The organism is Acidaminococcus sp., from assembly GCA_022482815.1.
Lineage (GTDB): Bacteria > Bacillota > Negativicutes > Acidaminococcales > Acidaminococcaceae > Acidaminococcus.
Window position 1 is genome coordinate 2,825,902 of record JAKVOM010000001.1, and the last position, 115,343, is coordinate 2,941,244.

At 48.7% G+C, this 115,343-nt stretch carries 105 protein-coding genes, 3 tRNA genes, 2 pseudogenes, 1 riboswitch and 1 other annotated feature (2 of these 112 only partly in view); of the genes and pseudogenes, 33 read left to right on the forward strand and 77 right to left on the reverse strand.

Annotated elements, in window-relative coordinates; all coding sequences use genetic code 11:
- A protein-coding gene (locus LKE33_12150) for a WYL domain-containing protein (protein ID MCH3951667.1) crosses the window boundary here: on the forward strand, positions 1-430 show its final stretch. The gene continues 581 nt to the left of window position 1, outside the view; only the last 430 of its 1,011 coding nucleotides appear in the window; the start codon falls outside the window, past its left edge; its stop codon occupies positions 428-430.
- Positions 431-538: 108 nt separating this feature from the next.
- Here the strand turns inward: LKE33_12150 and LKE33_12155 are convergent, their stop codons facing one another.
- From LKE33_12155 to polA, 9 genes and pseudogenes are all read right to left on the reverse strand, one after another.
- A complete protein-coding gene (locus tag LKE33_12155; protein ID MCH3951668.1) occupies positions 539-835 on the reverse strand; it encodes an HIRAN domain-containing protein in 297 nt (98 codons plus the stop codon).
- Between the two features lie 257 nt (positions 836-1,092).
- The gene (locus LKE33_12160; protein MCH3951669.1) at positions 1,093-2,280 is read right to left on the reverse strand and encodes a Zn-dependent hydrolase; all 1,188 of its coding nucleotides are present in this window, start codon (positions 2,278-2,280) and stop codon (positions 1,093-1,095) included.
- Between the two features lie 21 nt (positions 2,281-2,301).
- Positions 2,302-3,606 (reverse strand): annotated as a pseudogene (locus LKE33_12165) (autotransporter outer membrane beta-barrel domain-containing protein).
- 1,545 nt (positions 3,607-5,151) lie between these two features.
- A tRNA-Leu gene (locus tag LKE33_12170) sits at positions 5,152-5,237 on the reverse strand.
- Between the two features lie 38 nt (positions 5,238-5,275).
- Positions 5,276-5,362 (reverse strand) — tRNA-Leu (locus LKE33_12175).
- A gap of 58 nt (positions 5,363-5,420) precedes the next feature.
- On the reverse strand, positions 5,421-6,020 hold the full coding sequence (locus tag LKE33_12180) for a lytic transglycosylase domain-containing protein (GenBank protein MCH3951670.1): 600 nt from the start codon (positions 6,018-6,020) through the stop codon (positions 5,421-5,423).
- A gap of 341 nt (positions 6,021-6,361) precedes the next feature.
- The gene (gene coaE / locus LKE33_12185) at positions 6,362-6,946 is read right to left on the reverse strand and encodes a dephospho-CoA kinase (protein ID MCH3951671.1); all 585 of its coding nucleotides are present in this window, start codon (positions 6,944-6,946) and stop codon (positions 6,362-6,364) included.
- 8 nt (positions 6,947-6,954) lie between these two features.
- A complete protein-coding gene (mutM, locus tag LKE33_12190; GenBank protein MCH3951672.1) occupies positions 6,955-7,776 on the reverse strand; it encodes a bifunctional DNA-formamidopyrimidine glycosylase/DNA-(apurinic or apyrimidinic site) lyase in 822 nt (273 codons plus the stop codon).
- Positions 7,777-7,798: 22 nt separating this feature from the next.
- The gene (polA, locus tag LKE33_12195; protein MCH3951673.1) at positions 7,799-10,423 is read right to left on the reverse strand and encodes a DNA polymerase I; all 2,625 of its coding nucleotides are present in this window, start codon (positions 10,421-10,423) and stop codon (positions 7,799-7,801) included.
- Positions 10,424-10,860: 437 nt separating this feature from the next.
- Between polA and LKE33_12200 the strand changes: the two genes are divergently transcribed.
- A complete protein-coding gene (locus LKE33_12200) occupies positions 10,861-12,054 on the forward strand; it encodes a PLP-dependent aminotransferase family protein (protein ID MCH3951674.1) in 1,194 nt (397 codons plus the stop codon).
- Positions 12,055-12,595: 541 nt separating this feature from the next.
- On the forward strand, positions 12,596-13,351 hold the full coding sequence (locus LKE33_12205; GenBank protein ID MCH3951675.1) for a DUF1624 domain-containing protein: 756 nt from the start codon (positions 12,596-12,598) through the stop codon (positions 13,349-13,351).
- A gap of 119 nt (positions 13,352-13,470) precedes the next feature.
- Here LKE33_12205 and LKE33_12210 read toward each other — a convergent pair whose 3' ends face one another.
- On the reverse strand, positions 13,471-14,997 hold the full coding sequence (locus LKE33_12210; GenBank protein MCH3951676.1) for an alanine:cation symporter family protein: 1,527 nt from the start codon (positions 14,995-14,997) through the stop codon (positions 13,471-13,473).
- Positions 14,998-15,152: 155 nt separating this feature from the next.
- Between LKE33_12210 and LKE33_12215 the strand changes: the two genes are divergently transcribed.
- Positions 15,153-16,700, forward strand: coding sequence for a Na+/H+ antiporter NhaC family protein (locus tag LKE33_12215; protein MCH3951677.1), 1,548 nt, complete (start codon positions 15,153-15,155; stop codon positions 16,698-16,700).
- A gap of 255 nt (positions 16,701-16,955) precedes the next feature.
- Here the strand turns inward: LKE33_12215 and LKE33_12220 are convergent, their stop codons facing one another.
- From LKE33_12220 to LKE33_12265, 10 genes are all read right to left on the reverse strand, one after another.
- The gene (locus LKE33_12220; protein ID MCH3951678.1) at positions 16,956-17,396 is read right to left on the reverse strand and encodes a universal stress protein; all 441 of its coding nucleotides are present in this window, start codon (positions 17,394-17,396) and stop codon (positions 16,956-16,958) included.
- Positions 17,397-17,427: 31 nt separating this feature from the next.
- A complete protein-coding gene (locus tag LKE33_12225; protein MCH3951679.1) occupies positions 17,428-17,865 on the reverse strand; it encodes a universal stress protein in 438 nt (145 codons plus the stop codon).
- 121 nt (positions 17,866-17,986) lie between these two features.
- Complete coding sequence (locus LKE33_12230; protein MCH3951680.1) at positions 17,987-18,415, reverse strand: universal stress protein; 429 nt, start codon at positions 18,413-18,415, stop codon at positions 17,987-17,989.
- Between the two features lie 37 nt (positions 18,416-18,452).
- The gene (locus LKE33_12235) at positions 18,453-18,890 is read right to left on the reverse strand and encodes a universal stress protein (GenBank protein ID MCH3951681.1); all 438 of its coding nucleotides are present in this window, start codon (positions 18,888-18,890) and stop codon (positions 18,453-18,455) included.
- Positions 18,891-19,305: 415 nt separating this feature from the next.
- A complete protein-coding gene (locus LKE33_12240) occupies positions 19,306-19,743 on the reverse strand; it encodes a universal stress protein (protein MCH3951682.1) in 438 nt (145 codons plus the stop codon).
- A 64-nt stretch (positions 19,744-19,807) separates the two neighbouring features.
- On the reverse strand, positions 19,808-20,209 hold the full coding sequence (locus LKE33_12245) for a hypothetical protein (GenBank protein MCH3951683.1): 402 nt from the start codon (positions 20,207-20,209) through the stop codon (positions 19,808-19,810).
- Positions 20,210-20,407: 198 nt separating this feature from the next.
- Positions 20,408-21,865: a sodium:sulfate symporter gene (locus LKE33_12250; GenBank protein MCH3951684.1), complete on the reverse strand. Its 1,458-nt coding sequence runs from the start codon at positions 21,863-21,865 to the stop codon at positions 20,408-20,410.
- Positions 21,862-22,452 (reverse strand): chorismate mutase, encoded by a 591-nt coding sequence (locus tag LKE33_12255; GenBank protein ID MCH3951685.1) that lies wholly within the window; start codon positions 22,450-22,452, stop codon positions 21,862-21,864. The genes LKE33_12250 and LKE33_12255 overlap by 4 nt, the downstream gene beginning before the upstream one ends.
- Before the next feature lie 105 nt (positions 22,453-22,557).
- Entirely contained in the window at positions 22,558-23,628 is a 1,071-nt protein-coding gene (locus tag LKE33_12260) for a tartrate dehydrogenase (GenBank protein MCH3951686.1), read from the reverse strand.
- 34 nt (positions 23,629-23,662) lie between these two features.
- Positions 23,663-24,652, reverse strand: coding sequence for a 4Fe-4S cluster-binding domain-containing protein (locus LKE33_12265; protein MCH3951687.1), 990 nt, complete (start codon positions 24,650-24,652; stop codon positions 23,663-23,665).
- Between the two features lie 291 nt (positions 24,653-24,943).
- Between LKE33_12265 and fliB the strand changes: the two genes are divergently transcribed.
- A complete protein-coding gene (fliB, locus tag LKE33_12270; protein MCH3951688.1) occupies positions 24,944-25,831 on the forward strand; it encodes a flagellin lysine-N-methylase in 888 nt (295 codons plus the stop codon).
- A gap of 319 nt (positions 25,832-26,150) precedes the next feature.
- Here fliB and LKE33_12275 read toward each other — a convergent pair whose 3' ends face one another.
- From LKE33_12275 to LKE33_12320, 10 genes are all read right to left on the reverse strand, one after another.
- Entirely contained in the window at positions 26,151-26,615 is a 465-nt protein-coding gene (locus LKE33_12275; GenBank protein MCH3951689.1) for a cytidine/deoxycytidylate deaminase family protein, read from the reverse strand.
- A 5-nt stretch (positions 26,616-26,620) separates the two neighbouring features.
- Complete coding sequence (gene upp / locus LKE33_12280; protein ID MCH3951690.1) at positions 26,621-27,247, reverse strand: uracil phosphoribosyltransferase; 627 nt, start codon at positions 27,245-27,247, stop codon at positions 26,621-26,623.
- Positions 27,248-27,306: 59 nt separating this feature from the next.
- On the reverse strand, positions 27,307-27,864 hold the full coding sequence (locus LKE33_12285; GenBank protein MCH3951691.1) for a TIGR01440 family protein: 558 nt from the start codon (positions 27,862-27,864) through the stop codon (positions 27,307-27,309).
- Positions 27,865-27,879: 15 nt separating this feature from the next.
- Positions 27,880-28,320 carry a ribose 5-phosphate isomerase B gene (gene rpiB / locus LKE33_12290; protein ID MCH3951692.1) on the reverse strand — a complete coding sequence of 147 codons (441 nt, stop codon included), beginning with the start codon at positions 28,318-28,320 and terminating at the stop codon, positions 27,880-27,882.
- 26 nt (positions 28,321-28,346) lie between these two features.
- Entirely contained in the window at positions 28,347-29,453 is a 1,107-nt protein-coding gene (locus LKE33_12295) for a threonylcarbamoyl-AMP synthase (protein ID MCH3951693.1), read from the reverse strand.
- The gene (gene prmC / locus LKE33_12300) at positions 29,419-30,321 is read right to left on the reverse strand and encodes a peptide chain release factor N(5)-glutamine methyltransferase (protein MCH3951694.1); all 903 of its coding nucleotides are present in this window, start codon (positions 30,319-30,321) and stop codon (positions 29,419-29,421) included. The genes LKE33_12295 and prmC overlap by 35 nt, the downstream gene beginning before the upstream one ends.
- Positions 30,321-31,397 (reverse strand): peptide chain release factor 1, encoded by a 1,077-nt coding sequence (gene prfA, locus LKE33_12305; GenBank protein MCH3951695.1) that lies wholly within the window; start codon positions 31,395-31,397, stop codon positions 30,321-30,323. The genes prmC and prfA overlap by 1 nt, the downstream gene beginning before the upstream one ends.
- A 1-nt stretch (position 31,398) precedes the next feature.
- Positions 31,399-32,292, reverse strand: coding sequence for a DUF1385 domain-containing protein (locus LKE33_12310; GenBank protein ID MCH3951696.1), 894 nt, complete (start codon positions 32,290-32,292; stop codon positions 31,399-31,401).
- A 60-nt stretch (positions 32,293-32,352) separates the two neighbouring features.
- The gene (gene rpmE, locus LKE33_12315) at positions 32,353-32,559 is read right to left on the reverse strand and encodes a 50S ribosomal protein L31 (GenBank protein MCH3951697.1); all 207 of its coding nucleotides are present in this window, start codon (positions 32,557-32,559) and stop codon (positions 32,353-32,355) included.
- A gap of 119 nt (positions 32,560-32,678) precedes the next feature.
- Positions 32,679-33,560, reverse strand: coding sequence for a LysR family transcriptional regulator (locus LKE33_12320; GenBank protein ID MCH3951698.1), 882 nt, complete (start codon positions 33,558-33,560; stop codon positions 32,679-32,681).
- A gap of 166 nt (positions 33,561-33,726) precedes the next feature.
- Between LKE33_12320 and LKE33_12325 the strand changes: the two genes are divergently transcribed.
- The 3 genes from LKE33_12325 to sdaAA all read left to right on the forward strand — a co-directional run bounded on the left by LKE33_12325 (position 33,727) and on the right by sdaAA (position 36,583).
- On the forward strand, positions 33,727-34,917 hold the full coding sequence (locus tag LKE33_12325; GenBank protein ID MCH3951699.1) for a dicarboxylate/amino acid:cation symporter: 1,191 nt from the start codon (positions 33,727-33,729) through the stop codon (positions 34,915-34,917).
- Between the two features lie 97 nt (positions 34,918-35,014).
- Positions 35,015-35,683, forward strand: a complete 669-nt coding sequence (gene sdaAB / locus LKE33_12330) for an L-serine ammonia-lyase, iron-sulfur-dependent subunit beta (GenBank protein MCH3951700.1) — start codon at positions 35,015-35,017, stop codon at positions 35,681-35,683.
- 15 nt (positions 35,684-35,698) lie between these two features.
- Positions 35,699-36,583 (forward strand): L-serine ammonia-lyase, iron-sulfur-dependent, subunit alpha, encoded by an 885-nt coding sequence (gene sdaAA, locus LKE33_12335; protein MCH3951701.1) that lies wholly within the window; start codon positions 35,699-35,701, stop codon positions 36,581-36,583.
- A gap of 300 nt (positions 36,584-36,883) precedes the next feature.
- Here the strand turns inward: sdaAA and pth are convergent, their stop codons facing one another.
- The 6 genes from pth to ispE all read right to left on the reverse strand — a co-directional run bounded on the left by pth (position 36,884) and on the right by ispE (position 42,612).
- Positions 36,884-37,504: an aminoacyl-tRNA hydrolase gene (gene pth / locus LKE33_12340; GenBank protein ID MCH3951702.1), complete on the reverse strand. Its 621-nt coding sequence runs from the start codon at positions 37,502-37,504 to the stop codon at positions 36,884-36,886.
- Between the two features lie 79 nt (positions 37,505-37,583).
- Complete coding sequence (locus LKE33_12345; GenBank protein MCH3951703.1) at positions 37,584-38,549, reverse strand: ribose-phosphate pyrophosphokinase; 966 nt, start codon at positions 38,547-38,549, stop codon at positions 37,584-37,586.
- Positions 38,550-38,629: 80 nt separating this feature from the next.
- Positions 38,630-40,000 carry a bifunctional UDP-N-acetylglucosamine diphosphorylase/glucosamine-1-phosphate N-acetyltransferase GlmU gene (gene glmU, locus LKE33_12350; protein ID MCH3951704.1) on the reverse strand — a complete coding sequence of 457 codons (1,371 nt, stop codon included), beginning with the start codon at positions 39,998-40,000 and terminating at the stop codon, positions 38,630-38,632.
- A gap of 218 nt (positions 40,001-40,218) precedes the next feature.
- On the reverse strand, positions 40,219-41,031 hold the full coding sequence (gene purR, locus LKE33_12355) for a pur operon repressor (GenBank protein ID MCH3951705.1): 813 nt from the start codon (positions 41,029-41,031) through the stop codon (positions 40,219-40,221).
- A 5-nt stretch (positions 41,032-41,036) separates the two neighbouring features.
- On the reverse strand, positions 41,037-41,753 hold the full coding sequence (locus LKE33_12360; GenBank protein ID MCH3951706.1) for a GntR family transcriptional regulator: 717 nt from the start codon (positions 41,751-41,753) through the stop codon (positions 41,037-41,039).
- Entirely contained in the window at positions 41,746-42,612 is an 867-nt protein-coding gene (gene ispE, locus LKE33_12365; protein MCH3951707.1) for a 4-(cytidine 5'-diphospho)-2-C-methyl-D-erythritol kinase, read from the reverse strand. Before ispE ends, LKE33_12360 begins: the two co-directional genes overlap by 8 nt.
- A 299-nt stretch (positions 42,613-42,911) precedes the next feature.
- Here ispE and LKE33_12370 point away from each other — a divergent pair, with 299 nt between their 5' ends.
- Positions 42,912-43,784 (forward strand): YitT family protein, encoded by an 873-nt coding sequence (locus LKE33_12370; protein MCH3951708.1) that lies wholly within the window; start codon positions 42,912-42,914, stop codon positions 43,782-43,784.
- A 280-nt stretch (positions 43,785-44,064) separates the two neighbouring features.
- On the opposite strand, the gene gltS is transcribed toward LKE33_12370, so the two are convergent.
- The 5 genes from gltS to leuS all read right to left on the reverse strand — a co-directional run bounded on the left by gltS (position 44,065) and on the right by leuS (position 52,098).
- Entirely contained in the window at positions 44,065-45,267 is a 1,203-nt protein-coding gene (gene gltS, locus LKE33_12375) for a sodium/glutamate symporter (protein ID MCH3951709.1), read from the reverse strand.
- A gap of 120 nt (positions 45,268-45,387) precedes the next feature.
- Positions 45,388-46,467 carry a DNA polymerase III subunit delta gene (gene holA, locus LKE33_12380; protein ID MCH3951710.1) on the reverse strand — a complete coding sequence of 360 codons (1,080 nt, stop codon included), beginning with the start codon at positions 46,465-46,467 and terminating at the stop codon, positions 45,388-45,390.
- An 11-nt stretch (positions 46,468-46,478) separates the two neighbouring features.
- On the reverse strand, positions 46,479-48,797 hold the full coding sequence (locus tag LKE33_12385; GenBank protein MCH3951711.1) for a DNA internalization-related competence protein ComEC/Rec2: 2,319 nt from the start codon (positions 48,795-48,797) through the stop codon (positions 46,479-46,481).
- A 1-nt stretch (position 48,798) separates the two neighbouring features.
- Positions 48,799-49,449: a ComEA family DNA-binding protein gene (locus tag LKE33_12390; GenBank protein MCH3951712.1), complete on the reverse strand. Its 651-nt coding sequence runs from the start codon at positions 49,447-49,449 to the stop codon at positions 48,799-48,801.
- A gap of 147 nt (positions 49,450-49,596) precedes the next feature.
- Entirely contained in the window at positions 49,597-52,098 is a 2,502-nt protein-coding gene (leuS, locus tag LKE33_12395; protein ID MCH3951713.1) for a leucine--tRNA ligase, read from the reverse strand.
- Positions 52,099-52,248: 150 nt separating this feature from the next.
- Here leuS and LKE33_12400 point away from each other — a divergent pair, with 150 nt between their 5' ends.
- Together LKE33_12400 and lgt are read left to right on the forward strand one after the other, a co-directional pair.
- Positions 52,249-52,953, forward strand: coding sequence for a metallophosphoesterase (locus LKE33_12400; GenBank protein MCH3951714.1), 705 nt, complete (start codon positions 52,249-52,251; stop codon positions 52,951-52,953).
- 18 nt (positions 52,954-52,971) lie between these two features.
- Positions 52,972-53,796 carry a prolipoprotein diacylglyceryl transferase gene (lgt, locus tag LKE33_12405; GenBank protein MCH3951715.1) on the forward strand — a complete coding sequence of 275 codons (825 nt, stop codon included), beginning with the start codon at positions 52,972-52,974 and terminating at the stop codon, positions 53,794-53,796.
- A gap of 59 nt (positions 53,797-53,855) precedes the next feature.
- On the opposite strand, the gene LKE33_12410 is transcribed toward lgt, so the two are convergent.
- The 14 genes from LKE33_12410 to LKE33_12475 form a co-directional block, all read right to left on the reverse strand.
- Entirely contained in the window at positions 53,856-55,175 is a 1,320-nt protein-coding gene (locus tag LKE33_12410; protein ID MCH3951716.1) for a peptidase, read from the reverse strand.
- Positions 55,176-55,189: 14 nt separating this feature from the next.
- Entirely contained in the window at positions 55,190-55,771 is a 582-nt protein-coding gene (locus tag LKE33_12415) for a substrate-binding domain-containing protein (GenBank protein MCH3951717.1), read from the reverse strand.
- Positions 55,765-56,130: a LysR family transcriptional regulator gene (locus LKE33_12420; GenBank protein ID MCH3951718.1), complete on the reverse strand. Its 366-nt coding sequence runs from the start codon at positions 56,128-56,130 to the stop codon at positions 55,765-55,767. The genes LKE33_12415 and LKE33_12420 overlap by 7 nt, the downstream gene beginning before the upstream one ends.
- 366 nt (positions 56,131-56,496) lie before the next feature.
- Complete coding sequence (locus LKE33_12425) at positions 56,497-56,994, reverse strand: NUDIX hydrolase (GenBank protein MCH3951719.1); 498 nt, start codon at positions 56,992-56,994, stop codon at positions 56,497-56,499.
- A complete protein-coding gene (locus LKE33_12430; GenBank protein MCH3951720.1) occupies positions 56,994-57,800 on the reverse strand; it encodes an ADP-ribosylglycohydrolase family protein in 807 nt (268 codons plus the stop codon). The genes LKE33_12425 and LKE33_12430 overlap by 1 nt, the downstream gene beginning before the upstream one ends.
- A 37-nt stretch (positions 57,801-57,837) precedes the next feature.
- Positions 57,838-58,596: an exodeoxyribonuclease III gene (locus LKE33_12435; GenBank protein MCH3951721.1), complete on the reverse strand. Its 759-nt coding sequence runs from the start codon at positions 58,594-58,596 to the stop codon at positions 57,838-57,840.
- A gap of 13 nt (positions 58,597-58,609) precedes the next feature.
- A complete protein-coding gene (locus LKE33_12440) occupies positions 58,610-59,302 on the reverse strand; it encodes a hypothetical protein (protein MCH3951722.1) in 693 nt (230 codons plus the stop codon).
- Entirely contained in the window at positions 59,299-60,042 is a 744-nt protein-coding gene (recO, locus tag LKE33_12445; GenBank protein ID MCH3951723.1) for a DNA repair protein RecO, read from the reverse strand. The genes LKE33_12440 and recO overlap by 4 nt, the downstream gene beginning before the upstream one ends.
- The gene (locus LKE33_12450; GenBank protein ID MCH3951724.1) at positions 60,032-60,793 is read right to left on the reverse strand and encodes a hemolysin family protein; all 762 of its coding nucleotides are present in this window, start codon (positions 60,791-60,793) and stop codon (positions 60,032-60,034) included. Before LKE33_12450 ends, recO begins: the two co-directional genes overlap by 11 nt.
- A 306-nt stretch (positions 60,794-61,099) precedes the next feature.
- Entirely contained in the window at positions 61,100-62,014 is a 915-nt protein-coding gene (gene era, locus LKE33_12455; protein ID MCH3951725.1) for a GTPase Era, read from the reverse strand.
- 6 nt (positions 62,015-62,020) lie between these two features.
- Entirely contained in the window at positions 62,021-62,404 is a 384-nt protein-coding gene (locus tag LKE33_12460) for a cytidine deaminase (GenBank protein ID MCH3951726.1), read from the reverse strand.
- Between the two features lies 1 nt (position 62,405).
- Positions 62,406-62,885 (reverse strand): rRNA maturation RNase YbeY, encoded by a 480-nt coding sequence (ybeY, locus tag LKE33_12465; protein ID MCH3951727.1) that lies wholly within the window; start codon positions 62,883-62,885, stop codon positions 62,406-62,408.
- Complete coding sequence (locus LKE33_12470) at positions 62,848-63,906, reverse strand: PhoH family protein (protein MCH3951728.1); 1,059 nt, start codon at positions 63,904-63,906, stop codon at positions 62,848-62,850. Before LKE33_12470 ends, ybeY begins: the two co-directional genes overlap by 38 nt.
- Before the next feature lie 139 nt (positions 63,907-64,045).
- Positions 64,046-64,621: a peptidylprolyl isomerase gene (locus LKE33_12475; protein MCH3951729.1), complete on the reverse strand. Its 576-nt coding sequence runs from the start codon at positions 64,619-64,621 to the stop codon at positions 64,046-64,048.
- Positions 64,622-64,853: 232 nt separating this feature from the next.
- Between LKE33_12475 and LKE33_12480 the strand changes: the two genes are divergently transcribed.
- Both LKE33_12480 and LKE33_12485 read left to right on the forward strand, forming a co-directional pair.
- Positions 64,854-64,930, forward strand: a tRNA-Val gene (locus tag LKE33_12480).
- Positions 64,931-65,055: 125 nt separating this feature from the next.
- Positions 65,056-65,138: riboswitch (ZMP/ZTP riboswitch) on the forward strand.
- Positions 65,139-65,271: 133 nt separating this feature from the next.
- Positions 65,272-66,477 carry an OFA family MFS transporter gene (locus tag LKE33_12485; protein MCH3951730.1) on the forward strand — a complete coding sequence of 402 codons (1,206 nt, stop codon included), beginning with the start codon at positions 65,272-65,274 and terminating at the stop codon, positions 66,475-66,477.
- Positions 66,478-66,693: 216 nt separating this feature from the next.
- Here the strand turns inward: LKE33_12485 and LKE33_12490 are convergent, their stop codons facing one another.
- The gene (locus tag LKE33_12490) at positions 66,694-68,043 is read right to left on the reverse strand and encodes an ISL3 family transposase (GenBank protein MCH3951731.1); all 1,350 of its coding nucleotides are present in this window, start codon (positions 68,041-68,043) and stop codon (positions 66,694-66,696) included.
- Positions 68,044-68,346: 303 nt separating this feature from the next.
- Here LKE33_12490 and LKE33_12495 point away from each other — a divergent pair, with 303 nt between their 5' ends.
- The gene (locus tag LKE33_12495) at positions 68,347-69,975 is read left to right on the forward strand and encodes an IS1182 family transposase (protein ID MCH3951732.1); all 1,629 of its coding nucleotides are present in this window, start codon (positions 68,347-68,349) and stop codon (positions 69,973-69,975) included.
- A 167-nt stretch (positions 69,976-70,142) separates the two neighbouring features.
- Here the strand turns inward: LKE33_12495 and LKE33_12500 are convergent, their stop codons facing one another.
- Positions 70,143-70,532 (reverse strand): C-GCAxxG-C-C family protein, encoded by a 390-nt coding sequence (locus tag LKE33_12500; GenBank protein MCH3951733.1) that lies wholly within the window; start codon positions 70,530-70,532, stop codon positions 70,143-70,145.
- A gap of 224 nt (positions 70,533-70,756) precedes the next feature.
- Between LKE33_12500 and larA the strand changes: the two genes are divergently transcribed.
- Positions 70,757-72,061 (forward strand): nickel-dependent lactate racemase, encoded by a 1,305-nt coding sequence (larA, locus tag LKE33_12505; GenBank protein ID MCH3951734.1) that lies wholly within the window; start codon positions 70,757-70,759, stop codon positions 72,059-72,061.
- A 674-nt stretch (positions 72,062-72,735) separates the two neighbouring features.
- Here the strand turns inward: larA and LKE33_12510 are convergent.
- Together LKE33_12510 and LKE33_12515 are read right to left on the reverse strand one after the other, a co-directional pair.
- Positions 72,736-74,064: an MATE family efflux transporter gene (locus LKE33_12510; GenBank protein ID MCH3951735.1), complete on the reverse strand. Its 1,329-nt coding sequence runs from the start codon at positions 74,062-74,064 to the stop codon at positions 72,736-72,738.
- 147 nt (positions 74,065-74,211) lie between these two features.
- A complete protein-coding gene (locus tag LKE33_12515; GenBank protein ID MCH3951736.1) occupies positions 74,212-74,400 on the reverse strand; it encodes a hypothetical protein in 189 nt (62 codons plus the stop codon).
- 243 nt (positions 74,401-74,643) lie between these two features.
- Between LKE33_12515 and LKE33_12520 the strand changes: the two genes are divergently transcribed.
- Positions 74,644-75,513: a fumarylacetoacetate hydrolase family protein gene (locus LKE33_12520; GenBank protein MCH3951737.1), complete on the forward strand. Its 870-nt coding sequence runs from the start codon at positions 74,644-74,646 to the stop codon at positions 75,511-75,513.
- Between the two features lie 223 nt (positions 75,514-75,736).
- Here the strand turns inward: LKE33_12520 and LKE33_12525 are convergent, their stop codons facing one another.
- The 4 genes from LKE33_12525 to LKE33_12540 form a co-directional block, all read right to left on the reverse strand.
- Positions 75,737-75,970, reverse strand: coding sequence for a hypothetical protein (locus tag LKE33_12525; GenBank protein ID MCH3951738.1), 234 nt, complete (start codon positions 75,968-75,970; stop codon positions 75,737-75,739).
- 188 nt (positions 75,971-76,158) lie between these two features.
- Entirely contained in the window at positions 76,159-76,653 is a 495-nt protein-coding gene (lnu(C), locus tag LKE33_12530; protein ID MCH3951739.1) for a lincosamide nucleotidyltransferase Lnu(C), read from the reverse strand.
- A gap of 23 nt (positions 76,654-76,676) precedes the next feature.
- On the reverse strand, positions 76,677-77,714 hold the full coding sequence (locus LKE33_12535) for an IS1595-like element ISSag10 family transposase (protein ID MCH3951740.1): 1,038 nt from the start codon (positions 77,712-77,714) through the stop codon (positions 76,677-76,679).
- A 64-nt stretch (positions 77,715-77,778) separates the two neighbouring features.
- Positions 77,779-78,423, reverse strand: coding sequence for a hypothetical protein (locus LKE33_12540; protein MCH3951741.1), 645 nt, complete (start codon positions 78,421-78,423; stop codon positions 77,779-77,781).
- Between the two features lie 73 nt (positions 78,424-78,496).
- Positions 78,497-78,752: a binding site (T-box leader), on the reverse strand.
- A gap of 432 nt (positions 78,753-79,184) precedes the next feature.
- On the opposite strand from LKE33_12540, the gene LKE33_12545 reads away from it, so the two are divergent.
- Together LKE33_12545 and LKE33_12550 are read left to right on the forward strand one after the other, a co-directional pair.
- Entirely contained in the window at positions 79,185-80,864 is a 1,680-nt protein-coding gene (locus LKE33_12545) for a carbon starvation protein A (protein MCH3951742.1), read from the forward strand.
- A 387-nt stretch (positions 80,865-81,251) separates the two neighbouring features.
- Entirely contained in the window at positions 81,252-81,872 is a 621-nt protein-coding gene (locus tag LKE33_12550) for a 3'-5' exonuclease (GenBank protein ID MCH3951743.1), read from the forward strand.
- Between the two features lie 187 nt (positions 81,873-82,059).
- On the opposite strand, the gene ligA is transcribed toward LKE33_12550, so the two are convergent.
- Both ligA and pcrA read right to left on the reverse strand, forming a co-directional pair.
- Positions 82,060-84,087: an NAD-dependent DNA ligase LigA gene (ligA, locus tag LKE33_12555; GenBank protein ID MCH3951744.1), complete on the reverse strand. Its 2,028-nt coding sequence runs from the start codon at positions 84,085-84,087 to the stop codon at positions 82,060-82,062.
- Between the two features lie 12 nt (positions 84,088-84,099).
- Complete coding sequence (gene pcrA / locus LKE33_12560) at positions 84,100-86,361, reverse strand: DNA helicase PcrA (protein ID MCH3951745.1); 2,262 nt, start codon at positions 86,359-86,361, stop codon at positions 84,100-84,102.
- A 169-nt stretch (positions 86,362-86,530) separates the two neighbouring features.
- On the opposite strand from pcrA, the gene LKE33_12565 reads away from it, so the two are divergent.
- Together LKE33_12565 and LKE33_12570 are read left to right on the forward strand one after the other, a co-directional pair.
- A complete protein-coding gene (locus LKE33_12565) occupies positions 86,531-87,322 on the forward strand; it encodes a tRNA 2-thiocytidine biosynthesis TtcA family protein (GenBank protein MCH3951746.1) in 792 nt (263 codons plus the stop codon).
- 79 nt (positions 87,323-87,401) lie between these two features.
- A complete protein-coding gene (locus LKE33_12570; protein ID MCH3951747.1) occupies positions 87,402-88,787 on the forward strand; it encodes an NCS2 family permease in 1,386 nt (461 codons plus the stop codon).
- Between the two features lie 365 nt (positions 88,788-89,152).
- Here LKE33_12570 and LKE33_12575 read toward each other — a convergent pair whose 3' ends face one another.
- Positions 89,153-90,172, reverse strand: a complete 1,020-nt coding sequence (locus LKE33_12575; GenBank protein ID MCH3951748.1) for a YeiH family protein — start codon at positions 90,170-90,172, stop codon at positions 89,153-89,155.
- A gap of 214 nt (positions 90,173-90,386) precedes the next feature.
- On the opposite strand from LKE33_12575, the gene LKE33_12580 reads away from it, so the two are divergent.
- Positions 90,387-90,914: a DnaJ domain-containing protein gene (locus LKE33_12580; protein MCH3951749.1), complete on the forward strand. Its 528-nt coding sequence runs from the start codon at positions 90,387-90,389 to the stop codon at positions 90,912-90,914.
- Positions 90,915-91,310: 396 nt separating this feature from the next.
- Here the strand turns inward: LKE33_12580 and LKE33_12585 are convergent, their stop codons facing one another.
- The 5 genes from LKE33_12585 to LKE33_12605 all read right to left on the reverse strand — a co-directional run bounded on the left by LKE33_12585 (position 91,311) and on the right by LKE33_12605 (position 95,549).
- Positions 91,311-92,690 (reverse strand): hypothetical protein, encoded by a 1,380-nt coding sequence (locus LKE33_12585; protein MCH3951750.1) that lies wholly within the window; start codon positions 92,688-92,690, stop codon positions 91,311-91,313.
- A 208-nt stretch (positions 92,691-92,898) separates the two neighbouring features.
- Entirely contained in the window at positions 92,899-93,612 is a 714-nt protein-coding gene (locus LKE33_12590) for an RraA family protein (protein ID MCH3951751.1), read from the reverse strand.
- Between the two features lie 155 nt (positions 93,613-93,767).
- The gene (gene crcB / locus LKE33_12595) at positions 93,768-94,130 is read right to left on the reverse strand and encodes a fluoride efflux transporter CrcB (protein MCH3951752.1); all 363 of its coding nucleotides are present in this window, start codon (positions 94,128-94,130) and stop codon (positions 93,768-93,770) included.
- Between the two features lie 14 nt (positions 94,131-94,144).
- On the reverse strand, positions 94,145-95,038 hold the full coding sequence (locus LKE33_12600; GenBank protein MCH3951753.1) for a LysR family transcriptional regulator: 894 nt from the start codon (positions 95,036-95,038) through the stop codon (positions 94,145-94,147).
- Positions 95,039-95,342: 304 nt separating this feature from the next.
- Positions 95,343-95,549: a hypothetical protein gene (locus LKE33_12605; GenBank protein MCH3951754.1), complete on the reverse strand. Its 207-nt coding sequence runs from the start codon at positions 95,547-95,549 to the stop codon at positions 95,343-95,345.
- Positions 95,550-95,773: 224 nt separating this feature from the next.
- Here LKE33_12605 and LKE33_12610 point away from each other — a divergent pair, with 224 nt between their 5' ends.
- A complete protein-coding gene (locus tag LKE33_12610) occupies positions 95,774-97,117 on the forward strand; it encodes a hypothetical protein (protein ID MCH3951755.1) in 1,344 nt (447 codons plus the stop codon).
- Between the two features lie 98 nt (positions 97,118-97,215).
- Here LKE33_12610 and LKE33_12615 read toward each other — a convergent pair whose 3' ends face one another.
- The 3 genes from LKE33_12615 to LKE33_12625 all read right to left on the reverse strand — a co-directional run bounded on the left by LKE33_12615 (position 97,216) and on the right by LKE33_12625 (position 99,721).
- Positions 97,216-97,647, reverse strand: a complete 432-nt coding sequence (locus tag LKE33_12615; GenBank protein ID MCH3951756.1) for a hypothetical protein — start codon at positions 97,645-97,647, stop codon at positions 97,216-97,218.
- A 231-nt stretch (positions 97,648-97,878) separates the two neighbouring features.
- Complete coding sequence (locus LKE33_12620; protein MCH3951757.1) at positions 97,879-98,769, reverse strand: LysR family transcriptional regulator; 891 nt, start codon at positions 98,767-98,769, stop codon at positions 97,879-97,881.
- 430 nt (positions 98,770-99,199) lie between these two features.
- The gene (locus LKE33_12625) at positions 99,200-99,721 is read right to left on the reverse strand and encodes a transcription repressor NadR (protein ID MCH3951758.1); all 522 of its coding nucleotides are present in this window, start codon (positions 99,719-99,721) and stop codon (positions 99,200-99,202) included.
- 467 nt (positions 99,722-100,188) lie between these two features.
- On the opposite strand from LKE33_12625, the gene LKE33_12630 reads away from it, so the two are divergent.
- The gene (locus LKE33_12630) at positions 100,189-101,604 is read left to right on the forward strand and encodes an aspartate ammonia-lyase (GenBank protein MCH3951759.1); all 1,416 of its coding nucleotides are present in this window, start codon (positions 100,189-100,191) and stop codon (positions 101,602-101,604) included.
- A 420-nt stretch (positions 101,605-102,024) separates the two neighbouring features.
- Here LKE33_12630 and LKE33_12635 read toward each other — a convergent pair whose 3' ends face one another.
- Entirely contained in the window at positions 102,025-102,540 is a 516-nt protein-coding gene (locus LKE33_12635) for a nitroreductase family protein (GenBank protein MCH3951760.1), read from the reverse strand.
- A 25-nt stretch (positions 102,541-102,565) separates the two neighbouring features.
- A complete protein-coding gene (gene map / locus LKE33_12640; protein MCH3951761.1) occupies positions 102,566-103,384 on the reverse strand; it encodes a type I methionyl aminopeptidase in 819 nt (272 codons plus the stop codon).
- A 253-nt stretch (positions 103,385-103,637) separates the two neighbouring features.
- Between map and LKE33_12645 the strand changes: the two genes are divergently transcribed.
- From LKE33_12645 to LKE33_12690, 10 genes and pseudogenes are all read left to right on the forward strand, one after another.
- Entirely contained in the window at positions 103,638-104,567 is a 930-nt protein-coding gene (locus LKE33_12645; GenBank protein MCH3951762.1) for a DUF368 domain-containing protein, read from the forward strand.
- Positions 104,568-104,733: 166 nt separating this feature from the next.
- The gene (locus LKE33_12650; GenBank protein MCH3951763.1) at positions 104,734-104,946 is read left to right on the forward strand and encodes a ferrous iron transport protein A; all 213 of its coding nucleotides are present in this window, start codon (positions 104,734-104,736) and stop codon (positions 104,944-104,946) included.
- 14 nt (positions 104,947-104,960) lie between these two features.
- Positions 104,961-105,188, forward strand: a complete 228-nt coding sequence (locus LKE33_12655) for a ferrous iron transport protein A (protein MCH3951764.1) — start codon at positions 104,961-104,963, stop codon at positions 105,186-105,188.
- 50 nt (positions 105,189-105,238) lie between these two features.
- On the forward strand, positions 105,239-107,398 hold the full coding sequence (gene feoB / locus LKE33_12660; GenBank protein MCH3951765.1) for a ferrous iron transport protein B: 2,160 nt from the start codon (positions 105,239-105,241) through the stop codon (positions 107,396-107,398).
- Between the two features lie 17 nt (positions 107,399-107,415).
- Positions 107,416-107,580 (forward strand): FeoB-associated Cys-rich membrane protein, encoded by a 165-nt coding sequence (locus LKE33_12665; protein ID MCH3951766.1) that lies wholly within the window; start codon positions 107,416-107,418, stop codon positions 107,578-107,580.
- Positions 107,581-107,800: 220 nt separating this feature from the next.
- The gene (locus LKE33_12670) at positions 107,801-107,959 is read left to right on the forward strand and encodes a FeoB-associated Cys-rich membrane protein (GenBank protein ID MCH3951767.1); all 159 of its coding nucleotides are present in this window, start codon (positions 107,801-107,803) and stop codon (positions 107,957-107,959) included.
- A gap of 483 nt (positions 107,960-108,442) precedes the next feature.
- Positions 108,443-109,576 (forward strand): annotated as a pseudogene (locus tag LKE33_12675) (acyl-CoA dehydrogenase).
- Positions 109,577-109,810: 234 nt separating this feature from the next.
- A complete protein-coding gene (locus tag LKE33_12680) occupies positions 109,811-110,350 on the forward strand; it encodes a rubredoxin (GenBank protein MCH3951768.1) in 540 nt (179 codons plus the stop codon).
- Between the two features lie 76 nt (positions 110,351-110,426).
- Entirely contained in the window at positions 110,427-111,644 is a 1,218-nt protein-coding gene (locus LKE33_12685) for an FprA family A-type flavoprotein (GenBank protein ID MCH3951769.1), read from the forward strand.
- Between the two features lie 653 nt (positions 111,645-112,297).
- The gene (locus LKE33_12690; protein ID MCH3951770.1) at positions 112,298-113,647 is read left to right on the forward strand and encodes an ISL3 family transposase; all 1,350 of its coding nucleotides are present in this window, start codon (positions 112,298-112,300) and stop codon (positions 113,645-113,647) included.
- A gap of 239 nt (positions 113,648-113,886) precedes the next feature.
- Here the strand turns inward: LKE33_12690 and LKE33_12695 are convergent, their stop codons facing one another.
- A protein-coding gene (locus tag LKE33_12695) for a C69 family dipeptidase (GenBank protein ID MCH3951771.1) crosses the window boundary here: on the reverse strand, positions 113,887-115,343 show its 3' portion. It continues 13 nt past the right edge of the window; 1,457 of the gene's 1,470 nt are visible here — the last part of the coding sequence; the start codon falls outside the window, past its right edge — the gene reads right to left on this strand; it ends in the stop codon at positions 113,887-113,889.

A 115,343-nucleotide genomic window follows, 5' to 3' on the forward strand; every position in this document is an offset into this window, starting at 1 on the left:
TCTCGTAGGTTACGACGCACCGGTCAAAAAACTGAAACATTATCGTGTGGACAAGATGCTGGACATCGAAGTCCTTGACAAGCAGCGTCTGGGGCGCGAGGAGTATCGCAAGTACGACATCCCTACTTATACACAATGCCACTTCGGCATGTACGACGGTGAGATTGAAGACGTAACGATTGAAGTAGAAAATGACCTGGTAGGCATCTTGATTGATCGTTTTGGCAAAAAGATTACCCTGACTCCTACCGATGAAAATCACGTGGCGACAACAGTAAAAGTGGCTGTCAGCCCTCAGTTCTTCGGGTGGATCATGGCACTGGGTTCCGGTGTCAGAATCACGTCGCCGCAGCAGGTTGTTTCTCAGATGAGAAAGGAAGCTGAACGTCTGCTGAAACAATATGATAGTTCAGCAGCTCAAAAAGCATAAAATGATTAAAAAGACCGCGAAATCATGTTTTCGCGGTCTTTTTTGCATGTTGCTGATTAAAGACCACCCGCGTTTTAACTTTTGCAAGGCAGAACACTGCTGCTTTCTTTATTTTTCCAGGAACTCGCAGATAACGCCTTTTTCCGTAATATAGGCCACACGCCCCGCTGCTTTCTTTTTGAATTTGTCATAAAGCCGCCCGGCGCTGTAGCTTTTACCAAGGACAGTGCGAACACTGTTTGCGACGTATCCGACAATTCCGAGTCCCGGAAGCTCCACGGCAATAGCCTCGTGGTCATATTCGTTGTGCTTGTCTTTTTTCAAGTATACTTTCTGGCGGCGTTTAAATACCTCCGCACCCAGGTGAAAGTCTGTGGCAGTAATGGTAAAGTAAATCTTTTTCATGATATTTCCTCCTCTCACCTACTAGTATACACGGTGAGCTGTCCAAAATGGCGCCCACTAAAAAATGTGGCTTTGAAGAAATGGAATATCATTTCTTCAAAGCCACATTTTTCGCGAGTCACCGGTCGCAGGCCGCACTGTAGGCAGCAAACCGGCAATTAGTTTGTACTGGATAAAAAACTCACTGCCATCCGTACTTTTTAGTAAGAGTCCGCTAAACATCTTCCCGCACGACTATATTAACCACTGAGTTTTACTTAGTCCTCACAATCCAAAATCTTCAACGCCTCATAAAGAACAATACCGGCATTCTTCACGTCCTGCGGTTCCGTCCATTCTGCCCCATTGTGACTGATACCGTCTTTACTCGGTACGAAGATCATGCCCATAGGCACGCGCCGGGCCATGGCATGGGCATCATGGCTCGCACCGGAAGGCATGACAACATGAGGAATCCCTGCTTTTTCGGCAGCTTGTTCAAAGACCTTCATAATCTCCGGACTGCTGTAAACGCCTGGTTTTTCCTCCAGCGCCGTAAATTCAAACTTCACACGGTCAATGCGGGATGCATAATCCTTTATTTCGTGTATGAGTGCGTCTGTCTTTGCCTTATCAAGGTGACGCATTTCAAAAGTGCATTCCACCTTACCCGGTACTACGTTGGCTGAATTGGGCCAGCAGGCAATCGTCCCGGCCGTAAAAACGAGATGGTCGTCTATGCGGCGGCAGGCCTCATCCCCAAAGACAATGAGTTTAGCCATGCCCACCATGGCATCATGACGACTCGGCATCATGGTCGTCCCGCCGTGATTGCTCTGTCCCATACAAGTCACGCGATAGCGATACACACCGGCAATCCCGCTGACAACGCCCAGCGGAATATGATGAGCATCCAGTTCCGGTCCCTGTTCGATATGAGCCTCCAGATAGCACTTTACATCCGAAAAATCTCTCCGGCAGCCCTTGATTTCTTCCGGCGTATGACCGTGAGAGGCCAGGGCCTCTTTCATTCCCGGCCGGTCCGGATCAAACAGTCCGGTCAGCACACGACTTCCGTAGAGCCCTCCCAGTGCGTTGAATTCCTCTCCGTTAAATCCATAGACTTCGACGGGGTGCCGCAGCCTGGTTCCGGATTCCTGCAAACGGTGCAGAGCAGCCAAAGCAGCGGATACGCCGAGGGCACCGTCAAACAGACCTCCCGAAGGCACAGTATCAAGATGTGAACCCATGACAATATGCTTCAGTCCCGGTTCTGTTCCCGGCAAAATTCCGTGAATGGAACCTGTGGCATCCTGGCTGACCGTCATTTTCAGTGCTTCCATTTCCTTCCGCACAATCGCTGCTGCGGCAAAAAATTCAGGACTGTAGCAGCGCCGAGTATAAGAACCATCCGGATTTTTCCCGGTTGTACCGATTTTCCGGAGAATCGTCCAGGCATCCTGCATCTTACATCCCTCCTTAATTCATTAAAAATGCCACTGGAATCCGGCGTTAAAGGACCAGCCTTTGACATCGGAGCCAAACGTTCTTTCTGCATCAAGGGACAGGGATGTCTGGTCACTAAGCCTGCATACTGTCCCTATACCGATATCATACCATGTACCGCGTCCTTTTACATCATAATTGACACGGTGCCCCATACGGTCCGTCAGAGACACATCCTGTCCACCAGCTCATTCATGCAGCGCATCCGCTTTGAAATAGACCTGACGGTAGGCATTTTCCTGCCCCAGCCGAAACCCGAGACGGCCTATCAGACTGTGGGTTCCATCTATCTGGCCGCGGTATCCGTTTTCCGTACGGTAGTCCGCACTGCCAAGTTTGGCGTACTGCAGCTGAACCTGAGGTTCAAAGAAGCTGCCGTTTTTCAAGTCAAAAGGATGCCCGTATTCGGCACTTACAGCAGCCATATGATTATCATATTCCCCGGAAAGATGCCGTCCGTCATCCCGATAGGCTTTGAAATCGTGGTTCAATTTGCCGCAGCGGGCCACCAGATCCACATAGGAACCGGCATCATCCAGGCGAATCGTATCATATAAAAGAACTTCACGCCGCCGGTTTTCACCATATCCGCCATGACCATCCAGGGTATAGTTTCCTTTTTTGTAGTCATAGGCCAGACCGAGACGGTGATGACCGCCGTCAAGCAGGTAATCGTACCCAATCTGTCCCATTGTGGAAGTGCCGTCAGTCAAATCATCCCGTTCGCTGCTGCTTCGTTCCAGACGGACCCAGAGGCCGTCTTTCCTCTCATCCAGATACTGGGCCTTCCCCTGCCGCTTATTCAGCCGGTCCATATCAAGAGCAAAATCATAGGCTCCGACAGCGGTTTTTGCCAACCGATGAACAACAGGTTTTACGGTATGTGTTGTACCATAAAGATACCAGTTCGTCCCGCCCGCAAAAGTCTCGTCCAATTTGGATAAAAAGCCCTGAAACCAAGAAGATGATTTAGTGTCCCCCGGATTACCGCTGCCGCCGACCTTACTGTTATAGATTGTATTCTCGCTGTCGTCGGCGCTGTAAGTACTCGTTCCTACAAGCGCCTGATAATCATACAGACTGTCATCAAAGGAAGGCGTGTCATAAACAAAGGAAACTCCGGACGCATTCGCTGCCGTTGTAGCAAAACGCAGCGTATTCGTACCGGAAAGCTGCGTGAGGTTTTCCTCCGAAAGCGGTGCGGAAATATGATGCGTACCGGGCTGCGTGGAATTTTCCACATAAATCATATCGCTGTCTTTTTTGTCCTGCACATTAAGATCCATCTTGAATACGCCGTTATCGCCGCGAAGATCCCCGATGGTGACAAAATCATGCTTGATTTCCTTAAGTTTGGGATAGACATCGGTCAAGCCCTCTACAGAAGAAAGTTTCTGCTGAATATCCGCATCCTGAAGATTTACAATCCCCCCATCTTCCAGGGTAATCGCAGAAATATACTTGGCCCGAGCCACAGGCATCGTCTGAAGTCCAAAGAAGGGCACCCTCTTTTCATAATAACAGTCATCTCCGAAATAAAACCATTCGGCTCCGTTGCGGAACGTAAAGTCAAGAGTTCCCAGTTGTTTCAAACCAGTAAGAAGACCAATAAAGCCCTCCTTCCAGAATGGCACATAATTTTGTTCATCGCCCCACCAGTACGAATCAGTTCCGTCAAAAACGGCTGTTACGGTACCGCCGTCAGCCAGCTTCAAGCCGCCCGGAGCATCAATAAAGCTTATATTGCCGACAACCTTATTTTCTTTGCTTTGTAACGTAATCGTACTCGCTCCCTTGGCCGTAATGGCATCGGGATTGCTTGCAATGGCATAGAGTTCTGTCGTGTCTCCATTTACCGTAATCGAGGCGCCGTTATTGGCATAGAGCACATTGGCACCGCTTGTCTCCCCTGTCACTTCTTCCGTCATTCGGTTATATAGGTACAGGTTTCCGTTTACGGTCACATTCGTATTTTTGCCGAAAGCTGTTATGAGCGACATCGAGCTGTCAGCTTTCTTCATTGTATTTTTCATCGTAAGGTCACCGGCAACCGTAAGAGCAGTCGCTGCCGTTCCGGATGAACTGCCAACGATAAGCAGATTGCCTGAATTTGTGCTGACTTCCGTATTATCCACATCATACGTAAGATTGCCGTTTACAGCTACTTTGCCGCGAATGCCATTTCCGCCATCCAAAAGATTCTTCCCTGCCACGTCAACGTTTCCGTTGACAACGGTTTCTCCGCCTGTAACTGCAAAAAGCACCAGTGTTGACGCTTCATTGGTAAGATGCAGCGTATTATCCGAATTCTTGATATCATATGTCCCCGCTGCCGCAATCACAGTTTTACCTGCAGGCACGGAAAGTATTCCTTCTTCGGTGTATTCACCGGGAGCAAGCGGCAGCGAAGCTGCCAGAACAGGAACCGGTGCTGCAGCCGATAATGCCAGCGCAAGTAAGATTCGAGCAGCGAGATTTTTTCTCATCGCACACTTTCCTTTCATCACAAAGTAATTTCAGTTGATTTGAATCTATTAATAATAATTATTGTATCATATAAAGATGCATTTCTTAAATAAAGTTAACAGTAAATTTATTTAGAGTAAAAAGAAATATCGGTACCATCGTGAGGGAATTACCTTGACTAATTTTTACAGGCTGACAGCAGCGTGCAGCTAGCTCCCGTTAATAAGAAAAAATGCACAATCAACGGCTTGCGACAGTACGGCAGACCACATCTGTCAATACCAAAAAAGACCGCTGCCGAAGCAGTGGTCTTATAAAATCAAAAAACCGCCGGGATATTTCCCGACGGCTCAATTCACATGTTATGGTGCGGTTGGGGGGACTTGAACCCCCATGAGGTTGCCCTCACCAGCCCCTCAAGCTGACGCGTCTGCCATTCCGCCACAACCGCATGTATATCAATTCTGTGAAGTTTTATGGACAAAAAAATGGTGCGGCCAAGAGGAATTGAACCTCCACGGGGTTGCCCCCACTAGCTCCTGAAGCTAGCGCGTCTGCCAGTTCCGCCATGGCCGCGTTGTCATCAACAACAATGCTATTCTAGCACAGTGAAAATTCGGAGTCAACCCTTTTTTTAAATATTTTTAAAAGAGTTTTTATATAACCGCTCATAACTTTCCCTGTCGTTTAATACTTTGCGGACATAATTTCTTGTATCGTCAAAGGGAATCTGCGAAATATCGCTGAAGTCAAATCCCCATCCATATTCTTCCATCCAATCCTTTACAACACCGCGCCCGGCATTGTAAGCAGCCAGCATAAGAATTTCATTGCTGTGAAACTCTTCTTCCAGCTCTTTCAGGTACCAGCAGCCAAACTTGATATTCAGCTCCGGCAGATTCAGCATCTTCGCTTTAAAATTAGGAAAATCCGTTGATTTGGCAATCCACGCCCCTGTTTCGGGCATGATCTGCATGAGTCCCAAGGCCCCCGTTTTGGACTCTGCGTCCGGTTTAAAACCACTTTCGTTTTTAATCACGGCAACCGCCAAAAAAGGATCTACGCGATACTGGGCACTATACTGATGGATTTCCTTCGCATAGGGCCACGTATACACAAATCGCTTCTGAGCAAAATCCGTGCGCCAGAACAAGTAGCCGGCAACACAAAGTATAAGCAAAACGAAAATAAAGGGCAGGCAACCAGAACGTTTTTTCTGCTGTCTCTTTGTCACTTCTATCCCTCACTGTATATAGTCAACGCTCTGAAAAAATCAGAGCCAATCATTTCTATTCACTCTTTCATCTATTCTAACAAAAAATAGGAGCCTGTGACAACTTCCTTCTTTTGTTTTCAAGATATTCACAAAAATTCTCTGTATCATACTACATAATTAGAGATTTGTCCACTGCAGCTGCAGTGGACAATGGTAAACCTAAGACAGTTAGCTAAAGGACGCTTTCAGCGTTTTATCTGAAGTTCAAACACCGTTTTTATCAATTCACAGCAAAATCACTAAAGCAGTTTTGCTTTCTACGATGCGGCCAGTGACGTGCGCTCTAGAGGTCAGCGTCTTTACACCAGTCGTGCCAGAGCCTTATCGACCTGGCGATACAGCTCCTCCAGCGTACCGCTGTTATCGATCACTACCTGCGCATGCTTTTTCTTTTCGGAAAGCGGCATCTGGTGCTTCATCCGTGTTATGACTTCTTCCCTTGTCATCGGGGAACGGGCCATGGCGCGGCGAATCTGTTCTTCTTCGGGGATATAGACTACCCATACTTCGTCCACGTACTTGTCCCAGCCGCCTTCCAGAAGAAGCGGTGCGTCAATGACAGCTACCGGATCTTTTCCATGTTCTGCCAGAAACTGGTCACGAAGTTCAGAAATGGAAGTGCGTACCAAATGATTCAATACATCCAGTTTTTCAGGATTGGAGAAAACGAGAGACGCAACCTGGCGGCGGTCCATTCTTCCGTCCGGGGTCAGGATACCCGGACCAAATGCCTGTATCACCGCGTTCAGACAGGGCGTTCCGGGCTCTACTACATCATGGCAGGCCTGGTCCGAATCAAAAATCGGGATTCCCTTCGTCCGCAGGTAGCTGCTCACCGTACTTTTTCCCGAGGCAATGCCCCCCGTCAATCCGATTATCGTCATATCATCACCTACTTCTGGCAGTGCGGGCAGAACACGCTGCCCCGGCCGCCGACTTTAATTTGTTTCAAAGGCATACCGCAGCGTTTACACGGTTCGCCCTTGCGATGATACACATTGAGATACAAAAGATTGTCTCCCATATGTCCATCCGCATCCTGATAATTACGGAACGTTGTCCCATGATGCCGAAGTCCCTGGGCAATCACACGGTTGATGGCTTCCACCAGAACAGGCCAATCCTTCTTTCTCATACGGTTCACGCGCTTCTGCGGGCGCAGCCCTGCTTCAAAAAGAGCTTCGTCCGCGTAAATGTTGCCCAGTCCCGCAATGACGCTCTGGTCCAGAATAAAGGATTTCAGCTGACACGTCTTATGAGCAGCTTTCTCCCGCAGGTAATCCGCCGTCAGTGCTTCCGAGAGCGGTTCCGGTCCCAAAGCGGCATATCCAGGATCCGGGGTCTCGCCGGGATGGTACAGTCCTACCGTGCCAAACTTACGGATGTCACTCATCCACAAGTCTTCATCCCCGGAAAGAACCATGCCCCAGCGCGTATAAGGCGGTTTTTCACTGCCCTTGGCAGCGGCGAGAAGCGCTCCTGTCATGCGCAGATGAATCAGAAGATAATCGCCTGACTGCAAATTAACGCGCAGATACTTTCCGGTACGCCCCACGCTCACAATGGTCTGCCCTGCTGCCTCTTGGCAAAACACCTCAGGCCCCGGGTGTTTTACCATTTTGGGGACGTAGATTTCCACCTTTTCAATTTTCTTTCCTATTATATGGCGCTCCAGCGAGAGCCTTACTTGTTCAACTTCCGGAAGTTCCGGCACTTCCTTCACCCCGCTTATGCAATCATTTTGCTTCTGCCCACGTTTTTCCGACGGCAATATCGGCGACTAGCGGTACAGAAAGCTTTACGGCATTTTCCATGGCTCCCTTTACGATGGCGCTGACCTTTTCTTGTTCTTCCGCCGGTACTTCAAGCACGAGTTCATCGTGTATCTGAAGAAGCACCCGGCTCTTCACACCGGCAGCCTTCAGTTCATCGCGGACATGGAGCATGGCAATCTTGATGATATCGGCCGCTGTCCCCTGAATCGGAGTGTTAATAGCCGTCCGTTCTGCGAAATTATGCAGATTATGATTAGCGGAATTGATATCAGGCAGGTAACGACGTCTGCCAAAAAGCGTCTCCACATAACCTTGTTTCTGCGCCTTCTCTATCTCCCGTTTCATATAGGCCTTCACACCGGTGTAGCGGGCAAAATAACTGTTGATGTAGAGTTTAGCTTCATCTCGCGACACGCCAAGACGACTGCCGAGCCCATAATCGCTGATACCATAAATGATACCAAAGTTGACGGTCTTTGCTTTTCTTCTCATTGCAGGCGTCACATTTTCAAGAGGCACACCAAAAATTTCCGAAGCCGTGCGGGCGTGAATATCCTGTCCATGCTTAAAGGCGTCGATAAGAACTTCATCCTGGGACACACTTGCCATCACGCGCAGTTCCACCTGGGAATAGTCGCAGGACATCAGCATATCATAGCCTTCTCCCGGCACAAACATTTTGCGCATCTGCCGGCCGACTTTCGTCCGCGTCGGAATGTTCTGCAGGTTCGGGTCCGTACTGGAAAGCCGCCCTGTCACTGTAGCCATCTGATTGAAATGGGTATGAATCCGCCCCGTAACGGGATTAATCAGAGGATGCAGGGCAACAAGGTACGTTGAAAGCAGCTTGGAAAGCTGCCGGTATTCAAGAATTGCTTCAACAATGGGATGTGTTTCCCTGAGCTGTTCTAACGCGGATACATTAGTCGAATATCCGCCACTCTTCGTCTTTTTCGCATCTCTAGGGATAGGAAGCCCCAATTTTCCATAAAGAAGGTCGCTGAGCTGTTTAGGAGAATTGAGGTTGATGTCCTCGCCTGCGAGCTCTTTGGCCTCGGCCTCAATCTCGCTCACGGCAGCGCTCATGCTCTTTGTGACTTCTTCAAGCATGTCCTTATCGACAGTAATCCCCGTAAATTCCATTTCTGCCAGGACTTCCGTCAGCGGCAGCTCAATCTCACGGTAGAGTTTCGTCAGTTTCCGTTCTTCCAGTCTTTCAGTCAGTACCGGAACAAGTTCCTTCACATCCTGGGCATTGCCGCCATTAGAGGGCTGAAGGTACGTTTCGCTGATAGTTTTGAGGTCATAATGAGTAGAGCCGGGGTCATAGAGATACGCGGCCAGGGCAGGGTCTTCCTGAACCCCGCGAAGTTCGCGCTTCTGGCCCATCATATATTTGTAAAGTTCCTTCGGGTCGGCAATGGCCTTCGGAATTGCGGCGTTTTCAAGGAAGCCGAGCAGTGCCTCCTTGCCGGCCAGCTCGGGATGGCATTCATAGCATTGATGATCCCATACAATATCGAGTTCGGAGAGCTTCATCACAGGCAGGGGGCCCTCAACTTTGTAGGTCAGTGCCACAGGTTCCTTTGCAGCGGCAAGCTGCTCCGCCAGATGCTCCGCCTCACGCGTGTCGCTGATGATCACTTTTTTCAGTTCCGGTTTCACGGCAGGTTCTGCAAAAAGACTCATGGGATCATCATTATCCGAGCCCGATTCCATTCCCAGGACGGGCACGAAACGTTTCCACATATTCTTGAATTCCAGGTCATCCATCAGCTGCCGCCCCCGGTCACTCATACCTTTGAGGCGATAGTTATCGAGCGTCGTGTCTACCGGTGCTGTGAGGCAGATTGTGGCCAGATCCTTGGAAAGAAGTGCCTTATCTTTATTGGCAGTCAGTTTTTCCTTAAGGCTTTTTCCCTTGACTTCATCAATATGATCCAGCACATTCTCCACGCTTTGATACTGAAGAATCAGCTTCATTGCCGTTTTAGGGCCTACGCCGGGCACGCCGGGAATATTATCACTCGTATCCCCCATGAGCCCCTTCAAGTCAATAATCTGTTTGGGAACAAGGCCGCTGTATTCCTCGCCAAAAGCCTTTTCGTCATAGTCAGCAATCTGGGTAATCCCCTTTTTGGTGAAGTAGACGTGAACATTATCCTTAATCAGCTGGAATTCATCGCGGTCACCGGTCACGATAATGACGTCTGTCGTTTCCGGAGCTGCCTGCGACAGGGTTCCGATGATATCATCGGCTTCGTAATTGTCCAGCTCCAGCGTGGTAATTCCCATTGCCGAGAGCAGGTCAATGGCAAGAGGAAATTGTTCCTTCAATTCGGGCGGCGTTTCACTCCGCTGCCCTTTGTAATCCGCGAATTTTTCCGTGCGGAAGCTCTTTCTCGATTTATCAAAAGCAACAACCATATATGCAGGCTGCTCTTCGGTTAGTAACTTAAGAAGCATATTGCACAAGCCATAAACGGCGCCTGTGTTAATTCCTTTATGATTGGTAAATGAAGGCAGCGCAAAAAACGCCCGGTGAATCAGGCTGCTGCCGTCAATGATCAAGAATTTTTCTCTCATAAGAAACCCCTTTCTGCATGATTTCTTACCTATTATATCATCTTTATCTTTATTTTCGGGGAAGAAAGTACCACCCGGCATCAGACTTTCAGGTTAAGTTCATCCTGCATTAGTCAAAGTTTCATTATTTACAGAACTGTCTGAATTTTTCTTTTTGTTATTTCTTGTTTATGCATTTGGCATGTGCATTTGTCTTTTTCCAAAAAGACTTTTTAAAATTTATTATTCTGCTGCAATTCCGCCACGGGTAGTAATTTTTTATTAAATTTGTCGATTTTTTAACATTTTTTGTATTTTCCGTTACAGATTCAAGGTAAACTTTTGTAAAATCTTGACGATTGTACAGCAAGGTGATAGAGTATATTCACTATATTTAATGAGGGTGTAGACACAGTGTGTGTACATAAGTCCCGTATATATCAGGAGGTTGTCAAATTATGGAGTATCGTTTAGCCAATCGAATGAAAGGTATGCAGGCTTCTGCCGTAAGAGAAATTCTTAAAGTTACTCAACGTCCGGAAGTCATTTCTTTTGCCGGCGGTCTGCCTGCCCCTGAACTTTTCCCTGTAGATGAAATTGCCAAAGTCAGTCAGGAAGTCTGCGCTAAAGAAGGCCGCAAAGTCCTGCAGTATTCCACGACTGAAGGCCGTCCCACCCTGCGCCAGAAGATTGCTGACCGCATGAACCGCATTTATAAATCTTCCCTGACCAAGGACAACATTCTGATTACCACCGGTTCCCAGCAGAACCTTGATATGGCCGGTAAAGTTTTTCTGAACCCGGGCGATTACGTCCTGATGGAAGCTCCGACCTATCTGGCTGCTATCAACGCTTTCAAAGCTTATGAATGCCAGTTCAAGGAAGTACCGACCGATGATAAAGGCATGATTCCGGAAGAACTCGATAAGATTCTGGCTTCCACGCCGAATGCAAAACTGATTTACGTCATCACCGACTTCCAGAACCCGACCGGTATCTGCTGGAGCCTGGAACGCCGTAAACAGTTCATGGAAGTTGTAAAGAAATATGACGTAGCTGTACTGGAAGATAACCCTTACGGTGAACTGCGTTATGAAGGCACTACGCTGCCGTCCCTGCTCAGCATGGATAAGCGCGGTCAGGTCATGGGCATGGGCACTTTCTCCAAGACCTTCTGCCCTGGACTGCGTGTTGGCTGGCTGTCTGCCGATCCGAAGATCATGACCGAATTTGTCAAAGTAAAACAAAGTGCTGACCTGCACTCCTCTGCTTTTGACCAGGCCATCATTGATTATTACATGGATGAATTCAGCCTGGATGACCATGTAAAGCAAATCAACGACCTGTACAGACATCGCCGTGATGTCATCATCAAGGCTATGGAAAAAGAATTCACTGACGGCACCACCTGGACCCATCCTGAAGGCGGCCTGTTCCTGTGGCTGACCTTCCCGAAAGGTGTAAGTGCACGCAAGGTATTCGATAAGTGCATCGAACAGAACGTTGCCGGTGTACTGGGCGAATTCTTCTATCCGACCCAGAAGACCGACTCTCATATGAGAATCAACTTCTCCAACATGCCGGATGACCGCATCGAAGAAGGTATCCGCCGCATGGGCAAGGCTCTGAGAGAAGTTGCCGCAGGTAAGTAAAAATAAAAAAGACTGTGAAACAGTGCAATCATTGTTTCACAGTCTTTTTTTCGCGGGTCGCTGGCCGCAGGGCGCAGGTCGCACTGTAGGAAGCAAACCGGGAGGCGGTTTGCAGTGAATAAAACTACCTGCAGCTGTAATCTTTATCAAAATACGCTATGAATCTGCTCGCACGATTGAACTAGATACTAATCACTGTTTTCCGCTATTAGCTATCAACTTTGGGGACTGTGAAAAAACAAAAAGCGCTTTTGGCATTTGGCCTATAGCATTTAGCCTCGTCTGCAATAGTGTATTAAAGCTTTTGATTAAAGTAAAACATGATATAAAACCTGAAATTTTGCAGTTAACCTAAATTTCAGGTTTTATTTTTATAAGTTCAAAGAAAAATGCCCTGGCAATTTTTCTTCCACAGGCGACCCGCGGCCAGCGACCTGCGAAGGGGCTGTGAAAAAATGCACGTGCATATTTCACAGCCCCCTTCTTTATTCTAAAAAATTGTTTTACAATAAGAGCACATTCCATCATTGAGGTGCCTTTTATGCGTTATGCTCTCATCGATTCCCTTCGGGGATTTTCCCTGGTATCCATGGTACTGTACCATTACTGCTGGGATCTGGTCTATCTCAGCGGCCGCTATCTGCCGGGATATACGAGTACACCGGGGTACATCTGGCAGCAGAGTATCTGCTGGGCCTTTATCTTTATCAGCGGTTTTTCCCTGACCCTCGCTCAACGTGGTAAAAAAAGAACCGCAGCCCTCAAAAAGGCGCTGCTCCTGACGGCTCTTGGTATGATGATTACTGCGGTAACAACCCTCTTCATGCCTGAAGATCCGATTTGGTTCGGCGTGCTCTTTTTTCTGGGCGCAGCGACACTCATTATGCCTGCATTCGGAAACAGGACTTCTCTCTCTGCGGGAACTGCTTTTTTCCTGTCACTGCTTTTATTTGCCGTTTCAAGAAATGTTCCCTTCGGCCTTCTGGGCTTCGAACGCCTTACCGGCCCCGTTCTGCCGCCTTCTCTTTACACGCATGGACTTTGGGGAGCCTTCCTGGGATTTCCGTATAAAAACTTTATCTCGGCCGATTACTTTCCGCTGATTCCGTGGATTTTCTTATTCTCAGCCGGTTATTTTCTGGGACGGGCGCTCCTGAAAGAAAACGAACTGCCTGCCATTTTTACTGCGGACTGTCCTCCTCTCAGTGTAATCGGGAAACACTCCCTTCTCATTTATCTTATCCATCAGCCGGTATTATTACTAGTGGTACCCGGATATTCGCCATTTGTTTCGTAATGTAAAATAAGTGAAAAATACAGCAAAGGAGCCGTGAAGCAAAAACACATTGTTTCACGGCTCCTTTTTAATTTTTACAATCCGACCAAACTTCAAATAGGTTTCAGTCTGTCAAAATCTTACTTTTCCTTCGGCCAGCACGGCAACTCGCGTCCAATCAGCTTGCCGTCGAAAGGTTCTTCCGAACCGCTGACGAAATGTTCCTTCGCCTTCAGTACATACTTGAAGCCGAGGTACAGCAGCGGAATGTTGGCATAGCACATAATAATATTGGCCAAGTCGGAGAACGCCCACAGGTTGCCGAGGTCATAGCCTGCAATATTGACGAGAACACCGAAGACAGCGACCACGAGGCAGAGAATCCGGATAACCGTAATAAAAGCGGAACTCTTGCTGATACGAGCCGATGCGATTTCAGGGAAGGTAATCATACCGACAAGGCAGGTATAAGCAAAGAGGCAGAAGCAGAGTGTCAGCACGAAGTTGATGACTGCGTTCATAGTCGGATCCGGAGTCAGCTGAGACAGCGACATAATATATTTCGGCAATTTGCCGGCGGCTTTCCAGGCAGCCGGATCTACCGTCCAGACGTGAGCCATGACGACGATAAAGCCTGTCATCGTGCAGATGATGTGCGTATCCAGGAAAACGCCGAGGGCGGACAGCAGGCCCTGTTCACAAGGATGATCCGTATCGGCAGAAGCGGCGGACATCGTAATGGTGCCCTGACCAGCTTCGTTAGACATCAGGCCGCGCTTAACGCCCTGCACAATAGCAATCCCGATCAGGCCGCCGAAGACAGCGTCAGGATGAAATGCACCTTCAAATACAGCCTGGAAGAAATACGGTACGGTCTGTACGTTTAACGCAATAAGAACAACCGTAGCCGCCACATAAACAATGGCCATGACAGGCACCATCTTATCCGTGACAGCGGTGACCTTGCGAATACCGCCGAATGTCATGACAGCCGTAAACGTAAGAACGATAGCAGCAACCACATAGTAGAAAGCAGAGTTAGTGGCAATCTTGGAACCGGTGGCAATTTCAGCCATCATACCAATCGAGGAAACGACGTTGAAACCCTGTGCCGGCAGGCACCCCAGTGCATAGAAAATATACAGCAGGGACAGAAGGACACCGGCCACGTGGGTGGAATTGAGGATAGCGCCCCCGTAGAAAGGAAGACCGCCGACAAAGGTATTACCGTTCTTTTCCTTAAAGAGCTGAGCCAGCGTAGCTTCGACAAAGGCCGTTGCCATACCAAAAAAGCCGGAGACCCACATCCAGAATATGGCACCCGGGCCACCTACCGAGATAGCACCGGTTACTCCCAGGATATTGCCGGGACCTACACGCATAGCCGAGCTGAGCATGAAAGCAGCAAAAGGCGAAATCCCCGTTTTTGCCTTTCTTTTGTTCACCATAAGCGAAATGGCGTGCGGCAAATGCGTCAGCTGGATAAAATGCAGCCGCAGGGTAAAATAAATACCGCTGCCAATAAGCACAATAATTGCCAGGGAAAAGCTCCCCAGGATCGGAATGGACTTATAGGCGGGCACCATGGTAGGTACGTCCCAGAAGAAGTCTGAGAGTGGACCTACGAACTTCAGGATCGAGTTGATCCATGCAAATAAACTTTCCATCTCCTCATCACTTCCCAAAAAATAATAGTTAGTATAGATTTTCTATAAAATCTATATGAGAAAATAATAACAAATTTTTGAAGATTTTTCCAGAAAATATGGTAAAATGTACGCATATATGTGAATAAAGTCGTAAAAGTAAAGGAGTTTTGTTTATGAATGTACAACCTGTCGATGTTGGTATCCTATCTTTGGTCCCGCCTGTCATTGCAATTACCCTGGCACTCCTCACCAAAGAAGTCATTTCTTCACTGGTACTGGGAATTCTTTCCGGCGGATTGATATACTCCCTGGCAACCGGTGCCAGCCTTGTGGAAATTGCCGCCTTCCCTTTTGAAGTAATGGCTAAAACAGTAGGCACGCCTGACAAATTTAACATTATTCTGTTTCTCGCGCTTCTGGGCGCACTTGTCTGCGTCGTAACGCGTGCCGGCGGTTCCCAGGCTTACGGGCAATGGGCCACCAAGCACATTAAATCCAAACGTTCGGCTGAACTGGCAACAAGTTTTCTTGGCATCTTAATTTTCATCGATGATTATTTTAACTGCCTGACAGTCGGTACGGTCATGAAGCCGGTAACGGATAAATACAGAATTTCCCGGGCTAAGCTGGCTTATATCATTGATACGACGGCAGCGCCGGTCTGCATCATTGCCCCGGTTTCCAGCTGGGCTGCAGCTGTCGGCTCCACCCTTTATGAAACGGGTGCTTTCTCCAACGAACTGTCTGCTTTCTTTGCAACAATCCCTTACAACATGTATGCCATTCTTTCTATTTTCATGGTCATGGCGCTTTCTTTTACCGATCTGGAATTCGGTCCTATGGCTGACGCAGAATGGGAAGCCGAACAGACAGGGAATGTCGGTGCCGTGGATCAGGGTACAGATACAAAAAATCCGATGATTTCCTCCAAAGGTACGGTCTGGGATTTGATTATTCCAATCGGCGGTCTGATTGTCTTCACGATTCTCGCCATGATCTATAACGGCGGCTACTGGGCTAAAGACATCACACTGCAGGAAGCTATCGGCAACTGCAACTCTTCCGCCGCTCTCGTACTTGGCGGTTTCCTGGCACTGGTACTTGCTTTTCTGATGTTCGTACCGCGCAAACTGATTGGGTTCCGTGATTTCATGAGCAACATTGGGGCCGGTATCAACACGATGGTACCTGCTTATATCATTTTGTGCCTTGCCTGGACCATTGGTTCCCTCTGCCAGAATTACCTCGGTACCGGCAAATACATCGGTATGCTGGTTCAGACGAGCCATCTGCCGATTCAGCTCATCCCTGCCATCGTATTTCTGGTTGCTGCAGGACTTTCCTTCTCCATCGGAACAGCCTGGGGCACGTTCGGCATTTTCATTCCAATTGTTGTCTTCATCTGCAAGGCCGCTCCTGCTCAGATTATGACGGTTACCCTCGCTGCTACCCTGGCAGGTTCCGTATTCGGCGACCATTGTTCCCCGATTTCCGATACGACGATTCTTTCGTCTTCCGGAGCCGGATGTGAACATATCAAGCACGTCAGCACCCAGATTCCTTACGCTGTTGTCGTAGCCTTCTGCTGCCTTATCAGCTACCTCGTAGCCGGTTTCTCCGGCGGCAGCGCGGTTCTGACGATTGCTGCAGGCATCATCATGCTGCTTGTCACGCTGACCATTCTCCACAAGAGAGCACGCGCCCGTCTTGTAAAGAAATAATAATTAAAAAAGGGGCTGTGAAATAATGCACATGCATTATCTCACAGTCCCTTTTACGCAGGTCGCTGGCCGCGGGTCGCCCGTGGAAGCAAAATCGCTTCAGCAATTTTGCATAAAAAAGGAAACAAGACAGAAGCATGCTCCCGCACTTAAGGCCAAAAACTCGGAAAGCCGGTTCCCGGATGAATCTTGGGAACCGGCTTTCACTATGTAACCGTAAAATGGGAAGTACGCTTATGTACTCACCGTAAAGCCTTACTTCACGACTACAACAGGAACATCCGAATACTCTACGACCCTGCTGCTGACGCTGCCGAGCAGGAATTCTTCCACACCGGAAAGGCCGCGGCGGCCAATAACGATGACGGAAGCGTCTTTTTCTTTTGCTTTTTCAATGACCGTCTCAGCCGGGTTGCCAAATTCCATTTCGTATTCAACTTTCCCGGTAAATCCTGCCAGTTTGTCTTTAGCCGTATCGATAATCATCTTACCAATCTTGGAAGCACTGACGTTCGGACTTTCTGTCTGAATGGATGCGTTATTGGCGCTCAGAACAAGGCCCGTCATGCTCATTTTTTGAATAACGTGGAGCACAATCAAATCTCCATGATATGTTTTTGCCAGATCTTCTGCGGTTGCAAGTGCCCTCCAGGCAGGCTCAGAACCATCAACTGGAACAAGAATCTTTTTAAACATATACGACCCCTCCTTTTACGAAAAGCCGATATTATTTTACAATCAATACCGGCACTGCAGCATACTGAGATACTTTCGAGCTCACACTGCCGAGGAAGAATTCCGCAATACCTGACAGGCCGCGGCTGCCGATGACGATATCCGTCACGCCCTTTTCCTTGGCAACTTCGACAATCCGATCCGCCGGATGACCTACTTCCAGAGCAAAGTCAGCCTTCCCTGTAAATCCCTGCAATTTTGCTTTGGCCGTCTCCAAAATGCGGCTGCCAATCATCGTAATCTGATTATTTTCTGCTGAGAGCGTTCCCGCTTCCAGGCCGTTTACGTAGAGTTCAGCACTGTTATAGGTCTGGACCACGTGAACAACAAGCAGCTCACCCTTAAATGTCTGCGCCAATTTTTCCGCTGTTTCAAGCGCTTTCCAGGATGTTGCGGAACCATCTACAGGAACCAGGATCTTCTTAAACATACAATCCACCTCCGATTACTGACAAAAAGGGAGAAGCCGATACGGTACTCCAGTTCCGCTGCGACTTCCCCCTCCTTTCCAAAGGCGGCTCATCCCGCTTTTCAATTGTTCATTAATGCTCTTACTTCACAATCGTAACCGGGCAAGGTGCACTTTGGGAAACCTTTGTGCTGACACTGCCCAGGAAGAAACCGGCCAGCACGCCCATGCCGCGGTTACCCATCACAATCAGGTCCACATCGTTCTTTTGAGCGGCTTCCACGATTTTTTCCGCCGGGTCGATATCGACGTACTTCTTGAAGGAAATCCGGTCATATCCGCTCTTTTTAGCTCTCTTTTCAGCTGCTTCCAGCGGAGAAAGCTGTGCGGATTCCACTACGTTGCCGTCTTTATCCTTCAGCGGAGGTTTAATCCGGCTGAGATCGTACGGAATATCTACGTTGAGTACAATAATCTGGGAATTAAACTTACTGCCCATCTCAATTGCGAAATCCATGGCTCTCATTGCAATCTCAGAACCATCAATAGGAACCAAAATCTTGTTAATCATAGACACATACACCTCCTGCTTTCTCAGCCCGCACCTTTTACTTCACAATCAGGACTGGTACGGTTGCATACTGAGAAACCTTCGAGCTGACACTGCCTAAGAAGAACTCTGCTATGCCAGAAAGGCCGCGGCTGCCGATGACGATAGCCGTGCAGTTCTTGTCCTTGCTGACTGCGAGGATTCTCTCGGAAGGATGTCCCACTTCCAGGATAAATTCAACCTTGCCCTTGAAGTCCTTCATCTTTTCTTTTGCCGTTTCAAGCACACTGTTGCCCAGTTTGGTTAACTCGGCATTTCCCTGGCTGATTGTCGCCTGATCCAGAGGAACTACCAGCAGAGCTGCATTGTTATAGGGCTGAACTACGTTGATTACAACCAACTCGCCCTTAAAGGCTTCTGCCAGCTGTCTTGCTTCTTCCATGGCACGCCAGGAAGTTTCGGACCCATCAACCGGTACGAGAATCTTTTCGAACATATACAACCACCTCCCAAAATAGATTTACGGTCACATCTCGTTATTTTCTTTCTTCTCCATGACCCGCATAAAACCCTTTAATTTTTTATGAAAATTTTGAAAAAATTTTATAAAGTATTATTTTCGTTTCACAAGAGGCACTGCAACACATTGGAAACATAGCCAAAATCCCCGATAATCTGCCATTGTAAGCAAAATTTCAACGACTTTGGCTGTGCCGGTCAGAAATGGGTCAAAAAATTTTTATATCTGACAAAATTGAACCTTTTCAATTCTTTTTCTGTCGCTTTTCTATGCCCGACATGAACTGTCTCTTTTTCCGCGCCTAGTCCATCAGGGGCCCTAACGGCGTCAAAACACAAAAAGACCGAAACAGTGAAGCAAATCACCTCAGCTATTTCGGTCCTTCTCGTTTTTATTTTATGATAAATACAGGTACGTCTGCATACTGGGAAACTTTTGAGCTGACGCTGCCCAGGAAGAATTCTTCCACGCCGGACAGGCCGCGGCTGCCGATAACGACAGCATCGCACTTCTCGGCACTGACAATATCAAGGATGGTTTCGGCAGCATTACCGGATTCCTTTTCAAATGTCACATGGCCCTTGAAGTCCTGCATCTTCTCTCTGGCCGTCTGCAGAATCGCGTCGCCCGCCTCATCAATTCTCTCGTTGTTGCGGTCGATGACATCCTGGTCCATAGCGACCTGCAGCAGGCTGACACTGCTGTAAGGCACGGTCACAGTCAAAACAACCATTTCGCCGCTAAACTTATCTGCCAATACGCGGGCCGCTTCCAAAGCTTTCCAGGAAGTTTCAGATCCATCGACCGGTACCAGAATCTTTTTAAACATAATAACACCCCCGTCTTTTTTTCTTCCTCAGTGAATATTATTCGTGCTGCCTTCATACTTCCCTTTATTTCTTTGTTTTTTCAAGCCGCCGGGCAATTTCTTCCTGGCGTTTTGCTTCGCGCTGACGCACTTTTTCAGCGTGTTTCAGGGATTTTTTACTCACTTTCTTCTGGGCTGCCATTTCATGGGGTTCCAGAAGGTCATCACTGCCATGGGCTATTTTGTAATAAAGAACCAAACCGGCAACGGCAGCAACAGGAATAAGCGAAAGCACGATACGGGAAACACCCTGACGCGCAAGCAGCATAAAATCATAGCTGATGACGATTAGTGGGATCAGCACCCAGGGAGCAATCTTGCCAAAAAGAGTTCTCATGCCGAAAACTTTCAGGCAGAAACCATAGACAATAATTGCCAGGGCAAACGACGTCAGTGACAACATCAAAACAAGTACATAAAATTCCATAATTTCCTTCTCCAGCATTCCTTAGTTTAACGGAAACATTATAACATATCAGGTAGAAAGATGGTGAAAAATCAATTACAGCTGCAAATAAGCACAGGCCCACAAGCTGCTGACACTATTCATTCTACAAAAATAAATCCGTCAGAATTTCCATAGGAGATTCTGACGGATTACGCTGTCACCGCAAAATTCAGCGTGTCAGCCGATAATTACGGAGGCCAGCGGATAACCTACAAAGCTCATGACAAGAAGGGCCAGAATGGAAAATACGCCGCCCCAGACGAACATATCCCGGGCCGTTGTCCACCCCGAACTGATGGCTACCGTATTAATGGTAGATTGCCCTGCCGGAGTCATATTGCAGATTGCCGCACCAAAACCGATGAGACAGATGACTGCGCCGATGGCCACCGTTCCCGCAGGCAGTGCCTGCAGCACAGAAAGTGCCACGGCCGTAACGACTGTCGTCGTCACGATATTGGACGAGAAGTTCGTTTCGAGGATACACCAGGTAAAGAAGAACAGAATGACGCCCTGCACGGAAAGTCCCGCGGCTACAGGTCCCAGCATGGCGCTCAGCCAGGCTTTAATGCCCATCGTATTGTTGGTAAGGGCACTGCCCAGCATAGTAGCAGAGCCCGTCATCAGGATAGCAGCCCACAGGATGCCCTTGGAAACAGCTTCCTGGAAGTTCAGAATCGGTTTTCCGTCGTCTTTCAATACAAAGAATAAAATACAGCCCAAAAGCGGCGGCATAGCCGTCGTCCATTTACTTACCACTTTGTAAAAGCCGGGTGCGATACCCTTCACAAGGCTCGGGCCGACCCAGAGAAGTACTGTAAGTGCCAGCACGCTGAGCACCATGACCTCTTTCTTCGTCGTTTTCGGCACCATATCGCGCAGCGCCATTGCTTTCTTGAGGTCCATATCATGGATATCGGAAGGACGGTAAATCCACCTGAAAACGGCCAGGAGAAGAAGTACCAGCAGGATGCCCGTCGGAATGCCGACAGCCATATACTGGAACTGATTTACATCTATCCCGGTGGCAGCCTTGTAGTACCCGATGGCGAGGGTCGGCCACACATGTCCGATGGCCGTCATCCCGGAAGAAAGGCTGATGCAGAAAGCCGTGCCCAGCATCAGCATGTTGCCGGTCGGACTGCCCTTCTCTATCTCAAGAACTTTATAGATATCTTCGAGAAAAGGCATAAACGCCACAAACAGCACGGACGGGGAAATGAAAAGTCCCATGAACGTGACGGAAAACAGCAGAAATGCCACAAAATACCAGGGACCCCTCCGGGCTATGCTGTTCGTGATAAAGGCCACGGTACAGCGCCGGACAAAATTTGTCTTGGACAAAGGATACACCAGGACAAAAGTAAAGAGCAGAAACGCGACCGTAACGTTCCCGAAAGCACCTTTAAACACGGCAGGGAACCCGATATGCGGAAGAAATCCCAGAAGCAGCAGTGTGATAAGACTCGGCCAGCTGATGGAAATCGTGATCCACATCATGAGGGACGACAGGAAAATGCCCAGCACACACATACCTTCCTGCGTCAGCGGTGCCTGAGCCGGAATTTGTGAAACTGCAAACCCGGCGGCGAGGGAAATCAGCATCCATAAGGTATCTTTCTTCGACTTTGTCATGCCTCAGACCCCTCTTTTCTCTCGTTCGCCAGGATTTTAAATTCCTGACTTTCCCTGGAGAGCTGGAACATCAGTTTTTTCATGTGAGTCTCACTCAAATCACCCAATATGGTTAGGTCAAACGTCACTGTACGCTCATTATTATTGAAGCTCAAAAGCTCCATATACTGCATGTTATAGCCATAATCGCCCACCATACTGAGAATGCTGCTCATGGCGTTCGGCTGATTTGGACGGGTCAGACGGACTTTGACGCGGTATCCGCCCGGCGTTACATCGATTCCTTCGGCAAGCTCATCGAAAAGCCCCGGATTCCAATCAAAAAGCAGACCGTACTGATACATGCGGCTCGTTTCCATAATCTTTTTTACGACTGCCAGATATTCGGCAAGACGGTCTTCGGGAACGCCTTCGGACAAACGATCCAGGATGGCTTTTTCCCGATCAGCACGATAGATTGTAGTCTCCCCTTTTGCCTGTTTGGCTTTGGCTACTTCCAAAGAACAGTCCATGCGCTCCATAATGAGCTTTTTCAGCTGCGGGTCAATGGCATCGATCTTTTTTCTTGCTTCTTCCAAATTCATCATGCATTCTTCCTTTCTACCTTACTTCAATGCTTTTATAAAATAAGAGGCAGAAACAGGTTCAGCCCGTTTCTGCCTCTTTCAGTCAACAAAGATGCCATCAGAAATTCAGCTTTCCAGCTTTCTGACAGCTTCATCACCCACTTCGCAGGTAGAAGCCGTGCCGCCCAGATCCGGCGTCAATACGCGCTTCTCCACGAGCATTTCTTCAATCACATTCAGGAGCTTGCTGCCCCATTTCTTCTTGCCGAAGAAATCAAGCATCTGACTGGCCGACCAAATCGAAGCCAGCGGATTTGCCTTGCCCTGTCCGGCAATATCCGGCGCACTGCCATGAATCGGTTCAAACATGGACGGATACTTCCGTTCCGGATTCAGGTTTGCCCCGGCCGCAAGTCCCATTCCGCCGGAAATGGCAGCACCCAGGTCAGTCAGGATATCCCCGAACAAATTGGAGCAGACGACAATCTGGTACCGCTTAGGGTCCTTGACCATAAACATACTTGCTGCGTCTACAAGGTAAGAGTGCGTTTCCACATCAGGATACTGCTCGCCCAGTTCCTTGAAGATCTGATCCCAGAATACCATGGAATAGTTCAAGGCATTTCCCTTGCTGATACTCGTCAGCGTTTTATGTTCACGGCGTGCCATTTCATAGGCATACCGCATGATGCGTTCACATCCAAAGCGGGAGAACACGCTGTCCTGGATAACCGTTTCCCGCGGCGTTCCCGGGTACAGCCAGCTGCCGGCGCCTGCATATTCGCCTTCGCTGTTTTCACGGATAAAGACCATATCAATGTCGCCTTCCCTGACACCGGCAAGCGGGCAAGGAGCGCCCTTGAGGAGCTTCACCGGACGCAGGTTGACGTACTCGTCAAAGTCATGACGAATGCGGAGCAGCAGCCCGCGCAGGGAAATGTGATCCGGTACGCCGGGATACCCCACGGCACCCAGATAAATCGCATCGAAATGACTCAGCGTTTCAATACCATCATCGGGAAGCATCTTCCCCGTCTTCAGGTAATATTCACAGCCCCAGGGAAAATACGTAAAATCGAATTCAAACGTACCATCCAGCGCTGCAACTGCCTTGAGAACCTTGACACCTTCTGCCAGCACTTCGGGGCCAATCCCGTCACCGGCAATCACGGCAATCTTAAAACGTTCTTTTTCCATGATGCATTCCCTCCTTTGGAGAGTTTTTTTCGTCTCAGGATGCGGAGCAGGCAGCCCCTTCAAAGATAACGCTCTCTTCCGCTTCTTCCATCTGCTTTCTGGGGACTCTTTCGAGCCACTTCAGATCATACGGTTCGAAGGTAACATGAGCATACTTGTCGACATCCATGACAGTGCCATCCCAGTCGGAATCAATACGGCCGGTTTGTTTAATCAGGATATCATACAGAATGGCATACATCGTGCCATTTTCATCCTTTTCAAAAATCGTGCTGTACGGCAGTGTCTTGTGGTAAACCAGTTCCAGATCCTTATAGCGGAAATGGAAACCACAGCGCATACGGCAGCCGTCAAGGCCCGTATAATCGGCGACTTTCTTCAGGCTGTGCAGAATTTTGTCTCCTGCCTGATCATAGAGGTTATCCGGCGTAGTTTCCGTGTAGTCAAAACGGAACTGAATAGAAGGTGCATGCACCTTGCGGAACCGTTCCATAAACGGAATCAACTGATCTTCCGGATAGTTCTTGTACAGGACGCAGTTGATACGGAATTTAACCGGCAGCTTGGCCAGCAGGCTGTCGTTGGATTCCTGTACAAAATGCTGCATATGACGGGAAATATTGACACAGCTGATCTTGTGTGCATTCCGTCTCATAAAATCAAGAACCTCTTCTTCCGTCTGGTCCTTGGAAACCGGCAGCGTCGTATTGATGTAGATATGGTGCGTCTCAGGCACATGATCCAGCATCTTCTGCAGGCTCTTCAGATTGGCCAGCGGTTCGCCGCCTGTAAACACAAAATCACAGTACGGGGTCAGTGCATTCATGCGGTCAATACTCTTGCAGATAGCATCCAGAGAAAATCCGGTGCAGTCTGCATATTCTTCCTTATTCACGCAGAAGGGGCAATTGTTCTTGCAGTCATACGGCACAAACACCGTAACCGTAGCTCCGCCGGCGCGCGTCTTATAAGGAAAATTCTTAGAAGCTTCCATTAAGTCACGATCTGAATTTCTAACTATCATAAAATCCTCACACTCCAAGTTCCCTACCCTCAAGGAACAAAAAACAAAAAATTTAATCAACGTTTATTTTACCATGATGCTCCCGCAATAACAACAAAAAATCGTATCTTTTGCAGGTACATTCTAATACATTTTACGCCATTTTTAACCATTTCGCACGTAATTTTTTTACTTTTTTTAAAGATTTCAGGAAAACTGTCCGCAAGAACAAATTCAGCATGGCATTCCTTGTCATTTGCCCCATGAACCTGTAGTATAATGAAGCAAATATCCTAAAAGAGAGGTACGACTATGATTTCCATCATTCCCGACGGTTTTAATGACTTTGTATGCAAAGCCGGAAACTGCCGCCACACGTGCTGCCAGACCTGGGAAATCGATATCGACGATGACACGGCTGCTTATTATCTTTCCCTCAAGGGCGACTTGGGAAAACGTTTGAAAAAGGCCATCGGCAAAAACGAAGATGGCTGCTATTTTAAGCTGAATCGTGAAGGCTTCTGTCATTTTTTAAGAAAAGACGGCCTCTGCGAAATCATTTTGGAACTCGGCGAAGATAAGCTATGTGACATCTGCACAGTCCATCCTCGCTTTTTTACCTATGTGGAAGACTATATTCTCTGCGGCACCGGTCTTTGCTGTGAAGAAACCTGTGAAATCCTTGCCGGCTTAGAAGGCCCTCTGCAGTTTACCGAAGAAGATACGGGACGCCGCCTTTCCTTCGAAGCGCTGCTCCAAGATATGGATCTGGACCTATCGCCGGAAAGCTGTCATTATATACCGGAAATCGGCACGGACTACTATAAGGCACTGCTTTCCCGCCTTGCCGCCACGGAACCGATTGACACGGCCTGGACAGAGGAAATGAAATCGCTGCCCCAAATGGGAGCTCAGCTAACGGACAAAGCGAAAAAGTATAAGACATCCTATGATAAGAGTCTTTTTGACCGGCTCTACCAATTTATTCTGTACCGCCAACTCGATAAATGTTTGGTTTACGAGCCCGAAGATGTCGCCCGGTATGCTAAGGAAAGCACGGACTATATCTTCCTGAAAGCTGCCTTGACAGGAAATCCGCTGGAAGCCATGCGCCGCTGGTCCGAGCAGATTGAGTATGATACGGAGAACGTGGATATACTCCTGCAGGCACTGGAGAATAATAAAATGGATAGCGATTAGTGAACAGCGGATAGTACAATCGTGCGGGTATCCGTCTTGATTCAAACAATAAAAGGGACTGTGAAAAATAAAAAGCGCTTTTGGCATTTGGCTTATGGCATTTAGCCTCGCCTGCAAGAGTGTGTTAAAGCTTTTGATTCAAATAAAATATGATATAAAGGCTGAAATTTAGCAGGTACCCTAAATTTTTATAAGTTTGTAGAAAAAAGCTTTGTCATTTTTCGTCCACAGGCGGAATGCGGGCTGCAGACGGCGGAAATAGGAAAGCGACAAGGGGCTGTGAAATAATGTGTGTGCATTATTTCACAGCCCCTTGTTACTATTTCTTATTTTCCTTGGGAGTGAAGATTTCCAATTTCAGCTGCTTGTCACTTGCCAGCATTTCCTGAGCCAGCTTGTCCGGATACGGATGCGCATAGACAATCCGCTTGATTCCTGCGTTAATCAGGATTTTTGAACAAACTACGCAGGGCTGGTGCGTACAGTACAGCGTGGCACCGAGCGTCGATACTCCGTTCACAGCAGCCTGGATGACAGCATTCTGTTCCGCATGGATGCCGCGGCAGAGTTCGTGGTTCTGCCCGCTGGGCACATGCAGCTTTTCCCGCAGGCACCCGACTTCCTCGCAGTGAGGCAGCCCTTTCGGTGTCCCGTTATAACCGGTAGCCAGAATCTGACGATCCTTGACCAGCACGGCACCGACTTTGCGCCGCAGACAGGTGGAACGCTTGGAAACGACTTCGGCAATTTCCATAAAATATGAGTCCCAGTCAGGTCTATCCATAAATTTTACTCCAATGTACCAAATACCCGGTCACCGGCATCGCCCAGTCCCGGTACGATGTAGCCATCTTCATTCAGATGATCATCAAGGGCAGCCGTATAGATCGGCACTTCCGGATGTTTTTTATTGACGAGTTCCACACCTTCTGGAGCTGCTACGAGGCACATGAAACGGAAATGCTTGTAGCCTTCCTGCTTCAGCATCGTAATAGCTGCTTCGGCACTGCCGCCCGTCGCAAGCATCGGGTCAATGAGGATGATTTCAGCATCCTTGTCCTTCGGAATCTTGCAGTAATACTTAATCGGTTCCAGGGTCTTCTCATCACGGGTCAGACCGATATGCCCCACTTTTGCTTCCGGGATAAGGTCCATCACGGCATCCAGGAAACCAAGACCGGCACGTAAAATCGGCACCACCGTGATGCCGGATACGGCCAGTTCATACCCGGTCGTTTCGGCGAGAGGAGTCTCTACTTTCGTACGGCGGACAGGAATGTCCTTCGTCACTTCAAAAAGCAGCAGCTGTGCAATCTGGTCAAGCAGCTGACGAAAGTCTTTCGGGGCGGTATTCTTATCACGCAGACGGGTCATTTTTTCCTTGATGAGCGGGTGATCTACAACGCGAATTTGCATTTTCGTTTTCTCCTTTATGCTTATCTCGAACTATACTGCATCAAAATATGATTGGAATTTTATTTTTCTTTCTTATCAGGATATACGGCACGGGCACCGCCAATCAGAGGCGGACGCGTATAAGCAGCCGTCAGTACAGCCTTTCCAAGTGTTTTGCGGGAAAGGCGCACCGGTACCGCTACCCGCTTCAGGTGCATCCCAATCAAGGTCTGGCCGATATCAAGGCCCAAATCAGCTTTGATTTCTTCCACGACGACCGGATGGGACAGCTGTTCATAGGCCTGTGTTGCCCAGGCACCGCCGGCGTGTTCCACCGGACGCACTGTCACTTGCTGCCAGCCGAATTTCTCCATGGCCTTTTCTTCCACGACAAGGGCCCGGTTCAGATGTTCGCAGCACTGCGCTGCCAGAATGATCTTGTGTTTTTTGGTTACTTTGCGAACCACGGAATATAATTCATGGGCCAGCTTCATGGAACCGCCGGTCCCGATACGGTTCCCCAGAATTTCACTGGTCGAGCACCCAACAACAAGAACCATGCCGGCCTTCCCATTTCCTCTGCGGATCAGCTCTTCCACCGATTCTTCTAATTCCTGAGCGATTTCTTCCAGTTCCATTACACAATCTCTCCTTTATTTTTCGAGTGCCATAATCTTGCGTACTCTTTCGGCGTGATAGCTGCCGAGGAAAGAAGCACCCAGATAGGCATCCACAATCTGTTCTGCCAGACCGCTGCCGAGTACACGGCCGCCGAGGCAGAGAACATTGGCATTATTATGTTCACGGGCTTTAGCTGCCGAGTAGCAGTCGCAGCAAAGCGCGGCACGGACTCCCTTGACCTTGTTGGCCGCAATAGACATACCGATACCGGTACCGCAGACCAGGATGCCCTGATCGGCTTTGCCGGCGGCAACAGCCTCGCCCACTTTCTGGGCATAGTCAGGATAGTCCACCCGTTCGTATTGATGAATCCCGTAGTCTTCTACTTCATAACCTTTGTCGGTCAAATACTTCTTCAGGATTTCTTTAAGTTCAAAACCGCCGTGATCACAGCCGATGATGATTTTCATGATACTCCTCCTATCTTTTACTCTGTTTTTTATTGTATCACAAAGTTCTGCAAATATTCAGGAACCTGCCCACTTTTTCTCCGCAAAAGGCCGCCTTCGGCCCAGATAATATTGTGTCCGGCCGATTTTCGCATCCGGTTCATGATGGCAAGGCCCAGATTTTCGTCGCCCACGCCCTCGCCGATGATGGCATCGACATTTTCACGGTCAAACATGCGAAGTTCACGGAACAGATTTTCGGCCAGTTCTTCCTGACTTTTACCGCCATTATGAACCACAAGATGTTCGGATTTCGGCAGGTGCTTCACCGTCTCATCCAGTGCAAGGACACCGATTTTAAGTCCCGAAGCCTCTGCCATGATGGCTGCGCGGATAACACCCTGGGAAGCTTCCGGTCCCTCGATAAGCACCATCGGGGCCTTCGGTGCATAATGACGATATTTCATGCCCGGTGCTTTCGGCGTTTCGTTAGCCTTCACAAGACCCGGGTCAATTTCTACTTTGCCCATGACATCGGCAATCATTTCGCGGGTAATGCCGCCCGGGCGCAGGATGACAGCTTCTTCTCCGGTCGTATCAATAATGGTCGACTCCACACCGATATTGCAGTCACCGCCGTCCACAATGCCGGCGATGACGCCTTCCATATCCTGCAGCACATCCTGGGCATTGGTCGGGCTGGGTTTGCCGGATTTATTGGCCGAAGGAGCAGCGATAGGCGTGCCGGCAAGCCGAATCAGCTCCCGTGCCACTTTGTGCACCGGGAAACGAACAGCCACCGTATCAAGACCGGCAGTCACCACATCCGGAATAATGTCGGATTTATGGACGATGAGCGTCATCGGTCCCGGCCAGAAGGCCTCCATCAGCTTCTTGGCAATCGGAGTCAGCCCGCTTGTCAGCTGAAGGATCTGGTCCATTTCACAAATATGAAGAATCAAGGGATTATCAGCCGGACGACCCTTAGCCGCAAAAATCTTCCGGCAGGCATCCGGATTCAGTCCGTCTGCCCCGAGCCCGTAGACCGTTTCCGTCGGAAATGCCACAACCTGCCCTTTGGCAAGCAGCGCGGCCGCTTCCGTCAGCTGCGGCTTCAGCGGTTCATTCGGATTTAATTTCCATAACTTTGTTTCCATAATCTGTCCCTTCCTTAGCTGCAAATACCATACGTTCTATATGACCATAATCACGGCAGATCCGCACGCAGTTAAACCCAATCTGCCGGCATAAAGCTGATACAGCTTCCGCTTCACCGATACCAATTTCAAAAGCAAACATGCCATCTTCTTCCAGATACTTTGTGCCGTCCCGAAGAATCCGGCGGTAAAAATCCAGGCCGTCACTGCCGCCGTCCAGTGCCTGCCGCGGCTCCATCTGTACTTCTTTCTGCAGTCCTGCCAAATCTCTCGTTGGGATATAGGGAGGATTGGAAACGATGACGTTAAACCGGGAGCCTTCAGGAACGGCCGCAAACAGGTCAGAAACGAAAAGCTGACACCGGTCAGCCACGCCGATGCTCTCAGCATTTTCACGAGCTACAGCGACCGCGCCGCTGCTGATATCGACGCCCATACCCTCCGCTGCCGGAAGGCCGTCCAGAAGTGAAAGTAAAATGGCTCCGCTCCCGCACCCGATATCAAGAATCCGGCACGGGGCCTGGCCGGCGCAGATTTTGAGGAGATTTTCCACCAGAAGTTCCGTCTCCGGCCGCGGTACAAGGGTATCCTTCGTAACCTTGAAATCATGGTTCATGAATCCCTTTTTGCCCAGGATATAGGCAACCGGTTCCCGATTGGCACGACGCGCCACATACTCCCGGTAAGCTGCCAGTTCTGCCGGTTCAAGCGGTTTGTCAAAATTTGTATAAAGCTGGATGCGCTCGCACTTTAAAACAGCACAAAGCAGCACTTCCGCATCAAGGCGCGGATTTTCCACGCCTTTTTTGCTGAAGTACTGCTTTGTCCAGTTCAGGATTTTTAAAATTGTCCATATATTCTGCTGCATTATTTCACCTGCTGTAACCGTTTGCTCTGTTCTTCTGTCATCAGGGCATCAAGCAGTTCGTCCAGATGACCATCCAGCACGTCACTTAATTTATGGAGGGTGAGACCGATGCGGTGGTCTGTCACTCTTCCCTGCGGGAAATTATAGGTCCGGATGCGCTCACTGCGGTCACCGGTTCCTACCTGACTGCGCCGTTCCGACGCTTCGGCTGCACGTTGTTTCTCCTGGGCCGCTTCATAGATACGGGCACGGAGAACACGCATACATTTTTCGCGGTTCTTTGCCTGAGACTTTTCGTCCTGGCACTGCGCCACGATGCCCGTCGGAATATGGGTCATACGCACAGCGGATTCTGTCTTATTGACATACTGTCCTCCGGCCCCGCCGGCGCGGTAGGTATCAATACGAATGTCGGCAGGATTGATTTCCACGTCCACTTCCTGCGCTTCCGGCATAACGGCAACCGTCGCCGTAGAAGTATGGATCCGGCCCTGCGCCTCCGTTTCCGGAACACGCTGTACGCGATGCACACCACTTTCAAATTTCATGTGACTGTATACATCTTCCCCGGACACCATAAAAACAACTTCCTTAAAGCCACCCAGCCCGGTCGGACTGGAATCCATCAGTTCTACTTTCCAGCCTTTGGATTCGGCGTAACGGGTGTACATACGGAAAAGATCGCCGGCAAAGAGGGCCGCTTCATCGCCGCCGGCACCGGCACGGATTTCCATGATGATATTGCGTTCATCATTGGGATCTTTAGGCAGCAGCAGGATTGTCAATTTTTTCTCGTAATCTTCGAGCTGCGGCTTCAGTTCCTTGAGCTCGGCCTCCGCCATGGCGGAAAGCTCGGCGTCTTCCTTGTCTTCAGCCAGCTTCTCATCGTCCTTGTAAGTCTCAGCCAGCGCTTTATATTCTCTAAAAACGGTTACCACTTCCGTCAGTTTGGCGTGGGCCCGTGTATATTTCTGCCATTCGTCCTGTTTTGCAATCACGGAAGGATCGCTGATTTTCGCTTCCAGGTCCAGATAGCGGTCTTCCAGGGCCTGAAGCTTATCCATATTTTCAAACATGTTACTGCTCCTCTTCCGTCGTTTTAATTTCTTCCGGCGGCAGCACTGCTTTTAAGGAAGCAATCGCCACCTCAATCTGATCATCATCCGGCTCCCGTGTTGTCAGTTTCTGCAGGAGCAGTCCGGGCAAGATTGCCTTTCTGACCCAGGGATGGTCGATATGCTGCCCTGCATAACGAATCACTTCATAACTGATTCCGGCAACAACCGGCATCAGAAGTACACGGCTCAAAATTCTGAGCCAGAAATTCGGCCAGCCCAGAAAAGCGAAAATAAAGATACTGATGATCATGACAATCATCAGGAAATTCGTGCCGCAGCGGGGATGCAGCGTCGAAAAAGGACGCACATTCTCCACCACGAGCGGCAAATCATGCTCATAGGTATAGATAGTCTTATGTTCCGCTCCATGATACTGAAACACGCGCTGAATATCCTTCTGCATGGAAATCACCGCAATATAAGTCAGAAAAATGGCAAGACGAAGCAGACCTTCGGCAAGGTTCAAGAAGAGCGAACTCATACCGAGCATCTGAAAAAGCTTCATCGCACCCGTAGGAATGACGATAAAAAGGCCGACAGCAAGCAAAACAGAAACAGCAATAGAACCTGCCATTTCCTTATTGGAGAGCTGTTCGTCGTCATCCCCGGAGGCCTGGGCTGAATAGGCCAGTGCCTTCATCCCATAAGCCAGAGACTCAATCAGGGACACCACACCGCGTAAAAAAGGCAGCTTGAGGATGGGATACTTATCACTGATGCTTGAAACAGGATTGCAGTCTACAGAAATCTGCCCATCAGGCTGGCGCACCGCTACCGCAATTTTCCCCGGTCCCCTCATCATCACACCTTCAATGACGGCTTGTCCGCCGACACTTAGTTTCTTACGCATCATACTTTTCTCCATATAGCAATACAGCAGAGCCAAGGCTCTGCTGTGTAATCGCTTTGCTTTTTATTTGGAATCCTTGCCGTATCTCTTGTTGAACTTTTCAATGCGGCCTCTAGCGGACATATCGCGCTGCTTGCCCGTAAAGAACGGATGGCACTTGGAGCAAACATCAACGCGGAGTTCCTTCTTTACGCTGCCGGTCTTGAAAGTATTGCCACAGGCACAAATAACGGTGCATTCACCGTAGTTAGGATGAATTCCTTTTTTCATTTGTAAGACACCTCTTTCTAAATTACATCAATATATCCAGACATTAATGCCTGACTATTGTACCACATACAGAAAGAGCGTGCAAGGGAAAACTCGAAACGGCAGGCACTACGGCCCGCTCAGACGATACCCTTATCGACAAGTCCCAGAAAGGCTTTCATCCCCGACGTCAGCCACTTATTCTTATGATAGAAAAGCTGACGGTACATGGACATGTGGAAATTCGGTACATTGACAATCTTCAGTTTGGACCGGTACATTGAATTTTCGACTACATATTTAGGAAGGAAAGAGAACCCCAGATTCTTCTGAACCATTTTCAGAATGAATCCCGTATCGCTGACTTCAAGGAAAGGATTAATTTCCTTACCAATAGAAGCCAGATACTGGTCGAGACTGTGCCGGTAGTTATCCTCTTTTTCCGTCATGAAGAACGGCTGCTGAAGCAGTTCATCCATCGAAACTTCATTTCTATACACCAGTGGAGAGTCCACAGATCCGACGAAAACAATATCTTCCTTTTTCTCCAGGACTTTTTCCCATTTCGTATCGTAAATGGGTTCATCCAGAATGTACACAATATCTACCAGATTATGGTCCATCTTATCCAGCAGGACACCGGGAGAATCAATCGTAATTGTAATCTTGATGTCGGGATAATACTTCCGGAAATATTCAATGACAGCCGGCATCTTCGCCTTGCAGAGTGACTCGATCATGCCCAGATTGAGCGTCTCTGCCGGCGGATTCTCCTGCATGACACGACGAATTTCCTTCAATTGATTGAGGACGGGAACAATCCTGTGATACAATTCCTGTCCCGGCTGCGTCATAGCTACCTGTTTCCCCATCCGGTCAAAAAGACGCACACCCAGTTCTTGTTCGAGGCTATGAATTTGTACACTCAGGGCGGACTGTGAGTATCCTAAGTCCTTCGCCGCTTTTGAAAAACTTTGCATTTCTACTATTTTCAGAAAGCTTCTAAGCTGTCTTAATTCCATTCTCCCTGCCTCCTCGCCTATTTTTTATATTTTTTCATCAAATTGTTCTATTTTATTAATTTGCTTTATATCTATCCATATAGTATATTGAATGTACAGAAAAGTCAAACAGAATGTTCGCTGCGTGACGGACAGTTTGACACGATTTTAAGGGGAGGTTTTTTCTATGAAACTTGGTCTCGTGCCAAAAATTATCATCGGTATTATCCTCGGTATTCTGATTGGACAATACCTGCCGACAGACGTCTGCCGCTTCGTGGTTACCTTGTCCGGCATCTTCAGTAATTTCCTGAAGTTTGTTATCCCTCTGATGATCCTTGCCTATGTTACCATGGGTATTGCTGATCTGACCCAGGGCGCCGGCAAACTCCTGCTGATTACTGCTCTTATTGCCTATGGTTCCACCCTGGTCGGCGGCACATTCTCTTTCACTGTTGCTGAAGCACTGTTCCCGTCTTTCATCAGCTCCAACGTAACTGAACAGCTTGCAAAAGTTGCCGGTGTTTCGCTGAAGCCCTTCATTTCCATCGCAATTCCGCCTATTCTTGATACCATTTCTGCAGTGGTTCTGGCATTCGTCCTTGGCCTGTGCCTGTCCGCTCTGAGAGGCAAGACAATCGGCGACACCCTGTACAATGGCCTGAAAGATTTCTCCGGTGTCATCGATGCCGTACTGAAACATGCTATCATTCCTTTCCTTCCGCTGTACGTCTGCGGTACGTTCGTAGATATGACGAAATCCGGTAAGACTTTCGTTATCCTCGGCGTTCTCTGGAAAGTATTCCTCGTTGTTATCGCTATGCACTTCATCCTGCTCTTTGTTCAGTTCATGGTTGCAGGTTCCATCAGCGGCAAGAACCCCTTCACTCTGATGAAGAACCAGATTCCTGGTTACACCACGGCTCTTGGTACCCAGTCTTCCGCAGCTACCATTCCTGTAAACCTGGAATGCTCTAAAGCAGATGGCGTCAGCGAACAGATCAGAAACTTCGTTATTCCTCTGTGCGCAAACATCCATATGTGCGGTTCCATGATTACCATCACGGCCTGCGCAACGGCTGTCTGCATGATGAACCAGATTCCTATCACGCTGGGCACGGTAATTCCTTTCATCATGACCCTCGGTGTTGCCATGGTTGCTTCTCCGGGTGCTCCTGGTGGTTCCATCATGACGGCTCTGCCTTTCCTGTGGATGATTTTCGGTAAGGAAGCCGGCGATCCGAACGGCCCGATCTGTGCACTGATGGTTGCCCTGTATATTACTCAGGACTCCTTCGGTACCGCCTGCAACGTATCCGGCGATAACGCTATTGCCGTTGTAGTCGACAAGATCTACAAGACTTGGATTGCCAAATAATACATACTATACTTGTCAATTCTAAAAGGGTGTCGGGAGATTTCTATAACGGGAAGGAATTTCTTACGACGCCCTTCCTTTATCAGGAGGCACAAAAATGAACGTATTTGACATCATTGGACCTGTCATGATTGGTCCGTCCAGCTCCCACACAGCCGGTGCTGTTCGTCTCGGCCGCGTAGCAAACAAGGTACTGAATCAGGAAGAACCCAAAGACATTATGGTTGAACTTTCCGGTTCCTTTGCCACTACCTACAAAGGTCATGGTACCGACAAAGCACTGCTCGCCGGAATCATGGGATATCACAGCTATTCCGAAGAAATCCGCGATATTTTCAATATTGCCGACAAACGGGGCATCACGTATAAATTCGTGCCGACGGAAATTCCGAATTCCCATCCGAACACGGCCCGCATCCATGTAACCGGTGTAAAAGGCACCCCTGTCACGGTTCAGGGCGCCAGCATCGGCGGCGGCAATATCCGCGTTGACTATATCAATGGCATGAAAGTGGACTTCAACGGGGAACACAACACAATCCTTGTTCCGCACTATGACCGTCCGGGCTGCATCGCCGAAGTTACGAACATCATGTGGCAGAAATACAAGAAAGTCAATATCGGTAACTTCAAGCTGTCTCGTCCAGTCAAGGGCGGCGTTGCCATGATGACGATCGAAATCGACGGTATGCCTCCGGAAGGCATGATTGAAGATATCCGCACCGTCAAAAACGTGCTTAATGTATTCCTGATTCGTGCCATTTAATAAAGGAGAACTGCTATGCTAAGTTATCAATCCATTGCGGAACTTGTAGAAGCCGCAGAAAAAGAACATAAAAAGATCAGTGAGATTGTCCTGCCGGATCAGGCCCAAAATATGGGGAAAACCGAGCAGGAAGTCTATGATCAGATGAATCACGACATTGATGTCATGCTCGAAGCTGTCGAATACGGCAAGCGTAAGGATCAGAAATCCACGTCCGGCCTGACGGGCGGTGAAGGATTCCGTATGGAAACCTACAGCCAGAAGACCAAAGGCGGTCTTTCCGGGGATACGGTTTCCCACGCCATGATGCGCGCCCTTGCCGTAGCCGGCTGCAATGCTTCCATGGGCCGTATTGTTGCGTCCCCGACGGCAGGAAGCTGTGGCATTATGCCGGGCTGCCTGCTGACGCTCATGCAGGAAAAAGGTTATGACCGCAAAGATGTCGTCATGAGCATGTTCACGGCTGCTGCTTTTGGTATCGTCATTGCCACCAACGCATCCATTGCCGGTGCCCAGGGTGGCTGCCAGGCAGAATGCGGCAGTGCTTCCGGCATGACCGCTGCTGCCATGGTTGAACTGGCCGGCGGTACACCGCAGCAGTGCGCTGACGCCTGCGCCATTGCTATTGCCAACCAGCTCGGCCTTGTCTGCGACCCTGTAGCCGGACTCGTTGAAATTCCCTGCATCAAGAGAAACGCCAGCGGTGTTGTCATCGCTTTCTCCTCTGCCGATATGGCGCTGGCAGGCATCAAAGCCTACGTGCCTATTGACGAATGCATCGCTGCCATGAACAGTGTCGGAAACTCCATGCCTACGGCGCTGCGCGAAACGGCAAAAGGCGGACTTGCCGTAACTCCGACCGGTCTTGCCTTAAAGGAAAAAGTCTTCGGAAAAGAATAAATCGAAAAAGTAAAAAAGGGACTGTGAAATATGCGCGTGCATTATTTCACAGCCCCTTTTTTACGCTTTCCGCAGCCCGCTGTCCGCATCCCGCCCGTGGAAGAAAAATGCTCTTTCATTAAACCAAACCGTCAGGTTGGGTATTATTCCTTTGGGGCCTCCTTCCACGCAGTCGGAAGGAGGCCACGAAGTGACGGAAAATAGTACCAATCTGTCGAAGGCCATGGCTATATGCCATATGCCAAAAGCCAAAGGCGCCTTTTATTTTTTCACATCCTCTTTTACTACTGCCAGACAACCTCACAGCGTCTCTTTATTCTCTGTCTGAGCCGTTTTCTTCGGTGCCTTTACATTATATTTAGAGGCTAATTCATTGACCGTACTGCCGTGCATCCAGTCCTCTACGACATCCGCCGCCTTCCTGACAAGGTTTTCTATCGTTTCCTTATCCTCGCCTTCGAACCGGTGAAGCACGTGAGAAATGACGGCCTGCTCTTCGTGAACCGGATGTCCGATGCCGATTTTGATACGGGGATACTCCTGGCTGCCCAAAGCCCTTTCGATGGATTTAAGGCCATTATGACCACCGCTCGTCCCCTTACGGCGGATACGCAGCGTCCCTACGGGCAAATCCATATCATCCTGGATGACCAGGACATCTTCCGGCACAATATGGTAGAAGCTGACAAAATCCCATACAGCTCCGCCGCTGCGGTTCATGTATGTCGTCGGTTTGATGAGAAAGACCTTTTCCGGGGCACGCTGCTCCAGATACCAGGCATTATCAGCCTTTCTCCAGTCTTCCGAAGCATTCCACCGGCGTGCCAGTTCATCGGCCACCATGAAGCCGATATTATGGCGTGTGCCCTCGTATTCGGGACCGATATTACCGAGTCCAACAACTAGTTTCAATGCTTTCACTCCTCGTTTATTCTGCCTCAAAAGAAATGGGCTGCAACAGAGCAAAATCTGTTCCAGCCCATTTTGTTTACTAATGGAATTACTCTTCAAACAGCTGGCTGATGGACAGCTGGTTGTGAATACGCAGAATCGTTTCTGCCAGAATCGGAGCCACGGACAGCACCGTGATCTTCGGATGCTTCTTGTTAGGAGGCAGCGGAATCGTGTTCGTAACAATCAATTCCTTGATGCTGGATTTTGCAATCCGGCTCAGTGCTGGATTCGTCAGAATCGGATGCGTGCAGCAAGCATAGATTTCCTTGGCACCGAACTTTTCCAGAGCCTTGGCACCTTCGGTCAGGGAACCAGCCGTATCGACAATATCGTCTACCATGATAGCAATCTTGCCTTCGACGTTGCCGATGAGGTTCATGACTTCGGCAACACCCGGTTCAGGACGGCGCTTATCAATGATAGCAATACCGCAGTCCAGACGGGTAGCAATCTTACGGGCACGGCTTACACCACCCAGGTCAGGAGAAACGACAATCATATCTTTCGGGTCGAAGCCTTTTTCCTTGACATAGTCTGCCAGGATAGGGCCGCCAGGCATATGATCCACAGGAATATCGAAGAAGCCCTGAATCTGAGCCGCATGCAGGTCGATGGTGACCAGTCTGGTAATACCGGCCGTTTCCATCAAATCGGCCATCAGTTTTGCCGTAATCGGTTCACGGCCGCGGGCCTTGCGGTCCTGACGAGCATACCCGTAGAACGGAACTACAGCCGTAATATGTCTTGCGCTGGCGCGTTTGAAGGCGTCGCACATGATCAGGAGCTCCATGACGTTATCGTTAACGGCAGGGCCGCAGGTCGGTTGGATGACAAATACATCCTTACCACGTACACTCTCATTGATCATAACCTGAACTTCACCATTGTTGAAGCGGTTGATGACAGCGTCGCCTACCTGCGTTCCCAAATAAGCGGCAATTTCACGGGCCAGATCCGGATTGGCGTTTCCGGAAAAGATGATCATATCTTCGCCTGTCTTTTCACCCAGCATTTTTATACCCCCACAAATTCTTGAAAATTAAAACACCATAACAATATGAGTATACAACTCAAAACACGTTGTGACAACCTTTATTTTTCGCGGTGCTTCTTCGCCCATCCCGCGAGGTTGATCTGCTTGCTCCGGCCGACTGCCAGTGCGTCTTCCGGCACATTCTTGGTAATAGTGGATCCGGCAGCTACATAACTGCCCTTGCCAATCGTCACAGGAGCCACGAGGTTGCTGTTGCAGCCGACGAAAGCGTTATCCTCAATGGTCGTGCGGTGTTTCGTCTTGCCGTCGTAATTGACAGTAATCGTGCCGCAGCCCATGTTGACGCCGCTGCCGATATCGCTGTCGCCGATATACTGCAGATGCGGCAGCTTCGTTCCTTCACCGACGTTGGAATTTTTCACTTCGACAAAGTTGCCGACCTTTACGCCGTCATGAATGACCGTATTGGGACGGAGATGATCATAAGGTCCCATCTTGACATCATTACCCACTTTGGCATCGTGAGCATACACAAACTGGATATGCGTTCCGTCTCCCACTGTTACATTGGTGAAACGAACTTCCGGTCCGATTTCGCAGTCTTCCCCGATAACCGTATTTCCTTCCAGCATCGTAAAAGGCTGGATAATGGTATCACGGCCAATCTTGACACCCTTTTCGATAAAGGTACTGGCGGGATCGATGATGGTCACGCCTTCATCCATCAGATGGCCCAGGATTCGTTCGTTCATAACTTTCTGCGCCACAGCGAGCTGACGGCGGGAATTAACACCCATGACCATATCAAAGTCCTGGGTTTTGATGCCGGCCACAGCACGGCCCTTGTGCAGGCATTCCGTCAGAATATCTGTCAGATAGTACTCATGCTGGGCATTATCATCAGAAAGATTTTCAAGCAGTTCGAACAAGAGCGGCATCTCTACACAATAGATGCCGGTGTTGATTTCATGGATGTGACGCTGCTCTTCCGTAGCATCCTTTTCCTCTACAATACCCGTTACGCGTCCTGCCGTATCACGCAGGATACGTCCGTACCCGAAAGGATTGGGGGCATCGGCCGTGAGGACACTCACGCCGGCACCGCTCTGAAGATGCCTCTCGTAGAATTTCTTCAGTTCGGAGCCTTCCAGGAGCGGAGTATCTCCGCAGAGAATCAAAGCGGTTCCGGACTGACCGCCTAACAGGTCACGAGCCTGCAGTACAGCATGACCCGTACCGAGCTGTTCTTTTTGAATCGCAACTCTTGCCCGTTCTCCTAAAAATTCCGTCACTTTTTCGGAACCAAAACCAACGATGACAATCTCGTCATCGGCTCCCGCTTCATCCGCCGCATCAAGCACATGTTCGAGCATGGGCTTGCCGGAAAGTTTATGAAGCACCTTAGGGAGTTTGGATTTCATCCGTGTTCCCTTTCCGGCTGCTAAGATGATGGCAGCTAATTCAGACATATTATGGACGCCTCCTATTTTTCTTACCACTCAGTTGCAAACTTTATTTCTGCCGCAGCAGAACAAAACAATAGCTCTGCCCTGTCTCCGGCGCTAGTTTTTTGAGTTTACCACGTCTGTCCGTTCATATCAAGTTTTTCTTTGCGGGCTGCTATTGTTTTTCCACCGCCATACCTATCTGAAAATGGCAGATGGAAAGCCTTTCGCACCGGTTCCCATCAAAGGACTTCCGGCACAATATCAATGGCCTTTGTCACTTCATCCACGCCCTTCAGGGTAAGCAGCGAAGCGTAATCCTTTACGAGCTTCTTCGCAGGCTCTTTGGCGGCAATGAAGAGGTATACACCGACGACCTTGGCACCCACTTCTTCTGCCAGTTCGCACAATCCGCTGACTGTTCCGCCGGCACGCATAAAATCGTCTACGACAAGGACTCTTGCACCGTCCGGCAGAGCCTTCTTAGGCAGGGACATGGACTGGATTTTCTTCGTAGAACCACTGAGGTAGCTGATGCTGACAGCCGGGCCTTCGGTGATCCGGGCTTCCTTGCGGGCCATGACCATCGGAATATTAAAAGCCTTTGCCGTACTGAGAGCCAAAGGAATTCCCTTGGTTTCAACCGTCATGACGTACTCCGGTTTCAGCTCAATGGAGCGCTGCATAATGATTTCCCCCAGTCTTGAAACAATCTGAGGGTTCAGGATGATATCATTCATATAAATCATACCGCCCGGCAGCACTCTTTCCGGCACGTTAAGCCGCTCAGCCAGGTCTGTCAGAAACTGGGTATCGGACTTTGCCGTATGATAAGGAATGAAGCGAACGCCGCCGCTTGCGCCGGCTACCGTTTCGATAATACCCAGATCGTACGCGGCAAGACCGTTCCTCACGGTCTGCACATCTTCACTCAGCGTGGACTTTGCCACGGTAAACTTCTCACAGAAATAGGAAAAGGGAAAAAGCTGAAAAGGCTTATCCGTCAATTCCTTGGTTAATGCGACTATACGTTCCAACCTCTTTATTCTTGCCATATCCTTCACTCTTTCCCGTTTACTTTGGCCTTCTTATCAGGGCTCTTATATTGCTCCTCAATAATTCGTAATACCGTTCTTTCCGCATTTTCCATATGAGTCCGGACCGCGCGCTGTGCTTTTTCTACATCCCGCTGTGCAATTGCATCTACAATAGCCCGATGCTCCAGCAGCATTTCGTCCAGACGGCCGGGGTACGGCAGCGAACGGGCACGGATGCTCGTGATCTGCTGACGCAGGGTACTGATGATATTCATGCACCGCTTGTTGCGGCTGGCTTTATAAATCACGTCGTGGAACTGCGTATCCAGTTCTACGATTTTCTGGTAATCGAGTTTTGCCACGGCATCTTTCATGGCAATGAGATACTTGTCCATTTCCTCAATTTCCGGTTTCTCGATACGCTCTGCCGCGAGACCTGCCGCCAGTGCCTCCAGGGCTGAACGGATCTCGTACACCTCGTTGATATCCTGGATAGAAATATCCGCTACATAAGCGCCGCGGCGCGGAATCATAACCACAAGCCCCTCCTGCTCGAGGTTACGGATAGCTTCCCGAATCGGTGTCCGGCTGACGCCCAGTTCCGATGCCAGATGGGATTCCATCAGCCGCATGCCGGCTGGGAAATCCCCTTTCAAAATTGCTTCCCGAATGTTTTCTATTACTACATCCCGCAGAGGCTTATACGTATCCAAGGGAATCTGCCTCAACTGCTTAACCATAGTATTCCTCCTCCGTATGTGCTGTTTCCACCTGTGCTCCAGGATATTCTTTACTCAGGATTTGTTTGATACCCTCCGCTGCTTTTTCCGATTCGGCCAGTCCGAATAAAGTCGGGCCGCTGCCGCTCATCAGCACTTTTTCGCAGCCTGCTGCCAGAAGAGATTCCTTCATTTGCTGCAGGATACCGTACTTTCTGAGTGTTACATCTTCCAAATCATTTTGCAGTGCTTCTACAAGTGCCCTACGGGAATGCTTCCCGATAGCCTCCACGCAGGCCTCTACGTCCGTCTGCCTGCGATTCGGCACACTGTCTATGGCCTTGTAGACCGCGGCCGTCGAAACCGCCAGGTCAGCCGGCTTGACAAGCGTCAGCCAAAGTTGCGGTGCAGCAGGGAGAACTTCCATCTTCTCTCCCCTGCCTCTGGCACGCTGGGTACCTCCCGCAATGCAGAACGGCACGTCGCTGCCAATTTCCGCAGCTGCTTCTTCCAATGCTTTCCGCGATAAAGGACAATCAAACATACGATTCAGTCCCCGCAGGGCAGCTGCCGCGTCCGTACTGCCCCCGGCAAGACCAGCTGCCACAAAGATTTTCTTATCCAAAGCAATCTTTACATCAGGCTTGATTCCTGTCCGCTCCCGGAAAACGACAGCTGCTTTATAAATCAGGTTGTCTTTGCCGCAGGAAAGTACCGTATCATTCGAAGTCAGTTCAAAATGGTCCGCCGGTTCGAATGTGAGCACATCTGCCAGGGAAATGCTCTGCATGACCATATCGACTTCATGAAACCCATCACTGCGGCGATTCATTACACGCAGGGCCAAATTGATTTTGCCGCGGGCAATTTCCTTCATCATGAGCCTCCAGCGCTGATACACTGCCCATGTCCCGTTTTTCATAAGAAACAGACCGCACCCCCTGCAGCCTGTTCTTTTTTAAACAAATACTTTTGAATTTTCAAACAGGTTCGTATGAACAGTCAGCACATCCTTAATTGTATTATGTATTCATTGTACATTGAAAATGACTGCTTAGCAAGAGAAAACTGAACAATTATTGAATTTTTTCATCCAATTGTTCAATTCATTTTGTCCACCTGTCATAGTACAAAAAATATGATACAATGAGGAGAACATCTCGAAAGCTGGTGATAGCAATGAAGAACAATTTTATTAAGTATTTCAACCTGGTGCTCGGCTGTTTCCTCATGGCAATTTCCATTAACTGCTTTCTCATACAAGATCATTTTCTATCCGGAGGTCTGGCGGGATTATGCATGATTTTCTATTATCTCTTCGGCTGGCCCGTCGGTATTTTAAGCTTGGTTTTAAATATTCCGCTCTTTCTCCTTGCGTATCGTTTCATGAGCAAGCGGTTTCTTGTGGACAGCTTCATTGGAACTGTCTTCTTTTCTGTCATACTGGATGCAACTGCCTTTCTCTCCCAAACTACCTACGTCGATAATCCCCTGCTTGCCTGCATTGCCGGCGGCGTGACCGAAGGGATTGGTGCAGCCCTCATTTACCGTGTGGACGGGTCGACGGGCGGTATCGATATTCTGGGATTTCTTTTTAAAAAATATAAGAATATCAGTATCAGTACGACTGTCTTTATTTTCAATGCCATTGTCGTTGCCGCAGCCATTGTCTTTGTAGGGCTGGAACCTGTTCTCTACAGTATGGTCATCTTCTATATATCCTTTAAAGCGACGAACTTTGTCATGGTCGGCTTTGATTACAAAAAGAGTGTGATTATCATCAGTCAGCATAATGATGTCATCGGGCAGCGCATCATGGATGAAGTCAACCGCGGCATCACGCTGCTGCACGGTCAGGGCGGTTATACAAAAAGACATACGAGGATTATCCTTGTTGTAGTCAAGCTGACACAGCTGAACCGTCTCACACGTATTGTGAATGAAGTGGATCCGGCGGCCTTTGTGCTCGTGCAGGATGCCAACGATGTTTTCGGGCGCGGCTTTACGCAGCCTGATTTGATTCTCCCCATGCCGGAAGAAAAGGAAAAATAAATAAAAGTGGCTGTGAAATCATGCGTACACATTATTTCACAGCCACTTTTACGCAGGTCGCCGGTTGATATGGCCGCGGGTCGCCTAAGAGAACAAAATCGTTATGGCAATTTTGAAAAATAAAAGCTTAACTTGCCTGACAAATAATAAAAAGAAAAACAGGAGCTCTGAAGAAATACATAGTGAAATTTCTTCATAGCTCCCGTTTTATTTTCTCAGCGCATTGCTTGAGGGCCTAAAAAAAGCTGCCGCATGCCGCGGCAGCTTTTTGCCCGATTTATTATTTGAAGATGTTTACGAAGACCATGATGATACTGGAGTTTACGAAATCGATGAACATAGCCCCGACCAGTGGCACACAGAAAAATGCGCGGGTAGAAGGACCAAACACGCTCGTAACAGCACTCATGTTGGCCATAGCGTTCGGCGTAGCGCCCATACCGAAACCGCAGACTGCGGAAACTTCAACGGCGGCATCGTAGTTGCGGCCCATGGCGTTGAAGACCACGTAGTACGTGAAGAGAGCCATCAGTACAATCTGAGCTACGGCAATCATGGAGAGGGCACCGGCAATATCGAACAGTTCCCAAATTCTCATACTCATGAGAGCCATGGACAGGAAAATGTTCAGCCCGACGTCACCGACAGTCTGGATTTCAGGAAGCGGTACTTCGATGTTTTTATTGATATCGGAGAGGTTACGAATAATTGCTGCAATAATCATGGAGCTGATGTACCCAGGGAATACCAGACCTACACTCTTAAAGAAGTTAGCCAAAATTGTTCCGACACCCATGGCCAGCAGGATTTCGCCGGTAGCTGCCATGAATTTTTCCGGAACCATCGGGATGACGGCTTTTTCTTCCATACTGGAAGCCTGTTCCTGAACTTCCACGACTTCTTCTTCGTGACTCTTCAGGTTGTACTTACGAATCAGTTTCGTAGCAATCGGCCCGCCCATGAGAGATCCGGCAATCAGGCCGAACGTTGCCATAGCAATAGCCACCGTGTTGGCACGGGCCACACCCATGGATTCAAACAAAGGTCCGAAAGCCCCGGAAGTACCATGACCGCCGACCAGTGGAATAGAACCGGCGCACAAGCCAAGCAGCGGATGCAGTCCGAATACCTTGGCAAGAGAGGTACCGATGATATCCTGGCAAATAATCAGAATGGCACAGATGATTGTCAGAATCAATACGTCACGCCCGCCTTTTTTCAGGAGTGCAATACTTGCCGTAAAGCCGATGCTCGTAAAGAACATATTCATAAAAAAGCTTTGCTGAGCCGTGTCGAGCTTCACCACGCCGATGCCGGATTGATGCAGGGCGAGGTTAAGCAACGCAAAAATGAGACCACCAATAACAGGGTTAGGAATGCAATAAGTCCGAAATGGTTTGATACGTGCTTTTAAATATTTTCCGAGATAGTACAGGAAAATACCTACAGCCATTGTTTGGTACGAATTTAACGCAAGTGTCATGTTGGAAAAATCCTCCCTTTCCTTCGGGAACTTTTGTTTCAGTAAACTGTTTCGAATTCATTCAAATCAGTGTCTTTCCCAGCATGGGACCACTGAAACAAGAATGTGTTTCCTTAAATCTTAAGATTTTCCTACAAGACAGATGAGAATCTCCTCCAGGCGTTCCCAGTCTCTTCCGTTCTTCCGGGAATCCATCTGCATATGAGCAAGATCCACCAGCCACTTTTCCAATGCCTCCGGCTGATACCGCCGCGTGTCTTCAATAGCAAGTTTTGCTACGTAAGGGTTCAGTTTAAGACGCGAAGCAATCGTATCCTGCCGGGCTCCCTGGCTCATCATTTCCCTCACTTGAAGCAGCCGCTTCACTTCGTTGTAGACTAGACCTACACTCAGTGGGAAAAGCGCTCTGCCGTGACTCCGCACTTTTTTCTGCTGTACCGTCAATGCTTCCAGCACCTGAGGCAGATTTCTCTTACCCACCGCGTTGCTCAGGGCAAAATTAGAAATCTCAGGAAGCTGCGAGAACATCTGATTGACATCGTCAGCTGTCCAGATTTTACGTTTTCCTGCATACAGGGCTATCTTCCCAATTTCCTGCTGCAGAAAAAGGAGAGGCACGTCACCGGAAAGTGCAGCATACTGTTCTATGAGGTCCTGTGCCTGGGCGTCAAACCGGGCTCCATAGCGGTCAGCCTGCTCCGCAAGCCACGGGCGAAGGCGGTACGATTTGAGTGAGGCGCACTCAACCGTCACTGCGGTTTTGCTCATGTTTTTGTAGAAAGCAGACCGCTTATCCAGTTTGGCACACTGACAAAGGACGTAAGAATAGGCCGGCACATCCGTCAAAAGAGAGACGAATTCCTGTAGTTCTTTGGAGCTGCGCTTATGAGGCGCCTCCTTATCCGTCTTGATCTCAGCCTTTTTCTTCTCTAAAATTTTTGGACTATCTATCACAATCCAGTTCAAACCGCCAAAAAAAGAAGAGGAATTGACTGCCTCCCGTAAGTCCGTTACATTAAAAGCCCCCTGAAATGGCCACGAATTCAGTTCCTCGCCTTCGTGTTCGGCGAGAATCTTCTCCTTCATCGCTGTTTCGATGGCTTTTTTGTAATATTCCTCATCCCCCCAGGCCACCACGACATGTGGACAGGGAGTTTTTTTATGCAGTTCTTTTAAGAATTGTTCTGCTGTGATATTCATCCAAATAACTCCTAAGAAGAAATAGCTTGCCGTTGATAATTATACCATGCTAAAGTACTCGTGTCAAAGACTATTTTTACGGCTCCTTTACAATCTGTCCTTTCCACGTGGACATTTAAGCTATTTAATCGGTCCAGCACCTCCTTATGAGGATGCCCGAAACGATTATATCTGCCAACGGAAATGACAGCCAGAGAGGGGCTTGCTTTTCGAAGAAAAGCCATTTCTGAAGAGGTCCCTGATCCATGGTGAGAAATTTTCAGCACATCACAACGAATATCCTCCATAGCTGCCTGTAATTCGATTTCACTTGTCGCGTCCCCCGTAAAAAGTACTCTATTTTTTGGGGTGCTGACCATGACGACAGCGGAGCTTTCGTTGCCGTCCTCGCCTATTCCTTCGCTGCGCGGGGCACAGATGACTGTAAGTTTCGCTCCGTTAAGATGCAGAGTACTGTGCGGCCGCATAGTCTCTACGGAACAAGACCTATCATTGTAAGAAAGCTGACGGAGCAGCCTCTCTACATCAGGGCTCGGCGGTTCATTGGGGAGCAGTATTTTTTTAATGGGCATACAGGCTGCCACACCGGCAGCCCCTCCGGCATGATCGTGATGACCGTGACTTAAGAGCAGTACGTCGACATGGGAAAATCCCAGTCCCCGCAGTACCGGAACAAGGATTCTCTCACCGGTATCGAAACGTCCCGGCAGACCGCCCGTATCAATCAATATGGTCTCTCGTTCCGGCGTTACGACAAGGGCACAGTCCCCCTGCCCCACATCCAGGAAATAAACGGTAAAAGGCTGCGGACGAAAATGAGGCCAGAGAAAAGCTGCGGCAAGCCCAAGAAGAGCCGCTGCAAGAATGCGCTGCCGGTACTTCCTGTCAGTAAAAGGTCCGAAATACGGATAGAAAAATAAAAAAAGCAGGATGCCATAACAGGGCAGCGCCCAAAAAGCCGGCTGGCCCGTTATCCAGAGGCCTCCGGGAATGGCGGCCAGTTTTTCCGCGCCCCACATGGCAGCGCCGGAAAGCTGTGCCACGAGAGCAAGTACAATCTGTCCTGCAGCAGTACTCACCAAAGAAATAACCGTGCCAAGCATTGTTCCGACAAGACAAAGACCCAGAAGCGGCGTAATGAGGAGATTAGCCAGAAGAGACGTCAGGGACAGCAGGTGAAAATTCCGAATCAATATGGGCATTGTCAGCACCTGGGCCGAGAGCGTTACAGAAAAAGCAGCAGCCAGTTTCTCCGGCATGAAGCGACAAAGCCGTCCGGCGATTGGCTTCCGACAAAGCATGAGCCCGGCAGCCGCCCCAAAGGAAAGCTGCATCCCGAGGTCAAGAATCCAGTAAGGGTTCACCGTAAGAAGAACCAGGCCCGCCAGTCCTAAAAAGGACGTACCCCCGGCACGGCGGCGTAGCACCTGTCCCCAGGCCGCACCGCAGCCCAGCATGGCTGCGCGGCATACGGGTGCCCGCAGTCCGCAGATGACGGCATAAGCAATCAGTCCGGCGCAGACAAGAACAGCCATAAGAGGTTTCGGCATTCTACCAACCTTAAAAAGGAAAAAGAAAATACCGAGAAGGAGCGCCACGTGGCTCCCGGATACGGAAAGCATATGGGACAGTCCGCACTCGGAAAAAATTCGTACTGTCTGGGGCGGCATTCCCTGCTGCCCGCCAAAGAGCATGCCTTCCAGAATTGCTCTGTCTGTTTCCGGTACAGCCTTTCGCAGTGGTTTGCGGCAAGCCATCCCCCAGTCATGAATGCGTTCCCACAGCGTAAGCTTTGAAGGTATTTTTTTCGCCAGCCATCCCTCCGTCCGGATCATACCGCCGATGCCTGCGGAGGCCGCCTTTGCCTCGGGAGGAGGCATACCCGGATTATAAAAACCGGAAGGTTCCAGCAAGGTTCCCTGCACCTGCACTTTACCGTAAGGTATGCTCCAGGCTGCTGCCTTAAGCAGATTGACACGAATTTTGCCATGCGATGTGTCAAGCAAAAACGCGGCATACCGCGTATCGGAATCGTACATGTAACTGCCCGGTACAATACGCCCGGTGACCGTGATTTTCTTCCCGAAATAGGGTCTCATTTGCCGAGGGGCACTTTCACGCAGCCGGGGAACAATACCTCCCAAAAAGAAAAAGCTAAGGCAAAAACAGGCAATAAGCATTTTTCTGTCCTTCCGGACGTAAAAGCAGAAGCAAAGAGCAGCCGCTGCCAAAGTAAGAAGCAATATCCAATAAATAAGACCAATACGCAGATAAATCCCTGCAAAAATACCCAAGGCATAAAAGAGACCGGCTCCAAAAAGCGGCGTCATGTCACACTCCGGCACGGCCGCGAAAACGGCTCAGCGTAGCAGGACCGATGCCCTTTACTTCCAGCAGATCATCCAGACTTTGGAATGTACGCTGCTGACGAGCCTCCACGATTCTGCGGGCCAGGGCCGGTCCGACACCGGGCAGCCGAGTCAGTTCTGTTTCATCCGCCGTGTTGACATTGATGATACCCTGCTGCGCAGTCTCCTGTACCGCAGTTTCCCGGGCAGGCATTTCACCCGATGTGTCAGCAGGACTTACTGCGGCAGTCCGGCTGCTTCGTGTGTTTTTCGTTTTGTTGCGTTTTGAAGCTTTGACAAACGGAACATTGACATGGCTTCCGTCTTTGCACTTGCGAGCCAGGTTGACCCGGTTCCTGTCAGCGTCTTCCGTAAAACCGCCTGCCTTCTGGATAGCATAGGAAAAACGTTCTCCCGGCGGAATATAGTAGATACCCGGTGCCGCTACGGCTCCGCTCACATAGACACATAATCCGGCGTTTTCTTTTGTTTTCTTCGGTGACAGAGCCGCATCCACGGTCTTAAGGGTACCCTCTTCTGTCGGTGTCGGCTGTGAAATCCAAAAACTGACACCAACACAGAAAATCGTGATAATCGCAGCGGCAATCCATTTTTTCTTTTCCCATAAATTCATAAGGAACCTCCTGACTGATAATATAAAAAGGCAGATTCCCTCCTACGTTCTGCAGGAGAAAATCTGCCTTACAGAAGCAGCACGCTGCTTCCATAGCATCAAATTGTAGTGAAATTGGGGTGTGATGAGAAAAGTGTTTCTATGAAATTATTTTTTGACCACGACGTTGACCAGGCGGCCCGGAACAGCAATGACCTTGACGACCTTGCCGTCGCCGATGGCGGCCTTTACAGCTTCCTGTTCAAGAGCAAGTTTACCGAGTTCATCCTTGGACAGTTCCGTGGAAACCATCATGCGGACTTTTGCCTTACCGTTGACCTGTACCAGGACTTCGGCTTCTGCCACCTTGACAGCTTCCGGATCGTACGTCGGCCACGGTTCATGATGGATACTCTTCGTCATATCCGAATCAATGACACCATGCCAGAGTTCTTCCGTGATGTGCGGCACAAACGGAGCCATCACGAGGAGGAGCTTGGAAATCGTTTCGTAAATCAGGCCGTCGTTGATGTTATCCTTGTCCTTTTCGCTGTACAGATACAGGGCATTGACAAGTTCCATCATCGTGCTGATAGCCGTGTTGAAGTTGAAGCGCTTATCGATGTCTTCGGTAATCTTCTTGACACTGCTGTGCAGGACATGGCGGAGCTCCTTACCTTGTTCATCCAGCGTGGCCGGATCATAGGACGTAACTTTCTTTGCCAGGACATCCTGGAAGTGATAAACGATACGCCATACACGGCCGAGGAAGCGGAAGGAACCTTCGACGCCCTGGTCGCTCCATTCCAGTTCACGTTCTACAGGAGCTGCGAACATAATGAAGAGACGAGCCGTATCAGCGCCATATTTGCCGATAATTTCTTCCGGGGAAACAACGTTGCCGATGGATTTACTCATCTTGGCACCGTCTTTGATGACCATGCCCTGGGTCAGGAGGTTCGTGAACGGTTCATCTACCTTCACGAGGCCGGCATCACGCAGGACCTTGATGAAGAAACGGGAATACAGCAGGTGAAGGATAGCGTGTTCGATACCACCGATATACTGATCGACCGGCATCCACTGATCAGCGGCTTCATGGCTGAACGGAGCCTTGTCATTGTGGGGATCCGTATAACGCAGGTAGTACCAGGAAGAGCAGATGAACGTATCCATCGTGTCGAGTTCACGCGTAGCGTCGGCACCGCACTTCGGGCACTTGCAGTGAACGAAGCTTTCGCTCGTAGCCAGCGGGGAGCTGGCACCGGCCGTAAACTTCACGTCCGTCGGCAGCATAACAGGCAGATCCTTTTCCGGTACGAGGACTTCGCCGCAGTGCGGGCAGTAAATGACAGGAATCGGAGCGCCCCAGTAACGCTGACGACTGATAAGCCAGTCGCGCAGACGGTAGTTGACGCGGCGTTTGCCCAGGCCCTTTTCTTCCATGTAGTCCATAATGGCTTTCATGGCCTTATGCATTTCCATGCCGGTGAACTGAGCGGAGTTAACGAGGACGCCGTCCTTTTCCGTGTAAGCGTCGGTCATCTCTTCCAGTTTCAGCTGTTTGTCCTTCGGCTGCAGGGTCAGGATTTTCTTGATGCCGTACTTGGTAGCAAACATCCAGTCACGATGGTCGCCGCTCGGTACGCCCATGACGGCGCCGGTACCATAATCGTACAGGACGTAGTTGGTAATCCAGATCTGAACCTTATCACCGGTCAGCGGATGGATGCAGTCTACACCGGTATACATACCGAGTTTTTCGGATTCGGTAGACGTTCTTTCAATATCGGAGGTATTCCGAACTTTGTCGCAGAAAGCTTCCAGTTCTGCTTTTTTCGGGTTATCCTTCAGGAGCTTAGCCACCAGCGGATGTTCCGGAGGAATCACGACGAAGGTGACGCCATAAATGGTATCGGGACGAGTCGTATAGACAGCGAGCTTTTCACCAAGGGAAGGAATATCAAAGCTGAATTCCAGACCTTCGCTGCGGCCGATCCAGTTGCGCTGCATCGTCTTGACGCGTTCCGGCCAGCCTTTCAGCAGATCCAGGTCTTTCAGCAGTTCGTCAGCGTAATCCGTGATCTTAAAGAACCACTGAGAAAGGTTCTTTTTCTCTACGACGGAATCGCAGCGCCAGCACTTACCATCGATAACCTGTTCGTTGGCAAGTACCGTGTTGCACTTCGGGCACCAGTTGACGGCGGCCTCTTTCTTAACGGCAAGGCCGCGCTTGTACATCAATTCGAAGAACCACTGGGTCCATTTATAATAGTCAGGCATGCAGGTTTTGACTTCGCGGTCCCAGTCGTAGGACAGCCCCATCCGTTTCTGCTGCTTTTCCATGTTGGCAATGTTGTCCAGGGTCCATTTAGCAGGAGGAATGTTATGTTTAATTGCTGCGTTTTCTGCAGGCATACCGAAGGAATCGAACCCCATTGGATGCAGTACGTTGTAGCCCTTCATCGTGCGGAAACGAGCAACGACATCACCGATGGAATAGTTCCGTACATGGCCCATATGCAGGTTGCCGGACGGATACGGGAACATTTCCAGTACGTAGTACTTCGGTCTCGGATCGTCATTGCTGACTTTGTAGGTTTTATGGTCTTCCCAGTACTTTTGCCACCGCGCTTCAATCTCATGCGGTTCATACTTCTCTTTAATCATTCATAACCCTCCTATAAGAAATCACGCCTCAATGCTTGCAATCATTGGCGTGATTCAGTAACATAATAAGGAAATACTGGCAAGAATGCCGTATGAGATTTATTATATAGTTGACTACTAATAAAGTCAACGCAGGAAGGGGACACTATCATGGCAATCTACGCAATTGGAGACCTGCACCTGTCGGGCGCTGTTCCCTCCAAACCTATGGATGTTTTTGGTCCTCAGTGGCTCAATCACCGGCAGAAAATTGCCGACGGCTGGCGCGAAGTTGTTTCCGAATCCGATACCGTAATCTTGTGCGGAGACATCTCCTGGTCCATGACCCTGGAAGACGCCATTGAAAAGGACTTCAATTTTCTGGCAGAGCTGCCGGGGCAAAAAGTCGTATTAAAAGGCAATCATGACTACTGGTGGTCTTCTGCTGCCAAACTGAAAGCGGCCATGCCGGAAGGCTTTCATTTTTTGCATAATTCCTGTTACCTTACGGGCGATACGGCTATCTGCGGGACGCGGGGCTGGAACCTCCCATCGCTTCCCAATTTCGGGGAGCATGATAAACTCATCTATAACCGGGAAGTCCAGCGGCTGGAACGTTCCCTCCTGGAAGCCGAAAAAGCAGGCTGCAGCCATAAAATTGCAGCACTGCACTATCCGCCCCTCTTCCATGCGGACGAGGTGACAGGTTTTACCGAACTGTGCCGGACGCACCATGTCGACATCTGCGTCTACGGTCACGTTCACGGCGACGCGGCTCATTTCCTGAATCTTTTCCAGGGAGTCCGGGACGGCACGCAGTACCGTCTCATCGCCTCCGACTACATCGATTTCAAACCGGTCAAACTCATGGATTGATCGGGGAAAGGAGCTTCCGTGCATCAATATTTATTTTTTATCGGAAATTTTCCTATCCGCATGTATGGTCTCATGCTTTGCACCGCTATTTTTCTGGCCACTGCCGTCGCCTATTTTCTCGTCTGGAAAGACGGACGCGGCTGGGAAAAGTACGTGCCAGACCTTGGAATCTACGGCGGTTTTGCCGGTCTCGTCGGAGCCCGGCTGTGGGATGTTTTTTTCTTTGACTGGGAATATTACAGCCATCACTTGCTTGAAATTCCTTTCGTATGGCAGGGCGGCATGGCTGTTCAGGGCGGCATCCTCGGCGGCATTCTTGCCGGTATCGTATACTGCCATCGGCATCACATCGATTGGGTTCATTTTCTCGATGTTGTTACCCCGGCGCTTTTCATCGGACAGTCTATCGGCCGCATGGCCAACCTTCTGAACGGGGATGCTTTTGGAGCACCAACGGGCGGAGATTTCGGTATTCTCTATCCCGAAGGAACCCTGGCCCGCGCCACCTACGGATCAGCCCCCTTGTGGCCTGCTGAAGTCTGGGAAGGGCAGATTGACATTATCCTTTTCGCCCTGCTGCTGTTCTTCCAGACTACGCACTACAAAAAAGGACAGTGCTGCTTCCTGTATGTCATGATGTATTCCGTGCTGCGCTTCTTTTTGGAATTTCTCCGCGGCGACTATACCGAACCCTTCCTCTTCGGACTTAAATCCGCTCAGGCCACGAGCCTCATCTTCTTCGTTATCGCCCTCTGCGGCTTCGTATATTGCGGACTAAGGAAACAAGAAGATAAGAAAGTGCAAAGCGGGCAAAACAACAAAGCTGAGAAAAAGAAAAAGTAATAGACTAAAAAAGACTGTGAAACAACGATTTCAATTGTTTCACAGTCTTTTTCATATGTTCAGTTTGAACGATTTACGCTCTCTGCGTGCTTCTTCCCCCACAAGGAAGTCAAGATACACCAAACCGGCAGCAGGTAGAGATACGATGCGTAAAGGATGCTGCTGTTCGGGGCTTCGATGAAGGCGAGCGGTGCGGCACAGGCAATGGACCAGGGGATCAGGCCGGAAATGACAACTACAGTATCTTCGAGAGTGAGTGCCAGTTTTTCCTTACTGATCGGCATGTGCTCGCAGAGGCTCTTCGTCATCATGATGGCGAGGGTCTGGTTGCAGGCAATCATGGAACTGATAATGCCGGCACCACAGATACCGACAGCGGGCGTAAATTTCTGACCGATATTTTCAAAAACGCCCTGCAGATTCCGCAGGAGGCCTGTCTTATCAAAGATGCCCGAGTAGCAGGCCCCGGTCATGACGATAGCACCGGTCCGGAACATGGAAACAAGTCCGCCGCCTGCCAGCATGCTGCGCAGCTCGGGCTGCGTCGTCTGAAAGCCGAAAATCATCGTATGAACAATTTCCGCGGCCCCCATTTTTTGGAAAACGGCGGCGCATATGATACTGAGAACTATGCTGACGGAAAGGGTTTTCTTCACCGGTACGCGGAAGAGGGCAAGAATCAGGATACCTGCGGCCGGAACCAGCATAGGCCAGGATACGTCAAAATAACTGGCGAATAACTTCTGCACCGACAGGGACGAAGTGTCCCCTTCCCCTCCCGAAGCGATGAAGAAATAGATGACACAGCAAGCGAGCACTGGCACTGCCGCACTTTTTATCATCCGTTTGATATTATCGTAGAGGTTAGTGCCCGTAATTTCGGCCGTAAGCAGTGCGCTCGTTGATACGGGAGAGCAGCGGTCACCGAAATAAATTCCCGAAAGGACGGCTCCGCCTGTAATGGCCGGGCTGACGCCCATTGTCTTGGCAATGGTCATACAGATAAGGCCCATTGTAGCGGCCGTTCCGAAAGAGGTTCCCATCAGAAACGACAGCAGGCAGTTGAGCAGGAACGTCAGGAAGATAATCAGTGATGGACGAATCAGGCTGGCAGCATAATAGACAATAGCCGGAATCGTTCCGCCGGCCCGCCATAGTCCGGTCAGAAATCCGATCAGGCAGAAGGTCAGCAGAATGTTTTTCGCCGTCATCACGCCGTCGCGCCACATTCCCAGCGTCTCTTTGACCGTAAATCCCCGTTTCAGGGAATAGGCACTGAAAATCATGAGACCGATGAGAAGGGCCAGAAGCAGCGGCCAGCCATTGAGTAAGAAAATCAGCAGTACAGCTGCAAATAATAATAAAACAATGTTTTCCATAATCTTCTACTTCCTCATTGGTGAACGGATTCGTAAGTCGTCTGAGCAGTTTTAATAAAATCGCGCAGCATTTTCCACCGGCTCCGCTCCCGGAGACTGGCAAAGCGAATCTTATATTTCGCGCCTTCGGCAAAATGGACCTGCACCATATGCTCCATTTGCTCTTTTGTAAAAACAGCTTCAGCAAGGTTAGCCGGGGTAATGCAGGCACCGGCACCGCGCAGGCACAATTCCAGGAGCGTCTCGATATTGGAAGATTCTACCCGGATTTCGGGAGACATGCCGTTCATGCGAAAGAGCCTGCGGGCAAACCGGCCGGAGATATCTCCTTCCGGGTTCAGGAGCAGCGGACAGCCGTCAAAAAGAGCAAACTCATGATTATCTTTTAAATGTATACATCGAGAATCAAAGTACCGGGACGGAAACTGCGCTGCATAAAGGTCAGGCTGCATCAGGAGAATGAGTTCTTCCGTATAGAAATCTGTAAGCACCAGAGGATCTCCGGTATCTTCCGCAAAATTAGCAATAGCCAGATCGACTTCTCCCGTATGGACAAGTTCCGATGCCACTTCGTTATCCGTTTCCCGAATCACGATAGAAATATGGGGCCGGCTTTTTTGATAGGCAGCAATATATCCGGCAAAATGGCACGTCCCCGCGTGGAAGCGATGCCGATGGTCAGGCGTCCTCTCCGCTCCTGCTGGATTTCCAGCATGGTCTGGCGCAAATCTGTATCATCGCGATGTATACGCCGGGCATGTTCCAGAAAGACTTCTCCGGCGTAGGTCAGTTCCAGCGGAACATGACGGACGAAAAGACGGCATCCCAATTCTTTTTCCACGCCGGCAATATGCCCCGAAAGCGTTTGCTGCGTAATGTTCAGTTTCTCCGCAGCCCGGCTGAAACTGCGTTCATGCTCGAGCATCAGAAAGTATTCTATGGATGTGAAGTTCATGGTTCTCCTCGCTGCAAAAGCGCTGTTACAGGATTTTTAAGTATTATTTCAGGATAAAGTCATTCTTTTCTGTAAGTGTACGATACCATAATTAAAATACAAAGTAAAACAGTAATTTTGTGTAATTTTTACAATAGTTTCCCGATATATAGGCTAAAAAAAAAAATAAAAAGGCGCTTTTGGCCTATGACATATAGCCTCGTCTGCACTATAACCTAAATTTCAGGTTTTATTTTTATAAGTTCGTAGAAAAATGCCTTTGCAATTTTTCTTCCACAGGCGACCCGCGGCCAGCACACCAACCTGCGACCTGCGTAAAAAGGGGCTGTGAAATATGCGTATACATTATTTCACAGCCCCTTTTTCTTATAAAAACTTTTCAATATGACGATAATGCAGGAAATCGCCGGCTGCTCCGAGACGCTTTAATTCCTCACCGGAAGCAAGCTTATAGGAGGCAACTTCATCGGCCTGCACATGAACGTCAGCCGCTTCAAAAGGAACTTTGAATTCATAGATGTCGACAAAATAATTATTCTGTTCCTCCGGCGAATCGTTCCGGTAAGTATGGATCAACTTACCCTGAGATGCCGTAAGCATCAGTCCCGTCTCTTCCCTCACTTCGCGCAGCACGGCTTCCTGCGAGCTTTCTCCGGCCCGCACGCCGCCTCCCGGGATTTCCCATTTACCGGCGGCCCATTCCTTGTCAAGCTGACGCTGCGTAATAAGCACCCGGCCCTGCAGGTCCTTCACAAGAGCCAGCACGGTCAGATGGTAATCGCCCGGTTTCATATGCCAGTCATTGCGGACCATGGTACGACCCGTTTTCTGTTTATTCACATCGTAAATATCCCAAAGTTCCATCAATTGCCTCCTGCGGTATTTTCCTTGTACAGTGCCAGCGCTTCCCGCATTTCCGGGGTAAAAAGAAGTTCCGCCCATGCCAGGATCCGTTCCGGAATACCGAAGAAAGGTTCTGCAATACTTCCTGCCATAGCGGCCAGGGTATCACTGTCCCCGCCCAGCGAAACGGCGTTTCTGACCGCTTCTTCATAGTCTTTTGCGGAGAGGAAACACAGCAGCGCATCCGGCACAGTGCCATCACAGGTTGCATCCTTCGGTTCCTTGTTTCTCGCCGCTTCCAGGCTTTCCGGCAGTTTGTAAAACCGCTTCATGTAGTCCTCGAGTTCGGCTTTTGTAGCTTTCTGCCGTGCCAGGAAAATCGATCCGGCCACGCATTCCGCCGCTTTTTCAGAACTCGGATGATTATGGGAAACGCTCGCCGAAATAAGGGCCAGCTTCTTTGTTTCCTCCATGTTCCGCCCGTACCATGCCGCCGGTGACACCCGCATAGGAGCACCGTTGCCGAAGCTACCGTAAGGACCGGCGTCATCACTTAAAAGCCACTTTTTAAAAATATGACCGAAACCGGCATGGATATGGCGGCGCCCGATTGTACGCATTTCCCTGCAGAGTATCGGCGCCAGCACTTCCTGTGTTTCCGGCATGCCGGCCTTCCTTGCTTTACCGAAAGCCAGAGCCACGGCAGCGGTCATAAAAGAATCATCCGTCGCATGGGAAGCAGGCACATGAAGAGGGAATACAGTCGACTTCATGCCCGACCATTCGTAGGCCGATCCGATAATATCTCCGACAAAAGCACCTTTCATCACGTATGCCTCCTCACACCTGTTAAAAACAACTTTATTACCTGCCAAATTCAAGCAGGACCGGACAATGATCACTGCCCATGACGTCAGAGCAGATTGTCACGTCACGAATCATGTCCCGGCCGTTTTCAGACACCAGAAAATAGTCAATCCGCCATCCGGCGTTCCGGGAGCGGGCCTTGAACATATAGGACCACCACGTGTAAGCCCCTGTCTTATCCGGATACAACATTCTGAAAGCGTCAATGAACCCATGTTTCAAAAACTGCTGGAATTTAGCTCTTTCCTCATCAGAAAAACCGGCATTGCCGCGGTTGGAATCCGGATTTTTAAGGTCGATGGGCTGCGCAGCCACATTGAGGTCGCCACAGACGACGACCGGCTTTTTTTCAGCAAGTCGTGCTGCATAATCTTGAAAAACATCTTCCCACTTCATACGGTAATCCAAACGTGCCAGCTCTTTCTGCGAATTCGGGGTATACACCGTGATCAAGATAAATTCCGGGTACTCTGCCGTAATGACGCGTCCTTCTTTATCATGCTCAGGCATTCCCAGACCGTAAGTCACGTCAAGAGGCTCCTCCTTGGAAAAAAGAGCTGTCCCGGAATAACCCTTACGCTCCGCACTGTTCCAGTATTCATGATAACCCGGGAACTCAAAATTGGCCTGCTCACGCTGCATTTTAGTTTCCTGAATGCAGAAAATATCTGCGTCAGCCTGCTTCATAAAATCGGCAAAACCCTTATTCATGCAGGCACGCAGTCCATTGACGTTCCAGGTAATAATTTTTTTCATGATGAGCTCCTTCTCAATTTGATAGTAAAGGAAATACCTTATAACATACGATGAGGAAGAAAACGACGATGGGCAGATACACCGGATCCGGCCAAACCCAAAGGTAGGCCAGCAGTGTCACAGCAAAAGCCGCAAAAAACGTCCCAAGGCCTGCCATAAATATTTTGCGGTTTCTGTGGGAAATTCCCCAGGCCGCCGACCGTATACCGGCTGCCATCCAGATAAGCTGAAGTCCGAAAGGAGCTCCCAGCGGGCCATAATCAATATCCATCACGGCCCAGTAATATCCGCCCAAAAGAAGCCAGGGAAAAAGCAGCCAGAAAAGGCAGGCAGCTTTTTTCAGGCACTTCACACCGCGTTCATGCAGCCACAGACATTCCAGAGCGGCAACAATCAGGTAAAAAGCAGCAAAAAGCCCTTTATTTTCCGTCTTAAGCGGCCAGAACCAGATAAAAAGCAGTGGAAAATGAAGCCACAGAGCCACAAGAAAACTAAAAGGAAACCTGTAAAACAGTTCTGTCTTTCCTTTAAATAAGGGAACAAATCCCAGGCCCAGCCAGACAAGCCCTAAGATGCGAAACAAGGTATAGTAGTCATAACGAGGGCCGAATAGCCCGTACAGCACCATGATCCAGCCGGCTCCCAAAAGACAGGCCGCAGCCTGGAACAAACGGGAAGAGGCAATACGAGAGCTCATTTCCTTCATGCTTTCACACTTTCAAGCTGTGCCAGAAAATTAAGGCTCTTCAGCGGCCGGTCCGTCTGATACATCAAAAAGCGATAAAGTATCTTTTCAACCTGCATCAAATCCCCGCCGCGTACCACAAAATGATCCGGCTCATTAAAATCAAGATGCAGCAGCTTCTCCATCAGATTCCTCTGACTGACTGAGAGAGTCAGCTCATCACCCATAGCACAGTCCTTACAAAGAAATCCGCCCTGGACAAGACTGAAATACCCGTCTTCCGCTGCAGGTTTACCGCAGGTCGTGCAGGAATCCAAATAGGGTTCAAAACCGCAGAGCGTCAATAATTTCAAAATGGTGCTGTCAGTCACAATGCGTTTATTCCGCTCCAGCAGCAGTTTGTATGCACTGCTTAGAAGGTCAAAGACGCCTTCCTGAGGCTGATCATCCTCCAGGAGCTGAATAGCCACTTCGCTGATGATAGCTCCGTAGGCCATGGCTTCCACATCCATCGCCTTCGGCATTTCCACAAACTCACAGGATTTGAGCGTCGCCACGCGCCGCCCCCGGGCCAGCGTCAGCCGCACATGAGCAAAAGGCTGCACCAACCTTCCGCTGACACTTTTGGGATAAGCAGCTCCGTAAGCAATGAAAGGCACTTTTCCGTGGTCACGACAAAAGCAGACTGCATACTTATCTGCAGTCTGCCAATTGCGTACTTCCAAAATCATTGCTTCGTCCTGAATTGATTCAGTGTTCATCGCCTTTCGCAGCCCCTCTGTCTTTTTTCAGGGGAATGACCCGAACCTTCAGCACTCTGAATCCGGAGCAGTCCAGTACTTCAAAACGATATCCTCGTTCATCCACACTGTCTCCTACTTCCGGCTGACGGCCGATCAGTCCGAAAACGTAGCCGCCAATCGTATCTTCTTCAGGATCGTCAAACTGGATGCCCATCGTTTCCGACACTTCATCAAGCAGCACCAGACCATCAAAAATATACGAACCGTCCGGCATTTTGTTGATTTCAGGCATTTCCGAATCATGCTCGTCCTGGATATCCCCGACAATTTCCTCAAGCAGGTCTTCCATCGTCACAAGTCCGGCCGTACCGCCGTACTCATCGGCTACAGCTGCCATCTGCACATGTTTGTGCTGCATCAGCTGCAGAATTTTGACAATGGACATACTCTCCGGTACGACGTCGATTTCCCGCATAATCGTGCGTAAATCCGCCTTGGGATTTTTCACATCAAAATTCATCAGTTCGCGAATATGGATCATGCCCAGAATATGGTCACGGTCTTCTTCACAAAGAGGATACCGTGTATGTCCCGAATCATGAACGACCTTGAGGTTTTCCTCCAGCGGATCATCCACAAAAAGGCACACCATGTCCTGACGAGGCACCATCACTTCCCGGGCAACCCGGTCGGCAAAGTCAAAGACGTTGTCAATCAGCCGACTTTCCACCGGATCGATGCCGCCGCCCTTTTCACTGTCGCTGACCATTTTCCGGATATCATCCTCGGAATGGCTGACATCAGAAGAATGAGGTTCTGCTCCAATGAAATGATAAAGGCCCCGGCCCAGGTGCCAAAATAAATAAGCAAACGGATATATGATTGGCTTCAATAAGCGGCCAATCGCAGGTCCCGCGTCGATAAGTCATCTCTCCTTATAGTTAACAAGTTTCAAGATTTTATAAAATCAAATATGTATAAATCGATAATCATTATACACTACTCAAGTGGTAAGGGTCAACTGAGAGAAACGCTCACAGTGACCGCCTCGTATTGCCGCCTGCGGCACTGCGGCTTACTTTTCCGCAAGGCCGAGCTGTTTTAAGTCGGATTCCTTCTCCCGCCATTTCGGGCGGACTTTGACCCAGAGTTCCAGGTAGACATGGCTGCCTACGAGGTCTTCTATATCTTTCCGGGCTTCGGAGCTGATTTGTTTCAGCATACTGCCCTTGCGCCCGATGAGGATTGCCTTCTGGGAATCGCGTTCCACAAAGATATCACCCCGCACATAGACGGTTCCGTTGTCGCGCGTCTTCATTTCGTTGACCTGAACGGCCACCGCGTGCGGCACTTCGTCGCGCGTCAGATGAAGAATTTTTTCCCGGATGATTTCCGCAGCCATGACGCGTTCGGTCTGGTCGGTGTACATGTCTTCCGGATAGAAATCGGGTCCTTCGGGAAGCGCGCCGATAATGGCGTTCATGAGTTCCGAAAAATCCTTGTCCTCCAGTGCGGACAGGGGAAAAACATCCCGGAACGGATATGCCTTGCGGAAAGCATCAATTTTGGGCAGCAGCACCGTTTCGTCAGGAATCTGGTCTACTTTATTAAGGATCAGGAAAACCGGCACCTTCACATTCTGCAGGCGCTCAATGATGTACTTTTCAGCCTTCATGGATTTTTCCGTGATATCGACCAGATACAGGACGGCATCCACATCCTTCAGAGAATCTTCCGCCGCCTTGACCATATGCTCACCGAGCTTATCCATCGGCTTATGAAGTCCCGGCGTATCGAGGAAGATAATCTGTGCTTCCGGCACCGACACAATAGATAAAATCCGGGTCCGCGTTGTCTGGGGGCGGTCGGAAATAATAGCGACCTTTTCCCCGACAAGCTTATTGATCAGCGTCGACTTGCCCGCATTCGGACGGCCGACGACGGCTACGAATCCGGAGCGATGCTGCGTTTTTGTTGCTTCATTCGTCATTATGATTTATTTTTCCTCCAAATCAAACGCATAAGGAAGCAGAGCTTCCAGCGTCACCTTTTTTTCTTCACCTTTCAGGTTGGTCAGGGAAATCTCGGGAATCCGGAATTCTGCCATGACCTGCCGGCAGGCCCCGCACGGGGAAACCGGCTGCGGTGTATCCGCAGTTACGCAGAGGCACGTAAATTCGCGTACACCTTCCTTGACCGCCGCAAAAATCGCGTTGCGCTCCGCACAGACGGTGAGCCCGTAAGAACTGTTCTCAATATTGCATCCCGTAAAAATTCTCCCGTCTTTGGCACGCACGGCCGCTCCCACGGCAAAATGGGAATAAGGGGAATAAGAATGTTCCCGAGCCTTGACGGCGGCTTCAAATAATTCCCGATCCATGTCAGCCTCCAAACTTTTCCTCAGCAAGGTCCAGCTCGCGCATAATAGCTTCTTCGTGAGCCCGCATGACCTTTTTATCTTCCGGTTCCATATGGTCATAGCCCAAAAGATGCAGGATGCCGTGAACAGCAAGATAAGTCATTTCCCGCGTCAGGCCATGGCCAAATTCTTCACCCTGTTCCACGGCCTTCGGAGCGGAAATGATGATACCTCCCAAAAGATGCTCTGCCGTGTCATCTTCCTCTTCCGGTTCCTCTCCTTCGTCAAGGGCGAAGGAAAGCACATCGGTCGGGCGGTCAATGCCGCGGTAGGTTTTATTCAGTTCATGAATCTCGTCATTATCCACGATAGTAATATCCACTTCGGTCCGGTCAGACACATGTTCCAGGCGGGCAGCCGCATTCATGGCTTCCGTCAGGATGGTTTCCAGTTTCTCCGGAATCTTAACTACGTCTTGATTGTTTGCCAGCGTTACGATCATGGCGCTCGTCCCTCCGTTCTTTCCGTTCCTTCCGTTCTTTCCGATCTTTTCTTTCTCTGGTGCGCTCGTCATCATATTTCTGGTACGCTTTGATGATAGCTGCCACAATTTCATGACGGATGACATCTTTTTCGGTGAAATAGACAATCCCGATACCGGGGATATTCTGCAGGACTTCTGCCGCATTCGTGAGACCGGACTGTTTTCCGGCCGGCAGGTCAACCTGGGTATCGTCCCCTGTGACAACGAGCTTGGAGCCGAAGCCAAACCGGGTCAGCGCCATCCGCATCTGTTCCGGCGTCGTATTCTGCGCTTCATCCAGAATAATGAACGCGTCGTTTAAGGTACGGCCGCGCATATAAGCAAGCGGAGCCACCTCGATGGTTCCCCGTGTCAGATACTTCTGGAAGGATTCCATGCCCAGCATTTCATACAGCGCATCGTACAGAGGACGCAGGTAAGGGTCGACTTTTTCCTGCAGGTCGCCGGGCAGGAAGCCCAGCTTTTCACCCGCTTCCACGGCCGGCCGCGTCAGGATGATGCGCTCCACTTCGCGGTTTTTCAAAGCTTTGACAGCCATGGCTACAGCCAGGTACGTTTTACCCGTACCGGCAGGGCCCACAGCGATAGTAATATGATTTGCCGCGATTGTCCGCAGGTAATTCAGCTGCCCCAGTGTTTTCGCCTTAACCTGCTTGCCGCGGTACGTTGTGAGTACCGTATCGGTGTACAGCCGGTGCAGTGCTTCTTCCTGTCCGCTTTGCATCAGCTGCAGGCTGTATTTTACATCGTGCGCTGTAATGGGAAGGCCCTGACGGTAAAGATAAAGAAGCTCGCCGACTTCTCTTTCTATCAGTTCCGCGTCTTTTTCCGTTCCCTTGATGATCAGCTCATTGCCGCGAGCAATAATCTGACAGGGCATTTCCTGCATAATTTTGAGAAATTCATCATTGTGACCAAGTACCGCGACCATTTCCCGCGAATCCTGGAAAGTCACACGTTTTTCAATCGTATCCGGCAAACCTACCCCTCCTGTAATTAATAATATTTCAGCTTTCCAAAAAAGTCCGTTTATAGGAAGCACGGAGCACTAGGCGGCTCCGTGACTTTTCCCTCAGCATGTAATTTAGATGACACCGCAAAAATACTGCTTTACTGCGTTATTTTCCGCGGACAATGGTGATTTTCTTGATTGTCACCGGTGTCAGCGGTTTATCCTGGCTGTCCGTTTTGACCTTGCCGATTTTCTGAACGACGTCAAGGCCCTTGACGACGCGGCCAAAAACAGCATGATGCCCATCCAGCCAGGGCGTTGCGGCAAGTGTAATGAAGAACTGACTGCCGCCCGTATTAGGACCGGCATTAGCCATCGAAAGAATACCAGGACCATCGTGTTTCAGGGACGGGGAAAATTCATCTTTAATCGTATAGCCCGGACCGCCCGTACCATTGCCGTTAGGGTCGCCGCCCTGAATCATGAATCCGTCAATGACGCGGTGAAAAATCAATCCATCGTAGAATCCGGACTCAGCCAATTTTACAAAGTTGGCGCAGGTATTGGGAGCCTGTTCGACGGCAAGGCGCACGTCAAAATTTCCCATGGAAGTTTCAAATTGAGCCGTTACCGGCCCTTTCAGCGCTTCTGCCTTGGCAGATGCCTGTTTATTACTGTTACCGCACGCAGTGACCATCACCGCACAGACGAGCAGCAAAACACTTGCTAACTTTTTCAGCATGCCTATTCCTCCTTATACGCTCACTATTATACATTTTCCCCGAAAAAAAGAAAATAGCACGAAGAAATGGCGGGCTGTAACTACCGAAACGCAGGAGAAAATTTTCAGATTGCCAGAATACCTAACTGATCCTGCATCGCAGATTTCTCTGTTTTTACATGTAGCCTGCTCCCTATTTCTTTTTATGCCTCTTGACATTATTTTTACTTTCGAGTAAGATATAAGAGCTGTCGGAACTATAGCTCAGATGGTTAGAGTACCACGTTGACATCGTGGGGGTCACTGGTTCGAGTCCAGTTAGTTCCACCATTTTAAAACTTACGGCTGCGGATTGCAGCCGTTTTTTATTTTGTTTTTCATACGGGAAAATCAATCTACAAAGCAGCTTGACACTCCCCGAGTCCCCTGCTATAATCCGAAGTACACAATTGAAAACTGCAGTACAGGACTGACGGATAAGTGGAAATGACCACGTGCCTTGTACTGTGAAGGAATGCCGGCCGTCTGGGCAGAGAGGAACTTGCCCGGAGGGTCTTTTCTATTCCCTGGGCAGCCCGATCTGCAGCTTTTTTGCTGCAGTCTGTCCAGGGCCTTTTTGTTTCCTCTCCTTTTCTGGGGGACCGCCTGGGTCCCGGAAAGGAAGATAAGGTATGAGAAATCGTTGGCTTATCGCTCTGGCTGCCGTAGGCATCCACATCTCCATCGGCAGTGTCTATGCATTCAGTGTGCTGGTAAAGCCTATCATGGAAGCACTGGGAGCCAGCATGGCGGACGTGACCTGGACATTTTCCCTGGCCATCCTGTTTCTGGGTACATCGGCCGGGCTTCTTGGCAGGACCGTTGAAAAAATGGGCCCCCGTAATTCCGGTACGCTCGCTGCCTGCCTCTTTGGAGCCGGCATGATTGGTACTTCCTACGCAGTCACGGTAAAGAGCCTGCCTCTGCTCTACCTCTTTTACGGAGTCATCGGCGGCATGGGCCTTGGCACAGGCTATATCACCCCGGTTTCTACCCTCGTCAAATATTTCCCGAAGCATCGCGGTTTTGCAACCGGCCTTGCCATTATGGGATTCGGTTTTGCCGCCCTTATTGCCGCACCTGTCATGCAGTATTTATATTCCCGGTACGGACTGGCGGCTACTTTCCGGGATCTTGGCATTGTCTATTTTGCAGTCATGCTCGCCTGCTCCCTGTATCTGAAACCTCCGACAGTACAAACTGCTGAGGGCACCCAGGCAGCACCTGCAGTTTCCGGATTTACGGCGGCCCAGGCCATGCGTACCTGGCAGTTTGCCTCTCTTTGGTGGGTCTTTTTCATCAATATCACCTGCGGTATCGGTCTTCTCGCCGTACTGAGCCCCATGGCGCAGCAGGTCATCGGCATGTCGGCCGTTGAGGCCGCCTCCTTTGTCGGAATCATCGGCATCATGAACGGCGGGGGCCGCATCCTCTGGTCTACGATTTCTGACCGGATTGGCCGTCCGATTACGTATGTTCTCTTCTTTGCGCTTGAAATTGCCGCCTTTGCCCTGCTGGCCGGAACGACAGCAGAAGGCATGTTTAAGTTCCTCGTACTGCTCATCATCAGCTGCTACGGCGGTGGATTTTCCTGCATGCCGGCCTATTTGAGCGATCTTTTCGGAACAAAGCAATTAAGCGCCATCCACGGCCGCGTCCTGACGGCCTGGGGGATTGCCGGTGTTGTCGGTCCGACGCTTGTCTCCTGGTTCTATAAGTCGACCGGAACTTATTCGTCCGTTCTTATTTTCTTTGCTGGCTGTTTCATTCCTAACCTGCTGATTGCTCTCTATTTAAGGAAGAAAGGTCATCAGCTTCCGCAGATTGCTGCTGATTAAGCATACACTCTCTTATATCCTCCATACAGAGAACGGGGTACTGCCGCCACGCAGTACTCCGTTTTCTCTTTAGTGGCAAATGGAGATGAAGTTAGAACAGAAAGGCACTTTTGGCTTTTGGAATATGGCATTTAGCTTCGTCTTCAGCAGTGTAGTAAGACTTTTAAGCAAAATAAAAGCCTAAAATTTAGCAGATAACCTAAATATTTAGGTTCTTCACGGTTTTTTCGGGAGTATACCCCTTACGGTCGGAATTGAGAGGTAGCGAATTAACGTGAAAAAGTACTCATCATCTCTGTATCCGTACGCTCTTCTTTTGGCCACTTTAATCTTGTTGTTGAAGCCTTCAAGCTTCCCTGTGTTTATCGGGTACAGGGCATGGTTCACCAGACCGTCTATCCTTGGCAGCTTAATCTTAGCAAACCTAACCAGGGCCGGAATCCCGCTGCCTAGTGCAGCTTTAAACCAGCGCTTCCATCCTGCAAGAGCCTTGTCATAGTCCCTTAATTCATAGAGGGCTACCATCTCTTCCTTCATGGAATAACATATTGCCAGATCCTCGTGCTCTGCAAAGATGGCCTGCAACGCTTCTTTGCTCTTAGGATTCAGCCTATCTTCATTGGTGAGTAACGGCCAGCGGACTTTCTTCAATGTGCGGTAGTTCTTCTTTTCCTCGGATATCCGCTCTTTCAAAGCCGGCTTGTCTTCAGCACTTGCGTCTTTTAATGCTTCTTGCATGTCGTTGGCTTTATCCCTATGCATTCTGGCCTCATCAAGTCTTACTACACCTAATACTTCCTTCCCGAATTGAGCCTGCATGTGGTAACGATCATACACGACCTTAGCTTGCGGCAGATGTTCTTGTACCAGCTTGTTGTAGGAAGCGTTCATATCCATGGCGACTGCCTTGACCTCTGTCAGCTTTGTCTGATCATATTCCTTGAAGAAATGCTCGAAGTCAGCTATCGCCCGACCTCTGCCAACCCAGAGAATATAACCTGTCGCTAAATCCATGACGCAAGTGGCATAGGTGTGTCCCTTATGGATAGCAAACTCATCGATGGCCAGGAAACGGGGCTTGTAAGAGGTCAGCTCCAATTCCATTTCATATTTATCGAGAGATTCGTCCATGAGCTGTTTGTGGACATAGCGAACCGTGCTCCAGTGAATTCCTGACATCTTGGCAATTGCATTGGCAGGGATTCCATTACGAAGCAGCGTCTCAATCCAGAGAGAAGCTCTCATGGTAATGCGAGTTCCTGGATATTTAAAGGGAATAGGCTCAGTGATGGTTGCATGGCAGCAGGAGCAACGGAAGCGATGCCCTTCAAAGCGGATCATCCTGGTATGCTCAGGATACGCAGGAAAACTTTTCAAGTAGGTGGAAAATGGCTCGTAAGAATACATTTTCTGACCACATTTAGGACAACGGAAGTCGGTATATTTCTTTTCACTGCAAATAACAATCTCCTGGCTGTCATCAAAAGGGTCTTCCGGCATGAAGACATTGTAAAAGACATCTTGACATTCTGCATTATTTTGAATAGTGTAATTAGTAAAGGACATTTTCTCCTCCCAAGGTATGGTTTCGACGATTATATTTTGGAGGAGTTAATGTCCTTTTTCAATAGTCAAATGTCTTTTAGTCCACAAATTTCCGTGAAGAACCAATATTTAGACTTTATTTTTATAAGTTCGTAGAAAAATGCCCTGGCAATTTTTCTTCCACGGGCGACCCGCGGCCAGCGACCGGCGACCAGCGTAAAAGGGGCTGTCGCATTTTGCGACGGCCCCTTTTGTATCAAAAACAAGGTAAAAGCAAGGCGCGGCCTCATTGAATGAGACCGCGCCTTGGTGTAGAATTTAAATATGCCAAAAAACAAACCTACACAAAAGGATTATACAAAAATTGGCAGTTCTTATCAACTTTTTCTTCCTCTAAATTTTGAAGTACAAATCCCTAATGACGATCCTGTTCGCTTGGTGCGTGCCATGGTAGAAGGGATGGATGTAAAGGCATTGTATGACACGTATTCTCATGTCGAGAATAAATTAACGTCACCAATTCAGCTGCTGGAGATCGTCATTTATGCATGTATGGAAGGAATTCGTGGTTCGCGTAAGATAGAGCAATCCTGTAAAAGAGACACTCATTTCATGTTCCTCTTAGATGGGAAAAAAGCTCCGGATAATGCAACCATTGCAAGATTTTGTTCCCTCCATCTAAAACCATGTATCAAGGAGCTCATGATTCAGATGGATAAATGGCTGCTGGCTCGCGGTTTCATCACGCTGGATAGCCTGTTCATCGATGGGACAAAAATTGAATCTGTGGCAAACAAATACAAATTTGTTTGGAAAAACAGAGTCTTAGGCAGCCAGAACAAACTCATAGAGAAACTGGAGCAACTGGTTCCCGAAATCGAGGAACGTTTCGGAATCAAGGTCTGTTACGGAAACACTTTCCACATCCGTCATTTAAAGAAGCTCCTAAAAAAACTGCTTGTCATAAAGCGGGCTGAAGGGATCGAGTTTGTTCACGGATGTGGGAAAAGAAAGACCATTCTACAGAAGTACTATGAGATTTTAGCTAACTATCTCAAACGGCTTAAGGTGTATACGAAGCAGCTTCACATCTGTGGGGAACGGAACAGCTTTGCCAAAACAGACCCGGATGCTACCTTTATGAGGATGAAAGAAGACGCCATGCTTAATGGCGCCTTAAAGCCGGGATACAATGTCCAATATGCCAACAATTCCGGTTTTACCTTGTTTGCAGATGTGAGTGCACATCCAACAGATATGCGGACACTCATTCCTTTTCTTGAAGGATTTGAAGCCCACTTCGGTCAGAAATTTGCAAACATTGTAGCCGATGCAGGCTATGAAAGCGAAGAGAACTTGGTCTGGCTGAAGAAGAATCAGTATACTTCATATATCAAGCCTAACAATTATGAAAGAAGCAAGAGGAAAAAGTATAAGAACGACATCGGCAAAGCAGAAAACATGACATATTTGCCTGATCAAGACATGTATATCTGTAAAGGTAGGAGACTGCTGAAAGTCAGTAAAGTAACCCAGGTAAAGAACCGGTCAGGATATGTGTCAGAGAAAACATATTACGAATGTAAGGACTGCAGCGGTTGTCCCTACAAGGAACAGTGCATCCATGGGAACAATTGCAGGACACCCATGGAGAAAAGAAACAAGAAATTAGTGGTCTCGAAGAATTTTGCTGCATTGAGGGCAGAATCCCTGAAGAACATTACTTCCGAATATGGTAAGGAACTGAGGATGAACCGCAGTATACAGGCAGAAGGAGCCTTTGCGGATCTCAAGGATTCATTAAACGTCAGAAGACTAGAAACCCGAGGCAAAGGAAATGCCCTGGTAACAGTGGGAATATGTGCCATGGCACGGAATGTCCTGAAGGTCCATCACAAAGTTCAAGACGGCAAAGAGGATTTGCACTTATATCCGCTGAAAAAAGAGGCCTAAAAGATACAAAAAGAGCGCACGAAAAAAAGCAACTTAGAGTTGCTTAATTTCGTGCGCCCTTTTTTCATCTCAAAACATATTCAACTAAAAAGTAAGGCAATTTGGGGTCTTTAGCAAGTTATTTCAGGGATTAAAAATCGGTCACTTGCGACAGCCCCTCGTTTTATTCACAACTTCAGTTCCTTTTCCAATGCTTCCGCAACTTCAAAAATCAGCCCATCGCAGTGAACTTTTTTAGGAATTCCCCGGGCATGAGACTTGGTAAGCAGTGCGGCACACTGCGTCGACTCATGACGGCTGCGAAACTCCTGCAGGAACCTGCCGGCTTCAAGGCCCGATGCGCCCCCTGCGCCGAGGATCATCAAAGCGGCACTTACAGCTCCGCACACCGAACCGTGACTCATTCCACCGCCATAAAAGACGCTCATTTTGGCCGCCTGTGCTTCCGATACACCCAGCACATCATGAAATCCCATCATCAATACTTGTGCACAATTATATTCATGCGGATCCGAGGGATCCCGCAATGCTTTAATATGATCAATTCTTGCTGACATTTTATACCCCCCTAAGGTTTATATGATTCTCTATTGTAGTCAATTTTTCCGAATTTGCAAGAACGAACTTTTTAGATACTGCCCTTATTGAACACTTCGGATAATTTTGCAGTCCGGCTGCCCGAAAAGACCACTTATTTTTTCCCTTCAGGCAGCCTTTTGCTTTCTGCGTTCCGTGTCATCATGCTATAATGGAGAAAAACAAGAAAAGGGGCCTTCCTTATATGGTTACGTTTAAAGAGATCACACTTCCTTACGGGAAGACGACACAGTCGATTTCCCTTCCGGAATCGCATATCGCGCAGGTCATCGAACCGATTACGGTGCCGGCTGTTGATGTAAAAACCGCCTTCAGGGAAGCAATGGAGCATCCGATTGGTTCCAAAAAGCTTTCCGAAATCGTGAAACCTGGTGACAAGGTGTGCCTCGTTACCGCCGATATTACGCGTGCCTGGAGCGGTTCGGGCCGCTTTATGATTGAAATCGTAAATGCCCTTAATGAGGCCGGCATCCCTGACGAAGATATGTACATTGTATTTGCCCAGGGCACCCATCGTGCTCATACGGACGAAGAAAATGAGACTGTAGTCGGCAAGGAAGTAGCCCGCCGCATCAAGATGTATCAGCATGACTGCCATGATGATCAGAATCTGACCTATGTCGGAACAACCAGTTTCGGGACACCGGTCTATCTCAACAAAAAAGTAGTCGAAGCCGATAAAACCATCATTATCAATGGACTGGCACCGCATCTGTTTGCAGGTTTCGGCGGCGGCCGCAAAATGATTCTTCCCGGCGTTGCCGGCTGGGACACAATCCAGAAGAATCACTGCCATGCACTTTCCCAGGTTCATGGTGAAGGTATCAATCCTGCCACAGCGCACCGTGCCCTGAAGGGCAATCCGGTCAACGAAGATATGGTAGAAGGCATGGAAATGTGCCGTCCTGATTTTTTGATTCATTCCCTCATCAACGGAGACGGGGAAATCTGCGGTTTTGTAGCCGGCGACCCCTATGAGGCCTGGCTGGAAGGCACCAGGAGAGTCCTGCAGAATACCGAAGTCGCTGTCAAGCAAAAAACAGACGTAACCATCGTAAGTGCCGGCGGCTATCCCAAGGACTTGTCCTTCTATCAAGGTGTCAAGTGTTTTGAACCGGCTGCCGATGTAACGAAAGACCACGGCATCATCATCGCCCTTGTTGACTCTCCCGATATCAAAGAACCAAAAATTTTCTGGGACAGTTTCCGTTTCCAGACGCTGCCCGACATGGAACAAGGACTGCGTGACTGTTTCACAATTCCGTTCTTTATCGCCTTTTATGTCTTTACCCTGGCCCACAATTATACGATGTATCTTGTCACGCGCAAAGAGAATTTCGAAGCCGTCAAAAAGACTCATATCATTCCGTGTGAGACCCTTACAGAAGCTTGGGACAGAGCTTCGGAAGAACTTGCCCGGTTAGGAAATAAAAACTATACGATTAATCTGATGCATCATGGTGGGGCTGTTATCCCGAAGTTGGAATGAAACCAGCTAGTGCATTTTAAAGGCACCTCAGACAATCTGGTGCTCGGCTGGCCTCGCACGCATCTTGTCTGAGAGCTTTTTCTAAGGAAACTTTTTCTGTCCAGCGCAGTAGGGAGTCACTGATTCACTCGCGACTTCATCTACATACGTCTGTACCAGCTACGCTGTGTCGACAATTCCTCGAGATACGCCCGGTAACCCTCCGGATTGTCTTCTTGCGTAGCTGGCGCATCCGCACGTATCTGAAGCCGTTCATTGAATCAGTGATTCCCATGGGCGCATCTACTTTGTCAGGCGGACTTAGGAACCACTCGATATACTATTTTTGTATTATCTCGGGTTCCTAAGCCCGCCTTCCTTGTATCTGCGTCCATCTTCTGTGCCGTCCACAAAAAGAAAATGAAAAAACAGGTGTGAGATAAAGTAAAGGAATAAAAACGGTACTTTTTTCATGATGGGTACCTTATGACCCAATCTGGTCTTTCGCGCATTTGCAGCTATCTTTCAAAAGTGTCTACCAAAAACTAAAAATAAAAGTGGTTTAATGTTGAAATACAAAAACGGAACTGTGAAAAAATACACTACGTACTTTCTTCACAGTTCCTATCTTTTCTTGGAAAAACAAAAAAGCTATTTTCGGCGATAGATAACTATCTTTTTATGTTGTTCCTGCCTTATTTAAAGTTTTTCTCCGCATTGCGAATGGAGTACATCACCATGGGCAGGACAAAGGCCGTGGCCGCAAACCATGCCACCTGGTCGGCCCACGTAATGGCGTCGTACCCGAAAGAGCCCACAAAAAAGACAGAGACTATAGTGCGGGCAATCATTTCCAGAACACCGCTCATCATGGCCTTCCGGGCATTGCCCAGCCCCTGGATGCTCATGCGGCATACATTGAGGATGCCAAGTACCCAGAGGCAGTAACCCATACGGCGCAGATAAAGGGCAGCCAGATCAAGTTCAACGGTATTTTCCGCATCCAAAAAGAGCAGGCACAGCTCCCTCCCGCCGAGCACCATGGCAAAAAGGCCAAAGACGGCTCCGTAGAGAACACTTACAAGAGTCCCTTTGAAGATGCCCTCTCGGATCCGGTCCGTGCGGCGCGCGCCAAAATTCTGGGCAACAAAGGTTGATACGGCTGTAGCGAAGGCATCAAAAGGCGACAAAAGGAACTGCTTGAGCTTTGTCCCGGCCGTAAAAGCCGAGACATACTCCGTTCCCAGGGAATTGTTGGCACTCTGCATAACCATGGAGCCGATGGCCGTAATGGAGTACTGGAGTCCCATAGGGATACCGATTCCCATCATGCTGCGTCCTTCCCGGGCTCCATAGTGCCGCTCGGCGGGTTCTACATGAAGTACCTCGTAGCGGTGAGTCACGGAATAAAGACAGAGGAAGGCAGACAAAGCCTGCGAAAGAACCGTAGCAATAGCCGCCCCGGCAACGTCCCAGTGAAAAGACATGATAAAAAGACAGTCGAGGACAATGTTGAGGACAGAGGCCACGGCAAGATACAGGAACGGGGTGCGGGAGTCCCCGATAGCACGCATGAGGCCTGCCAGGTAGTTATACATGATAGTAAAAGGGATCTCGCAAAAAATGATAATAAGGTAAATCCAGGCATCATGAAAGATTTCGTCCGGCACTTGCAGGATTCTTAGAATGTGACTGCAGAGGATTGTCGTAAGGAGTGTGATTGTAAGCGCAAAAACAGCGGACAGGATACCGCCCGAATATTCATAGCGGTGCATCCCGGCGTAGTCATGGGCCCCAAAACGCTGCCCTACAGGGATAGTAAAACCCAGGCTGATACCGATACAAAAGCCCATGACGAGAAACTGAATGCTCGTTGACGAACCAACGGCCGCCAGTGCCCTGGCTCCAAGCGTACGGCCCACAATTGCCGTATCAACAAGGTTATAAGTTTGTTGGAACAGATTACCCAAAAGCAGTGGAACACTGAACTTCATAATCTGAGGGAGAATACTCCCTGTTGTCATATCCTTGACACCTGCTGCCACAGCTTATCCCCTCATTTCTCTTATATATTGATAAAAATAAGACCTCTATACCATTTTTATAAAGGCCATCAAAAAAAGAACAGAGGCCGTGAAGAAACGTGCTGTCAGCTCTCCACGGCCCACTCGTTATTCGTAATGCTTCAAAATATTCCGGACGCGTTCCTTTTTACTTTTAGGAACCTTTTCTTCAAAATTCCTAAAGTTGTTTTCTCTATGATCAGTGGAATAATCGGCATAGTCCACATCATAATCCCGCTCGTAGCTGCGGTTATAATCCCCATGTCCGTCATCCAGATAATAAAATGGCTGCAGCATATGCTCTCTCCCTCTTTCCATTTTTGCTGACATTGTCTGACGTATTATACCACAAGAACAGGAAAAGCGCTCAAGCAATTATCATTTATTTCTTTATTTGCCGTACAAAATCATAAAACGATAAAAAGACAGACAATTATATGTTCCTTCTAAATAATTTATTGCAAAAAACCTAATTTTCAGATAAATTTCTAGTAATTTACAGCAAAACAGTGTAAAATAAGAAGATAAAATGGAAAAGGAGTGGTTCCTTTGAAAATTGTAACCATGCTGTATGACGGTCAGCAACAAGTAGGGGTATTATCTGAAGATGGGCAATATGTGATTCCTGCCAATAAATACGCGAGCGTAACTGATTTAATGGCCCGCACAAATTTTGATGAACTACTTGCCATCACGCGGATGGGACTCGCCGCGGTTCCTCTTTCGAAAGTAAAGCTGCTGGCACCGATTCCCGAACCAGCTAATGATATTATCTGCCTGGGAATTAACTATCGTTCCCACGATGAAGAGCTGCCCAAAGACTACAGCGAAGAAAAAATTGTAAAACGGAATGTACCGGTATATTTTTCCAAGCGCGCCAGCCACTGCACCGAGCCGGAAGGTCTGATTGACGGGCATTTTGAAGTCGTTAAAAAACTGGATTACGAGTGTGAACTGGCGGTCATCATCGGAAAAACTGCAAAAAATGTAGCTCCCGAAGATGCCCAGGATTATATTTTCGGTTATACGATTATCAATGATGTGACCGCACGTGATGTTCAGGTTGCCCACAAGCAGTGGTATTTTGGAAAGAGCCTCGACTCTTTTGCTCCCATGGGTCCCTGGATCGTCACGGCAGAAGAGTTCCCCTTCCCTCCTGAACTGGAACTCATCACCCGTGTCAACGGCGAAGAACGCCAGCACAGCAACACGAAAAACCTGGTGCACAGCATTCCTTATATCATTAGTGAATTGTCGCACGGCATGACGCTGAAATGCGGCACGATTATTGCAACGGGCACCCCGGCAGGCACCGGTGTGGGCATGAATCCGCCTCAGTACCTGAAGAGCGGTGACGTGATTGAATGCGAAATCGAAGGCATCGGCGTATTAAGGAATACGGTGAAATAATCAACAAAATAAATAGTTAATTAAAGATCTGCAAAAGGGGCTGTACAATGATGCACACGCATTATTGCACAGCCCTTTTACTTTCTTTTTAAACTTTTCTTCCAATATATAGACAAAACTAAAGACCCGGAAAGAGCTGTGAGTTATCACAGCCTTTCCGGGCCTTCTGCGTTGCTTTACTTCCTAAAATGTGCCATCCAAGCCGGCACAACAAGGATACTGTTTATTTTTTCCAGATTGCCTCTGCCTTTTTGATATTGGCACGAATCGTAGCGCAGCATTTCTTGAATTCAGCCATTTCATCTTCCGGCAGGTTGTATTCCATGACCTGTTCAACACCGTCGGCCCCTACCACAGCCGGGCAGCCGGCGAAGATACCCTTTTCACCATATTCGCCGTCCAGCGGGCAGCTCGTAGCCATAATGCGTTTTTCATCATGGAGAACAGTGTTAGCCAGCGTAACCGCCGTAGCGCAGATACCATATTCAGTGCAGCCCTTGCCTACGTATGTTACCCAGCCGGCCTTGATGGTCTTTTCCTTGATTTCATCCTTATTAAATACAAGGCTATGTCACAACAAACAGTTGATAAATAGCCATTTTTATAGGGGAGTATCAGAACTCCCCTACAAACTGTTATTTGCAGTTATCTATACTCATTTGGAATTTCGATATGAAGTGTCTCACACAATAACTTCACATCATGTGCATCATTTTCATCAAACTCGTATCCCAGATGGAACATTACTTGACTATATGGTTCAATACAGGAAACCTCTATTTCCTCAATTCTTCCTTTACCCGAAAAAGTTTCTACCGGAAAACAATCCCCATCATAAAGAATTTCACCTTCGTCCGTATATTCAAAACAATGCAAATCAATAATTCTGTTTTTCAAATCTTCCCATACAGTATGGTTCAATGTTGTATATTCCATCTTAATCTCATAAAAGCCATTAGCTTTCATTATTTCTATAAAGTTCTGATAATCGTTCTTTTCTACAAAAATGTCAATATCATTATGGGCTCTTGACTGATATCCAAGAAGAGCATCTACACCCCAGCCACCATCAAGAAAGACTTTAATCTCCGCATCTATTGCAAATTGAAGAATCTGTTTTACATCTGTTATATTGACCATCTTATCATCTCCACAAATTCTAATTAGGCGACCAGAGGAACTGCTGGTCTGTTTGATAAATCTCTGCATTTAGCAGTTTTCAATGTTGCCAAAACAAAAGTTAAGAAGATGTTCCTTTTCTCCATGTCGCTTTCTTTGGCGTAATTTACAAGGTTATTCCACACAAGATAGTTGTTCAGATACTTGGTAGAAACACCGTTAAAGCCACGCATAAACCTCTTTAGCTGGCTATGGTAGCTATTGATATGTTGGATATTATAAATGCCTTTCTTGGCTTTGCCAGTCTTTAACTGCACAAGGTCAATGCCATTGGCATTTGTAAATCTCACATAGGAGTTCATCTTGTCCGTAACAAGAGTGGAATTGGTCTTAATCCTACCATCATAAATATGATGTAAATCTCTTGTAGAAACTCTACCAGTATTCGTAATCTTGGAGATAGACAAGCCATTCCTATTAACCGCACAAGGAACACATACCTTTTCTTGGGACAAGCCTCTGATATGTGTAGAATGACCACGCTTATGAGCCTTGCGTGGCATAGCAAATGTCTTACTCTTGCTATGATTGCCCTTGTACGAGATGGCGAAAAAAGTTTCGTCAGCCTCAATAATGCCGTCAAGGGTAACATCGTCTGCCATATTCTGAAGTGCATCCAAAATCTTGTGTCTCCAAAGGAATGCGGTGTTTCTGTGAATCCCACAAGCAACAGCAGTCTTACGAATGGATAAGCCATTCATCATACAATCAATGTACTGCTCCCACACGGACAAGTCTTTTCTTGTACCAGACACAATGGAGTTCGTAGCAATCACGAAGGACTTGCCACAATCCTTACATACATATCGCTGTGTGCCATCTTTACGATGACCATTGCGAACCACATGGATACAGCCACAAAGAGGGCATACACGACCATTTGCAAAGCGTTCCTTTGCTACGAAATCTTCAATATTCAAAGACTTTACAAAGGCAGGACTTAAAAGCATTGTTTTAAGGCTTTCCTGCTCTGCGACAGTCAACTTACCGATAATATCTAATGCGTCTTTGATAGTAGGCATATCCAATTACCTCCTTCGGTGGTACTGTTTCTTACTATTATTATACGCTATTTCTCGTCAAAAATCAACCATTTGTTGTGACAGAGCCAAATACAAAACGGGGATCCCCTTCCAGTTCGCTCAGCGGTTTTCCGCCAAATTTAATGATGGACCAGGGAACCATCTGGGCATTGCCGTGTTCACCCATCATGTACGCTGTAATAGACTTATGGTCCAGACCGGTTTGCTGAGCAATAGCGCTGACCAGACGGGAAGAATCAAGGCCCGTACCGGTACCAAAAACATGCCCCTTCGGCAGTCCGCTCAGTTTATAAATCAGGTCAGTTACAACATCACAGGGATTCGTGATATTGATAAAGATGCCTTTGAAACCGCCGGCCATCACCTTAGGAATGAAATCAGCCACCTGGGCTACAGTGAAGTTCATTTCCGTGTCGCGGTTATGGGTGACAAGCAGTTCAATTTTGCCGATGGCGTTAATAATCACATCGCAGTCAGCCAGTTCTTCATATTTAGCAATCACATAATTGACGCGGTGAGGCATGAACATGACAGCATCCATCAGATCCTGCCGTTCACTGATCAACTTCTGTTCGTTGGTATCGCACAGTTTTACGACATCGGCCACACCTGTCATACCCAGTGTATACGCCACATGAGCACCCACATGTCCAATACCGATTACCCCTACAATTCTCTTTTTCGTCATTTCAAAGCATCTCCTCTGCGAAAATAAAAATTGATTCTCCATCGAGCCATAATAAAGAAACGCTTTGCCTCAGCCAAGAGACAAAGCGTTTACACTCTGCGGTACCACTCTTTTTGCCGCCTGCGCGGCCCCTCCTCAGACATCAGAAGCTACAGGCAGCTTTTTAATGCCTGGCAGAATAACGGCTGCCACCCGTTCCCGACTATTCCTCTTTTCCCCGGGACGGCTCCTGGGCCAGATTCATGATGCGCTTCCTTCCTGCCTCGCACCGGCCGGCAGGTCTCTGTCCATTCCACGGCATCACTACTATTCCCACTCAATGCCATTTAAGTTTATGAATTTAACTGTTACTATACTATTGTTCCGCCCTTCTGTCAACACCAGTCCACCAAATTTCCTACTATTTTTTATTTATATAACACTTTATCATTTACAATATGGGGATATCAAACGAAACTGCTCATTTCGCCGTAATTTTGTCACAAAAAGTCCTTAAATAGTAACAATTCACTAATGACAGATAGCAAAATAACGTACAAAGATTTAGCTAAGTCTATTGTAAGTGTACATATCTGATAATTTTCTCGCTATGCGGAGTATAAAATAACACTTTTAATGATTTTTAAAAAATTATTTAAAAAACTGTTGACAATTTTGTATACAAGTGATAGATTATGTCACTGTCAAACGCATCCGTAAAGACTTAACAGTTTAGCTGCCGGGTTGTAGGCCGGCAGTATTGTTTGAAAGGAGTGGACTACATGAACGGATTAACTCTTGTTTGTATTGCTATCATCGTTTTTGCGTGTGGTTATCTGTTCTACGGCCGCTGGCTCGTTAAGACATGGGGAATTGATCCGGATGCGAAGACCCCTGCTTATCGATTCGAGGATGGCCGCGATTTTGCCCCCGCATCTCGTTTTACGGTTTTTGCCCACCAGTTTTCTTCTATTACCGGTGCAGGCCCTGTAACCGGTCCTATCATTGCCTGCATGTTTGGCTGGCTGCCTGCTTTCCTGTGGCTGCTGGTCGGCGGCATTTTCTTCGGTGCTGTACAGGACTTTACGGCTCTGTATGCATCTGTGAAGAATGACGGCAAGTCCATGGGTAAAATTATTGAACAATATGTCGGCCATACGGGCTGCAAGATGTTCCTGATTTTTGCCTGGCTGTTCTCCCTGCTGGTTATCGCTGCTTTCTCCGATATCATGGCAAGCACGTTCAACGGTTTTTCCAAGACCGGTGCAGAACTTGGTCCTAACGCGGCAGCCGGTTCTATTTCTACGCTTTATGTTTTCGTCGCTATGATCTTCGGGGTCATTACCCGCCGTTTCCACATTACCGGCGCAAAGGAAATTGTTCTTGCTATCATCTGCATGGTTGCTATGATTGCCGGCGGTATTGCGCATCCTATCTTTGCTACGCGTACTTCCTGGCTGTATGCAACTTACGCTTACTGCTTTATCGCTTCCGTACTTCCCATGTGGCTCCTCATTCAGCCGCGTGACTATCTGAGTGTATTCCTGCTGCTCGGCATGATCTTTGCCGGTGTCGTTGGAATCATTGTCGGCAACCCGACCCTGAACATGCCTGCTTTCAAGGGCTTCGTCGTCGGCAACAAGCCGCTGTTCCCGATTCTGTTTGTAACGATTGCCTGCGGTGCCGTTTCCGGTTTCCACAGCCTCGTTTCTTCCGGAACTTCTTCCAAGACCATTTCCAACGAAAAGGATATGCTTCCTGTTGGTTACGGCTCCATGCTGATTGAATCCGTCCTGGGTGTTGTTTCCCTCGTAATTGCCTGCTCTGTAGCCGTCAACGGATCTCTGCCGAAAGCTACTCCGTTCGCCATCTTCGGTTCTGCTATCGGTCAATACTTCTCCATCTTTGGTATTTCTCCGTATGTCAGCAACTGCATCGTAACGATGTGCATTTCCGCACTGGCCATGACCACGATCGATGCCGTAACGCGTATCGGCCGTATGGTGATGCAGGAATTCCTGTCCGAATATGACAATTCGGTTTCCCGCTTCCTGAGCAACACTTATGTAGCCACGATTGTAACCCTGATTCCGAGCTATCTGCTCTGCCTCGGCGGTTACCTGAACATCTGGCCGCTCTTCGGTGCAGCCAACCAGCTGCTCTCTTCCCTGGTACTCATCGGCCTTGCCGTATTCCTGCGTACCACCGGTCGTAAGAGCTGGATGCTGTACATCCCGATGTGCTTTATGTTCGTCGTCACCATGAGCGCTCTGTGCATGTCCGTCTATGGAATCTATACCAAGGTTCTGGCCGGCAAGTTCGTCATGATGGTAGATGGCCTGCAGCTCGTCGTAGCCATTGCCCTGATGGCACTGGCCCTGATGGTTGTCAAGCACTGCGGCAAAGAACTTGTTGCTGCCGGTGACAACGACAAGGATGCCAATGTGCAGTCTCAAAATTAATTGATCATTAAAAAAGCTGTGAAGCAATGCCAAGCCATTGTTTCACAGCTTTTTTGCATTCCGTCGTCCGTCTTAATTAAACTAAACCGTCAGGTTTGACATTCTTCTATAACCTTCTTCCACGTAGTCGAAAGAAGGAAAACTACTTTGCAGGGAATGAGCAGCCACATTTTTATTCTGTTGACGGCTCTACCTTGCTTCCAAGGCCTGTCTAAAAGCCAGATGCTAAAGGCCAAAAGCGCCTTTTTCATCCCGCCTGCAGGTCACCGAATAAATTTCTTCTCACTGTCCAAAAATTTTCTTTGGAAAACTTCCAGTTTTCGGCTATAATAAAGAATCCGGCAGCTTCCACTTGCCGGAAATCCACACATCTGAAAGGAGACAGCTATGGAACCTTATTCTGCCTCTTTATTTGATATGCCGGAACCTCAAAACACGCAGGAACACCGGCGTAAAAAAGGCAAGGGAACGATGCACCTCCCCTTGTCCTATATTGTCATCGATATTGAAACTACGGGGCTTAATCCTCGCCGTGACGCCATCATCGAGATCGGAGGTCTCGCAGTACGTAACGGGACTATTTTTGACCGCTTTCAAAGTTTCGTGCGTCCGGAGCCTTTTAAAAAGCTGACTCCCTTCATCACAAACCTTACGGGAATCCGCGACGAAGACGTGGCAAGAGCGCCAAAATTTGCTGATATTCTCCCCTCCCTCTGCAATTTCATCGGTGGTTATACTATTGTAGGGCACAACATCAATTTTGATATTGACTTCCTGTATGACCGCATCTACAAGCTTACGGGAGAACACCTCAATAATCCCTGGATTGATACGCGGAAACTGGCCAAGACCCTGCTTCCCGGACTGCCCCATTACGGTCTGGAATTTCTCTGCCAGTATTTCGGCATTGAAGGCAATCATCACCGCGCCGTTGATGACTGCGAGCTGACGGAACGGGTGCTGGAAAAACTTTACGCGATTAAAGAACAGAAGGGTCGGCAAGGCTAAGATGTCTTTACCAAAGTGGCTGGTGGATAGTGGACAGTGGTTAGTACACCCGAATAGACTTCTACCTTGGCTGAATCTTAAGAAATTGAGCAGATAACAGTTAGTTTTTTATGGTACGCTGCAAATCGCAAAAAAAGAGCTATGAAGGAATGATGATTTGTTCCTTCATAGCTCCTTTTGATTTTATTCAGCGATTGCTGTTTAACAGTCTGCGGAATTCCGCTTCGTCGATAATCGTTACGCCAAGCTGCTGGGCTTTCGTATATTTGCTGCCCGGTTCCGCTCCGGCTACCACATAGTCCGTCTTTTTGCTGACGGAACTTGTAACCTTGGCCCCGACCTCCTGAGCCATGGTCTGTGCCGTTGCCCGGTCGAGCGTCGGCAGCGTTCCCGTGAAGACCATCGTCTTGCCAAAGAAGGGATGATTTTCGTTGGCGGCTGCCGTCCCCAGCATCTTCATATTGAGGCCCAGTTCTTTCAGGCGTTCAATATAATCCTGATTGCCCGGATCTCCAAAGTACGTCACGACACTTTCGGCAATGACGTGGCCGATATCCGGGATCTGTGCCAGTTCGGCCTGAGAAGCATTCATCAATGCGTCCATGGTACCGTATTTTAGTGCCAGGATACGCGCCACCTTCGCTCCTACGTGGCGAATGCCCAGGGCAAAGAGCAATTTATCGAGACTCTGCTCCTTACTGGCTGCAATGGCCTGAATCAGGTTATGAGCCGATTTTTCTCCCATCCGGTCCAGTTCCATGACTTGTTCTTCCGTGAGCAGGTACAGGTCACTCGGATCTTTAATCAGACCTTTGTCCTGCAGCTGTCCCAGAACGGAAGGACCGCAGCCGTCGATATTCATCGCGTCGCGGGACGTAAAGTGAATGAGCCCTTCGCGGCGCAGTGCAGGACAATGAGGGTTCGTACAGCGAACAGCCGCTTCCCCTTCCTTGCGTTTGACCGGCCAGCCGCATTCCGGACAGGTTTCCGGCATATGGAAGACCTTTTCCTCGCCGGTACGCTTCTCCGGCACAACATGGAGCACTTCCGGAATAATTTCAGCTGCCTTATTGATGACGACACGGTCTCCGATGCGGATATCTTTTTCCTTGATAAAATCCTCATTATGCAGTGTCGCACGGCTGATGGTACTACCCGAAAGCTTTACCGGATCAAGTACGGCAGTCGGCGTCAGAACGCCCGTACGACCGACCTGGATGACTATATCCCGCAAGGTCGTTTCGGCCTGTTCAGGCGGGAATTTGTAGGCCATAGCCCAACGCGGATCCTTACCTGTGGCACCGAGAATATTCTGCTGCCATACGGCGTTTACCTTAACGACGACACCGTCCGTATCATATCCCAGGCTGGCGCGGCGTTCGCCGTGTTTTTTAATGAGCTCGTTGGCTTCCTGAATGGTCTTGACCTTCGTCCGGCCTTCCGTCGTCGTAAAGCCAAACTGCTGCAGCCGGTCCATGGATTCATTATGAGTCGGCAGCGCGCCTGTCCCGATACCATAAGCAAAGAAAGCAAGGGAACGTTTAGCCGTTACGCGCGGGTCGAGCTGTCGCAGGGACCCTGCCGCCGCGTTGCGCGGATTGGCAAACTCGGTCTCCCCTCTTTCCTGACGTTCCTCGTTGAGCTCCAGGAACGCGTGGCGGGGCATGTAGACTTCTCCGCGCACATCGAGCAGTTCGGGTACAGGGACGCCCGGAACGGACTTCAGCACCTTCGGTACATTCTGAATGGTCCTCACGTTCTCCGTCACATTTTCGCCGACATTACCGTCACCGCGGGTAGCGGCCCGGACAAAACGGCCGTTTTCGTAAATGATGCTGCAGGCAAGACCGTCGATTTTCGGTTCTACGACGTATTCTACTTCCGTACCTTTCGGCAGTCCTTCGTGAACGCGGCGGTCAAATTCTTCCATTTCCTCCGGTGAAAAAGCATTGGCCAGACTCAGGAGAGGGGTAATATGATGGACTTCCGTAAAGCCCGGCTTGGCATACCCGCCGACATGCTGCGTCGGGGAATCCGGCGTAATGAGATCAGGATACTCTGCTTCAATGGCGCGCAGTTCCCGCATCATATTGTCGTACTCGGCATCCGTAATCGTCGGATTGTCCTGCACGTAATACAAATAGGAATTTTTGGCAATTTCCGCTTTGAGCTCGTCAGCTCTCTGCTTTGCTTGTTCCTTTGTCATTTCACTCATGATGTTCGCCTCTTATGCTTTCTGCAAAACTTTATATTTCGTAAGAATCGTTTTGATGCCCGCGCCCGGGAAGGCCACTTTGACAACCTGTCCGTCGGGATCCGGTTTGGCGGAGATGATGGTTCCTACGCCCCACGCCTTGTGCCGCACTTTATCGCCCGGCACAAAATCTGTCGGCGCGTCGCCTTCCGGTACGAATCCACCGCGTTTGGGCGGCGGATTTCCTAAAATCCCACCGCTGCGTCTTTGGACAATGTTGCGCAGTCCCGACTGGAACCGGTCACGGTGAACGCTTTCTCCGCCTCCCCAACGGCTCTGACCCTCATAGGAGCTGTGCGTCGTCGGCACGGCATTTTCGATAAGGTTCCGCGGAATTTCCTGAAGGAAACGGGACGGCGGATACATGACGGTCCGTCCGTACACCATGCGGCTGCGGCAGCTTGTCAGGAAAAGGCGCTTTTTGGCCCGCGTAATTCCGACGTAGCAAAGACGCCGCTCTTCTTCCAGTTTTTCGTCATCGTCCAGCGAGCGCTGGCTCGGGAACAGACCTTCTTCCATGCCTGCCATAAAGACGACCGGAAATTCCAGTCCCTTAGCTGAGTGCAATGTCATGAGCGTAACGCTGTCCTGGCTCAGTTTGGCATCATCAATATCCGAAACCAGGGCGACATGATTCAGGAAGTCTTCCAATGTCTTACTGGTTTCATCGCTGTCATCATTCACAAATTCATCGGCAATCCGCATGAGTTCCTGAAGGTTTTCGATTCTTCCTTTGGACTGCTCCGAATTTTCCGTTTCCAGTGCCTCCAGATACCCCGTCTTCTTAAGCACTTCATCCATCAATTCCTTTACGGAAAGAACGTCTTTTTTGGCCCGGAGCTCGTCCATCATCTGACTGAAAGCGGTAATTTTCCCGTAAGCTCGTCCCAGGACAGGCTGCACGGCAGGATTCGCCACGATTTCACCGAGCGTCAGCGGCGTCTGGCTCAAAAAGCCTTTGAGCTTCACGACGGAAGCCGCGCCGATACCCCGCTTCGGTTCGTTAATAATGCGTTCCATGGCCTGGATATCGTGTCCGTTGACCAGAACGCGCAGATAAGACAAGGTATCCTTGATTTCCTTACGGTCGTAGAATTTAAGACTCCCGACCATGATATAAGGCACGCCGTTTTTGATCAGCGTCTCTTCAAACATACGGGACTGCGCGTTGGTCCGGTACAGCACGGCCATATCGCCGTATTTGAACCCTTCGCCGCGCAGGCTACGGATATTATGGACGACAAAATCTGCCTCGTTGCGGTCGTTGAAGGCCTGAAAATAGACGATGGGTTTCCCGTTGCCGTTATCCGTCCAGAGATTCTTCGGGCGGCGGGCCGAATTGTGTTTAATGACTTCGTTTGCCGCGTCCAGAATGACCTGCGTAGAGCGATAATTCTGTTCCAATTTGAAGATTCTGGCGTTCGGATAGTCCTTTTCAAAATCAAGGATATTGCTGATATCAGCGCCGCGCCAGCCATAAATACTCTGATCAATATCGCCGACAGCACAGAGATTATTTTCCGGTGCGCTCAGAAGCTTGGCGAGCATGTACTGGACGTGGTTCGTGTCCTGATATTCGTCAATCATGACATAATGGAACCGCTGCTGGTACTTCTCCCGGACTTCCTTGTCGCGCTGCAGCAGGTTGACCGTAAGCAAAAGCAGATCATCAAAGTCCACCGCGTTGCTGGCGACGAGACGTTTTGTATATTCCTGATATACTTCGGCAACCTTCTTCTGATGAAAATCATCGGCCAGCCGTTCGAACTGGTTGGCGTCAATGCGGGCATTCTTGGCATTTGAAATAGTCGACATCAGACTGTTGATGGGATAAAATTTCTCATCCAGGTTGAGTGCTTTCAAGGATTCTTTCAGCACATTCTTGCAGTCCGTCGTATCATAAATGGAAAATCCACTGGAGTAAGGGCTGAGGTGCTTGACTTCCCTGCGCAGCACCTGGTTGCAGAAACCGTGAAAAGTATACAGCCATACATCCTTCGCAGCCGGCCCGACAAGCGCATCGACGCGCTGCCGCATTTCCTTTGCCGCCTTATTCGTAAAGGTAATCGCGAGAATATTGTAGGGAGCGACGCCATGCTGTAGCAGATAAGCGATTCGCGTCGTCAGTACCTTGGTCTTGCCGCTGCCGGCTCCGGCCAAAATTAAAAGAGGCCCGGCTATTTGTTTCACAGCCTTCGCCTGTTGTTCGTTCAAAGAAGCTAATAAATCTTCCATTTTTTCCTCGATTCTTCTATTTTGTCCCTAACATTCTAACAGATTCACTCAATTTTTGCTATAATGGAAGAATCCGTTAAGAATAGTCAAGAGGATAGTGGGTAATGGATAGGACACGCCCGCTGCTTATGACTGTTTTTTCCGTAATTTTTTTGTCAGAGGTTATAAGATGTCCGGAAAAGCATATGTTCCTGCCGATTTTTTGAATAAAATGTGGCGGGCTATCATCGAATTCAATATGATTGAAGAGGGCGACCGGATTTTAATCGGTCTTTCCGGCGGCAAGGACAGCATGTTCCTGACTGCGGCCCTCGCCGAAATCCAGAGGCACAGTCCGCGTCATTTTGAGCTCATGTGTTACACCATGGACGGCATGTTTGCCCCGGATTTTCCCAAAAAGGAACTGGAAGCCTTCTGCAGCCAGTTTCATCTGAAGCATTATTCCGAACAGGTCAATGTGGAAGAAGTCTGGGGACACCGCGGCAACACACCGTGTTTCTCCTGTGCCTATTTCCGCCGCGCCGCCATGAACCGCAAAGCAAAAGAGCTGCACTGCAATAAAGTAGCCCTGGCTCACCATAATGACGATGCCGTAGAAACGCTCATGCTGAATCTGTTCCAGTCCGGTCAGAACAAAACATTTCTGCCGGTTACGTACCTCACCAAAACAGGGATTACGGTCATCCGTCCGCTTCTTTTTTACAGAGAATCCGAAATTATCGCGAACGGGAAAGCAATCGGATTGAAACCGCTCAAGAATCCCTGTCCCTACGACGGCCATACGGAACGTCAGGACATGAAGGAGCTGGCCGTCGAATTGGAAAAGAAGATTCCGCATTTTTACGATCACATGGCTTCGGCCCTCCGCCATTCCGATGAGGAAGAACTGTGGCCGGCACGCCTCAGCCAGAAAGAAATGCTCGCCAGATTCCGTACGTTCTGGAACAAGCAAAAACGCTGAAAGCGTTAATATAGATGTGTTACCCCCAGTTGAAACACGAAGATGCTGACGTGTTTCCCAGAAGAAAGGAAGATCATCCATGGAAGAAATGTTAGACCGTGTTTTCCATCTAAAGGAAAACCACACTTCCGCACGAACGGAAATCGTTGCCGGAATTACTACCTTCATGACGATGGCTTACATTCTCATCGTCAACCCGTCCATTCTGAGTGCCACCGGTATGGACAAAGGAGCCCTGCTCACGACGACAGCGCTCGCTTCTGCCCTGGGCACTCTCTTCATGGCCATCTTTGCCAATTATCCCTTTGCACTGGCGCCCGGCATGGGGCTTAATGCCTACTTTGCCTACACCGTAGTACTGCAGATGGGCTACTCCTGGCAAATGGCACTGGCTGCTGTCTTTGTCGAAGGTGTTGTCTTCATCCTGCTGTCCTTGACCAACATTCGCGAAGCTATCTTCAATGCAATTCCGCTGACGCTTAAAAAAGCGATTTCCGTCGGCATTGGTTTGTTTATTGCTTTCATCGGTCTGTTAAATGCAAAGATTGTCGTCGCGAACCCCGCCACCAAAGTTTCCCTGTTTTCCTTTACAAAATCCATGGCTGACGGTTCCTTCCACAGTGTCGGCATCACCGTCGTCATCGCCCTTATCGGCATCCTTTTTACGGCCTATCTCATGATTAAAAATGTCCGCGGCAATATTCTTTTTGGTATTCTCGGTACCTGGGTCCTCGGCATGATCTGCCAGGCCACCGGCTTGTATGTACCAAATCCGAAGCTGGGCGCTTTCAGCGTATTTCCCGATTTTTCCGGCGGGGCTGCTGCTTTTGTTCCTTTGAATCCCATGCCGGTCTGGGGACAGCTCGATTTTACCCGCGTCTTCTCCCTTGATTTCTTTGCCGTTATCTTTGCTTTCCTCTTTGTCGATCTGTTTGATACCCTGGGTACGCTCATCGGCGTAGCTTCCAAGAGCAACATGCTTGACAAAGACGGCCGTCTGCCGCATATCAAGGGCGCCCTGATGGCTGACTCCTGTGCTACGTGCGCCGGTGCTCTCATGGGAACCAGTACGGTTACAACCTTCGTGGAAAGCGCCGCCGGTGTAGCTGAAGGCGGCCGCACGGGACTGACTGCAGTCACTGTATCAGTGCTCTTCGTACTTTCCCTGTTCCTCTCCCCGTTCTTTATGGCTATCCCGTCCTTTGCAACGGCTCCGGCTCTGATTGTTGTCGGCTTCCTGATGTTCTCTTCCATCACAAAAATTGATATGACGGATCTGTCCGAAGCCATTCCTGCCTACATCGCTATTATTGCGATGCCGTTCTGCTACAGTATTTCCGAAGGTATTTCCTTTGGTGTCATTTCCTACACGATCTTGAACCTCCTGACAGGGCATGGATATAAGATCAGTCCGCTGATGTATGTTTTGACGCTGCTTTTTATTGGCAAGTACATTATGTTGTAAAAAGCACCTGCAGTTACAAGTAAAGGGGCTGTGAAATAATGAAATCATTTTTCACAGCCCCTTTTTCACGCTTTCCGCAGCCCGCCGTCCGTATCTCGCCCGTGGAAGAAAAATGACAAAACATTTTTCTACGAACTTATAAAAATAAGACCTGAAATTTAGGTTATCTGCTAAATTTTAGGTCTTTATTCCTTTATTTGAATCAAAAGCTTTACCACACTGCTGCAAACAAGGCTATATGCCATAGGCCAAAAGCCAAAGGCGCCTTTCATTTCCAAAAAAATCTGGTCCAATAGACGCCCGAAACTCGAGGGCTCTATTGGACCAGATGCTTTTTTTAAGCCGACAATCATGCGTGCTGCATACTACCACAATCCCATCACATGCTGCATAAACAGACTCATGACTGTAATGCCCAGCCAGCAGCAAGCTCCCAGGAAAATAGGCTTGCCGCCTTTTTTGATGAGCGTCACAAGGTTTGTATTGAGACCGATAGCAGCCATAGCGAGGACAATGAAAAATTTGCTCAGCGTTTTGAGCGGTGCAAAGAACGAGGCAGGCACTCCCATGCCGGAACAAACCGTCGTAATGATGGAAGCGATAACAAAGTAAAGAATAAACATCGGGAATACACTCTTTACGGAGACGCCTTCAGAACCCGTCTGCGCCTTGCGGGAACGATACCAGGCAAGAATGACTGTAATCGGGATAATTGCGAGCGTACGAGTCAATTTCACCGTCACAGCCTTATCAAGCGTCTGTGTGCCCAGGTTCCACATGCTGTCCCAGGTTGCTGCCGTCGCCGTCACTGAAGAAGTATCATTGACTGCCGTTCCGGCAAAAATTCCGAATCCTTCCCCGGAGAGCGTATCCATGCCGAGCGCTGTCCCCAGCATGGGAAAGAAAATGGCGGCCAGTACATTGAAGAAGAAAATGGTGGACATGGCCTGTGCGACTTCCTCATCGTTGGCATGGATGACGGGTGCGGTAGCTGCAATAGCAGAACCACCGCAGATGGAAGAACCGACGCCGATCAGGATGGCTTTATTGGAATCCACATCCATGGCCTTCTGAAGCACATAGGCAATAATCAGCGAAGTTGAAATTGTGCAGACAATAATGGGAAGAGACTGCCGGCCGGTTGCCAGGACAATGCCGAGATTCAGGCCAACCCCCAGCAGCACGACTGCCGTCTGCAGGATATATTTTGACGTAAAAGAAATACCGGCACCGACGCGCTCCCTATTTTTAATCAGAGGAGCTGCGATCATGCCAAAGATGATGGCAATAATAGGACCGCCGATAATAGGAAAAAGCTTTCCGAGCAGCCAGGCTGGAACAGCGATCACAAGACAGAGAAGAATACCGGGGAATTTAGCGTTCACGAAAAAGCACCTTCCTTACGAGATAAAATCTTTGCTTATTGTAGCCCATTTTTCTAATAAATAAAAACAATGTTTTATTATCATTACATAAGATAGTCTTATGTATTTATTTTGTGAATCACCCGGCAGCACAATAGTACTGGTACCTCCCCAGGAAGCAGTGATATAATATGAAAAATAAACTATGAAACTATCCGTGAGGGTGAATGAATATATGAATTACTATGAACTTTTAGAGGTATCGGAAACGGCTTCTCCGGAAGTTATCCGGGCCGCTTACCGGGCTCTGGCCAAAAAATATCATCCCGATGTCTATAAAGGTGCCGACCGGCAGCAGATGATGTCAACCGTAAACGCTGCCTATGGCGTGCTTTCCGATCCGGTAAAACGTGCGGAATATGACCGGAGGCTTGCCCGTGAAAAAGGTCCCGGTATGAGGGAAAATTTCCGGAGCCATCCGGAGCGCCAGGGATCCACTTCCATTTTCGGGAAAATCTTTCACGGCATTACGAATGCCGTGGAAAATGGTATGAAGGAAAAGCAGAATGCCTATCTTAAGGGACTTACAATGGAACCTCTGACACTGGTACAAAGCTACATGGCTTCAAAAGGGTTCACACGTCTCGGATGCCGAAAAGCTATGCTGGATAAAGGTCTGCTTTTTGTAAATGATGAAGGCGACTGGCATGCGACTAAGGAGTGCCGGAGGTATGTGGAAATGATTGTCAAAGGACAGGTATAAGAAAAGCACCTCAGATAATCTGGTGCTCGGCTGGCCTCGCACGCATCTTATCTGAGAGCTTTTTTAGGGAAACTTTTTCCGTCCGGCGCAAAAATATGGGTGCATCTGCTGTGTCAGGCTGACTTAGGAACCACTCGATATACTATTTTTGTATTATCTCGAGTTCCTAAGTCAGCCTTCCTTGCATCTACACCCATCTTTTGTGCCGTCCATAAAAAGAGAATGAAAAAACAGGTGTGAGATGGAGTTAGGCTGTGAGAAGGGTACCTTTTACGACTATCTTGCATCAGCGCCGTCAGAAACAAATAGCCGCCAAAGGCGGCCGATGGATAGCGGAAAGTGAAAAAGGGACTGTGAAATAACGCACACGCATTATTTCACAGTCCCTTAATTTCGTTACATAAACTTCGTCAGAAAATCAAAGATTTTTCCGAGACGAACGAGTTCGTTTTGATATTTATTGATTTGTTCCTGCAAAGCAGCATCTGCCTGACCGCTGTCAACAGCTTTGGACAGTTCATCCAGTTTGGCCATAATTTCATCCTGATGTTCTACCAGAAGGCCTGCCAGTTTGCCGAAAACAGGATGGTTCAGAATTTTTTGCAGTGCCTGCTGCTGTTCTTCCAGCGAAGGTGTTCCGCCATTTGCGGAAGGTTTCTGCTCTTGCTGACCGCCCTGCTTCCCGTTTTGGGTTTCTCCCTGAGACTTGGACGAATCTTCTTCAAGGATTTTTTCCTTGATAATTTCATAGATAGGCCCTACCGGTGTTTTCTTCATATCCTCAAAAGTCTGCTGGGCTTTGTCAATAATCGGATCACCGGTCTTTTTCTTGTCCTTTACAGTGCGCTGGAGAATCTTCGTGTAATACCACTTGAGATTCATGATTTCAACGAGCTGCCAGTCACCCTTGGGGTTCTTTTTCATGCGGAGGACCAAAGTGTCTGTCCCGACGTCCGGATTATCCAGACGAATATTGACGAGGGCTTCATCCCCATGTTCCTTGTCAGAAGAAACATCTTTTAGTGTCAGGCTGCCCCAGTCAACGTGCAGGGCCTTATCCGGGTTGGTCTTCTTATAGGAATCGGTCCAGTCTCCCGTCATGACGCCATTCATGATGACCTGCTCCATGTGCTTGGTATATTCAGGTTTGTCTTCTTCTGTATAGGCATCGGTCACACCACTGTCCCATTCTGCTTCACGAACGGCACTGAATCCCTTGGAGAGCACATCAGGCATGGCGACATGTTCCTGGAAAGTCACAGCATCATGTTGATTAATAGATTTTTGGATGAGCTTGACCGCATAGGAAGGGGTCTTTGTATAGTAAAGGAAATACCAGCCGAGTATGGCACCGATAATGACAGCCAGGACAGCCAGCTTAGTCATCCGTTTTCTTTTCTTTTTACGGCGCTCTGCTTCTGCCTTTTCTTTAGCCTCGGCTTCCTTTTGTGCCTTGATGCGTGCCATAGCGGCAGCCTGGGCCTGCGCTTCCGGGCTCATTCCGTTAGGATTCGGCTGGCCATAGCCATGATACCCATTTGTTCCATAACCGGGCAGACCGGGATTGTTGCCACCATTGGGATATCCGCCGGGGTCTTGCTGCCTGCCATATTCATTATGGGCATTTCCGCCGCCATTTTGGCGGGCCCCTGAATATTGTCCATAGGGCTGACCGCCGTTATAATTCTGTCCCTGACTTCCGGCAGGATGCTGCTGACGCGGTACTTCGTCGCCATGCATTCCGTACGGATAGCCGGGGGATTGCTGATTATCCATAAATCAATCTCCTATCTCTTTATTACTTAGCGCTTAAAAGATTCGCCGCGTCCTATTATAGCAAACCTGAAACGTGAGAGAACGACAAAAGTGTGAAAAAGGCGTTCAATTCCATAATAATTCTTAAAATGAAAGAACACAGTAAAACAAAAGGCCGCCGCAAACCGCGGCAGCCTTTTGGACAAAACAGTATTAAATTCCGGACGTCTCAGTTATCACTGCGGAAGGGCTTTGCTATGTCGACCATTTCACAGCCGATGGCTTTCAGTTTATCTTCCACCCAGTCCTGATTGCAGGTACCGGTTTCTTCCAGCTCCTTCAGATTCTTCCGGTCACGGGTCGTAATCTTGACAGACTGCGCCAGTACTTCCTCGGCATTGGCAGGATTGATGAACACGATACCGTCGGAATCGGCAACAACAATATCACCGGGGCAGACAATCTGTCCGCCGACGACAATCGGTACATTGACTTCGCCCGGGCCGTTAAAATACGGACCGTTCGGGCTGATAGCACGAACAAAGACAGGGAAGTTTTCCATTTCGGAAAGCACAGCGGAATCGCGGGTAGCCCCATCGATAATAAGTCCCTTTGCACCGCGGGCGCGGCAGTATTTAGCCGTGACTTCACCGGCAACAGCACGGTCTTCAAAACCACCGGCGTCGATGACGACAACGTCACCCCGTTTTATATACTGGATTGCCGCACGGAACATCAGGTTATCCCCGTGAGGCAGACGAATCGTGAAAGCCGTTCCTACCATGGAACGGTTGTATTTACGCATGGGCTGAATGCGGTGATCGACAGCCCCGAATTTACTCATCGTATCATCAAGGTCAGAAACAGCCAGATCATAGAAACGTCTGACAAGTTCTTTTGGCGGACGCTCGAAATCCTTAATAATTCTGCAGCCAATATTCATTTCTATTCCTCCTTATACATGGTTCCATTATAGGCACGATTTTTACCGGATGTAAAATTCGAATTTAATTAAGAACCCTATAAGAAAAGAGGAAAGAACCCTCTTGCTTTAGATGCAAGGTCATGAACAACAGGTCAGGCATCACGAAAAACCACTCAGCTTATTTTCCTTCCCAAGAGCCAGCCGATCATGACCCCAACCGCACAAAGTCCTACGCTCAATACCACATAGAGCGCTCCCATGCCGCTTTTTCCATGACGGAACAGATTCATCGTCTCCAGGGAAAAAGTGGAGAAAGTAGTGAATCCTCCGCACACACCGGTCTTCCAAAAAAGCATACCCCGCGCCGATACGCCGCGGCTTTCGGCAAGACCTGTCAAGAAGCCGATCAGTACAGCACCCAGGAAATTTGTAATGAGCGTGAGTACCGGAAAATCACCGCCAAATGGCAGCAGAGTGATAGCGTAACGAGCAGCCGCCCCCACAGCGCCGCCGCAGCCCACCATCAGAAAATCCATCTTTGACCCCTTCCTTATTCTTTCTTTGCTTCTACCTCCGCCAAATGGCGCCGCACTGCATCCGTAAAACGTCCCAATGTCGGAGAAAGGTACAAGTTTTTCTTCCAGACAAGAAAAGCTCCGTTGCTGATTTCCGGTTTCATCGGTATCATGACCATATTGTCCGGTACATAACTGAAATCAAGGCCCAGCGCTAAACCGAGACCTTTTTCCACCAGCACACACTTATTAAAGAGGGAAAGATTCATAAATGCAGCCGGTTTCAATTGGTCGGCATACGGTCCGAACCAGTGCTCCAATTGGTTATTGACGCTGCGGCGTCCCGAAAGGATCAAATCTTCATGGATTAAATCTTCCGGCGTGACGAATTCTTTCTTCGCCAACGGGTGCGTCTTGAGCATCAGTACGGTCCACTTATCGGCTTCCGGCATCCGGATAAACTGGAACCGGCTGATATCGACCGGTTCGATGAGCACGCCGAAATCAAGCAGCCCCTTGTCCATTCGTGCGATGACATCATCGGCATTACCCGTATAAATCGTAAAATAAACTTCGGGGTACATACTACGGAATTGTTCCATCACTTCCGTCAAAAACTCAAGATTCCGCGTTTCGCCGCAGCCGATGGATATTTCCCCGGAAATAATAGCATCTTTCTGCAGCATTTCTTCTTTTGTCCGTTCCGCCAGATCCACCAGATCCTGAGCCCGAAGCTTGAGCCGCATTCCGGCTTCTGTCAGCACAATCCGGTGCTTAGCCCGCTGAAAGAGCTGCACTTTGAGTTCTACTTCCAGCTGCTGAATCTGCCTCGACAGCGTCGGCTGTGTTATGTGCAGGATCTGTGCAGCCCGTGTAATATTTTCTTCTTTTGCTATCGTCAGAAAATAACGCAGTACGCGAAGTTCCATGGTTGCTCCTTTCCAGCCTATCGCCTCTATGCGGCCGCACGGCTGTCTACCATTACTTGAGTTTCATTTTATCATAATAGAGAAGCAAAAATGATAAAATGCGTATTTTTTCACAATTAAGACCAGTACATAAGAGTGATTAGTGGCCAGTGGCTAGTACAATTGTGCAAACTACCACCTTGGCAAAGCTTGAGATAGATTACAAATGACAACTACTTTTTTCATTGTAAGCTGCCTGTCTATTTGCTTCCTATGGAAAGATTGGCAACTTACGGCCTGTGACAAGCGAATGCCGGAACTCCGGTTACTTAAAAATCTTAAAAAGGTCAGACAGACCAAATGTGGTCTTGTGATACACTTTATTATATAGTGCTTTTTTAGGGTGAAGAATGCCCATGCCCTTCTTTCCGTAACCGGGAATGACGGCTCTCTTAATGGAACGTTTCAGCCGTCCCGTTGTCCGGGCACTGATTGATCTTTTGAGACTGGGCGTACGAAAACCAAATTTCATGATAATCACCTTTGGAAAAAAATTGTATACTCACCAGTATCATACAACTTTGGCGTGAACTTGACGAATTTATCAACAGGCGTGCAAAATTATTCTTAGTTTGCAGCCAGGCAAATTTTCTTTTTTACACTACTGTTTTACTTTAAAATAGTGTCAGACAGTTGACAATCGAGAATTCTCTTTTTATCATGATGACATAATAGTCCAGAGAAGGTGAAATGGTTATGCACTGGAAGTCTCACCAAGAACGACTTCAAAAACTAAGACGTCTCATTCGCCGCCTGCAGCTGCGTATTGCAACAGATCCCCGGCGCTTTCTGATTTATTCCGTACTGCGTTTTCTCGTCATCGTGACGATGGTTATCTCCTTCTTCCTGGGACAATATGAGAACGTGGCGCTCTGCCTTCTCGCTCTTATTTTGTTCATCATTCCAGCCTTTGCCGAAGAAAACTTTAAGATTGAGATTCCTGTTCTGTTTGAGTCTACAATCTATATTTTCATCTATGCGGCAGCTATTCTCGGAGAGATTCAGCGCTTTTACGTACTGATTCCCGGCTGGGACACGATGCTGCACACCATGAACGGATTCCTTTGTGCCGCTGTCGGTTTTTCCCTCATTGATCTGCTTAACAAAAATAGTTCCAAGATTCATCTTTCTCCCACCTATGTAGTGGTTGCTGCTTTTTGTTTTTCAATGACAGTCGGTGTTCTTTGGGAATTCTGCGAATTCTTCGTCGATATACTCTTTTACGCGGATATGCAGAATGATACCATTGTCCAAACAATCGGCACGCTGGCCGTCAACACTGACAGTGCCCAGAAAGCAACGGTAATTCCCGACATCGTACGTACCGTCATCTATACGAAAAGCGGAAGCACCTACGTCATAAATGGTGGGTACCTTGATATCGGGATTATCGACACGATGAAAGATCTCTTTGTGAATATGATTGGAGCCATTGCTTTTTCCGTCATCGGTTATAACTACATTGTCCGCCATCCGGAAAATAGTCTGGCCCCTCAGCTTGAAATTCGTCCGGAAACGCCGGAAGAAGCAAAGCTCATGGAAATCCACGTAGATACGCTGGAAAAACTTTCCAAAGAGAAAAAGCACGTAGACCTTTCCGTCATCCGCAAAGAAGTGCTCAAACGTTTTGCCCGCCGCTGGCCGCGTACGGCCCGGCGTCTCGAAGTGATTCTGGATCATCAGCAAGCCGAAAGCGGTGTAGCCGTTACAGCGTGGGCTGCCTTTCTCTTTGCGGCAGCGAGCTTCATCCTGCTTTATCCCTTCGGCAGCATCTTTATGAACGTTTTTCTGGTGGCCGTCATTTTTGGTATGATGGCAAGTCTCCTGATTTTCCTTTTCGGACCCGAGACTGTGCAGCGGCGTCAGGGTCTGTGGCTTTGGACTTATCTTTCCGTGGCAGCCTGCCTGTTATCCGTATATAAATGGCTGTCGAAACCGGTTATCTCCTATGCCGATATTAAATTATGCATCGTATCGATTCTGATTGATTTGGGTCTCCCGCTGCTGCTATGGCACCAGGTAAAAAAGAACATGAAGTAAATTCAAAAGGGCTGTGAAACAATAACCACTCATGTTTCACAGCCCCTTTTTTATTCCGTTCGAAGGCCGTACTACCCTGCCGAAAATCGGGACAAAAACTATAGTTTAAAATCAATGACAGCGGATACGCCGACACCTTCCACACGGTTGACGTCAGAGATGGCAAGCCTGTCAATCGGAATCAGCCCTTTGATACGCGCTATATCACTAAATCCAAACTCGAGCTGTCCTACCGCTTTTACCTTATCGACTTGTGACTGAGGCCCTACCACCTGTACAGCTCCGATATAGCTCCCGCTGCCAAGGCTCAGGATAGGCACTACCTTAGTCGCATATTCAGTATCTACTTCCTTCTGGGAAAAGATTTTGTTAATGAACGTATTGATTTCATCCCCATAACGGGTCACCAGATAAGAGATGCCGCCCAATTTCAATATCGATCCGATATCAAAAGCCTGTGCTGTCATCATCCCGCCGCCAAAACCAAAAAGAGAGGCGGCCAGTATACCGGCAATAAACTGTTTTTTCACGGCTGACGCTCCTTTCTAAAAATCCTTCATGATTCTATTCTACCGAAAAATCATGACTAAACCGTGACGAAAGAGAAATAAGTTTAGGACTGGTGACTTTTGGGGTAAGAGTTACATAAGTTTTGAAAAAGCGGCCACTCTGCAGCAGCTTGTGAATAACAGATTACTGATATAACTTAAAAGGGGCTGTAAAGCAATGATTACGCATTGTTTCACAGCTCCTTCATTACATTACTTCATATTCTTCAAATCGCCAATCTCGACACAAATGGCGCGATACCGGTCTCCATAGATACTGCCCTTTTCCCAGATAAAGGTGAAGTCATGCAGCACAGAAAAATCCTGCAGCTGAATCCGTTTCAATTTTCCTTCGCTGATCAGGCTGGCTGCAGCGGCTTCATACAAGAAGGAAACTCCCACATCCTCTTCCAGAAGCTGAAGGATGGCATGCATCCCCCCTACTTCAATCACGCTGGAAAAGTCGGAAATTTTGCATCCCATCATAGCCAGGTGATTTTCCAGGACGCGGCGCGTGCCGCTCCCCGGTTCCCGCACAATGAGTCTTTCCTTAAAAAGATCAGCCATAAAATGCGGTTCTTTTTGGAATTGGTGAGCTGCAGAACAAACAGGAACAAAGGATACGGTCTGATACCTCATAGAATCAAATTCCATAGGGTCGAAGTATCCTTCCACCAGAGCAAACTGGATTTTTCCCTCCTTGATTTCCTGCACAAGCTCTTCCGTGTTGGCAATGCGCATCGTAATAGAAGCGTCAGGATGCTTGCGGATAAACCGTGCGAGCGGAGAGGCAATGACATATTCCCCGATTGTCTTTGTCACTCCGAATTCGATTTTGAGTTTTTCCGGATGATCCTGCATCCGACGCCATAATTCTGCTTCGTCATTCATCATAGCGGTTCCCGCTTTACGAAGCAGCTCTCCTTTGGGAGTCAAGTGAAGTTTTCTTCCCTTGTAAGTAAATAATTTAACTTTGTAATAATCTTCCAGATAATGGATATGCTGGGAAACGGCAGGCTGCGTAATATGCAGTTTATGGGCCGCCGCCGTGAAATTCATGGTCGTGCATACCGTTAGAAACGTCTGCATCCGTGTATCCAACATGGTGTGTCCTCCTGTCATCTTTGAACTTCTAACAATCCCGAGCCTCCTTCATGCCCCCTTAGCCCTGATTATTTCTGATAACATCGTTCTGTGATTGAAAAAATTCAAAAATTATCAAAGATTTTGCAGAACTTTCGGGCTTATTATAACACAAATCAGTTAATTTGTTATTAAATTTTAATAATTATATATATATTCAGCTTATTTTTATCCAAGGATTTATATTTTTGGTTTAAATATAACACTTTTACTGCAATAAGCTAAAGCGGTTAACAAATATAATTTTACAAATTGTATATTTTATTACAAAGAAAGTATGCTTAGTCCGCAATACCCTGATATTGTATTGTTTTGTCAACCATATATTGACTACCAGTTAATATAAATGAGCAAAAGTATGAAGGAACAAGTTCTCCCCCTTCGCATTTTTCTATGCTTTAAATAAAATACCTGCGGCTTCCAAATTGTCCCGAATCTCATCCAGCGCATCCATACTGGGTGCTTCCACCGTATGGTAATGGACCCCGTCTGCCATGTTCATAAGAGAAGCTTCCGGATGTGCCGCAATTTTTTTCATGAACTGACGGACATCACGCCGGCTCGACAGGTTCAGTTTACCTTCAAGTACCCCGTAAACAGGATGTTCCACAATTACATTGCGCACCTTGGCACCGGCATCCACAAAAATATTAAGTTCCGTTTCCATTTGCTCAAACGTATGGTGCACCTTAAAACGACGTACGCGGCGTTCGTCTTCCGCTTTGATAAGATAACCCCGCGGTGTAGAAAGAATAGGCTCGTCCGAAGCGCGAAGCAGAGCGATATCCTGCACAATGACCTGGCGGCTCACGTGCAGCCGCCTCGCTAATTCAGAGCCCGAAATCGGCTTCTTGGTTTCCTTCAGTTTTTCCTTTATTTTCTCACGTCTTTTTGACCCTTCGCTGCCGTTCATACTTACTGCCCCCTTCTCCAGCTTAAAACCAAAACGGATAAATCATGGTTCAATTTAAGATCCGGTTCCCATTGTTTCCCGCTAATTTCCTTCACTTCTGCATGATTTATATCATCTCAATGCCGTATGGTAGATCGACGTTCTTTCGTTTGTCATATCATATGTCAATTTAGGTGTCTTGTCAATTAGAAATTACTGCCCTAAATACGGAATCATTTAACTACTGTTAAAACAGCCCGTACCTTTATATCCGAATGTGACTCATAGGAAAGGTTAAAGAATCAGCTGCTAATTTCCGAACTTTATTATACAATTATTATATTTTTGCGCTTTTTATTGTATTATTTACGTAAGATTTTTCTATTTATATTGAAATTGTTCGTATTTTGTAGTAAATTAGTACCATATTTTAATTCCATACACAAAATTGCTGAGGCAATTACAGAGAGCAAAGGGAGGTTACCAAAGTGCGTACAGAACATGATTTTTTGGGGGAAATGCAAGTTCCTGATGAATGCTACTATGGTGTACAGACCATGCGGGCCATGGAGAATTTCCAAATTACCGGGCTCAAGGTAGACCCTGATTTTATCAAGGCCATGGCTGTTGTAAAGAAGGCTGCCGCCTTGACAAATATGGCCACCCATCGCCTGCCTCATGAAATCGGCGATTATCTTGTCGCCGCAGCCGATGAGATTCTGGAAGGGAAAATGCTCGACCAGTTTCCGCTTGATCCCATCCAGGGCGGCGCCGGTACTTCCCTTAACATGAATATGAACGAGGTACTCTGCAACAGAGCGCTCGAAATGAAAGGCCTCCCCAAAGGCCGCTATGACCTGATTTCTCCGAATAACCACGCCAATATGGCGCAGTCTACCAACGATTCCTTCCCGACAAGCATCAAAGTGTGCGTCTTCACCAAAGCCGAAATTTTGACAAAAGCATTGGAGCAAATGGCCGATGAATTTGCTGCCAAAGGCAAAGAATTTAAAGACGTCATCAAGATGGGACGTACCCACCTGCAGGACGCGGTTCCCATTACCCTGGGCGAGGAAATGGATGCTTATGCCTCCATCGTCCGGCGCTGTATAGCGCGTATCGACCGTTCTCTCGATGCCATTCGTGCCATTAACATGGGCGGGACGGCTGTCGGGACGGGACTCAACTCCGAAGTGGAATACATCGCTGAATTTCCGGAGATTCTGACAAAGCTCGTCGGCCATCGTTTCGAAACTTCCAGCAATCTCGTTGATGCCACAAACAGTACCGATTCCTATGCCGAAATTTCCGGTGCGCTCAAAGTATCGGCCCTTTCCCTCATCAAGATTGCCAACGATATCCGTCTCATGGCTTCGGGCCCTCGCTGCGGGCTCAATGAAATCACCCTGCCGGCGCGGCAGCCCGGTTCTTCCATCATGCCGGGCAAGGTAAACCCGGTCATTGCAGAGGTGCTGGACCAGACGTGCTATCACGTCATTGGCAACGATCTTGCTATTACTCTCGCTGTGGAAAACGGTCAGCTCGAACTTAACGTTATGGAACCGGTCGTCGCTTTTAATCTGTTCAATTCCTTCCGCTATCTCACGAACGCCGTCAACACCTTTACGGATAAACTTCTGAAAGGGCTGAAGGCTAACCGTGAGCAGTGCCAGAGCTGGGTTGATAACAGCGTGGGCATCATTACAGCGCTGCTTCCTCACATTGGGTACGAAAAATGCTCTGCCATTGCAAGAGAAGCTTACGTAACGCATACGCCGGTGCGGACGATTTTGGAAAGAGAAAACATTCTCAGTAAGGAGCGTCTCGATGAGATTCTTTCCCCGCTCGAGATGACACAGCCGGGCATTGCCGGCGTTCCCAGTTCCCACATGAGGAAAAAGTAAATACAACAGGACATTCATAAATAAGAAGAATCCACTCCTGCAGATTATAAAGTGAGACCCTGAATTATATATTTTTTGAAATTCAAAAAGAGGCTGCAAAAAAATAATAAGGTGCTTTTGGCTTTTAGTCTTATCTTCAGCAGTGTGATAAGGCTTTTGATGCAAACAAAAAAATAAAACCTGAAATTTAGCTGATACCCTAAATTTCAGGTTTTGTTTTTATAAGTTCGACGAAAAATGCCTTGTCATTTTTCGTCCATTGGCGGAATACGGGCTGCGGACAGCGGACGGCGAAACTAAAAAGACCGCGAAACAATGATACCTCATTGCTTCACGGTCCTTTTGACATTTTTTGTCACTAATTTTAAGTCCAGTTTAAGGATTTGTTAAGTGCTTACCCTACTATATAGGAAAGGCGGATTACAAATACTTAACCAGTTCTTCCATCGGTCTTCTTTGTTCGTGCAGATGGGAAGCGTGAACGCCTTCTTCCGGATAACCCATAGGCATCAGAAGTACAGGCATTTCGTTACGCGGGATGTCAAATACTTCGGCCGTCTTGGTCGGTGGGAAATGAGCCACCCAGCAGGAACCGATTCCCAGTTCCCAGGCTTCCAGCATCATATGAGTAGCAACGATAGCGCAGTCCACCTCGCCCATAAGGAATCCCTTTTCCATATCGTTGACCCACTGTTCATCGCGGCAGCGCGTAACCATGAGTACGGTCGGAGCATTAAAAGCACACGGTGTAAGGGCACGAATCTTCTCGATGGCGTCTTTACTTTGCAGCACATAGACGCGGTACGGCTGAAAGTTATGAGCGGTCGGTGCAATCCGGCCGGCTTCCAGAATCTGATCCAGCTTTTCCTTTTCAATTTGTTTGCCGCTGAATTTCCGTACAGAATAGCGGGCTTTGGCAAGTTCCATAAAAGACATGATTAACAACCCTCCCAATTAAGTATCAGTGAGACAAAATTTCCGGTTCTCCTTCCGTGATGAGGAGCGTGTATTCCCACTGTGCTGACGCTTTTCCATCGACGGTACGTACCGTCCAGTTATCCACGGAATCAATATACAGGTCCGGATGACCCTGGTTAATCATCGGTTCAATCGTAATCACCATGCCCGGTACAAGCAGCATGCCGGTGCCCCTCTTCCCTACATGGGAAACGAAAGGATCCTCATGCATGGAAAGACCTACACCGTGACCGCCGAATTCACGCACGACAGAATAGCCGTGCTTATGAGCAAAAGCTTGAATGGAAGCGCCGATATCACCGATGGTATTCACCCATCCTTTGGCAGAAAGCGTCCCGCGGCGCAGACATTCCTTCGTAATGCCGACAAGGTTTTTCCGTTCGGCCGACACATTCCCGATCATAAACATACGGGACGCGTCGCCGACATAGCCCTTATAAATAGTGGTAGCATCGACATTAACAATATCCCCGCTCTTTAATACGTCGTCAGGGCTCGGGATGCCGTGGCAAATAACGTCATTGATGGATGTGCAGACGCTTTTCGGGAATCCCTCATAGTTCAGGCAGGCCGGCGTACCATTGTGGCTCACCGTGTAATCATATACAATCTTATCGATTTCATCCGTAGTCATACCGACTTTGATTTCTTTTTCAACGGCATCGAGCACTTCCGTATTGAGCTTCCCTGCCTCGCGGATTCCGGCAATTTGTTCCGGAGTCTTGATCATGTCCATGCGAGGTACTTCATAGCCCTTTGCCGCATATTCCAAAAGTTTTCTTTTGATTTCTCCTCTATCCAAATTAAAAGCTCCTTTCTCTATTCTCAACAGGCTGAAAATACGGTATAATAATCAAGTTTAGTGCCGGAATGAACTTCTCCGAGCATCAAGCTGTATCATTATACCACATTTTGAACCATCCGCTGAGAAGGAATGGCAGCAAGCATTCCTTGCCCCTGCAGCGAAGGCTGCAAAAAGGCTGTGGCCGCCGATTTACTTCTTAAGTGTGCGAATTAGGTTATCAATTTTTTAGTCCCAAGAAAGGATGACAAGTATGGAACTAATCTTAAATATGATCCGTGGCTTCTGTATGGCCCTTGCCGACAGCGTTCCCGGTGTTTCGGGAGGCACGATTGCCTTTGTCCTCGGGTTCTACGATGAGTTCATCGGTTCCCTCTTTTTCCTGACCCACGGTAACTTCGAGCAAAAACGCGAAGCTGTTATTTTTCTGGCAAAGCTCGGTCTCGGCTGGATCATCGGGATGGGTTCTTCCGTCATGGTTCTGGGCAGCCTTTTCACCGTCCATATCTATGAACTGAGTTCCCTTTTCCTGGGGCTTTCCATCTTCTCGCTTCCCCTTGTGGCCAAAGACGAAAAAGAAGCGCTGAAACGTCATAGCCGCATGATCTACATGATACTCGGCATTATCCTGGTTCTTATCATTTCGTACTTCAATCCGGTCGGCGGCAAAGGCGTGAGCGTAGAAGTAGCCCATCTGACACCAACGCTTGCTGCTTACATCTTTGTCTGCGCGATGATTGCCATCTGTGCCATGGTACTTCCCGGTATTTCCGGATCGACCATGCTGCTGATTTTTGGTCTCTACATGCCGATTATCAGTGCGGTTCGTGAGTTCATGCATTTCAATCTCTCCTACCTGCCGGTACTTGCCCTCTTTGGTCTCGGCGTCATAGCCGGTATCATCGGTATTATCAAGCTTGTGAAAAACGCGCTTGAGAACCACCGCTCGGCCATGGTTTATTTCATTCTCGGGTTGATGATCGGTTCACTCTATGCCATCGTCGTCGGGCCGACAACACTGAAGGTCCCTCAGCCCGCTATGACCCTCGATACTTTCAGTCCGCTCTGCTTTATTCTGGGCGGCGTAGTTCTCTACGGCCTCGACTGGCTCCGCCGCTTCTCTGAGCGTAAGCTCCATCCGGAAGAATTCCGGGGGAGCGAAGAAGAAGACACTGCCAGATAATATGATGAATACCAATGTCAATCCCTCATAAAAATCAGGTACCGCAAAAAAATTGCGGTACCTGATTTTTTGTGGCTAAAATTGTTGACATTTTGATTAGTCTGTGCTAACTTTATATTGCTATTGAGTATTAATGCTAATTACATAGAAAGGAAGTCTTTGACCTATGCCATTATCATTTGCCAAAGCAGGAGATGTATGCACGGTCATCCGGGTCGGCGGGGCAGCCAGGGTTCGTTCCCATCTGGAAAACCTCGGTGTGACCCTGGGTGCCGCCATTACCGTAGTGCAAAATACAGCCTCCGGCCTTATCGTAAATATCCGGGATTCCCGTGTAGCCATCAGTACGGAGATGGCCTCTAAAATTTTTGTGAAGTAAAGGAGCGCTCTATTATGCTGACACTAAAAGATGCCCAGACAGGACATGATTACGAAGTCGTAAAGCTTCACGGCGCTGGTGCCATGAAGCGTCATATTATGGATATGGGCCTCACTAAAGGCATCCGCGTCCACATCCTGAGGGTTGCACCGCTCGGAGATCCCGTCGAAATGACCGTCCGTGGTTACGAGCTTTCCCTGCGCAAAGGCGATGCAGAAATTGTAGAAATTAAAGAAGTTTAATTTTTGTATATTGGTTAGTTTTATATAATAAAATGAAAGGAAGGTTTGCCATGCAATTTAAGATTGCGCTTGCCGGTAACCCCAATACCGGTAAGACGACGCTATTCAATGCGCTGACCGGTTCCAACCAGTTCGTAGGTAACTGGCCCGGCGTTACCGTAGAAAAAAAAGAAGGTACCTTGATTGGTCATCCTGATGTTTTGCTCCAGGATCTGCCAGGTATCTATTCCCTCTCCCCTTATACATTGGAAGAAGTCGTTTCTCGTACGTACCTCGTAAAGGAACGTCCCGATGCAATTTTGAACATCGTCGACGGAACCAACCTGGAGCGTAACCTTTACCTGACGACTCAGCTGATGGAACTGGGCATTCCCGTCATCATGGCTGTCAACATGATGGACGTCGTCAAGGCAAACGGCGATATTATCCATACGGACGTCCTTTCCCAAAAAATGGGCTGCCCTGTCATGGAAATTTCCGCCCGCACCGGCAAGGGCATCAAAGAGCTGGCAGATTTTGCGGCCAGAACGGCCAAACATCAGCCCGTCACCGAACCTAAGCATGAATTCAGCGGTCCGGTGGAGCATGCCCTCGCCCACATCGAAGAAGCTATGCAGGGGCGTCTTCCGACCCACCAGGAACGCTGGTATGCCGTCAAATTGTTCGAACGGGACAGCGAAGTCCAAAAAGCCCTCAAACTTCCGCAGAACCTGCTTGCCCATATTGATGAAGACATCAAATCCGTTGAAAATGAATTGGATGACGATGCCGAAAGTATCATCACGAATGAGCGTTACACCTTCGTTTCAAATCTGATTGCACAATGCTTTGTAAAAAAGGATCGGCACAGACTGACCACCTCCGATAAAATCGACCGGATTGTCACGAACCGTTTCCTGGCACTGCCTATTTTTGCTGTAATCATGTTCCTCGTATATTACGTCAGTGTCACGACAATCGGTACGGATGCTACGGACTGGGTCAATGATACGCTCTTTGGTGAAATCATCGTCCCGGGTGCCGGCGCTTTGATGGAATCCTGGGGTGTCGCCGATTGGCTGAAAGGCCTCGTCGTAGATGGTATCATTTCCGGTGTCGGTGCCGTCCTCGGCTTCGTACCGCAGATGGTTGTCCTCTTCATTTTCCTGGCCTTCCTCGAAGCCTGCGGCTATATGGCCCGCATTGCCTTCATTCTGGACCGTGCGTTCCGTAAGTTCGGTCTTTCCGGCAAATCCTTCATTCCGATGCTGATTGGTTCCGGCTGCGGCGTCCCCGGCATTATGGCTTCCCGTACGATTGAAAACCAGGCTGACCGCCGCATGACTATCATGACGACGACCATGATTCCGTGCAGCGCCAAGATGCCGATTATCGCGCTGATTGCCGGAGCCTATTTCCACGGTGAATGGTGGGTAGCGCCTTCCGCTTATTTTGTCGGCGTCGCTGCTATTATCGTTTCCGGTATCATCCTGAAGAAAACAAAGATGTTTGCCGGTGACCCCGCGCCTTTCATTATGGAACTTCCTGCTTACCACATGCCGACCGTCAGCAACGTTGCCCGCAGCGTCTGGGAACGTTCCTCCAGTTTCATCAAGAAAGCCGGTACGGTGATCCTGCTTTCCACGATTCTGGTCTGGTTCCTCTCCAGCTTCGGGTTTGGAGATGAAGGTTTCGGCATGGTCGAAGACCTGAATGACAGTGTCCTGTCCGCTATCGGGCAAAAGATTGCCTGGATCTTCACCCCGCTCGGCTGGGGCGACTGGAAAGCTGCTGTGGCTACGTTTACCGGTCTCATCGCCAAAGAGAACCTGGTGGGTACTTTTGGTATCCTCTACGGGCTGGCAGAAGTCTCCGAAGAAGGCGAAGAATTCTGGGGTACTTTTGCCCAGGAATTCAGCGTGATTTCCGCTTACTCCTTCCTTATCTTCAACCTGCTCTGCGCTCCGTGCGTGGCCGCTATGGGTGCTATCAAACGTGAAATGAACAGCACAAAATGGTGGCTCGGTGCCATCGGTTACCAGTGCGGTTTTGCGTACTGCATTGCCCTCTGCTTCTATCAATTTGCTCAGTTCCTGACCACCGGCGTATTTAGCATCGGAACGGGTGCCGCCTGCATTATCACGGCCTTCCTTCTGTACCTGCTCTTCCGTCCGGCTCCCAAGTATGACAATACCGTTGTTAAACTCGATCCTTCTGCGATGAAGGAATAACGAGAAGGAGGCCTGAAATGGGAACACTGATTGTCGGACTGATCGTCCTTGCCGCTGTCGTCGCTGCCATTCGTAAAATAAGGAAAGACCGCAAAAATGGTATCGGTGCCTGCGGCGGCAATTGTGCAGGCTGTCAGGCCTGCCGACAAGCTTTTAAGTCATCTGCTTTGAAGAAAAATTAAAGTCCCACAAACTTACCTCTGCCCGCTGTGCAGCTCCCTTTGTGCAGCGGGTATTTTTCTTGAATAAGGGATATGATTTTTAACTGTAATGTCTTGCAATACAGTATGATTTATGCTATACTTCAGCCAGGATTGGGAGAAGATTCCGAATGCCCATTTTCCCTGATTTGACAATTTGTAGTATAATAGTAGGAAATAAGAACATAAGGAGATGATAACTATGATGGGTACGTTACTTGTAGGCGGCATTGTCCTCCTTTTCATCGTAGTTTCCGTATATGCGATTACGCATGGTGATAATAGTGTGCTGCACGGCTGCAACGGCAACTGTGCTTCCTGCGGGGCCTGCGCTGTTAAAAAGGAACCCGAGAAAAAATAATCTTGCCTTGTTCACACGGCATTGCCCTTTCCGGATTATCCGGAGATGCGGCAATGTCGTTTTTTTGTGCCATCTGATACTTTTACCGTAAATTTTTCAGCCCGTCGTCAATTTTTTCGTGAAATTTTAGAAATTTGTGAGACTTTTCTTCCATTTCAAGGTAAAATATAAGTACGTGTATTGTCTTATTTTTAAGTCGATTTGTTTTGCTTATAATGCTTTACCGGGGCAATAGAATAATTGGACAAAATATAGCTGAGATGATGAGTATTTCTTCGCTGCCATTCTGTGGGAACAGAGGGATTACACTTCACCTCCCTGCCATCCTCTTTTTCTTTTTCAAAAAAGACACAAATTGCTTTCAGATAATTATGGAAAGTTCTTGACATCTGTAATTTATTGATTTACAATTGATTCAGCTAAAGATAATTATCAACAAATATTATTTATCTTTTTAATTCTCAGTCAGAGGAGGTCGGACACATGTTATTTTCCACTACGAAAGACCATGAAGAATTTCGCGCTACCATCCGCGGTTTTGCGGAAACCAAGGTAAAGCCCATCGCATTTGCGCTGGACAAAGGGAATGAATTCCCGCGTGAAATCGTAAAAGAGATGGGTGAAAACGGCTGGCTTGGGATTCCTTATCCGAAAGAATACGGCGGCGCAGGCCTGGACTATGTAAGTTATGCCATCGCTGTTGAAGAGCTGGCCCGTGTGGATGCCGGTACCGGCGTTATTCTGTCGGCTCACGTTTCCCTCGGATCCTATCCGATTTTTGCATTTGGTACGGAAGCTCAGAAGAAAAAGTACCTTGTACCCCTGGCTTCGGGCAAAAAACTCGGTGCTTTCGGCCTGACTGAACCGAACGCGGGCAGTGATGCCGGCGGTACGGAAACAACGGCCGTATTTGATGGTAAGAACTGGATCCTGAACGGCAATAAGATTTTCATCACCAACGGCGGCGAAGCTGATACCTATGTTGTCTTTGCAGTCACGGATCCGGAAGCAGGTACCCGAGGCATCAGCGCCTTCATTGTCGAAAAAGGCATGCCGGGATTCACTTTCGGCGACCACTACGACAAGATGGGTATTCGTTCTTCCGCCACGGCAGAACTGATTTTCAACAATGTTAAAGTACCGCAGGAAAACCTGCTGGGACGTCTTGGCCAGGGCTTCAAGATTGCTATGGCTACCCTCGACGGCGGCCGTATCGGTATCGCTGCACAGGCCCTCGGTATCGCCCAGGGTGCCTATGAAGCAGCCCTCAATTATTCCAAGGAACGTATCCAGTTTGGTCAGCCGATTTGCGCTCAGCAAGGCGTTTCCTTCAAACTGGCTGATATGGCAACAAGAATCCGTGCAGCCCGCTTCCTCGTGTACAGCGCAGCTGAAATGAAGACGGAGCACATGGATTACGGCATGCAGTCCGCCATGGCTAAGATGTACGCTTCCGACGCAGCTGTTTCCATTACTAACGACGCCGTACAGATTTTCGGCGGCAACGGCTACCTCAAAGGTATGGACGTGGAACGTATGTACCGCGATGCCAAGATTACGACGATTTACGAAGGCACCAACGAAATTCAGCGTGTCGTCATCGCTTCTCACATTACGGACAAGCTTTCTTCTCCGAAACATGCCGGCGGCTTTGCCAAGGAAAAGGCCATTACCGGTACGCGTAAGAAGATGATTTTCAAAGACGGTACTCCGGAAGAACAAGTGGCTTCCCTGGTAGAAGCCCTGAAGGGTGACGGTTATGACTTCACGGTCGGCATTCCTATCGATACGCCGATTGTCGACGCAGAGCGCGTAGTCAGTGCCGGTAAGGGTATCGGCGAAAAGGCCAACATGAAACTGATTGAAGACCTGGCTAAGCAGGCCGGTGCCGCTGTCGGTTCCTCCCGTCCTGTGGCTGAAACGCTGCAGTACGTACCGATTGACCGCTATGTCGGTATGTCCGGTCAGAAATTCCGCGGCAACCTGTACATCGCCTGCGGCATTTCCGGAGCTGTGCAGCACCTCAAGGGCATCAAGGATGCTACCACGATTGTAGCCATCAACACCAACGCCGGCGCTCCGATCTTCAAGAACTGCGACTACGGTATTGTCGGTGACGTCAAAGTCATCCTGCCGCTTCTCACCAAGGCACTGGATAACGGCGCACCGAAGAAACCGGCTCCTCCTATGGTCAAGATGAAGAGACCTCTCATCAAGAAAGAACTGCCGCCCGGCCTGTACGTATGCAACGGCTGCGGCTATGAGTATGATCCTGACAAGGGCGATCCTGTTGCCGACGTAAAACCGGGAACGAAATTCGAAAACCTGCCGGAAGACTGGACTTGCCCTGAATGCGGCGAACCAAAGACAGGTTTCGTCAAAGAATCCTGATAAACTGACTGCGGTAACTTTGTGATGATAAGGGGAGAAACCTCTTCTCCCCTTCTGCCCGAGAAGGAGAATCTATATGGAATGCGTAAGAAAACTGACTAAAGATTTATATTGGGTAGGTGCTGATGACCGCCGTCTGGAACTGTTTGAAAATATTCACCCCATTCCCCGCGGTGTTTCCTACAACTCCTATCTGCTGCTGGACAAAAAGACTGTTCTTTTTGATACGGCTGACTGGTCCGTCTGCCGCCAATATCTGGAAAACGTGACTGCTGTCCTGAATGGCCGTCCCCTGGATTACCTGATTATCAACCACGTGGAGCCTGACCATGCAGCCAGCCTTGAAGAAGTGCTGATTCGTCACCCCGAAACAAAAGTCATCAGCAATGAAAAAGCTTTCACCCTGATGGCCCAATTCGGTTATGAAGTGACGGACCGTGCCATCGTCGTCAAAGAAGGCGATACGATGGACTTCGGCACCCATAAGATTGCCTTTGTAGCAGCTCCGATGGTGCACTGGCCGGAAGCTATGGTATCTTTTGATACAACAACGGGAACCCTCTTCTCCGCTGATGCTTTCGGTACTTTTGGTGCCCTGGGCGGCCGGATTTTTGCTGATGAAGTCAACTTTGAACGCGACTGGCTTGACGATGCCAGACGGTACTACACCAACATTGTTGGTAAGTACGGCCCTCACGTCATGGATCTCTTGAACAAAGCTTCCAAGCTTGATATCAAGATGATTTGCCCTCTCCATGGTCCGGTCTGGAGAAAAAACATCGCCTGGTTCCTGGATAAATATATCCACTGGGCTTCCTATGAACCGGAAGAAAAAGGCGTGCTCCTGCTCTATGCTTCCATGTACGGCAACACTGAAAGCGCAGCCTCTGTCTTTGCGGCCGGTCTGGCTGAAAAAGGCATGACGAACATCGCCATGTACGATGTGTCCAAGACAGATACCTCCTATCTGATTTCCGATGCCTTCAAGTACAGCCACATCGTCCTCGCTTCGGTAACCTATAACCTGAACATCTATCCGAAGATGATGACTTTCCTGGATCACATGCGTATCCTCAACTTGCAGAACAGAATCGTCGGTATCATCGAAAACGGTTCCTGGGCCTGCACGGTTGGCACGCTGATGCATGATTACCTGGAAGACAAGATGAAAGGCATTACCATCCTGCAGGATGGCGTTACCATCAACTCCCGCATGACGGCCGGTCAGAACAGAACCATGAGCGACATGATCGATGCAGTTATCGACTCCATGAAAGAGCCTGATAAGAAGTAAACTCATTCAATAAACTCAAAAAGTAACCTCCGTTAAAACGGGGCTGTGAAACAATGATTGCCCATTGTTTCGCAGCCCCGTTTTTTGAAAAAAGACGCTATCCTCCACCGCACTTGTCAGCCCTTCCTACCGTCAGTGCTGACTGCGGTTCCCCTCTCCTTTCGAAGCCGCAAAGCGGCTTGAAAGGAGGTCCCACCTAATTGGAGTTTTAGTTTGGATTTAACAGCGTTTCTATTGAACCAATTCCTGTTATCCTACTGAACACCCACCGCAAGCGGTTCCCCCTCTTATTTTCCGAAGGAAAACAAGAGGGCTGGTACAACTATTTTCCTTTTGTGGGAAAATAAAAGCCTTAAGACCAAAATAAAAACAAGAGCTGTGAAGAAAGTTCGTAATGAAAACTTCTTCACAGCTCTCTTTGATTTTGGCATCAAGACCCACTCTTTGCGATATTTTCTTTTCTCACAACTCATAACTCAAAACTCATAACTTCTTAGGTAGGACAACCTTCTACTAAGAAGACTATACCCTCATCCCACACCTCTTTTTTGGTTCTTCACGGAAATTTGTGGACTAAAAGACATTTGACTATTGAAAAAGGACATTAACTCCTCCAAAATATAATCGTCGAAACCATACCTTGGGAGGAGAAAATGTCCTTTACTAATTACACTATTCAAAATAATGCAGAATGTCAAGATGTCTTTTACAATGTCTTCATGCCGGAAGACCCTTTTGATGACAGCCAGGAGATTGTTATTTGCAGTGAAAAGAAATATACCGACTTCCGTTGTCCTAAATGTGGTCAGAAAATGTATTCTTACGAGCCATTTTCCACCTACTTGAAAAGTTTTCCTGCGTATCCTGAGCATACCAGGATGATCCGCTTTGAAGGGCATCGCTTCCGTTGCTCCTGCTGCCATGCAACCATCACTGAGCCTATTCCCTTTAAATATCCAGGAACTCGCATTACCATGAGAGCTTCTCTCTGGATTGAGACGCTGCTTCGTAATGGAATCCCTGCCAATGCAATTGCCAAGATGTCAGGAATTCACTGGAGCACGGTTCGCTATGTCCACAAACAGCTCATGGACGAATCTCTCGATAAATATGAAATGGAATTGGAGCTGACCTCTTACAAGCCCCGTTTCCTGGCCATCGATGAGTTTGCTATCCATAAGGGACACACCTATGCCACTTGCGTCATGGATTTAGCGACAGGTTATATTCTCTGGGTTGGCAGAGGTCGGGCGATAGCTGACTTCGAGCATTTCTTCAAGGAATATGATCAGACAAAGCTGACAGAGGTCAAGGCAGTCGCCATGGATATGAACGCTTCCTACAACAAGCTGGTACAAGAACATCTGCCGCAAGCTAAGGTCGTGTATGATCGTTACCACATGCAGGCTCAATTCGGGAAGGAAGTATTAGGTGTAGTAAGACTTGATGAGGCCAGAATGCATAGGGATAAAGCCAACGACATGCAAGAAGCATTAAAAGACGCAAGTGCTGAAGACAAGCCGGCTTTGAAAGAGCGGATATCCGAGGAAAAGAAGAACTACCGCACATTGAAGAAAGTCCGCTGGCCGTTACTCACCAATGAAGATAGGCTGAATCCTAAGAGCAAAGAAGCGTTGCAGGCCATCTTTGCAGAGCACGAGGATCTGGCAATATGTTATTCCATGAAGGAAGAGATGGTAGCCCTCTATGAATTAAGGGACTATGACAAGGCTCTTGCAGGATGGAAGCGCTGGTTTAAAGCTGCACTAGGCAGCGGGATTCCGGCCCTGGTTAGGTTTGCTAAGATTAAGCTGCCAAGGATAGACGGTCTGGTGAACCATGCCCTGTACCCGATAAACACAGGGAAGCTTGAAGGCTTCAACAACAAGATTAAAGTGGCCAAAAGAAGAGCGTACGGATACAGAGATGATGAGTACTTTTTCACGTTAATTCGCTACCTCTCAATTCCGACCGTAAGGGGTATACTCCCGAAAAAACCGTGAAGAACCTCTTTTTTAATTGTTTCTGATAGACTCTGCTGCAAGACGGCCTCAGATACGCGAAAGGTAGGCGTGGGGCCCGGAAGATGTACACAAATAGTACCTCGACGGGTCACACGCCTACCTGACAAAGTAGATGAGGTCGGATTCTGCAGAGGATGTCGGAAACTTCCTTAGAAAAAGCTCTGGGCAAAGCGGCGTCGGAGACATGTCGACGACCCGATTTGCCCAGGTGCCTTTAATCAAGAATCAGACCTGGCATAAGCATTCTTCATCCCACAACTAGCCTCATACAACACCTTCCCCAGACAATCATCCGTCTCCTTCTGCGCCATGGCGGCAATGGTGTCATTGCACTTTTCAAGGAAGGTCTGGACAGAACCTTGATAAGAGGCCTTATCAAATTGCTCAAGAAGTGCATGCGCCTGCGCTCCGACACTATTCTGGTAGCGTTCGATAATGGAGGCACAGCGCCCGTAGTGGGCGTCGGCAAGGGCGGCAATGAGACGATTAGCCCAATAGAATTGGTGCGTATCCGGTTCCTTGCCCGTTTCGGCAAAGTAGGCCGGCGTCTTTGTCACATTGGCATAGAATGGGACAAAAGCGTTAAAGACGTTGGAACTTTCGGCAATCCATTCGATAGCCATCCGCTCTTTATCCACATCCGGACGCAGCTGCGTCAGCGCAAGGAAATTATTCCGGTTGATACCGATAGCGCGATATTTTCCTCTGAGGCTGCTGTCTCCATACCGTCCGTAACAATCGTAGGGTGTGCCTTGATAATGGCCGCTAAGGGCATATTTGACGTCCTCAGGCGTTATCTTTCTTTCGGGGATGAGCGACCAGGGAAGGTCATCATCCTCCGGAGTAAAATCGGCGTCCGGTCCGTCCCAGAGATAAGTCCGGGGATTCAGGTAGCGCAGCATGAACCAGGCACGCGGCGTGTTGTACGTATGGTCGGCGTCATCGTGGCTGCCAAAGGCAAGCCGTGCATTAAAGGCTCTGTCTTTCTTTAGGGAAGATGCACGCCCCGCTGCCGATGGCATAAGATCCAGATGGTGATCACGGATAAATTCTGCAAGGTCCGGAGAGCACATGTGCTCCTTTTGCTTACCCAGAGCGTCCTCCATATCAAAGCTGTCGATTCCCTGCTGATTCGGCATGACGACATAGCGGTCATCGGGCACTTTTCTGGCAATCCAGTGATGCCCGCCGATGGTTTCAAGCCACCAGACTTCCTGTGCATCCTGAAATCCGATACCATTCATTTCATAGGTCCCGTACCGTGCAAGAAGATCCCCCAGCCGCTTTACGCCTTCGCGGGCACTGTGAATATACGGCAGGACGAGAAGCAGCATATCCTCTTCACCGATACCCTCTTTGACGAGCGGATCGGCACCGAGCACGCGGTAATTAGAAGTAATCGTTTCCGTTTCGGACATAGCCACATTCGCTTCGTTGATGCCGGCTTCACCCCAGAAACCTTCATCTGGCAAAGCATTCGGCATCGCCGTGTAGCGCATCGGTTCCTCTTTCAAATCGATGGAGAATTTGGAAAGTACGGACTGATAATGGCGGGGCTGATCCTTGGGATTCACAACGATGAATTTTTTGGGAGTAAACTGTCCGGACGGAGAGTCCTCGTTGCGTGCCATCATCGTAGAACCGTCATATGTTGCTTTTCTTCCCACCAATAACG

Bases quoted from the DNA above. Each gene is read 5' to 3' on its own strand.
- LKE33_12155 (MCH3951668.1), bottom strand. From the start codon at position 835: ATGAAAAAGATTTACTTTACCATTACTGCCACAGACTTTCACCTGGGT.
- LKE33_12160 (MCH3951669.1), bottom strand. From the start codon at position 2,280: ATGCAGGATGCCTGGACGATTCTCCGGAAAATCGGTACAACCGGGAAA.
- coaE (MCH3951671.1), bottom strand. From the start codon at position 6,946: ATGACGATAATCGGATTGACGGGGGGCATTGCCTCGGGAAAAAGTACG.
- polA (MCH3951673.1), bottom strand. From the start codon at position 10,423: ATGAGAGAAAAATTCTTGATCATTGACGGCAGCAGCCTGATTCACCGG.
- LKE33_12200 (MCH3951674.1), top strand. From the start codon at position 10,861: ATGGAGTATCGTTTAGCCAATCGAATGAAAGGTATGCAGGCTTCTGCC.
- LKE33_12205 (MCH3951675.1), top strand. From the start codon at position 12,596: ATGCGTTATGCTCTCATCGATTCCCTTCGGGGATTTTCCCTGGTATCC.
- LKE33_12210 (MCH3951676.1), bottom strand. From the start codon at position 14,997: ATGGAAAGTTTATTTGCATGGATCAACTCGATCCTGAAGTTCGTAGGT.
- LKE33_12215 (MCH3951677.1), top strand. From the start codon at position 15,153: ATGAATGTACAACCTGTCGATGTTGGTATCCTATCTTTGGTCCCGCCT.
- LKE33_12220 (MCH3951678.1), bottom strand. From the start codon at position 17,396: ATGTTTAAAAAGATTCTTGTTCCAGTTGATGGTTCTGAGCCTGCCTGG.
- LKE33_12225 (MCH3951679.1), bottom strand. From the start codon at position 17,865: ATGTTTAAGAAGATCCTGGTTCCTGTAGATGGTTCCGCAACATCCTGG.
- LKE33_12230 (MCH3951680.1), bottom strand. From the start codon at position 18,415: ATGATTAACAAGATTTTGGTTCCTATTGATGGTTCTGAGATTGCAATG.
- LKE33_12235 (MCH3951681.1), bottom strand. From the start codon at position 18,890: ATGTTCGAAAAGATTCTCGTACCGGTTGATGGGTCCGAAACTTCCTGG.
- LKE33_12240 (MCH3951682.1), bottom strand. From the start codon at position 19,743: ATGTTTAAAAAGATTCTGGTACCGGTCGATGGATCTGAAACTTCCTGG.
- LKE33_12245 (MCH3951683.1), bottom strand. From the start codon at position 20,209: ATGGAATTTTATGTACTTGTTTTGATGTTGTCACTGACGTCGTTTGCC.
- LKE33_12250 (MCH3951684.1), bottom strand. From the start codon at position 21,865: ATGACAAAGTCGAAGAAAGATACCTTATGGATGCTGATTTCCCTCGCC.
- LKE33_12255 (MCH3951685.1), bottom strand. From the start codon at position 22,452: ATGATGAATTTGGAAGAAGCAAGAAAAAAGATCGATGCCATTGACCCG.
- LKE33_12260 (MCH3951686.1), bottom strand. From the start codon at position 23,628: ATGGAAAAAGAACGTTTTAAGATTGCCGTGATTGCCGGTGACGGGATT.
- LKE33_12265 (MCH3951687.1), bottom strand. From the start codon at position 24,652: ATGATAGTTAGAAATTCAGATCGTGACTTAATGGAAGCTTCTAAGAAT.
- fliB (MCH3951688.1), top strand. From the start codon at position 24,944: ATGATTTCCATCATTCCCGACGGTTTTAATGACTTTGTATGCAAAGCC.
- LKE33_12275 (MCH3951689.1), bottom strand. From the start codon at position 26,615: ATGGATAGACCTGACTGGGACTCATATTTTATGGAAATTGCCGAAGTC.
- upp (MCH3951690.1), bottom strand. From the start codon at position 27,247: ATGCAAATTCGCGTTGTAGATCACCCGCTCATCAAGGAAAAAATGACC.
- LKE33_12285 (MCH3951691.1), bottom strand. From the start codon at position 27,864: ATGGAACTGGAAGAAATCGCTCAGGAATTAGAAGAATCGGTGGAAGAG.
- LKE33_12295 (MCH3951693.1), bottom strand. From the start codon at position 29,453: ATGGAAACAAAGTTATGGAAATTAAATCCGAATGAACCGCTGAAGCCG.
- prmC (MCH3951694.1), bottom strand. From the start codon at position 30,321: ATGCAGCAGAATATATGGACAATTTTAAAAATCCTGAACTGGACAAAG.
- prfA (MCH3951695.1), bottom strand. From the start codon at position 31,397: ATGTTTGAAAATATGGATAAGCTTCAGGCCCTGGAAGACCGCTATCTG.
- LKE33_12310 (MCH3951696.1), bottom strand. From the start codon at position 32,292: ATGATGCGTAAGAAACTAAGTGTCGGCGGACAAGCCGTCATTGAAGGT.
- rpmE (MCH3951697.1), bottom strand. From the start codon at position 32,559: ATGAAAAAAGGAATTCATCCTAACTACGGTGAATGCACCGTTATTTGT.
- LKE33_12320 (MCH3951698.1), bottom strand. From the start codon at position 33,560: ATGGAATTAAGACAGCTTAGAAGCTTTCTGAAAATAGTAGAAATGCAA.
- LKE33_12325 (MCH3951699.1), top strand. From the start codon at position 33,727: ATGAAACTTGGTCTCGTGCCAAAAATTATCATCGGTATTATCCTCGGT.
- sdaAB (MCH3951700.1), top strand. From the start codon at position 35,015: ATGAACGTATTTGACATCATTGGACCTGTCATGATTGGTCCGTCCAGC.
- sdaAA (MCH3951701.1), top strand. From the start codon at position 35,699: ATGCTAAGTTATCAATCCATTGCGGAACTTGTAGAAGCCGCAGAAAAA.
- LKE33_12345 (MCH3951703.1), bottom strand. From the start codon at position 38,549: ATGCTGGGTGAAAAGACAGGCGAAGATATGATCATCTTTTCCGGAAAC.
- glmU (MCH3951704.1), bottom strand. From the start codon at position 40,000: ATGTCTGAATTAGCTGCCATCATCTTAGCAGCCGGAAAGGGAACACGG.
- purR (MCH3951705.1), bottom strand. From the start codon at position 41,031: ATGGCAAGAATAAAGAGGTTGGAACGTATAGTCGCATTAACCAAGGAA.
- LKE33_12360 (MCH3951706.1), bottom strand. From the start codon at position 41,753: ATGGTTAAGCAGTTGAGGCAGATTCCCTTGGATACGTATAAGCCTCTG.
- ispE (MCH3951707.1), bottom strand. From the start codon at position 42,612: ATGATGAAGGAAATTGCCCGCGGCAAAATCAATTTGGCCCTGCGTGTA.
- LKE33_12370 (MCH3951708.1), top strand. From the start codon at position 42,912: ATGAAGAACAATTTTATTAAGTATTTCAACCTGGTGCTCGGCTGTTTC.
- gltS (MCH3951709.1), bottom strand. From the start codon at position 45,267: ATGACACTTGCGTTAAATTCGTACCAAACAATGGCTGTAGGTATTTTC.
- holA (MCH3951710.1), bottom strand. From the start codon at position 46,467: ATGAATATCACAGCAGAACAATTCTTAAAAGAACTGCATAAAAAAACT.
- LKE33_12385 (MCH3951711.1), bottom strand. From the start codon at position 48,797: ATGACGCCGCTTTTTGGAGCCGGTCTCTTTTATGCCTTGGGTATTTTT.
- LKE33_12390 (MCH3951712.1), bottom strand. From the start codon at position 49,449: ATGAATTTATGGGAAAAGAAAAAATGGATTGCCGCTGCGATTATCACG.
- leuS (MCH3951713.1), bottom strand. From the start codon at position 52,098: ATGATTAAAGAGAAGTATGAACCGCATGAGATTGAAGCGCGGTGGCAA.
- LKE33_12400 (MCH3951714.1), top strand. From the start codon at position 52,249: ATGGCAATCTACGCAATTGGAGACCTGCACCTGTCGGGCGCTGTTCCC.
- LKE33_12410 (MCH3951716.1), bottom strand. From the start codon at position 55,175: ATGGAAAACATTGTTTTATTATTATTTGCAGCTGTACTGCTGATTTTC.
- LKE33_12420 (MCH3951718.1), bottom strand. From the start codon at position 56,130: ATGAACTTCACATCCATAGAATACTTTCTGATGCTCGAGCATGAACGC.
- LKE33_12425 (MCH3951719.1), bottom strand. From the start codon at position 56,994: ATGGAACTTTGGGATATTTACGATGTGAATAAACAGAAAACGGGTCGT.
- LKE33_12430 (MCH3951720.1), bottom strand. From the start codon at position 57,800: ATGAAAGGTGCTTTTGTCGGAGATATTATCGGATCGGCCTACGAATGG.
- LKE33_12435 (MCH3951721.1), bottom strand. From the start codon at position 58,596: ATGAAAAAAATTATTACCTGGAACGTCAATGGACTGCGTGCCTGCATG.
- LKE33_12440 (MCH3951722.1), bottom strand. From the start codon at position 59,302: ATGAAGGAAATGAGCTCTCGTATTGCCTCTTCCCGTTTGTTCCAGGCT.
- recO (MCH3951723.1), bottom strand. From the start codon at position 60,042: ATGAACACTGAATCAATTCAGGACGAAGCAATGATTTTGGAAGTACGC.
- LKE33_12450 (MCH3951724.1), bottom strand. From the start codon at position 60,793: ATGGTCAGCGACAGTGAAAAGGGCGGCGGCATCGATCCGGTGGAAAGT.
- era (MCH3951725.1), bottom strand. From the start codon at position 62,014: ATGACGAATGAAGCAACAAAAACGCAGCATCGCTCCGGATTCGTAGCC.
- LKE33_12460 (MCH3951726.1), bottom strand. From the start codon at position 62,404: ATGGATCGGGAATTATTTGAAGCCGCCGTCAAGGCTCGGGAACATTCT.
- ybeY (MCH3951727.1), bottom strand. From the start codon at position 62,885: ATGATCGTAACGCTGGCAAACAATCAAGACGTAGTTAAGATTCCGGAG.
- LKE33_12475 (MCH3951729.1), bottom strand. From the start codon at position 64,621: ATGCTGAAAAAGTTAGCAAGTGTTTTGCTGCTCGTCTGTGCGGTGATG.
- LKE33_12485 (MCH3951730.1), top strand. From the start codon at position 65,272: ATGAGAAATCGTTGGCTTATCGCTCTGGCTGCCGTAGGCATCCACATC.
- LKE33_12490 (MCH3951731.1), bottom strand. From the start codon at position 68,043: ATGTCCTTTACTAATTACACTATTCAAAATAATGCAGAATGTCAAGAT.
- LKE33_12495 (MCH3951732.1), top strand. From the start codon at position 68,347: ATGCCAAAAAACAAACCTACACAAAAGGATTATACAAAAATTGGCAGT.
- LKE33_12500 (MCH3951733.1), bottom strand. From the start codon at position 70,532: ATGTCAGCAAGAATTGATCATATTAAAGCATTGCGGGATCCCTCGGAT.
- larA (MCH3951734.1), top strand. From the start codon at position 70,757: ATGGTTACGTTTAAAGAGATCACACTTCCTTACGGGAAGACGACACAG.
- LKE33_12510 (MCH3951735.1), bottom strand. From the start codon at position 74,064: ATGACAACAGGGAGTATTCTCCCTCAGATTATGAAGTTCAGTGTTCCA.
- LKE33_12515 (MCH3951736.1), bottom strand. From the start codon at position 74,400: ATGCTGCAGCCATTTTATTATCTGGATGACGGACATGGGGATTATAAC.
- LKE33_12535 (MCH3951740.1), bottom strand. From the start codon at position 77,714: ATGCCTACTATCAAAGACGCATTAGATATTATCGGTAAGTTGACTGTC.
- LKE33_12540 (MCH3951741.1), bottom strand. From the start codon at position 78,423: ATGACGAAAAAGAGAATTGTAGGGGTAATCGGTATTGGACATGTGGGT.
- LKE33_12545 (MCH3951742.1), top strand. From the start codon at position 79,185: ATGAACGGATTAACTCTTGTTTGTATTGCTATCATCGTTTTTGCGTGT.
- LKE33_12550 (MCH3951743.1), top strand. From the start codon at position 81,252: ATGGAACCTTATTCTGCCTCTTTATTTGATATGCCGGAACCTCAAAAC.
- ligA (MCH3951744.1), bottom strand. From the start codon at position 84,087: ATGAGTGAAATGACAAAGGAACAAGCAAAGCAGAGAGCTGACGAGCTC.
- pcrA (MCH3951745.1), bottom strand. From the start codon at position 86,361: ATGGAAGATTTATTAGCTTCTTTGAACGAACAACAGGCGAAGGCTGTG.
- LKE33_12565 (MCH3951746.1), top strand. From the start codon at position 86,531: ATGTCCGGAAAAGCATATGTTCCTGCCGATTTTTTGAATAAAATGTGG.
- LKE33_12570 (MCH3951747.1), top strand. From the start codon at position 87,402: ATGGAAGAAATGTTAGACCGTGTTTTCCATCTAAAGGAAAACCACACT.
- LKE33_12580 (MCH3951749.1), top strand. From the start codon at position 90,387: ATGAATTACTATGAACTTTTAGAGGTATCGGAAACGGCTTCTCCGGAA.
- LKE33_12585 (MCH3951750.1), bottom strand. From the start codon at position 92,690: ATGGATAATCAGCAATCCCCCGGCTATCCGTACGGAATGCATGGCGAC.
- LKE33_12590 (MCH3951751.1), bottom strand. From the start codon at position 93,612: ATGAATATTGGCTGCAGAATTATTAAGGATTTCGAGCGTCCGCCAAAA.
- crcB (MCH3951752.1), bottom strand. From the start codon at position 94,130: ATGGATTTTCTGATGGTGGGCTGCGGCGGCGCTGTGGGGGCGGCTGCT.
- LKE33_12600 (MCH3951753.1), bottom strand. From the start codon at position 95,038: ATGGAACTTCGCGTACTGCGTTATTTTCTGACGATAGCAAAAGAAGAA.
- LKE33_12605 (MCH3951754.1), bottom strand. From the start codon at position 95,549: ATGAAATTTGGTTTTCGTACGCCCAGTCTCAAAAGATCAATCAGTGCC.
- LKE33_12610 (MCH3951755.1), top strand. From the start codon at position 95,774: ATGCACTGGAAGTCTCACCAAGAACGACTTCAAAAACTAAGACGTCTC.
- LKE33_12620 (MCH3951757.1), bottom strand. From the start codon at position 98,769: ATGTTGGATACACGGATGCAGACGTTTCTAACGGTATGCACGACCATG.
- LKE33_12625 (MCH3951758.1), bottom strand. From the start codon at position 99,721: ATGAACGGCAGCGAAGGGTCAAAAAGACGTGAGAAAATAAAGGAAAAA.
- LKE33_12635 (MCH3951760.1), bottom strand. From the start codon at position 102,540: ATGTCTTTTATGGAACTTGCCAAAGCCCGCTATTCTGTACGGAAATTC.
- LKE33_12645 (MCH3951762.1), top strand. From the start codon at position 103,638: ATGGAACTAATCTTAAATATGATCCGTGGCTTCTGTATGGCCCTTGCC.
- LKE33_12650 (MCH3951763.1), top strand. From the start codon at position 104,734: ATGCCATTATCATTTGCCAAAGCAGGAGATGTATGCACGGTCATCCGG.
- LKE33_12655 (MCH3951764.1), top strand. From the start codon at position 104,961: ATGCTGACACTAAAAGATGCCCAGACAGGACATGATTACGAAGTCGTA.
- feoB (MCH3951765.1), top strand. From the start codon at position 105,239: ATGCAATTTAAGATTGCGCTTGCCGGTAACCCCAATACCGGTAAGACG.
- LKE33_12665 (MCH3951766.1), top strand. From the start codon at position 107,416: ATGGGAACACTGATTGTCGGACTGATCGTCCTTGCCGCTGTCGTCGCT.
- LKE33_12670 (MCH3951767.1), top strand. From the start codon at position 107,801: ATGATGGGTACGTTACTTGTAGGCGGCATTGTCCTCCTTTTCATCGTA.
- LKE33_12680 (MCH3951768.1), top strand. From the start codon at position 109,811: ATGAAACTGATTGAAGACCTGGCTAAGCAGGCCGGTGCCGCTGTCGGT.
- LKE33_12685 (MCH3951769.1), top strand. From the start codon at position 110,427: ATGGAATGCGTAAGAAAACTGACTAAAGATTTATATTGGGTAGGTGCT.
- LKE33_12690 (MCH3951770.1), top strand. From the start codon at position 112,298: ATGTCCTTTACTAATTACACTATTCAAAATAATGCAGAATGTCAAGAT.